Source organism: Streptomyces sp. NPDC096105, assembly GCF_044763335.1.
Taxonomy (GTDB): Bacteria; Actinomycetota; Actinomycetes; order Streptomycetales; family Streptomycetaceae; genus Streptomyces.
The window spans coordinates 224085-336979 of sequence record NZ_JBIWGC010000003.1 but is presented as its reverse complement, the minus strand read 5'-3'; the positions used below and the strand labels follow the sequence as shown (position 1 = coordinate 336979).

Below are 112895 nucleotides of genomic sequence, written 5' to 3'. Positions count from 1 at the left end.
GCTGTTCGACCACCAGCAGGTGATGATCAAGGCGTTCTCCGTCTTCGGCAGCGTCGAGATACGCGTCCCGGAGAACGTGTCGCTGCGCGGCACCGGCGGCGGCGTGCTCGGGGCCTTCGAGGTGGTCCCGCAGGACTCGCCCGACGACAGCGCCCCGGTGGTCTACGTCGACGGCTGGGCGGTCCTGGGCAGCGTCGAGGCCCGCCCGAAGCGCGGCAAGCTCGTGAAGGACATCCTCGATCGCGTGCAGCGCACGGTCGACCGCAGCATGCGCAAGCACCTGGGGCACTGAACACGGCGCGGGCCGAGGCCTGTCGGGAACTCTGTGCATAGGCGCGCGCACATCGGGTAAGCCTTGACGCATCGTCTCCTTGGAGGGCGCCAGGGATTCACGCCGGGCCGTCCCACGTGCATCCACGGCACTCGCCAGCTCGCGAAGCCGTCGTCAGGAGTAGACCGTGCTGCAACCGCCGCATTCGTCCCTGCAGGTAGCCGCCGTTCCGGCCCAGCGAGTGGCAGCGCGGGACAGGGACCAGGACGCCCCCTGGCACACCGAGGCGGTGTGCCGGCGCGACGAGGCGGGCCTGTTCTTCGCGCCGTCGAAGGAGCCGACCGCCGCGCGGCTGTCCCGCGAGGAGGCGGCCAAGCGGGTCTGCGCCCGCTGCCCGGTCATGGTGGAGTGCCGCGAGCACGCCCTGCTCCAGCCCGAGCCCTACGGCGTCTGGGGCGGCCTGACCGCGGCGGAGCGCCGCGTCGTCCTGGCCCGCCGCAGGCGCCGCGAGATGGAGCTGAAGAAGGCCGCCCGGCAGAACCGCATAGCCGCCGCGGGCTGATCCCCGCACCCGACGGAAGGAGGCGCCCTCTCCGCACAGAGGACGCCTCTCCTTCCGGTGGCTCCAGGGTCACTTGGCCCGGTCGAAGTCGATCGCGCTGTAGGCCCGCAGCTTGCTGAGCCGGTGCTCGGAGTCGATGCGCCGTACCGTCCCCGACTTGGACCGCATCACGATCGAGTCGGTCGTCGCCGTCTCCGAGCGGTAGCGCACGCCCCGCAGCAGCTCGCCGTCGGTGATGCCGGTCGCCACGAAGAACACGTTGTCGCCGGTGACCAGGTCCTCCGTGGTCAGCACCCGGTCCAGGTCGTGCCCCGCGTCCATCGCCCGCTGCCGCTCCTCGTCGTCCTTCGGCCACAGCTTGCCCTGGATGGTGCCGCCCAGGCACTTCACCGCGCAGGCCGAGATGATGCCCTCGGGGGTGCCGCCGATGCCCAGCAGCAGGTCGATGCCGGTGCCCTCGCGCAGCGCCAGGATCGAGCCGGCCACGTCGCCGTCGGAGATCAGCTTGATGCGCGCCCCGGTCTCCCGGATCTCCTTGATGATGCCCTCGTGCCGCGGCCGGTCCAGGATCACCACGGTGACGTCCTCGGGGGTGGCCCGCTTCGCCTTGGCGACCCGGCGGATGTTCACGCTCACCGGGGCGTTGATGTCGACGAAGTCGGCCGCATCCGGACCGGTGACCAGCTTGTCCATGTAGAACACGGCCGACGGGTCGAACATCGAGCCGCGCTCGGCCGCCGCCAGCACCGCGATGGCGTTGGTCATGCCCTTGGCCGTCAGCGTCGTGCCGTCGATCGGGTCGACCGCGATGTCGCACTCCGGGCCGGTGCCGTCGCCCACGCGCTCCCCGTTGAAGAGCATCGGGGCCTCGTCCTTCTCGCCCTCGCCGATGACGACGACGCCGTTCATCGAGACGGTGGAGACCAGGGTGCGCATGGCGCGTACCGCGGCGCCGTCGGCGCCGTTCTTGTCGCCGCGCCCTACCCAGCGGCCCGCGGCCATCGCGGCCGCCTCGGTGACCCGTACGAGTTCCAGGGCGAGGTTGCGGTCGGGGGCCTCGGAGGGGACATCGAGCTCGGACGGCAGATGGTGGTGTTCGGTCATCGGAGCGCACCTTTCTGTACGACGACGGCCGGTTGAGGGTATGGCCATGACTCTATCGCCAGGCAGACAAAATGAGCAGGGGACCCCACGGATGAGCGCCGCGGGCACCTGCGACGATAGGAGGCGTGGCAGGAACGAACAGCATGCAGAAGTCGGCCAGGGACATGGTTCTGTCCCTGGCGCTCATCGTGCTCGCGGCGGGAGTGGTGTGGCTGTTCCTCCCGCGCACGGGCGGTGAGCCCGAGGTCAAGCGCGTCGACTACCGCATCGATCTGCTGACCGCCCGCCGGGCCGCCTCCTACCCGGTGGTCGCCCCCGAGGGGCTGCCCGAGGCGTGGAAGCCCACCTCCGTGCGCTACCGCGCGGCCGAGGACGAGTCCTGGCACCTGGGCTTCCGCACCCCCGACGGCGAGTACGCGGCGGTCGAGCAGTCCGCCGGCAAGCGCACGGCGTTCATCGAGGACAAGACGCAGCGGGCCGAGCCGACCGGGGCGACCCAGCGGATCGACGGCAAGACCTGGACGCGCTACGAGGGCGAGCGCTACGACGCCCTGGTGCTGGAGGACACCCCGGGCTCGACGACCGTGGTGACCGGCACGGCGTCCTTCGGGGAGCTGACGAAGATGGCGGAGGCGCTGCGCGCGGAGTGACCGGCGCGCACGCACCAGAGGCGGGGCCCCGGATCGCCGATCCGGGGCCCCGCCCCTTTCCGCCGTCCCGCCCGGGGCTCAGACGGTGGTGACGACCTGCTCGTACTCCAGGCGCGGGCTGCGCGGGAACCAGGCGTCGGGGCCGGGGCGGCCGATGTTCACGACCATCAGCGGGGTGTGGTCGTCGTCCAGGAACTCCTTGCGCACGCCCTCGAAGTCGAGGCCGGTCATCGGGCCGGCGGCCAGACCGGCGGCCCGGACGCCGATGATGAAGTACGCGGCCTGGAGGGCGGCGTTCAGCGCGGCGGAGGCCTCCCGGACCGGGCGCTCGCCGAAGACGGCGTCCCTGGCCTGCGGGAAGTGCGGGAAGAGGTGCGGCATCTCCTCGTGGAACTCGTTGTCCGCGGAGAGGATCGCGACGAGCGGCGCGGTGGCCGTCTTGGCCCGGTTGCCCTCGGCCATGTGCCGCACCAGGCGCTCGCGGGCCTCGGGGGAGCGGACCAGCGTGATGCGCAGCGGCGACTGGTTCATGGACGTGGGGCCGTACTTGATCAGGTCGTAGACCGCCCGGACCTGCTCGTCGGTCACCGGCTCGTCGGTGAACGTGTTGGCGGTGCGCGCCTCGCGGAACAGCAGGTCCTGGGCGGCGGGGTCGAGAAGGAGAGACATGCGTGACCTCATGGGATGTGCGACGGCCCGTACGGAATTAACGGACCGCGGTCCGGTTTACGGGGCGAGCGTACCCCTGTGAAGTTCAACGTTCAACCGAAAGTCAGTTCTCCTCGGCGGCCCCGGCCTGCTCCTCCTCCGCGAGCGCCGCGTCCAGCCGGGCCCGCGCCCCGTCCAGCCGGCGCCGGCACACCTTGGCCAGCTCCTCGCCCCGCTCCCAGAGCGCGAGCGACTCCTCCAGCGTCGTACCGCCCGCCTCCAGGCGGCGTACGACCTCGATCAGCTCGTCCCGCGCCTGTTCGTAGCCGAGCGCCTCGGCCGCCGCCGTCTGCTCCGTCTTCCCGGTCATTCCGTCCACCTCATGCATCGACCCGTACCGTGAACTCACCCGCGGACACCCGCGCCCGCAGCACCTCGCCCGCCTCCACCTCACCGGGAGCGCGCACCGCCTGCCCGTCCTCCCGCTGCAGCACCGCGTACCCGCGCTTCAGCGTGGCGGCGGGGGAGAGGGCCACCACGCGCGCGTGCGTGTGCGTCAGCTCGGAGTCGGCCCGGTCCAGCTGGTGGCGCAGCGCCCGCCGGCCCCGGTCCAGCAGCATCGTGACCTCCTCGGCCCGGGCGTCGACCATCCGGTGCGGATCCTGGAGCGACGGCCGGGCCAGCGCGTGCGCCAGCCCCCGCTCCTCCCGCTCCAGCAGGGCGCCCACACAGCGGCGCGCGCGGTCCCGCAGCATCCGCACCCGCTCGTACTCCTCGCCCACGTCCGGCACCACCTTCTTGGCGGCGTCGGTCGGCGTGGAGGCGCGCAGATCGGCGACCAGGTCCAGCAGCGGGCTGTCCGGCTCGTGCCCGATCGCCGAGACGACCGGCGTACGGCAGGCCGCCACCGCCCGCACCAGCTGCTCGTCGGAGAACGGCAGCAGGTCCTCCACGCTGCCCCCGCCCCGCGCCACGACGATCACGTCCACCTCGTCGAGCGCGTCCAGCTCCCGCACGGCCTGGACCACCTGCGGCACCGCGTGCACCCCCTGCACCGCGACGTTCCGCATCTCGAAGCGGACCGCCGGCCAGCGGTGCCGCGCGTTCTCCAGCACGTCCCGCTCGGCCGCCGACGCGCGCCCGCACACCAGCCCGACCAGCCGCGGCAGGAACGGCAGCGGCTTCTTGCGCTCCGGCGCGAACAGTCCCTCGCGCGCCAGCGACTTCTTCAGCTGCTCCAGCCGCGCCAGCAGCTCCCCGACCCCCACCGGCCGGATCTCGGCGGCCCGCAGCGACAGCTGCCCCCGGGGCGCGTACCACTCCGGCTTGCAGTGGACCACCACCCGCGCGCCCTCGCTCACGACGTCCGCGACGGCGTCGAACACCTGCCGGTAGCAGGTCACCCCCACCGAGACGTCGTACGAGGGGTCGCGCAGCGTCAGGAACACCACCCCCGCGCCCGGCCGCCGCGACAGCTGGGTGATCTGCCCCTCCACCCACACCGCGCCGAGCCGGTCGATCCACCCGCCGATGAGCCGCGACACCTCTCCCACCGGCAGGGGGGCGTCCGCGGACGTGTTCACAGCCATGCCCGCGAGCGTAGTGCGCCCCGCCGACACCGGTGCGCCGCCACCGACGGAGCACCGCGCCCGGACCCCGCGCGCACGGCCCGTACGATGGGACGCATGACCGCTTCGACTGGCCGCCGTGTCCTGCTCGCCGCCCCCCGGGGCTACTGCGCGGGGGTGGACCGCGCCGTGATCGCCGTCGAGAAGGCCCTGGAGCAGTACGGGGCTCCCGTCTACGTCCGGCACGAGATCGTGCACAACAAGTACGTCGTGCAGACCCTGGAGAAGAAGGGCGCGATCTTCGTCGAGCGGACGGAGGAGGTGCCCCCGGGCAACATCGTGATGTTCTCCGCGCACGGCGTCGCCCCGGTCGTCCACGAGGAGGCCCGGCGCGGCCGGCTCGCCACCATCGACGCCACCTGCCCGCTGGTCACCAAGGTCCACAAGGAAGCGGTCCGCTTCGCCAACGAGGACTACGACATCCTCCTGATCGGGCACGAGGGCCACGAGGAGGTCATCGGCACCTCCGGCGAGGCCCCCGACCACATCCAGCTGGTCGACGGCCCCGGCGACGTGGAGAAGGTCGAGGTCCGCGACCCGTCGAAGGTCGTCTGGCTCTCCCAGACCACGCTCAGCGTCGACGAGACCATGGAGACCGTCGACGCCCTGAAGGAGAAGTTCCCCCAGCTCCTCTCCCCGCCGAGCGACGACATCTGCTACGCCACGCAGAACCGCCAGCTCGCGGTGAAGCAGATGGGCGCCGAGGCCGACCTGGTCATCGTGGTCGGCTCCCGCAACTCCTCCAACTCCAAGCGGCTGGTCGAGGTCGCCAAGCTGGCCGGCGCCCGCGAGGCCTACCTGGTGGACTTCGCCGACGAGATCGACGAGGCCTGGCTGGAGGGCGTCTCCACGGTCGGCGTCACCTCGGGCGCCTCGGTGCCGGAGGTGCTGGTCGAGCAGGTCCTGGAGTGGCTGTCGCAGCGCGGCTTCGAGGACGTGGAGATCGTCAAGGCGGCCGAGGAGTCCATCACCTTCTCCCTCCCCAAGGAGCTCCGCCGCGACCTGCGCGAGGAGGCCGCCGCGCTGGCGGCCGAGCGCGGCGGCGCCGGCAGCGAGGGCTAGCCCCCCCACGCGTCCCCCCGCGTGCTCCCCCGGGGGCGGTCGCGATCACGGCGTTCGACCCCGTGGCCGTCCCCCGGTCGTCGTACCGTGGTGCCATGCAGATCTTCGGCGTGGACATCGGCGGATCCGGGATCAAGGGCGCCCCGGTCGACCTCGACAAGGGGGACCTGGCGCAGGAGCGCTGCAAGGTCCTCACCCCGTACCCGGCCACGCCGGACGCGGTGGCCGACGGGGTGAAGCAGGTCGTCGACCACTTCGGCTGGACCGGCCCGGTCGGCGTCACCTTCCCCGGCGTCGTCACCGACGGCACCACGATCCGCACGGCGGCCAACGTCGACAAGGGCTGGATCGACACCGACGCGCGCGTCCTGCTCGGCGACCGCCTGGGAGGCCTGCCGGTGACGGTGGTCAACGACGCGGACGCGGCCGGCATCGCCGAGATGCACTTCGGCGCCGGCCGGCACCGCAAGGGCACGGTGATCGTGCTGACCTTCGGCACCGGCATCGGCAGCGCCCTGTTCGCGGACGGCGTCCTCGTTCCCAACACTGAGCTGGGGCACCTGGAGCTGGAGGGCCACGACGCGGAGAAGCGGGCGTCCAGCAAAGCCAGGGAGGACCACGACCTGTCGTGGGACGAGTGGGCGTGCCGGGTGCAGAAGTACCTCGCCCACGTGGAGATGCTGTTCTCGCCCGAGCTGTTCGTGATCGGCGGCGGCGTCAGCCGCAAGGCGCACAAGTTCCTGCCGAGGATCGAGGGCATCAAGGCGGAGATCGTCCCGGCCCACCTGCAGAACAACGCGGGCATCGTGGGGGCGGCGATGCGGGCGGCGACGGGGGTGTAGGCCGGGGGAGGCCGGCCGGGCCGATGCGGGCGTCGGGCCTCGCGGGCGTCGGGGCTTGTGGCCGGGCGGGCGTCGTGCCGGGTCCGAGGGGCGCGCGGGCGGGTGTCGCACCGGGCCCGAGGGCGGTTGCGGGGCAGGCGTCGCGTCGGGCCCGGAGGATGTGCGGGCGGGCGCGTCGGGCCCGGGGGCGGTCGTGCGGGGCGGGCGTCGCGTCGAGCCCGAAGGCGATGGCCGGGCGGGCGTCGTCAGGAGGCCGCCTTACCTGCCCGCTCCTGTGCGAGGCGCCGGTTGGCCGTGCGGACCCGCCGCACCCGGCGGGCGATCACCAGCACACCCGCGACCAGCGTCCCGCCGTAGAGCCACCCGGCCTGGGTGGCGAGACCGGTCACCATGCCCATCAGCCGGTCCGGCGTGCTTCCGCCGCCCTCGTCGGCGACCGGCACCAGCCCCACGGCGAAGGCGATCGGCACCACCACGGGCGCGATGAGCAGGTCCCCGTCGCGCACCCACAGCGCGGTCAACACGCACACCGGCAGGAACAGCACCCCGTACACGGTCAGCGAGGCGCCGAACCACACCTCCGTGAGCAGCCCGAGCACCAGCATCACGGCCCCGCAGAACAGTCCGCCGCCCAGCCCGGTGAGCCGGGGGCCGGGCACGCGCCGCGCGGCGGGCGGGGGAGCGGGCCGGCGTCGCGGGGGCCGCTGGGCGCGCGGGGACCGGGCGGCCCCGCCGCCCGTCGTCCGCCCCGCCTGCGGGGGCAGCGGCGGTCCGGGCGGCCGTGACGTGCGGGGGGCCGCCGACGGGCTCGGCGCCGGCTCGCCTCGCGGTCCGTGCTGGGCGGGTCGCGTCCTGTGTTGCTCCACTGGACCAACTTAGGTCGTTTTATGTGTCCGGCGGCCCGTCGGACACGCCGGTATCCGGCCATCGGCCGGGCGTTCGACACAGCCGCCGGCCGGCCGCGGGCACGCCGTAGACTGGTGGATCGGTCCACGTCGGCCCCACGGCCGGCCCTCGCCCCCCTCCTCACGTACGGGAAGTCGCAACGTGTCGCTCACGATCGGAATCGTCGGTCTGCCGAATGTCGGCAAGTCGACCCTGTTCAACGCCCTGACCAAGAACGACGTGCTGGCGGCCAACTACCCGTTCGCCACGATCGAGCCCAACGTGGGCGTCGTGGGCGTCCCCGACCCCCGGCTGACCAAGCTGGCGGAGATCTTCGGCTCGCAGCGGATCCTCCCGGCCACGGTCGACTTCGTCGACATCGCCGGCATCGTGCGCGGCGCGTCCGAGGGCGAGGGCCTGGGCAACAAGTTCCTCGCGAACATCCGGGAGTCCGACGCGATCTGCCAGGTCATCCGCGCCTTCAAGGACGAGAACGTCGTCCACGTCGACGGCAAGGTCTCGCCGAAGGACGACATCGAGACGATCAACACCGAGCTGATCCTCGCCGACCTGCAGACCATCGAGAAGGTCCTCCCGCGCCTGCAGAAGGAGTCGCGGATCAAGAAGGACGTCGCGCCCAAGGTCAAGGCGGTCGAGGAGGCCAAGGAGATCCTGGAGAAGGGCGACACGCTGTTCTCGCAGGGCATCGTCCAGGGCACCGAGCGCGCGGAGCTCCTCCACGACCTGCACCTGCTCACCACCAAGCCGTTCCTCTACGTCTTCAACGTCGACGAGGACGAGCTGACCGACGAGGACTTCAAGAACGAGCAACGCGCGCTGGTCGCCCCCGCCGAGGCGATCTTCCTCAACGCCAAGCTGGAGGCGGACCTCGCCGAGCTGGAGGAGGACGAGGCGCTCGAGCTGCTCCAGTCCGTCGGCCAGGAGGAGCCCGGTCTCGCCACCCTCGCGCACGTCGGCTTCCGCACCCTCGGCCTGCAGACCTACCTGACGGCCGGCCCCAAGGAGTCCCGCGCCTGGACCATCAAGAAGGGCGCCACCGCCCCCGAGGCCGCCGGTGTCATCCACACCGACTTCCAGAAGGGCTTCATCAAGGCGGAGGTCATCTCCTTCGACGACCTGGTCGAGACCGGCTCGGTCGCCGAGGCCCGCGCCAAGGGCAAGGCGCGCATGGAGGGCAAGGACTACGTCATGCAGGACGGGGACGTGGTGGAGTTCCGCTTCAACGTCTAGTGGCTGATCCCTTGATCTGTCGAACCGCAGGTCATAGGCGAGAAACCCCAGGTAAGGGGCCGGATCGCACGGTCTGGCCCTTCCTTTTTCTCCGCCTGGTCCCGGCCTTTCCGGGGAGTGAGTCCTTTCCAGCCCGGCGGCCGGGCAAGCCAGTTGGGCTGACACACGGGTGAAGCCCCTGGGGGGTAGGTTTTCGACCAAGAAATACGTCTCCACCAGAGGCTTCGTGTGCTTGTCCACCCGTCGGGCGTCGGCCTGTCCAGCTCCGCCCTGCGCTTCCTGTCCGCCAAGCTCCGCCGGCACCGTCGGGAGCTCGGCACCCGGTGGCGACGTCCGAGCCCAGACCGACAGGCCCTGCTCACCCTCGCCCACCTTCGCAACGGCCACCCGTACGCTCAGCTCGCGGTTGGATGCCGTCCATCGACTGGGGGCACCCCCCAGCCGAAGGCTGGGGGACATCGCCGCGGACCGTCCCTTCTGCTCCGGCTGTGAGGATGATGGTCGTGCCGTTCCGGCTGGCCGGCTGCTGTGGGCCTCACCAGCCCGGCCAGGAGCCGTCCACCACCGGCCCGCCCAGGGGCGACCAGCGGCCGGCACCGGCCACGGACACGTACAGGCCGAATCGGGGTCCGGTCTCGTCCCGCGCGAGCCGCGGCACCGCCCGGACTCTTCCGGGAGCCCCGGTCCCGTAGGGCGCTGTGGTGCCGGCCGCGGGGCAGGGCGGCGTGACCGGGGCCGGTGTTTCAGACCTTGACGACCTCTACGGCAGGGCCGCAGAGGAGCGTCAGGTCCTCGGGGTCGGAAGTGAGGACGGTGACCGGCGGGGGCGCGTCGCGGGCGATGACGGCGAAGGCGGCGTCGATGGCGTATTCATGACCGTGGAGATGATGGGTGCGAAGGAGGGCGGCGGCCTCGTCGGTGACCTCCTTGGTGACGTCGTGAACGTCGATGCGGGAGAGGACCCACTTGATGCGGGCCGGGTGGATCCGCTCGTAATCGGCCTCAAGGGTGGTCATGGCGCTGGTGGCCACGCGGATGCCCTCCTCCGATGCGGCCTGGACCAGAGTCACGACGGTGCGGTCCTTGCGGTAGAGCTTGGAGAGTCCTTCGCTGTCGAGCAGCAGGGTTCCGGGCATCAGGCGGCGGCACCGCCGACCTGCCGGTGGTCATGGCGCAGCAGCGCGCGGGCGGCCTCGATCTCCTCGCGGGTGAGCTCGTCGTTGTCGGTCTCGAAGTCGGCGACGAGCTCCCGAAGCTTGTCCATGGCGACCCGTTGTTCGAGGGCTTCGGCGACATAGGCGGAGAAGCCGCCGGGTCCGACATGGGCGCGTACGGCCTCGGCAAGGTCCTCGGGCAGGCTGATGGAGTACTTTTTGCTACCGCTCATGGCGCCGATACTACCGGTGGTCGTAACTCCGTGGGCGTGGAGGGCCAGGGCCGCACAGGGGAGGTTGCCCGGTCCGCAGACAGGCCGCGGTACGGTCGCAACCGCTCATCGGCGGCCGACGTAACCAAACGGTGAAAGCGCCGTTCAGGGCCCTGGGCTGAGCTCCGCCGCAGGTCAGGGTCGGGCTTGATGCGTTCCGCTTCACCGTGTAAGCGGTTCTCCGCCGTGCGCTGAGGGTTCCGTCAAGCCCGCGGGCGGTTGGGGCTGGTCTCTTCGAGAGCCGGCTCCTTCGTCGGGTGTCTGCTCTGTCCATGAGCAGTGAGAGTGGTGCGTTATTCAGTACCACTGACGGAGAGAGGCAGGCCATGTCCGTAACTGCGAGCGAAGCCCGCAAGGCTCTCTTTCCGCTGATCAAGAAGGTCAACGGCAACCACGAGGCCATCGAGATCGTCTCCAGGCACGGCAATGCCGTACTCGTCTCGGCCGAGGATCAAGCAGCCCTGCGCGAAGGGTCGTATCTGCTGCGCTCTCCGGCGAACGCTCGCCGACTGCTCAAGGCGTACGAGAACGCCTTGGCCGACGTCGACGTGTCGGAGCGAGAGCTGATCGGCCCCGGCTCGCCGGACGCGGCCCGTGAGGGTGCTGAGTGAGACTCCTCTTCGAGGGTCAGGGCTGGGAGGACTACACGTCCTGGCTCAGGAACGACCGCAAGACGCTCGCTCGGATCAACCAGCTCGTCGAGGACGTCAAACGCGACCCCTTCACCGGAATCGGTCAGCCCGAACTGCTCGAGTACCGCCTGCCCGGTGCTTGGCCGCGGCGGACCGACGACGAGCACCACTTGGTCCACCTGGTCACGGACAAGGGGATCGTGATCCTCGCGGCCCGCTGTCACTGCTGAACTCCCGGCTGTCGTCACTGAGCCGGTCCTCCCGGCCGGGACGGAACAGGTGGCGTCGGTGCGGGCGTGGCTGGTCGGCACCGGCACGCGTCAGGGGCCGGGTGGCCCCTGACGCTGTCCCTGGTCGGTGCACCCCTCGGACGAGCACGGCGGGGCGTCGGCCGGGCCTCTGCTCGAACCGGGGCGGTTCGAGTTCCGGCCGTGACCCTGTCCCAGGCGTCAGACCAGTTCCGGCCGTGCGTCCGGCGACCCGGGCGATTCAGGCGACTTCGGGGAGCCGGCCGTCCCCTGTGGCTCGGCGGTCTCCGCCGGCTTCACCGGCTCGGCCGGCTCCGTGTTCTCCGCCGCACCCCGGGATCCCGCCGCCTCCGGTGCGGACCGAGGTCCGGGAACGGACACCTTCGTGTTCCGTCCCCGCGCCGTCCGCACGTACGCGTGGATCACCCCGCCCGTCACCAGCAGCAGGAGAGGGCCGAACAGCCAGGGCCGGGCGGCCATTTCCACCGGCAGCCAGCGGTACGCCGACAGCAGCGCGGCGAAGACGCTCGTGCCGAGGGCGACCAGGCGGACGCTCGCGCGGTCCCAGCCGTGCGCGGAGCACCGCACCGCCGTCTCGATCGTCAGGGCGAAGACCACGCCGGCGAGCAGGTCGGCGCCGTAGTGGTAGCCGAAGCCCAGGGTCGCGGCGAGGGTGCCGGCCAGCCAGAAGGCGCCCGCCCAGCGCACCGCCCGGGAGCCGTCGCGGGTGTGGACGAACAGGGTGACCGCCCACGCGGTGTGCAGGCTCGGCATGCAGTTGCGCGGGGTGACGCCGTCGAACGGGATCGGCTGTGGGTCGGTCACCGGCGGCAGGGTTTCCGGCCAGAGGTTCGCCGTCGCCCAGGCGCCGCCGTCCGTGCCGTACGCGAAGATCGGTCCGACCACCGGGAAGATCATGTAGATCGCGGGGCCGAGCAGGCCGATCACCAGGAACGTGCGCACCAGGTGGTGGGCGGGGAAGCGGCGCTCCACCGCGACCCGGCGCAGCTGGTAGAGGCCGACGAGGGCTGCGGCCAGCGGGAGTTGGCCGTAGACCACGTGCAGGACGCCCGTGCTGACCGGCGCGGTGGCGTCCATGAGGCGGCCGGCCAGCCACGACGGGTCGGCCAGGGCGTGGTCCGCGGCCGCCACGTAGGCGTCGAGGACGGTCGGCCGGGTCTCCGACGTGATCAGCAGCCAGGTGTCACCGGTCTTGTGGCCGGCCACCAGCAGCAGGCCCAGACCGGTGCCCTTCAGCAGCAGCATCCGTTCCTGCCCGGTGCGGCGCGTGAGGCCGAGGACCGCACAGCCGAGCACCACCCACAGCGCGCCGTTGCCGAAGTTCATCTCGGCGTCGAGCGCCCACCGGACCAGGAAGAAGACGACGTCCACGGCGGCGGCGACGCCCAGCGCGATCAGCCGCTGCCGCCAGGTGAGCACCACCATCGTCAGTGCCAGACCGCCGTAGAGCAGCGGACCCGACTCGGGGGCGAAGACCACCTCCCGCGACTGTTCGGTGATCGGCCCTGAGAAGCCGTAGCCGCGCGCCACGATCTCCAGCGCGACGAGGAAGCCCAGGGTCGCCGCACCCGCCGCGGTCCACAGGACCACGCGGGGCCGGCGCCACGTGGCGGGCTGCGTCCCGCGGTCGTCCCGCGGCGGTATTCGAGTGGGTTCGATTCTCAACTGGTTCGCCTGGTGATTCGGTTGTGGGCAGGTGGCGTCACGGGCACGTGGCGCATGTGCGCCGAAGGGCCGGGTGGGCTGGGACTTCCGGTGGACAGCCGGTGAACGAGGACATCCGTCGTGAGCTCGAACATGTTAACGGGGGCGGGCGGGGAGTCCATGGGTCAGCTGTGTCGCGGCTGTGTCGCGGCTGTGCCGGGCGGTTGTGCCACATCCGTGCCGGGCGGTTGCGCCGCATCTGTGCCGGGCGCCCGGTGTCCGGATCGGAACGGCGGGGTCCGTAGGCCGTCGAGGCGCCCTTGTGCAATTCCTGTGGAACCCTCAATCTTTCGGCTGACGCGCAGGGACATGACGGCTCGCCTTGTCATGACCCTGACATACAGGTGTGTTCCGGCACGTGCGCACCCGTGCGTCACCGCACCACCCCCGCACCATCCCCCACATGAACGCGCACCACCGATTGAGGAGGAACCCTCCATGGCAGTGATGCGTCACCCCCGGCGAAGACTGGCCGTCCTCGGCGCCGCGGCCTCCGCGGCGCTCGTCGCGAGCCTGGTCTCCGCACTCCCCGCGGGAGCGGCGCCGGCCGCTCCCGAAGGCCGCATCCAGTACGCGGGCGCCGCGAACGCCGTCGCCGGCAGCTACATCGTGACCCTGAAGGCCGACGAGGCCCGCTCGACCACCGGCGAGGGCCGCGCCCTGGCCGAGAAGTACGGCGCCGCCATCGAGCGCACCTACAGCAAGGCGCTCAACGGCTACGAGATCGAGGCCTCCGAGGCCGAGGCGAAGCGTCTCGCCGCGGACCCGGCCGTCGCCTCGGTGGTGCAGAACCGCACCTTCACCGTCACCGCGACCCAGTCCAACCCGCCCTCCTGGGGCCTGGACCGGATCGACCAGCGCAACCGCCCCGTCAACCGGGCCTACACCTACCCCGACTCGGCCGGGCAGGGCGTGACGGCGTACATCATCGACACGGGCGTCCGCATCAGCCACAGCGACTTCGGCGGCCGCGCGTCCAACGGCTACGACGCCGTCGACGGCGACAACGTGGCCCAGGACGGCAACGGCCACGGCACCCACGTCGCCGGCACCGTCGCGGGCAACGCGTACGGCGTCGCCAAGAAGGCGAGGATCGTCGGCGTCCGCGTGCTCAACAACTCCGGCTCCGGCACCACCGCGCAGGTCGTCGCCGGCATCGACTGGGTGGCGCGCAACGCGGTCAAGCCGGCCGTCGCCAACATGTCGCTCGGCGGCGGTGCGGACAGCACGCTCGACGCGGCCGTCCGCAACGCCGTCGCCGCCGGTGTCACCTTCGTCGTCGCGGCAGGCAACGAGTCCACCAACGCCTCCACCAAGTCCCCGGCCCGGGTGACCGAGGCGATCACGGTCGGCGCCACCACGTCCACCGACTCCCGCGCCAGCTACTCCAACTACGGTTCGGTGGTGGACCTGTTCGCGCCCGGTTCCTCCATCACCTCCGCCTGGCGCACCAGTGACACGGCCACCAGCACCATCTCCGGCACCTCGATGGCCAGCCCGCACGTCGCCGGCGCCGCCGCCCTGTACCTGGCCGGCAACCCGTCGGCCACCCCCGCCCAGGTCTCGTCCGCGCTGACCTCCTCCGCCACCACCGGCGTGGTCACCAGCCCGGGCAGCGGTTCGCCCAACCGCCTGCTGTACGTGGGCTGAGCGCACCCGCTCCGTACGCACTGAGCGCATCCGCCGAGGTACGGACACCGGCCGGTCCGGCGGACCGGCACCCCGCCCCGGGGGGCATCCCCCGGGGCGGGGCCCGTCACCGTCCGCTTACGATGCGCGTCGTGTCGATACCTCCGCCCGCCGGGCCGCAGCACGAAGGCGGCGCCCAGCCGCCGCACCTCCCCCACCAGGGCACGCCCGGTCCCGCCCCGTACTTCCTCTACGGGCCGTACGGGCCCCGGCCGCCCGTCCCCGTCAACGGGGTCGCCATCGCCGCCCTCGTCCTCGGAGTGCTGTGCTTCCTGCCCGCCGTGGGGCTGGTGCTGGGGCTGATCGCGCTGCGGCAGATCAAACGGCGGGGGGAGCGCGGGCAGGGGATGGCGGTCGCCGGCGTCGCGCTGTCGTCGCTCGGGCTGGCGCTGTGGACGGTGTCGCTCGCCACCGGGGTCGCGGCGGACGTCTGGGAGGGCTTCAAGGACGGGGCACGCGCCGACAGCGTCCTGTCCCTGCGCAAGGGTGACTGCTTCACCTCGCCCGGCGGGCTGGAGGGCTGGACCACCGAGGCCGCCCGGGTGCCCTGCTCCGACGAGCACGACGGCGAGGTCTTCGCCCTCGTCACCGTCCCCGGGAGCGACTTCCCCGGCGACGACAGCCTCGTCGAACTGGGCGAGGACCGCTGCTACGCACTGCGGGCCGCCTACGTCATGGACGCCTGGTCGCTGCCGGAGGAGGTCGGCGTCTACTACTTCGTCCCGTCCCGGCAGAGCTGGAGGTACGGCGACCGCTCCATCGCCTGTGTGCTCGGCCGCGAGGACGGGACCCGCCTCACCGGGTCGCTGCGCAGCGACGAGACCACCCTCGACGTCCATCAGCTCACCTACCTGGAGGCGGCCGAGGTGCTCAACGCCGCGCTGGACGAGGTGCCGGGGTCCGACCACCCCGACGACGACGTGAGCGACGACCGGGAGTGGGCCGGGCAGGTCGAGGAGGCCGTCGCGGAGCAGGCGCGGCTGCTGCGCGCGCACGAGTGGCCGAAGGCGGCGCGGGGGCCGGTGGACGAGCTGATCGTGGACCTGGGCAAGGCGCGGGTCGCCTGGGGGCGGGCGGCGAGCGCCACCGACCCGGACTCCTACTGGATCCGGGAGGAGGAGGCCTGGGACGCGACCGATCCGTCCCTTTCCGTCACCGTGCGCGAAGCCTTGAGGTTGGCCACCTCACCGCCCGCGTACGACGAGGGGGGCGAGCAGGAGCCGGAAGCCGGTGAGATGCAGGTGTGAGAACTCCCGTAGCGGGGAGAAAGTGCCTGCGTGAAGCCCTCCTGCGGCAGAAATCATCACTTCGAGTGATTCTCTGGCCTTCGCTTGCTTCGGACAACCCAGAGTTGCCACTCTGTTGCTGTCTGTACAACCCGAGGGGAGCGGCCAGTGACATTCGGTGAGCAGCCGGCGTACCTGCGCGTCGCGGGTGATCTCCGCAAGAAGATCGTCGACGGTCAGCTGCCGCCCCACACCCGGCTCCCCTCCCAGGCCCGCATCCGCGAGGAGTACGGCGTCTCGGACACGGTCGCGCTGGAGGCGCGCAAGGTGCTGATGGCCGAGGGGCTCGTCGAGGGCCGCTCGGGCTCGGGGACGTACGTGCGGGAGCGGCCCGTGCCGCGGCGGGTCGCCCGGTCCGGGTTCCGCCCGGAGCGCGGGGCGACGCCGTTCCGGCAGGAGCAGGCCGACGTCGGCGTGCGCGGCACCTGGGAGTCCAGCAGCGAGCAGACGGACGCCAGCGCGTCGATCGCCCAGCGGCTGGACATCGACGCGGGGGACCGCGTGATGCGCACGAAGTACCTCTTCCGGGAGGCCGGCGAGCCGATGATGCTCTCCACGTCCTGGGAGCCGCTCGCCCTCACCGGGCGCACGCCCGTGATGCTGCCCGAGGAGGGCCCACTGGGCGGTATGGGCGTCGTCGAGCGCATGCGCGCGATCGACGTCATCGTGGACAACGTCACGGAGGAGGTCGGCGCGCGTCCCGGCCTCGCGGAGGAGCTGCTGCTGCTCGGGGGCGTCCCCGGCCACGTCGTCCTGGTCATCCAGCGCACGTACTTCGCGTCGGGCCGCCCGGTGGAGACGGCGGATGTCGTCATCCCGGCGGACCGGTACAGGGCGGCGTACCACCTGCCGGTGAAGTAGGGGTTCCGGGCGGCCCGCGCGGGGGTCGGCCGTCACGGGCGGGGGCGCGTGGGGGACCGGCGTCGAGGGCTCCCGCATCTGCCTGGCCCGGTCTTCGCGCCGAGCGTGGCACGGGGCCGGGAACGGCGCCCCGCCCCGGACGCGCGGCGTGTGGAGTGGCGGGTGACCCGAGGCCGCAGGACTCCCGGCAACCGCCCGCCGATCGTCGTGGCGCGTGTGCGGGCCGCACCCGGGAGCCCGGACCCCTCGCCCCTGCCCGCCCGCCGTTGCTGCAGCCCGCCCACGCCTCGGTCCGCCTTCTCCGTGACTCACCCAAGGGCACCCGCGCCTCCCCATCCGCCCCATCACCCCCTTGCGCTCCCCTCCGCGCCCCGGACCACGCTTCCGCTCCGGCGCGCCGCGCGTGCCGCACCGACCCCGCAGCCGAAGCAATTTGGCCGTTCTCGCAGGTCGCTCCAGTGACCGGGCGAGGACGGCCATACGCCGCTGACCGGACATGTCGCCCCCGGCGCACGGCGCATCCACCGCCGTGCGCCCCCTTCGCGCTGGCCGGTTGCGTGCCTGTTCGTGAAAAGGCGTATTCGCTCAGTGAAGGTAAGGCGTAGGCTCGGGCATATGCGGACTGCGGTTTCCTTACCGGGCGGGGCGCGGCACAGGCCGCGGGAGGCAAGTGGAGGGGAGCGATGAGCGACGGCACGGTGACTCTTCCCTGGCTCGTCGTGCGTCAGGACGACAACGGCAACCGCTACCGGGTGGGCCGTTACGCGACACGCGCCGAGGCGGAGAAGATCGCGGACAGCCTCGACGGCCGTGGCCACCAACAGCTCTACTGGGTCGAGCGCATCGGCCAGAACGGCCGCACCGTCAGCTGACCCGGCCCCCGGCGGGTGATGGCCCGTCCCTCCCGTAGGCTCCGGCGCATGAGCGAGCGGATCGTGGTGGTCGGAGCCGCCCTGTGGCACGGGGGACGGCTCCTCGCCGCCCGCAGGAGCGCGCCCGCCGAACTGGCCGGGCTCTGGGAGCTGCCCGGCGGCAAGGTCGAACCGGGGGAGGCCCCGGACGCTGCCGTCGTCCGGGAGCTGCGCGAGGAACTCGGCGTCGACGCCGAGGCCGGGGAGCGCGTCCCGGGCCAGTGGCCGCTGCGGACGCCGTACGTCATGCAGGTGTGGACCGCGCGTCTGCGCCCCGGGTCCGCCGCCCCGCGCCCCCTCCAGGACCACGACGAGTTGCGATGGCTCGCCCCCGACCGTGTCTGGGACGTCGACTGGATCGAGCACGACGTGCCCGCCGTGCGGGACACCCTCACCCACCTCGGATCACGCGACGGCGTATGACGCGATTCCGGCGCACCCGCGCGGGAGTGACGGCGCATGAGCGCGCCGTGGGCATCGTCCCGCGCGAGCGGCCGGCGGCTCGCGCCGTTGTGCGCGGTACTCCGTCCGGGATATCGGGTATGTGGCTATTGACCATATGAAACCGGACACGGCCGGACTGCCTGACTCGCTCGGCGGGGAGGTGATCCGCGTGACCGACACCGACGGTGACCGGGTCACGTGGACCCTCGCCGCGGATCCGGACGCGGTGCGTGCCGCCCGTCGCGCCGTGCGCGAACAGCTCGGCCGGTGGGAGCTCGACGGCGTCGCCGATCTCGCGGTGCTGCTGGTCAGCGAACTCGTCACCAACGCCCTGCGGCACGCCACCGGACCCGTCGGCGTCTGCCTGACCCGGCCCGCGGGACGGTCCGGGGTGCTGCTGGTCGAGGTGTCCGACCCGGTCCCCGAGCCGCCGCACGAACGCGTCGCCCGGCCCGAGGACGAGGGCGGGCGCGGTCTCCAGCTGCTGGCCCGCTCCTCCCGCCGCTGGGGGCACCGGTCCGGTCCGCACGGCAAGACGGTGTGGTGCGAACTCGTGGTCCCCCGGTGAGGTCCCGCACGGCCGTTCGCGGGTGTGGGCGTGCTCGCGTCGCCCGTGTGACCGGTCCCCTTCCGTGACGGTTGTCGAACCGGGGGTTCGACGGCGTGTCCGCTGGTTAGAAGACTGGGAGTGTTCTCACGGCGCGGACCGAAAAGCATCGGGACCGTGCTGTGATCGTGAACACCGTGTTGTGCGGCGCCGTAGTGCTGGATACTGCGGGCAGCCGCTCCCGGTGACCGGTGCCGGACGCGGTGAGCTGGAGGGGACGGTTCGCGTGAGCGAGATACCAGCGAAGGCCACGGAGTCCGAGGACTCGTCGGGCGGCCCGAGGGGCGAGGCCGCCGACGGCCTCGTATCCGGCGATGCTCCGTCCGGCGACGCGATGTGGCAGACCGCCCCGCCCGGCTCCATGTACGACTACATCAAGGTCGCGTCCTTCTCCATCGGCCCCGACGGGCTGGTCGACCAGTGGAGCCTGCGCGCCGAGCAGATCTTCGGCATCCCGGCGGAGCGCGCCGTCGGCATGGACCCGATCGAGGCGTTCCTCGAGCCCGTCCGCAGGGAGCGCGGCCAGCGCAAGATGGCCGAGATCCTCGACGGCCGGGAGTGGACCGGGGTCGTGCCGTTCCGGCTGCCCGCCGGCCTGGCGGCGGACGAGCGCGACCGGGAGGGCGTCGCCGAGGTCTACGTCATGCCGACGCGGACCGAGGAGGGCGAGAAGGCCGCCGTCTGCATCGTCGTCGACGTCCGCACGCTGCGCCGTATCGAGACGGATCTGGCCGCTTCGCAGGCCATATTCGGCCAATCTCCCTTCGGCTTCCTGCTGATCGACCCCGACCTGCGGGTCCGCCGGGCCAACGAGCGGTTCGCGTCCACCTTCGGCGGCACGCCCGACGACCACCGCGGGAAGGGCGTCCACGACTACCTCCCGCGCGGGGAGGCCGAGCGGGTCGCGGCGACCCTGCGGAGGGTGCTGGAGACCGGCGAGTCGATCACGGACATGCACGTCACCGGGTCCGTCCCCGGCTCCGACGAGCGCCGTCACTGGTCCGTCAACCTCTACCGGGTGCACAGCGGCAGCGGCCGCCCCATCGGCATCGCCTGGCTGGGCACCGACATCACCGCCCGGCGTGCCGCCGCCCGCGAGGCCGCCGCCGCGCGGCGCAATCTCGCCCTCCTCAACGAGGCCGGCGCGCGCATCGGCAACTCCCTCGACCTGGAGACCACCGCGCGCGAACTGCTCGACGTGGTCGTGCCCGGCTTCTGCGACCTGGCCACCGTCGACCTCTACCAGGGGCTGCTGGCCGGCGACGAGACCCCGCCGGGTCTTGCCGACGGCAGCGCCGAGGTGCGCCGGGTCGCCTTCGCCAGCGCCGTGTCCGACGGCCCCATCAGCGGCACCGGGGAGCCGGTGAAGCTGGGCGCCGTCCACCACTACCCGTTCAACTCGCCCTGTGCGGGGGCCCTGCGCACCGCCCGCCCGCAGACCGTGCCCGGCGAGGACGGCGGCCTGGTGCAGTCCACGCTCGCGGTCCCGATGGTCGCCCACGACACCGTGGTGGGCCTCGTCCAGTTCGCCCGCACCAAGGGCAGCGAGCCGTTCGGCGACCGCGACCGCGACCTCGCCGTCGAACTGGCCGCGCGTGCCGCCGTCTGCATCGACAACGCCCGCCTCTACCGGCGCGAGCACGAACGCGCGCTGATACTCCAGCGGTCCCTGCTCCCGCCCGGCGACCCGGAGGCGTCCGGCCTGGACATCGCCTGCCGCTACCTGCCCGGCAACGCGGCGACCGGACGGGCCGGCGAGGTCGGCGGCGACTGGTTCGACGTCATCGAGCTGCCCGGCCACCGCACCGCGCTGGTCGTCGGCGACGTCATGGGCCGCGGCCTGCGCGCCGCCGTCGCGATGGGCGAACTGCGCACGGCCGTACGGACCCTGGCGCAGCTCGACCTCGAACCGGCCGAGGTGCTCGCCCAGCTCGACGAGATCGCCCGCGGTCTCGGCGCGCCCGGCGGGCCCTCCCAGGCGTTCGCCGGAGGCGTCCAGCAGGCGACCAGAGCCGCCCGCCGCCCGCGCGAGGCGGACCTCTCCGAGGTGTACCTGGCCACCTGCGTCTACGCCGTCTACGACTCCGTCACCCGCCGCTGCACCTTCGCCAACGCGGGCCACCTGCCGCCCGTCCTGGTCGAGCCCGGCGAGAACGCGCTCATGCTCGACGTGCCGCCCGGCATGCCGCTCGGCGTCGGCGGGGAGCCCTTCGAGGAGGTGGAGGTCGAGCTGCCCGAGGGCGCCCTGCTCGCGCTCTACACGGACGGACTGGTCGAAAGCCGCGATCACCCCCTCGACGAGGGACTCCAGGCGTTCGTGGGCACGCTCACCGACCCCTCCGCCCCGCTGGAGGACGTCTGCGACCACGTCCTCAACACGCTCGACACCCGTCACGGCGAGGACGACATCGCGCTGCTGATGGCACGTGTACAGGGCCTGCCCGCCGACTCCGTGGGCGACTGGACGCTGCCGCGCGAGCCGCGCAGCGTGGGCCGGGCCCGCGAGCACGCCCGTGCCCAGCTCCTCGCCTGGGACATGGAGCCCCTGGTCGACACCACGGAGCTGCTGGTCAGCGAGCTCGTCACCAACGCCCTGCGGTACGGCGAGGGGGAGATCAGGCTCCGGCTGCTGCTCGACCGCACCCTGGTCTGCGAGGTCTGGGACTCCGGCCTGGTCCAGCCGCGCAGGCGGCGCGCCCGCGACACCGACGAGGGCGGCCGCGGCCTCCAGCTCGTCGGCCTGCTGAGCGCCGCCTGGGGCTCACGGCGTACCCCCCGGGGCAAGACGGTGTGGTTCGAACTGCCGCTGCCCGGGTCCGACACCGGCCTCACCGACCCGGCGGAGGCGCTGCTCAGCCTCTTCTGACGCCCCGGCGACCCGGCGGTGACCCTTCGTGATCATGCGCCGCGACCGCAACCGGAACACCCGTTCCCCTCGTCCTCACCCGCAACATCCGACGACGAGGGGAACGGCGGCATGGAACACACGGAGTCGCGGGACGGTACACCCGGCGAGAGCGACACGGAGTCCGTGCCCGAGTCCGCGCCCGAGACCGTGCCCGAGGGGAAACGCCGCCGCAGGCCCTGGGTGCGGCGGGCCGGACGCACCGCCCTGGTGCTCGCCCTGGTGCTGATCGTGCCGCTCCTCGCCATCGAGACCGCGCTGCGGGTCAACTACATGGGCGACCCGGCGGACGGCACCTACACCCGGAACCGGGACGCCATGTGGCTCGGCCACGCCTGGGTCGACGGACGCAAGAAGGACGCCGACGTCGCCGGCCTCGCCCGCCGTCTGAAGGACACCGGCATCCGGGACCTGTACGTCCACTCCGGTCCGCTGGAGCACGACGGCACGCTGCCGGAGTCGGCGTATCCGCGCGCCCGCTGGTTCATCGGCGCGGTGCACCGGGAACTGCCCGGCGTCCGGGTCCAGGCGTTCCTCGGGGACGTCCTCGCCAACGGCGGCCCCGACGGCCTGGAGCTGAGCGACGCCGCCACCCGCGCCGAGGTGGTGCGCAGCGCCGGCCAGGTCCTCGACGCCGGCTACGAGGGCGTCCACCTCGACCTGGAGCCGCTGCACTCCGACGACCAGGACTACCTGGATCTGCTGGACGACCTGCGGAGACTCACCCAGGACCGGGACGCGGCGCTGTCCGTGGCCGCGCACCAGATCGACCCGCTCCCGCACCTGCACACCGTCGCCGGATTCCTCGCCGACCACCCCAAGTGGTGGTCGCAGAAGTTCTTCGGCCAGGTGGCCCGGCGCGTCGACCAGATCGCCGTGATGTCGTACGACACCGCGCGCCCCTTCGAGAGCACCTACGGCGGGTACGTGGCCCAGCAGACCTCGCTCGCCCTGGAGGTCACCCCGCCCACCACCCATCTACTGATGGGCCTGCCCTTCTACTACGAGAGCAACCCCAGCCACTGGGGCCACGCCGAGACCGTCGCCGCCGCCGTCCGGGGCGCCCGCCTCGGCCTGTCCCGCACGGACCCCGACCGCGAGCTCTTCGGCCTCGCCCCCTACATCGACTTCGCGGCGACGGAGACCAACTGGAAGGAGTTCGAGGACGGCTGGGTCCGCTGACCCCTAGGACCGGCGGCGGATCCTGTCGCCCAGCCACACGAGCGGGTCGTACGTGCGGTCCACCGCCCGTTCCTTCAGCGGGATCAGCGCGTTGTCCGTGATCTTGATGCCCTCGGGGCAGACCTCCGTGCAGCACTTGGTGATGTTGCAGTAGCCGAGGCCGTGTTCGTCCTGGGCCGTGCGCCCGCGGTCCAGGCCGGACTCCTCGGCCGCGTCCAGCGGGTGCATGTCCAGCTCCGCCACCCGCATCAGGAAACGGGGACCGGCGAACGCCCGCTTGTTCTCCTCGTGGTCGCGGACGACGTGGCAGGTGTCCTGGCACAGGAAGCACTCGATGCACTTGCGGAACTCCTGCGGGCGGTCCACGTCCTCCTGCTTCATCCGGTACTCGCCCGGACCGACCCCGGCCGGCGGCACGAACGCCGGGATCTGCCGCGCCTTGGTGTAGTTGAAGCCGACGTCCGTCACCAGGTCCCGGATCACCGGGAACGCCCGCAGCGGCGTCACGGTGACCGTCTCGTCCCGGCCGAACACCGACATGCGGGTCATGCACAGCAGCCGGGGACGCCCGTTGATCTCCGCCGAGCACGAACCGCACTTCCCGGCCTTGCAGTTCCAGCGCACGGCGAGGTCGGGGGCCTGGGTGGCCTGGAGGCGGTGGATGATGTCGAGGACCACCTCGCCGTCGTTCACCTCGACCCGGAAGTCCTCCAGGCCGCCTCCGTCGACGTCCCCCCGCCACACCTCGAAGCGGGCCTCGTAGCTGCTCACTCGTAGAGCTCCTCTTCGGCCAGGTACTTGACCAGCTCGTCCTTCTCGAAGAGGGCGAGCAGGTCGGGGCGGATGGGTTCGGTGGTCTCGCGGGTGAGGGTGATCTGCCCGCGTACCGCGTCGGTGGCGGCGAGCCCGCCCGTGGGGTCGGTCAGCGTGCACAGCAGATTCACGTTGCGCCAGGCGCGGTCCATGGCGGCGTGATCCTCCCGGGTGTGGCCGCCGCGCGACTCGGTGCGCTCCAGCGCCGCCCGGGCCACGCACTCGCTGACCAGCAGCATGTTCCGCAGGTCCAGCGCCAGGTGCCAGCCCGGGTTGAACTGCCGGTGGCCCTCCACGCCCGCGCGACGGGCCCGTGCCCGCAGCTCGGCGAGCTTCTCCAGCGCCTGTCGCATCTCGTGCTCCCGGCGGATGATGCCGACCAGGTCGTTCATCGTCTGCTGGAGTTCCTGGTGCAGCGTGTACGGGTTCTCGGGCGGGCCGTCGGCCACCGCCTCCCCGCCCTCCGCCGAGAACGGCCGCAGCGCCTCGGCCGCCGCCGCGTCCACCTGGGCGTCGTCCGCGCGGGGCCGCGCCCCGGCCCTGGCGCTCGCGTGGTCCGCCGCGTACCGGCCGGCCCGGCGGCCGAAGACCAGCAGGTCGGACAGCGAGTTGCCGCCGAGCCGGTTGGAGCCGTGCATGCCGCCCGCGACCTCACCGGCCGCGAACAGCCCCGGCACCCCGCGCGCCGCCGCCGAGTCGGAGTCGACGGCGATGCCGCCCATCACGTAGTGGCAGGTCGGCCCGACCTCCATCGGCCCGGCCGTGATGTCGACGTCCGCCAGCTCCTTGAACTGGTGGTACATCGACGGCAGCCGGCGTTTGATCACCTCCGCGGGCATCCGGCTGGACACGTCCAGGAAGACCCCGCCGTGCGGGGAGCCGCGGCCCGCCTTGACCTCGGCGTTGATGGCGCGGGCCACCTCGTCGCGGGGGAGCAGCTCGGGCGGGCGGCGGTGGTGGTCCGGGTCGTCGTACCAGCGGTCGGCCTCCTCCTCGGACTCCGCGTACTTGTCCTTGAAGACGTCCGGGATGTAGTCGAACATGAACCGCTTGCCCTCGGAGTTGCGCAGCACCCCGCCGTCGCCGCGCACCGACTCGGTGACCAGGATGCCCTTCACCGACGGCGGCCAGACCATCCCCGTCGGGTGGAACTGCACGAACTCCATGTTCAGCAGCGGCGCGCCCGCGAGCAGCGCCAGCGCGTGCCCGTCGCCGGTGTACTCCCACGAATTCGACGTGACCTTGAAGGACTTGCCGATGCCGCCGGTGGCGATCACCACCGCGGGCGCCTGGAGGACGAAGAAGCGGCCGGACTCGCGTGCGTAGCCGAAGACGCCGCTGACCTGGTCGCCGTCCTTCAGCACCCGGGTGACCGTGCACTCCTGGAAGACCTTCAGCCGGGACTCGTGGTCACCGGTCTCGGCGAAATCCTCCTGCTGGAGCGCGACGACCTTCTGCTGGAGGGTGCGGATCAGTTCCAGGCCGGTGCGGTCGCCGACGTGCGCCAGGCGCGGGTACTCGTGGCCGCCGAAGTTGCGCTGGGAGATCCGCCCGTCCTCGGTCCGGTCGAACAGCGCGCCCCAGGTCTCCAGCTCCCACACCCGTGCGGGCGCCTCCTGGGCGTGCAGCTCCGCCATCCGCCACTGGTTGAGGAACTTCCCGCCGCGCATGGTGTCGCGGAAGTGCACCTGCCAGTTGTCGCCGGAGTTGACGTTGCCCATCGCCGCCGCGATGCCGCCCTCGGCCATCACGGTGTGCGCCTTGCCGAACAGCGACTTGCAGATCACGGCGGTACGGGCGCCCCGCTCGCGCGCCTCGATCGCGGCGCGCAGGCCCGCGCCGCCGGCCCCGACCACGACGACGTCCCACTCCTGTCGGTCCACCACGGACATAGGCAAGGCCCCCAGCTAGAAGAAGCGCGGATCGTCGAAGACACCGGACGCGACGAGATAGACGTAGAGGTCGGCGAGCGCCACGCTGACCAGCGAGGCCCAGGCGAGCTGCATGTGCCGGGCGTTCAGCCGGCTCACCCACTGCCACATCCGGTAGCGCACCGGATGCTTCGAGAAGTGCTTGAGCTTCCCGCCGACGATGTGCCGGCAGGAGTGGCAGGAGATCGTGTACAGCCAGATCAGCACGATGTTGACCAGGAGGACGAGCGTGCCGAGGCCCATGTGACCCCAGGCGTAGTCCTCGTCCCGGAAGGCCAGCACCGTGTCGTAGGTCAGGACGAGCGCGACCAGCAGCGCCGCGTAGAAGAAGTACCGGTGGACGTTCTGCAGGATCAGCGGGAAGCGGGTCTCGCCGGTGTACTTCGTGTGCGGTTCGGCGACCGCGCAGGCCGGAGGGGACGCCCAGAAGCTGCGGTAGTAGGCCTTGCGGTAGTAGTAGCAGGTCAGCCGGAAGCCGAGCGGGAAGATCAGGATGATGATCGCCGGCGAGAGGCCCCACCAGCCGCCGAACAGCTCCCAGTTCGGGCCGCCGCGCATCGGCTCGCAGTTCTCCGCGAGGCACGGTGAGTAGAACGGCGACACGTACGGCGCCGCGTAGTAGTCGGCGTTGGAGAGCGCCCGCCAGGTCGAGTAGACGACGAAGGCGAACAGCCCGGCCGCGGTGGCGGCCGGGGCCAGCCACCAGCGGTCGGTCCGCAGGTGCGGGGCGGAGATCGCGGCGCGCGTGCCGGATCTCACGCCGCCGCGGCGCTCGGGTTCGGTCGCGGGGGGTTCCGTACCAGTGGCCACGTCGTCCACTCCGGTAGGGGTCGGGGGCGCCGGGTCGGCGGGGGGCGGAGGTCGGGCGGGGTCAGGGGGCGCGGCGGTCGCGGGCGCCGAGACCCTCGTCGTCGGTGTCCACCCACAGCGACGGGTCGTAGGGGGTGTCGGAGATGGTCACGAGGTCGAGCCGCTCGGCCGGGCCCGCCGCGGCGACGGCGGTCTCCCGGAGCAGCGCGAGGCTCTCGCGCAGGTGGTTGGTGTCGGAGCGGACGCGACGGATCTCCAGACCGCCGCTGCCCAGCTGCTTCTCCAGTCGCCCCACCGACCTGACCAGGTCGTCGAGGCAGCGCTGGACGGTCGTCAGTTCATCGTGCACGGACATGACGTGACCTCACTTCCACGGGTCCTTCAGGCCCAAGGCGGTGCAACGGTCATGCGCCTGCGAGTGTTGCGCGTCACACCTTGCGCTGTGAAGGGATGTGCATCGATTGGCCGAGGCCCATGGGTGCATCGTCCGGTGCGCGGCCGTGTCCCGCCGGGTGCGTTGCGCCGCACGGGTGGCGCGCCGTCCCCGGCCGCCGTGTCGCCCGGGAATGCAGAACCCTTTCCTCTTCAGTGGGCCGCATACATCGGATGACCACCCCATATCACGTGTGATCACCGTGCCCGCGGCTTTCCGGAGGTATCCAGAGATGTCCCACGACGGCATCGGACCGCGCGCGGTCCTGCGTTCGGTCGCCTTCCTCACCGCCGGCGTGCTCACCGTGCCCGCCCTCGCCGGGTGCGGTTCCGAGGACCCCGCGGGCAAGCCGCTCGCGGGCGCGGACGTCGCGGGCGCGGACCGGTCCGACATCGCCGACGGCGGGACCCTGCGCTGGGCCGTGGACACCGTCCCGGACACCCTGAACACCTTCCAGGCCGACGCCGACACCACCACCGCCCGGATCGCCGAGGCCGTGCTGCCGTCGATGTACCGCACGGACGGCCGGGGCCGGGCCGTGCGCAACCCCGACTACCTGGCCTCCGCCGAGGTCGTCGACACCGAGCCCAAGCAGGTGGTCGTCTACAGGCTCGCCCAGCAGGCCGTCTGGAGCGACGGCCGGGAGATCGGCGCCGCCGACTTCGCCGCACAGTGGCGCGCCCTGTCCGGCAAGGACACCGCCTACTGGACCGCCCGCAACGCCGGCTACGACCGCATCGAGAAGGTCGAGCGCGGCGCGAACGACCTCGAGGTCAAGGTCACCTTCAGCCGCCGCTACGCCGACTGGAAGTCGCTGTTCACCCCGCTCTACCCCAAGGAGGTGACGGGCACCCCGGACTCCTTCAACGACGGGGCGCGCAAGAAGCTGAAGGTCACCGCCGGGCCGTTCACGGTGGACGAGGTGGACACCGAGGAGGACGAGGTCGTCCTCGCCCGCAATCCGCGCTGGTGGGGCAGACCGGCCAAGCTGAAGAAGATCGTGCTGCGCGCCGTGCCGCACGACGAGCGCGTCTCCGCGCTCAGCGACGGCACCCTCGACCTGGCCGAGATCGGCCCCGAGGCCGCCCGCCGCATCACGGTCGCCGCCCTGCCGCAGGACGGCGGCGCGCCCCTGATGGGTCCCGAGGCCGACCGCTCCGCCGCGGACGCGCTGCGCTCCTGGGCGGTCGCCCACGGCTCCGACGAGGACGCCGCCGACGAGGAGATCTCCGCCCGCGAGAAGCTGCGCAAGAAGGCCGAGAAGTACGCCCGGCAGCAGAAGGCGCTCGGCGGCTTCGAGGTCCGCACGTCACTGGAGCCCGCCTACACCCAGCTCGCCCTCAACGGCGCCGAGGGACCCCTCTCCGACGAGCGGGTCCGCCGGGCCGTGGCCCGGGCCCTGGACCGCGAGGACCTCGCCGGGGCCGTGCTGAAGCCGCTCGGCCTGCCCGCCGAGCCCGTCGGCAGCCACCTGGCGCTGCCCGGCCAGGCCGCCTACGCCGACGGCAGCGGCGCCCTCGGCACGCCGGACGCCAAGGAGGCCAGGGCCCTGCTCTCGGACGCCGGATGGGTGCCGGGCGGTCCGGTGAAGGAGGGGAAGGAGAAGGACGAGGACGAGAAGAAGGACGACAAGAAGGACGAGGAGAAGAAGAAGGACGCGGGGGAGAAGGCGGCCGGCTCCGAGGCGGACGAGGACGAGGCGGGCGGCTCCGGAGATTCCGGGAACTCGGACGGCTCCGGGGAATCCGGCGACGGGGACGGTGACGACGGCACGTACATCGTCGGCGAGGACGACGGGAAGAACCACGGCGACGGCAAGGCCCCGCACGACCCGGACACCGGCGCCGGCACGCGGAAGCAGAGCGGCGGCGCCCCCGCCGGCGCCTACGCCCCCCAGGGCACCGCGGCCCCGGCTCGCGCGGACGCGGCCCCGGTCGCCAAGGACGGCAAGGCGCTCGTGCTGCGGTTCGTGCTGCCGTCGGGGCCCGGCTCGCAGACGCTGGAGACCGTGGCCGGCCGGATCGCGACGATGCTGGAGAGGATCGGCATCCGCACCGACATCTCCAAGGTCGACGACGACAGCTACTTCAAGGACCACATCGCGTCCGGCGACTTCGACCTGGCCCTGTACTCCTGGCCCGCGACGGCCTTCCCCGCCACCGACGCCCGCCCCGTCTACTCCAAGCCGGTCCCGGCCGCCGACGGCTCGCTGAACGTGGAGCAGAACTGGACCCGCGTCGGGACCGACCAGGTGGACCAGCTCTTCGACCAGGCCATCGCCACCCTCGACGACGCCGAGCGGCGCGACCTGATCCGCAAGGCCGACTCCCGGATCTGGGCGGCGGCCGGCTCCATCCCCCTCTACCAGCGCCCGCAGCTCGTCGCGGCCCGCAAGAACCTCGCCAACGCCGGCGCCTTCGGCTTCGCCGCACCGGTCTACGAGGACATGGGCTTCCTGAAGAAGCCGGCACAGGGGGCCGAGGGGTCGCCGGGGGCGAAGAACAGCGCGTCCTCCTCCGGGAGCTGACCGGACCGGCCGGCAACCGCGACGCGGCCCGGCGCCCCCACCGGGGCGCCGGGCCGCGTCACGTTCGCGGTGCGGGGATCAGCCGTGCTTGGCGCGGCTCGCGGCGCGGGCGCGCTCGCGGGCGTCCAGGTTCACCTTGCGGATGCGGACGGCCTCCGGGGTGACCTCCACGCACTCGTCGTCGCGGCAGAACTCCAGGGACTGCTCCAGCGACAGCTTGCGCGGCGGCACGATCGACTCGGTCACGTCGGCCGTGGACGACCGCATGTTGGTGAGCTTCTTCTCCTTGGTGATGTTGACGTCCATGTCGTCGGAGCGGGAGTTCTCACCGACGATCATGCCCTCGTACACCTCGGTGCCGGGCTCCACGAAGAGCACGCCGCGCTCCTGCAGGTTGGTCATCGCGAACGCGGTGACCGCACCGGCGCGGTCGGCGACCAGCGAGCCGTTGTTGCGGGTGGTCAGCGTGCCGAACCAGGGCTCGTGGCCCTCGTGGATGGAGTGGGCGATGCCGGTGCCGCGGGTCTGGGTCAGGAACTCGGTGCGGAAGCCGATCAGACCGCGCGAGGGCACCACGAACTCCATGCGCACCCAGCCGGAGCCGTGGTTGGACATGTTGTCCATGCGGCCCTTGCGGACGCCCATGAGCTGCGTGACCGCGCCCATGTGCTCCTCGGGCACGTCGATGGTCATGCGCTCGACCGGCTCGTAGACCTTGCCGTCGACCTCCTTGGTGACCACCTGGGGCTTGCCGACGGTGAGCTCGTAGCCCTCGCGGCGCATCTGCTCGACCAGGATGGCCAGCGCCAGCTCGCCGCGGCCCTGCACCTCCCAGGCGTCGGGGCGGTCGGTCTCCAGGACGCGGAGCGAGACGTTGCCGATCAGCTCGCGGTCCAGGCGGTCCTTGACCTGGCGGGCGGTGACCTTGCGGTCCTTGACGGCCGCCTTGTTGTCGGCGCCCTTGCCGCTGCCGCCGCGGCCGACCAGCGGGGAGGTGTTGGTGCCGATGGTCATGGAGATCGCCGGCTCGTCCACCGTGATCAGCGGCAGGGCGACCGGGTTCTCCAGGTCGGCCAGCGTCTCACCGATCATGATGTCGGGGATGCCCGCGACCGCGCAGATGTCACCGGGGCCGGCCTTCTCGGCGGGCTTGCGGGTGAGCGCCTCGGTCATCATCAGCTCGGAGATGCGGACGTTCTGCACGGAGCCGTCGCGCTTCATCCAGGCGACGGTCTGCCCCTTCTTCAGCTCGCCCTGGTGGACGCGGAGCAGGGCGATACGGCCGAGGAAGTTGTCGGCGTCGAGGTTGGTGACGTGGGCCTGGAGCGGGGCGCCCTCCTCGTAGGTGGGGGCGGGGATGTGCTCGAGGATCGTCGAGAAGAACGGCTCGAGGGAGTCGGAGTCGCCGGGGACCGTGCCGTCGTCGGGCTTGGTCAGCGAGGCGACGCCGTCGCGGCCGCAGGCGTAGACGATCGGGAACTCGATCTGCTCCTCGTCGGCGTCCAGGTCGAGGAAGAGGTCGTAGGTCTCGTTGACGACCTCGTCGATGCGGGCGTCGGGCCGGTCCGTCTTGTTGATGCAGAGGATGATCGGCAGCCGCTGCTGCAGCGCCTTGCGCAGCACGAAGCGGGTCTGCGGCAGCGGGCCCTCGGAGGCGTCCACCAGCAGCACGACGCCGTCGACCATCGACAGACCGCGCTCGACCTCGCCGCCGAAGTCGGCGTGGCCGGGGGTGTCGATGATGTTGATCGTGATGGGCTCCCCGCCGTCCTTGGGGTGGTACTTCACCGCCGTGTTCTTGGCGAGGATCGTGATGCCCTTCTCACGTTCCAGGTCGTTCGAGTCCATCATGCGGTCGTCGACCTGGTCGAGCTGGTGGGCGGCGAAGGCGCCGGCCTGCTTGAGCATGCCGTCGACGATGGTGGTCTTGCCGTGGTCGACGTGGGCGACGATGGCGACGTTGCGGATGTCGTGGCGCGTTACGGACGGTGCCATGAAAGGCGTACTCCCGGGGGTGGTGAAGGTCGCCCGCCGCAGACGTCTGTGGTGCGAGGGCACTGCCGGGCTGGACACGCCTCGGCCTTCCTCCATGGTACGGGGCCGCCACCCGCACCGCCCGCGCGTGCCGGAGGGCCCGGGGCCGGGGAGGCCGGCGTCCGGAGGGGCGGACGTCTCCGGGCGGTCACACGTGCTTCCGGCAAACGCAACATCTCGTTCGCATATCGGTGATCACGCACGCGGGTTTCGGACATGTAAACCAAAAATGCGCACCGAATGTCTGAATTGTCGAATTCGGTTCAGAGGTGTCAAGCGCGCGCAGGTGTCGATCTCTGCAATATTTCCTCAAAAAAACGACGGTAGGGAGATCCCTATGCCGTACGCCCTTGACGCGCGTTGACTCTCTTGGCGAAAGTTCCCCCAAACCGCAGAACCTGCCGGTATCTGTGCTGCGCTCAACTCTCCAACCCCCCGGGGGACGAACACGATGACCAGTCCAACTAAGGCCGAGGACTCCGGGTCCGCGGCTGTCTTGGACCCCGAGCTCACGGCGACCACCGACGTCGCCCAGGGCGAGAAGCAGCCCGAGGGCCGTTCCCCCGGCCAGTTGATGTGGCAGCGCTTCAAGCGTGACCGTACCGGAGTCGTCTCCGCGTGCGTGGTCATTTTCTTCTTCGTGGTGGCCGCGCTGGCGCCGGTGATCTCCAAGCTGTACGGCAAGGACCCCTACACGCTGTACGCCCAGGAGCCCGACTACCCCTTCCTCCTCGACGACTTCGCCATGCCGAACGGTTCCTTCGGCGGCATGTCGGGCGAGTTCTGGTTCGGCGTCGAGCCCAAGCTGGGCCGCGACGTGTTCACGATGCTGCTGTACGGCATGCGGACGTCGCTGTACATGGCCGTGGTCGTCACGCTGCTCAGCGTGATCACGGGCGTGATCATCGGCATGATCGGCGGCTACTTCGGCGGCCGCGTCGACTACTGGCTCGGCCGGGTGACGGACTTCTTCCTGGGCTTCCCCCAGCAGCTGTTCTTCATCGCCTTCATGCCCGTCGTCACCGCGATGTTCGTCGACCCGCAGGACGAGACCCCCACCTACCTGCGGGCCGTGGCGATCATCCTCGTGATGTGGTTCCTCGGCTGGATGGGTCTGTCCCGTCTGGTGCGCAGCTCCGTGCTGTCGTTGAGGGACCGTGAGTTCGTCGAGGCGGCCAAGGTGTCCGGCGCTCCTCCCGGGCGCATCGTGCGCAAGGAGATCCTGCCGAACATCGTCACCCCGATCCTGGTGCAGGCGACCTACATCCTGCCGAGCACGATCCTCACCATCGCCTTCCTCTCGTTCATCGGCGTCGGCTTCGTCGAGCCGACCCCGGACTGGGGCCGCATGTTCAAGGTCGGCACCGAGGTGTACGAGCAGGACCCGATGTTCCTGCTCTTCCCGGGAGCGGCGCTGGTGATCTTCGTTCTTGCCTTCAACCTTCTCGGAGACTCCGTCCGGGACGCATTCGACCCCAAGACCGGACGCTGAACGTCCATTGGTGGGTGGGGGAGCTGCCGCCCCCGGCCGGGCTACCGGACTGTCAGGCAGCAACTCGTGGACAACTATCGACAGGTAGGTGCATCGGCATCATGAAGCCCATCAGAACGCGTACCGCGCGCGCCATAGCCGTGGCCATCGTGGCAGGCTCGCTGGCCCTCACCGGCTGCTCCAGCAACGACAACGGCGGCGGCAAGGGCAAGAGCGACGCGAAGTCCCAGAAGGACGCCGCCGAGCAGCAGGACCCTGTCGCCTACGGTGACGCCGCCGCGTCGACCGGCCCGGCGAAGGACGTCCAGGGCGCCAAGTCCGGCGGCTTCATCAACGTCTACATGCAGTCGGACCTGTCCCACATGGACCCGGGCCAGATCTACGTCAGCGACGCCGGTCAGTTCTCCAACCTGATCCACCGCGGTCTGACCAACTTCCAGGAGGACGAGCAGGGCAACCTGACCGTCGTCGGCGACATCGCCACCGACTCCGGCCAGTCCTCCGAGGGCGGCAAGGTCTGGACGTACAAGCTCAAGGACGGCATCAAGGACGAGGACGGCAACGAGATCACCTCGGCCGACGTCCGCCACACCATCGAGCGCATGTACTCGAAGGTCATCTTCGACGGTCCGACCTACATCCAGACCTGGCTCTCGGGCAACGACTACCGCAAGGCGCTGCCGGACGGCCCCTACAAGGGCAAGCACCTGCCGGACACCGTCCTCGAGACGCCGGACGACAAGACCGTCGTCTTCAAGTTCAACCAGCCGCGTCCGGACCTGCCGCAGGCCCTGGCCATGGCCGGCTACTCCATCGTGCCCGCCAAGCAGGACACGAAGGAGAAGTACGACAAGGCGCCCGCGGCCCTCGGCCCGTACAAGATCGCCGAGTACAAGCCGGGCAAGTCCATGAAGCTGGTCAAGAACGACCAGTGGGACCCGAAGACCGACGCCGTGCGCCACCAGTACGTCGACGGCTTCAACTTCACCAACACGGTCTCCCAGCCCAGCCAGACCAAGCGCCTGATCTCCGACCAGGGCGAGGCGAAGAACGCCATCCAGTTCACCGACTCGGTGGACCCGGCCCAGATGTCCGACGTGGTCACCAACCCGGAGACCAAGAAGCGGACCATCCAGGGCTACCAGCCCTACGTGTGGCAGCTCACCTTCAACATGGACCGCCTGAAGGACAAGAAGGTCCGCGACGCGATCACCTACGCGATCCCGAACCAGTCCATGGTCCAGGCGGACGGCGGCCGCTACGGCGGTGAGGTCGCCGGCGGTCTGCTCGCCCCGACCCTGCCGGGCTTCGACGCGACGTACGACCCGTTCGGCAAGCTGAAGAAGCCCAACGGCGACCCGGAGAAGGCCAAGGAGCTGCTGAAGGAGGCGGGTGTCAAGGAGGGCACGAAGCTCACCTACGCCTACTCCAACACGCCGCGCGGCCAGGCCCAGCAGGTCATCATCAAGGACGCGCTGGAGAAGATCGGCTTCGACGTCCAGGCCAAGGAGATCGACCGGGCCAGCTTCTACGAGCAGATCGGCAAGCTGAACAACCCGTACGACATCTACATGACCGGCTGGGGCCAGGACTGGCCGTCCCCGTCCACGGTCATCACCCCGGTCTACGACGGTGAGCTGGTCGCCGACGGCGCGTCCAACTACTCGCACATCAACGACAAGCAGGTCAACGAGCTCATCCAGAAGGCCCTGAAGCAGCAGCCCGAGGAGGCGGCCAAGACCTGGGAGCAGGCCCACCACCGGATCGTCGAGGAGATCAACCCGGCCGCGCCGGTCTACTACTCGAAGCAGATCCAGCTCTACGGATCGAACATCGGTGGCGCCAGGTACAGCACCGAGTCGAGCTACATCAACATCACCGACCTGTACCTGAAGCAGCCGTAAGCCCTCGGTTCGGCTGACCGCGGGGGTGTGCGCCAGGCGGAGCACACCCCCGCGGACGGTACCCCCTAGCTGCCGCCGCGTTTCGAAGAGAGCATCCACCCGCCATGCTTCAGTTCCTCATCCGCAGGCTGACCGGCGCCGTCGTCATCATGTTCCTGATCGGCGCCTTCACGTTCTTCCTGTTCTATACAGTTCCTCAGGACTTCGCTGCGCTGTCCTGCGGCAAGAACTGCTCGCCCGAGAACCTCGCGGTGATCCGCGAGAACCTGGGCCTGGACAAGCCCATCACCACCCAGTTCTGGGAGTTCATGACGGGCATCGTGGCCGGCCGCGACTTCCCGCAGGGGCACTGCTCCGCGCCGTGCCTGGGTGTCTCCTTCGACAGCGGCGAGTTCGTCTGGGACTCCATCATCGACCGCTTCCCGCTGACGCTGTCGCTGACCGTCGGCGGTCTCGTGATCTTCCTGATCCTGGGCCTCGGCTCGGGTCTGCTGGCCGCCTGGAAGCGCGGCACCGTGGTCGACAAGCTCGTCAGCGGCGCCTCGATCGTGCTCAGCTCCTTCCAGATCTACCTGCTCGGCCCGATCGTCCTCGGCCTGCTGGTCTACAGCACGGGCATCATGGAGTTCCCGAAGTACTACAACTTCACCGATGAGCCCGGAGCCTGGTTCCTGGGGATGCTCATCCCCTGGGTGGTCATGGCCACCATCTTCACCGCGCAGTACACCCGTATGTCCCGCTCGACGATGATCGAGCAGCTGCAGGAGGAGCACGTCCGCACCGCGCGCGCCAAGGGCATGCGCCGGAGCTACGTCTTCTTCCGCTACGCCTGGCGCGGCTCCCTGATCCCCATCGTCACCATCCTCGGCATGGACCTCAGCGCCCTGCTGTCCGGCGCGGTGGTCACCGAGTTCACCTTCGACCTGGCCGGCATCGGCCGTCTCGCGGTCGATTCGTCGCTGACGAAGGACCTGCCGGTGACCATGGGTGTCATGCTGTTCGGAGCGTTCTTCATCCTGCTCCTGAACATCCTCGTCGACCTCGCCTACGCCTTCATCGACCCGCGCGTACGGCTCAGCTAGGAGAAACACCGTGACCACACTGACCAAGACCGAAGGCGAGAAGGCCCCGACCGGGCCCGAGTCCTTCCTCTCGGTCCGCGACCTGCGGGTGCGGTTCTCCACCGAGGACGGCATCGTCAAGGCGGTCGACGGGCTGTCCTTCGACGTCGAGCGCGGCAAGACCCTGGGCATCGTGGGCGAGTCGGGTTCCGGCAAGTCCGTGACCAACCTGACCGTGCTCGGGCTGCACAACCCCAAGACCACCACGGTCGAGGGCGAGATCCTCCTCGAGGGCCAGGACCTGGTGACCACTCCTGAGAAGGAGATGGAGAAGCTCCGCGGCAACAAGGTCGCGATGATCTTCCAAGACCCGCTGACGGCGCTCTCGCCGTACTACACGGTGGGCCGGCAGATCGCCGAGCCGTTCATGAAGCACACCGGCGCCTCCAAGAAGGAGGCGCGGGAGCGGGCGATCGAGATGCTGGCCAAGGTCGGCATCCCGCAGCCCAAGACCCGCGTGGACGACTACCCGCACCAGTTCTCCGGCGGTATGCGCCAGCGCGCCATGATCGCCATGGCGCTGGTCTGCGACCCCGACCTGCTGATCGCGGACGAGCCGACCACCGCCCTCGACGTGACCGTCCAGGCCCAGATCCTCGACCTGCTCAAGGACCTCCAGCAGGAGTTCGGGTCGGCGATCATCTTCATCACCCACGACCTCGGCGTCATCTCCGACATGGCCGACGACCTGCTGGTGATGTACTCCGGCCGGGCCGTGGAGCGCGGCAGCGTCCGCGAGGTGCTGCGCGAGCCGCGGCACCCCTACACCTGGGGTCTGCTCAGCTCGATGCCGCGCCTCGGCGGGAGCACCTCGCAGCCCCTCATGCCGATCCCCGGCTCGCCGCCCAGCCTGCTGAACCCGCCGTCCGGCTGCCCGTTCCACCCGCGCTGCACGTTCACGGACAAGGTGTCGGGCGACCGCTGCAGCACCGAGCGGCCCTTGCTGGGCGAAGGCCGCGCCGCTGCCTGCCACCTGACGGCAGAGCAGAAGCAGACCATCTTCATCGACAAGATCCAGCCCCGGCTGCGCTAGGGAGATCCGAGACATGAGCGACAACCTCACCCTCCCCGCACAGCAGGGCTCCACCGGCGCGTCGACCGAGGCGCTGCTGAAGGTGGAGGGCCTGACCAAGCACTTCCCGATCTACGGCGGCTTTCCGATCAAGCGGAAGGTCGGTGCCGTGCAGGCCGTCGACAACGTCGACCTGACCGTCGGCGTCGGCGAGAGCGTCGGCCTGGTGGGTGAGTCGGGCTGCGGCAAGTCGACCACGGGCCGGCTCATCACCCGGCTCCTGGAGCCGACCGGCGGGAAGATCGAGTACGCGGGCCAGGACATCACGCACGCCAAGCGCAGGCAGCTGGCGCCGGTCCGGTCCGAGATCCAGATGATCTTCCAGGACCCGTACTCCTCGCTGAACCCGCGGCAGACCGTCGGCACGATCATCAAGTCGCCGATGGAGGTCAACGGGATCGACCCCGCGGGCGGCCGGGAGAAGCGGGTCCGCGAGCTGCTCGAGCTCGTCGGCCTGAACCCCGAGCACTACAACCGCTTCCCGCACGAGTTCTCCGGCGGCCAGCGCCAGCGCATCGGCGTCGCCCGGGCGCTCGCGCTCAACCCGAAGCTGATCGTGGCGGACGAGCCGGTCTCCGCGCTCGACGTGTCGATCCAGGCGCAGGTCGTCAACCTGCTGCAGAAGGTGCAGGAAGAGATGGGCATCGCCTTTCTCTTCATCGCCCACGACCTGGCCGTCGTGCGGCACTTCTCGCAGCGCGTGGCCGTGATGTACCTGGGCAAGGTGGTCGAGGTCGGTGACCGCGACTCCATCTACAACCGCCCGCGGCACCCCTACACCCACGCCCTGCTGTCGGCCGTGCCCGAGGTGGCCATGGACGACGAGGCGGAGAACCGCGAGCGCATCCGCCTCGCCGGTGACGTCCCCTCGCCGATCTCGCCGCCGTCCGGCTGCCGGTTCCGCACGCGGTGCTGGAAGGCGCAGGACAAGTGCGCCACCGAGGAGCCGCCGCTGGTGCGGATCGAGGGCAACACCGAGGGCCACCTGACGGCGTGCCACTTCCCGGAGGAGCCCACCGTCGAGGCGCGTGGCGAGGACGTCGTGCTGGACCCGGCCCTGAAGGCGCTGGAGAAGGACGGGGGCGCCGCCAAGGACTGACCCCTTCACCGCAGGCCCCTGAGAGGACCGGGGGCGGGAGGACACCCTCCCGCCCCCGGTCCTTTCGTGTGCCCGGCCCGGAGCCCGCCGCCCCCGGAGCCGCCCGGTGGCCTCGTGCGCGCCCGCCCGGCCCTCGCGCACCGCGTCCGTGACGCGGATGCCACGCGGGTTCGGCCGGTTGCTTCCCGGGCCCGCCCGAGGCTGCGGCGCGTACGGCCACGGCTCCGCGCTGGCCCGTCCGGACGACCCCCGTACCCGTACGGCCCCGGCGGGCGTGCGCACCGGGGCGCCCGCTCCCAGGCTGGCCCGGTAAGGGACCCGGGCACGAGGAGGCACCCATGCGCACCACCACGCACGCCGGACGGGCCGTCTGCGCGATGGCGCTCGTCCTCGCCGCGGCGGGGTGCGGCGGCGGGGGCGGCAGCGGCGACTCCAGTGCCGTGCTGAGCGCCTCCTGGGGCGATCCGCAGAACCCGCTGGAGCCGTCGAACACCAACGAGGTGCAGGGCGGCAAGGTCCTCGACATGATCTTCCGGGGCCTGAAGCGGTACGACCCGGAGACCGGCGAGGCGCAGGACATGCTCGCCGAGAGGATCGAGACCTCGGACTCGCAGAACTTCACCGTCACCGTCAAGGACGGCTGGACCTTCAGCAACGGCGAGAAGGTCACCGCCCAGTCCTTCGTGGACGCCTGGAACTACGGCGCGAGCCTGCGCAACAACCAGCGCAACGCGTACTTCTTCAGCTACATCGAGGGCTACGACCAGGTGCATCCGGAGGAGGGCGAGCAGACGGCGGACACCCTGTCCGGGCTGAGGGTGACCGGCGAGCGCACCTTCACCGTCAGGCTCAGCCAGAAGTTCTCCACGTTCCCCGACACCCTCGGCTACGCGGCGTTCGCGCCGCTGCCCCGGGCGTTCTTCGACGACCACGACGCCTGGGTGCGCAAGCCCGTCGGCAACGGGCCCTACCTGGTGGAGTCGTACACCCGCGGTTCGCAGATGTCGCTGCGCGCGTGGGACGACTACCCGGGCGACGACAAGGCGCAGAACGGCGGCGTCGACCTGAAGGTCTACACCGACAACAACACCGCCTACACCGACCTGCTGGCCGGCAACCTCGACCTGGTCGACGACGTGCCGGCCGCGCAGCTGAAGAACGTGAGGAACGACCTGGGCGACCGCTACCTCAACACCCCCGCCGGCATCATCCAGACCCTCGCCTTCCCGTTCTACGACGACGCCTGGAACACCGAGGGCGCGACGAAGGTCCGCCAGGGCCTGTCCATGGCGATCGACCGCGAGCAGATCACCGACACGATCTTCCAGAAGACCCGCACCCCCGCCACCGACTGGACCTCCCCGGTGCTCGGCGAGGACGGCGGCTTCCAGGACGGACTGTGCGGCGAGTACTGCGAGTTCAAGCCCGACGAGGCGAAGAAGCTGATCGAGGAGGGCGGCGGACTGCCCGGCGGCAGGGTGACCCTCACCTTCAACGCCGACACCGGCTCCCACCGCGAATGGGTCAACGCCGTCTGCAACTCCATCAACAACGCGCTGGACGACGAGCGCGCCTGCACCGCCAACCCGGTCGGCACCTTCGCGGACTTCCGCAACGAGATCACCGACCGGAAGATGACCGGGCCGTTCCGGGCCGGCTGGCAGATGGACTACCCGCTCATCCAGAACTTCCTCCAGCCGCTGTACTACACCAACGCCTCGTCCAACGACGGCCAGTGGTCGAACGAGGAGTTCGACGACCTGGTGGACCGCGCCAACCAGGAGACCGACACCGCCAAGGCCGTCGGCCTGTTCCAGCAGGCGGAGGAAGTGGTCCGCGACAACATGGCCGCGATCCCGCTCTGGTACCAGAACGGCAGCGCCGGCTGGTCCGAGCGGCTCTCCGACGTCGAGCTCAACCCCTTCAGCGTCCCCGTCTACAACGAGATCAAGGTCAGCTGAGCGGTCATGGGGCGCTACGTCGTCCGGCGGCTGCTCCAGATGATCCCGGTCTTCGTCGGGGCCACGCTGCTGATCTTCCTCATGGTCAACGTGATGGGCGACCCCATCGCGGGACTCTGCGGCGAGCGGCGGTGCGACCCGGCGACGGCCGTCCGCCTGGAGCAGGAGTTCGGCCTCGACAAGCCGGTCTGGCAGCAATACCTGACGTACATGGGGAACGTCTTCACCGGCGACTTCGGCACGGCCTTCAACGGCCAGGAGGTCACCGAGCTGATGGCGACGGCGTTCCCCGTCACCGCCCGGCTCACCCTGATCGCGATCCTCTTCGAGATCGCCGTCGGCGTCACCCTCGGCGTGGTCACCGGGCTGCGCCGGGGCCGGCCGGTGGACACCGGGGTGCTGCTGCTGACCCTCGTCGTCATCTCCGTGCCCACCTTCGTCACCGGTCTGCTGCTCCAGCTGCTGCTCGGCGTGAAGTGGGGCTGGATCCGGCCCTCGGTGTCCTCCGAGGCGCCCTTCGGCGAGCTGATCCTGCCCGGCCTGGTGCTGGCGTCGGTCTCCCTCGCCTACGTCACCCGGCTGACCCGCACCTCCCTCGCGGAGAACCGCCGCTCCGACTACGTCCGCACCGCGATCGCCAAGGGCCTGCCCCGGCGCCGGGTCGTCGTCCGCCACCTGCTGCGCAACTCCCTGATCCCCGTGGTCACCTTCATCGGCGCCGACATCGGCTTCCTGATGGGCGGGGCGATCGTCACCGAGCGGATCTTCAACATCCACGGCGTCGGCTACCAGCTCTACCAGGGCATCCTGCGGCAGAACACGCAGACGGTGGTCGGCTTCGTCACCGTCCTGGTGCTGGTCTTCCTCGTCGCCAACCTCGTCGTCGACCTCCTGTACGCCGTACTCGACCCGAGGATCCGCTATGTCTGACCGTCATCACGAACGCGACCCCGCCATCGCGGGGACCGGCATGGGCGGCGCCATGGACCTGGGCGTCGACGAGGCCGAGACCCTGGAGGAGCAGCCGGCCGGACCGGACGGCGCCGGGCCGGAGGAACAGCCCCGCTCCCTGTGGTCGGACGCCTGGCGGGACCTGCGCCGCAACCCCGTGTTCCTCGTCTCCGCGCTGGTCATCCTGTTCCTGGTCCTCATCTCCCTGTGGCCGTCGGCGATCACCTCCGGCTCCCCGCTGAAGTGCGACCTGTCCAAGGCGCAGGAGGGTTCGCAGCCCGGCCACCCCTTCGGTTTCGACGGGCAGGGCTGCGACGTCTACACCCGCACCGTGTACGGCGCCCGCACCTCCGTCGCGGTCGGGGTGCTCGCCACCCTCGGGGTCGCGGTCCTCGGCAGCGTGCTGGGCGCGCTCGCCGGGTTCTTCGGCGGTGTCGCGGACAGCGTCCTGTCCCGGATCACCGACGTCTTCTTCGCCATCCCGGTCGTCCTCGGCGGTCTGGTGCTGCTGTCCGTCATCACCAGCAACACCGTCTGGCCGGTCATCGGCTTCATCGTGCTGCTCGGCTGGCCGCAGATCTCCCGCATCGCGCGCGGCGCCGTGATCACCGCCAAACAGAACGACTACGTGCAGGCCGCGCGGGCGCTCGGCGCCTCCCACTCCCGGCTGCTGCTGCGCCACATCGCGCCCAACGCGGTCGCCCCGGTCATCGTCGTCGCGACCATCGCGCTGGGCACGTACATCGCGCTGGAGGCGACCCTGTCCTACCTCGGCGTCGGGCTGAAGCCGCCCAGCGTCTCCTGGGGGATCGACATCTCCGCGGCCTCGCCCTACATCCGCAACGCCCCGCACGCGCTGCTGTGGCCCTCGGGGGCGCTGGCGATCACGGTGCTGGCGTTCATCATGCTCGGCGACGCGGTGCGCGACGCCCTCGACCCGAAGCTGAGGTGAGCCGCGGTGCTGCTGGAAGTACGCGACCTGCACGTGGAGTTCCGCACCCGGGACGGTGTGGCGAAGGCGGTCAACGGGGTCACCTACGGCGTGGACGCGGGGGAGACTCTGGCCGTGCTGGGCGAGTCCGGCTCCGGCAAGTCGGTGACCGCGCAGGCGGTCATGGGCATCCTCGACACCCCGCCCGGCCGGATCACCGGCGGCGAGGTGGTCTTCCAGGGCCGGGACCTGCTGACGCTCAAGGAGGAGGAACGACGGCGCATCCGGGGCGCCGAGATGGCGATGATCTTCCAGGACGCGCTGTCCGCCCTGAACCCCGTGCTCACCGTCGGCGACCAGCTCGCGGAGATGTTCACCGTGCACCGGGGCATGTCCCGCAAGGACGCGCGGGCCAAGGCGGTCGAGCTGATGGACCGGGTGCGCATCCCGGCCGCGCGGGAACGGGTCCGGCAGTACCCGCACCAGTTCTCCGGCGGCATGCGCCAGCGCATCATGATCGCGATGGCGATCGCCCTGGAACCGGCCCTGATCATCGCCGACGAGCCGACCACCGCCCTCGACGTCACCGTCCAGGCCCAGGTGATGGAGCTGCTCGCGGATCTCCGGCGGGAGTACCGGATGGGGCTCATCCTCATCACCCACGACCTGGGCGTGGTCGCCGACGTCGCCGACCGCATCGCGGTGATGTACGCGGGCCGGATCGTGGAGTCGGCGCCGGTGCACGACATCTACAAGGCCCCGGCCCACCCGTACACCCGCGGTCTGCTGGACTCCATCCCGCGCCTGGACCACAAGGGCCGGGAGCTGTACGCCATCAAGGGCCTGCCGCCCAACCTCACCCGCATCCCGCCGGGCTGTCCCTTCCACCCGCGCTGCCCGCTGGCCCGGGACGTCTGCACGACCGACGACCCGTCGCTGTACGAGGTCTCCGGCACGCGCGGGAGCGCCTGCCACTTCTGGAGGGAGTGCCTGGATGGCTGAGCCGGTCCTGGAGGTCAGCGGCCTGGTCAAGCACTACCCGCTGACCCGGGGCGTCGTCTTCCGCAAGCAGGTCGGCGCCGTGAAGGCGGTCGACGGCGTGGACTTCCGCCTGGACCGGGGCGAGACGCTGGGCATCGTGGGGGAGTCCGGCTGCGGCAAGTCGACGGTCGCGAAGATGCTGGTCAACCTGGAGCGGCCGACGGCCGGTTCGATCCGCTACAAGGGCGAGGACGTCACCCGGCTGTCCGGCAAGGCGCTCAAGGCGGTGCGCCGCAACATCCAGATGGTCTTCCAGGACCCGTACACCTCGCTCAACCCCCGCATGACGGTGGGCGACATCATCGGGGAGCCGTACGACATCCATCCCGAGGTGGCGCCGAAGGGGGACCGGCGGCGCCGGGTGCAGGACCTGCTGGACGTGGTGGGCCTGAACCCGGAGTACATCAACCGCTATCCGCACCAGTTCTCCGGCGGCCAGCGGCAGCGCATCGGCATCGCGCGGGGGCTCGCGCTGCGCCCCGAGGTGATCGTCGCGGACGAGCCGGTGTCCGCGCTGGACGTGTCGGTGCAGGCCCAGGTCATCAACCTGATGGACCGGCTGCAGAGCGAGTTCGACCTGTCCTACGTCTTCATCGCGCACGACCTGTCGATCGTGCGGCACATCTCCGACCGGGTCGGGGTGATGTACCTCGGCCGGATCGTGGAGACCGGCACGGACACCGAGATCTACGACCACCCCACGCACCCGTACACGCAGGCGCTGCTGTCCGCGGTGCCGGTGCCGGACCCCCGGGCACGGGAGCACCGGGAGCGGATCGTGCTGAGCGGGGACGTGCCGTCGCCGACGGACATCCCGTCCGGCTGCCGCTTCCGCACCCGCTGCTGGAAGGCGCGGGAGCGGTGCGCGGTGGAGGTGCCGGCGCTGGCGGTGCCGCCCTGGTTCGCGGAGACCGGAGGCCCGGCCGCGCACGACTCGGCGTGCCACTTCGCGGAGGAGAAGCACGTGGTGCCGGTGGAGGAGCGGGGCGAGGGGCCCGGCTGACGGGGCGCCGGCCGGCGGAGCGGGTGACGGGCCGGGGTGACATGGCGCACCCCGGCCCGCTCACGGCACCCGCACGGCCGTACACCGACCAGTCTCCCCGGTCCGTGTGGCGGCGCCGTTTCCGTGGGGTTGCCCCGGTGTCAACGCGTGGCGGGTGCGTCCGGGAGGGACAGGGCCCGCTTGAGGAAGCCGAGCTGGAGACGGAGCAGGTTCTCGGCGACCTCCTCCTGCGGCGTCATGTGCGTGACGCCGGACAGCGGCAGCACCTCGTGCGGGCGGCCGGCCGCCAGCAGGGCGGAGGACAGCCGCAGCGAGTGGGCGACGACCACGTTGTCGTCCGCCAGCCCGTGGATGATCATCATGGGCCGGTGCGGCTCCGCCGCGTCGACCAGGCCGGCGTCGTCGACCAGCGAGTTGCGGCGGTAGAGCTCCGGCCGCTCGTCCGGGTGCCCCACGTAGCGCTCCTGGTAGTGGGTGTCGTACAGGCGCAGGTCGGTGACCGGGGCGCCCACCACGGCCGCGTGGAACACGTCGGGGCGGCGCAGCGCCGCGAGGGCCGCCAGGTAGCCGCCGAAGGACCAGCCGCGGATCGCGACCCGGTCCAGGTCGAGCGGGAAGTCCCCGGCCAGCGCCCGGAGCGCGTCGACCTGGTCCTGGAGGACGACGGCCGCGATGTCGTCCTTGACGGACTTCTCCCAGGCGGGGGAGCGGCCGGGGGTGCCGCGCCCGTCGGCGACGATCACGGCGAAGCCCTGGTCGGCGAACCACTGCGAGGCCAGGTACGGGTTGTGGGCGGCCACCACCCGCTGGCCGTGCGGACCACCGTAGGGGTCCATGAGCACCGGCAGAAGGGTGTCACCGGCGTAGTCCCGAGGCATAAGCACGGCGCACGGAATACGGCGTGCGCCCCCCTGCGTCAGCGTCACCCGAGGGGACAAACCCGGGTCTTCGGCGTACGAGGGGACAGTCGCCGTCTGTTTCCCGTCACGGAGCACCCGCACGCGCGAACCTGGCCGATCCAGGGTCGCCGAGACGAGCACCGTGACCCCTCCGGAGCGCACCGCGGTGTGCACGCCGGGCTCCTCCGAGACCCGCTCCACGCCCAGTTCGTTCACCCGGTGGACGTGCACCTCGCCGATCTCCGGATCGGCCGCCTCCGCGCCCGCCGACGCCGAGACCAGCACGTCGTCGTCCGAGACGTCGAGGACCGCACGGATGTGCAACTGCGGTCCGGTGAGCGGCCGTTCCCCCACGACGAGGCGCCGGGCGCCCCCTTCGTCGGCGATCCGGACGAGCTGTCCCGAAGGGCTCCAGCACGGCACGCCGGGGAAAAGTTCCAGCCAATCCGGGTCTTCGTCGGCGTGCACCATCCGGGTCGCCCCGGTGTCCGGGTCGACGGCCAGGATCAGGTGCGCCCGCTGGTCGCGCGCCTGGACGAGCAACAGCGGGGCACCCGCCGCTGACCAGTGCACTCGCGCCAGATACGGGTAGCGCGCCCGGTCCCAGGAGACCTCCGTGCGCGCCCCCGCGAGGTCCACGACGAACAGCCGTACGTCCGCGTTCGGGGTGCCGGCCGCCGGGTAGCGGACGTGACGCGGCTCACGTTCCGGGTGGGCGGGGTCGGAGATCCACCACCGTCGCACCGGCGTGTCGTCCACCCGCGCCACCAGCAGCCGGTCCGACTCCGGGGCCCACCAGAAGCCGCGCGAACGGTGCATCTCCTCGGCCGCGACGAACTCGGCCAATCCGTACGTGACGTCCTCCGTTTCGGGGGTGGTGAGCGCGCGGTCGTCCGCCCCCTCCGCCGAGACCACCCGCAGCGCGCCCTGGGCGACGTACGCGACGTGCCGCCCGTCGGGTGACGGACGGGGGTCGATCACCGGCCCGGGAGTGGGCAGTTCACGCGCCGTGCCGGCCCTCAGCTCCGCCGTGAAAAGCCGCCCTGACAAGGCGAAAGCCGCCAACTCGACGGCCGCGTCGGTGGCGTAGCCGACGATGCCGGCGCCTCCCTCACGGCTGCGTTCGCGCCGCGCGCGCTCCTCGGCGGAGAGCTGCTCGGAGGCGCCGTTCAGCAGGGCGCGCGGGTCGGCGGCCACACGCTCCCCGCCCTCGTCCGTGTCGAGCACCCACAGGGCGTTGGCCCGGTCCGAACCGGAACCTGAGCGGAGGAACACGACACGTGAGCCGTCGGGCGCCACGCTGAACGAACGCGGCGCGCCGAGCGTGAAGCGGAGGGTGCGGGCGTGCCGCCGGGGGAAGGAGTCCGTCTCGGTCGTCATGCCCTGACCATATTGGCCATGCGCCCCCTTGTGCGGCTGTGCGCCGATCGATGCGCACGTACGGATAGTTATGATCGTTAGCGCATAGTGGGTATGAACCTGCTGCCCGCTGTGTGAACGTACTACCCCCATATTCCTGTCCCCCGCGCCCCTGGGATCCTTGGAGGTGAGCCGCCGTGGCACTCTCGATTTCGGCGGTGGTGCTGCTGGCGATCATCGTCTTCCTGCTGATCAAGAAGTCGGGACTGAAGGCAGGGCACGCGATCGTGTGCATGCTGCTCGGCTTCTACCTGGCCTCGTCGACGATCGCGCCCACGATCAACGAAGTCACCTCCAACATCGCGGGGATGATCGGCAGCCTCAGCTTCTGAGCGCGGCCGCCGCCGGCCTCTCGCGTGTTACCCGTCGGTAAGCAATGATGGGCGAGCCATCATTCACGCACGCAGGGCGGAGCCGACGGTGACGACTTCCGAGGAACAGAGCCAGGGACGCGGCGAGGCGCGGACCAGGGTCCACGTCTTCCGTGACGACGCCCTGCGCGACCTGGACGCGGTCGGTCTCGCCGCGGCGATCCGCCGGGGCGAGGTGAGCGCCGCCGAGGCCGCACGGGACGCGGCGGCCCGGGTCCGGGACGCCGACGCCCGGCTCGACGCTGTCCAGGTGCACCTCGACATCCCCGCCCGCACCCCGGCCGGCGGCGGCGCGTTCGCCGGGGTGCCGACCCTCGTGAAGGACAACACCGACTTCGCGGGTCTGCCCACGGGCCACGGCAGCGCCGCGTTCGTGCCCCGTCCGGCCCGCCGGCACGCCGCGTTCACCCGCCAGCTGCTGAGCACCGGCGTCACGGTGCTCGGCAAGACGCGGCTGCCCGAGTTCGGCTTCAGCCCCACCACGGAGTTCGAGGAGGGCCCGCCGGTCCGCAATCCCTGGAACACCGGCCACTCGGCGGGCGGTTCCTCCGGCGGCAGCGCGGCCCTGGTCGCCGCGGGCGCCGTACCGGTCGCGCACGCCAACGACGGCGGCGGCTCCATCCGCATCCCGGCCGCCGCCTGCGGACTCGTCGGCCTGAAGCCGACCCGCGGCCGGACCGTGCCGAACGCGCAAGGCCGTCAGCTCCCCATCGACATCGTGGTGGACGGCATCGTGAGCCGCACGGTCCGGGACAGCGCGGCGTTCCTCGCGGCGGCCGAACTGCACCGCCGCAACCCGAGACTGCCCGCTGTCGGGCTGGTCGAGGGCCCGGCGGACCGCCGGCTGCGGATCGGTCTGCTGGTGGACTCCCCGAACGGCGCCCGCACCGACGAGGACACCCGCGCGGCCGTCACCGGGACGGCCCGGCGGCTGGAGGGGCTGGGCCACACGGTGACCCCGGTGGAGCTGGCCATCGACCCGCACTTCACCGAGGACTTCCTCACCTACTGGGGCATGCTGTCGTTCCTCATCGGCACCACGGGCCGGACCCTGGGCGCGGACTTCGACCGCCACCGCATGGACGGCCTCAGCCGCGGTCTGCGCGCGACCTACGTCGCCAACTGGCGGCGTACGCCGGGGGTGTTGCGGCGGCTGAAGCGGACGCGGGAGGCGTACGCGGCGGCGTTCCGGGGCCTGGACGTCATCCTGTCCCCCGTCCTCGCCCGCACCACCCCGCCGCTGGGCCACCTCAGCCCGTCCGTCCCGTACGCCACCCTGATCGAACGCATCCTCGCCTACGTGGCGTTCACCCCGGTCAACAACGTCGTCGGCACCCCGTCGATCTCCCTCCCGGCCACGCACACGACCCCGGACGGCCTGCCCGTCGGCGTCATGTTCTCGGGCCGCCCGGGTGCGGAACGGACGCTCCTGGAGCTGGCGTTCGAGCTGGAGGCGGACCGGCCGTTCCCGAGCCTCAAGGACGCCTGAGGGCGGGTTCCCTCCGTCAGAGGAGGAGCAGGACCGCCGCGCCCCAGAGGACCGTCAGGACCACCAGGGGAGGGCCGACGGGCATGCCCTGCTGGTCCGAGGTGGCCTCGGCATCCGGGCGGAGGTCCGGTCGGTGCAGGAGGGCCCGCACCTCGTCGGCGACGCGCTCCGCGCCCGGCTCGCGGCCCATGCGGCGCTCCAGCCACGCCCAGCCGGCGGGGGAGAGATCCACCGAGGAGTCCTTGGCCCGGCCGACGCGGATGCCGTCCTCGTGGTGCCGCACGGACGTGATCACCTCCCACGGCACCCGCCGCACGCGCCACGCCCCGGTCACCCACAGCCCGTCACGGTCGGCGGTGATCCGCCAGGTGAGTGCCGTCGCCACGGACGTCACCAGCCACGGCAGGGCCGGCGCCAGCCACAGCCAGCTCCACGACGGCCCGTCGTCGAGCGCGGCCCAGACGCCACCGCCCTGCACCAGCAGCAGACCGAGGCCGATCGCACGCGAGAAGCCGTGCGCCCGCCACACCCGCGGGCCCGCCGTGGGAGTCATGCGGGCGGCGATCTCGTCGGCCGACCGACGCGGGGGCGTGCGCTCATGGGGCTGCGGCCCGCGCGTCCGCCACCCCGGCACGGCCGGTTTCACCGCGGTGACACTGCATTCCACGGCCACCTCGGGGTCGTCCTCGTCGTCGCGCGCGACGAAGGCGACTTCGGCGCCGGCGTAGGGGGCGCCGTACAGGACGGCCTCCCGCAGCGGAGGAGTGGGACCGCCGCCCCGGAGGATCTCCGCGATCTTGCGCAGGTCGGCGTCGTCGCCTGATGCGAGGTCGTCCTCGTCGAGATCCTCCTCGTCGAAGCCCTCCTCGTCGTCCTCGAAGGCGTACAGCGAGTGGAAGCACAGGACGGGCCGGCGGCCCTCCGTGTCGTCGGCCGCGAACACATAGGTGCGGCCGTCCTCCTCGTCCTCGCGCACCAGCACGTGCAGCACGGGCAGCGGCCCGCGCCGCAGCCGTCGCGCGGCCAGGTGCCCGGTCACGCCGTTCGCGAGGAACGCCAGCCCCGCCACCGAGCCGCCCAGCACCAGCAGTTCCCAGCCGAACACGTCGTACGGCTCCGCGACCAGCACCGCCCCGTCGCCGTCCGTGACGAGGTCGACGCGGGTGCCCACCGGGAAGTCCTCGGGGAAAGCCGTCTCGATGCGACGGGTACGCCCCTCGACCGTCACGGTGAGAACGCCGTCGTCCTCGTCCACGGCCGTGACCTCCCCGGTCACATGAGCGGCGTCCGCGGCGCGCTGCTCGTATGCCTCGGCGACGCCGCGGGCCTGCCAGACGCCGAACCCGGCGACCGCCAGGAACACGGCTGCCAGTACGAAGGAGAGACGGCCCCGGCGGAACGTCCGCGCGGCCTCCGGCAGCGGCCGGGTGACCGGCCCCGCCGCCTCCGTCGCCAGTGCCCGCTGTCGTCCGGCCAGCGTCAGCCGGTGGACCAGCCCGGCCACGGCGAACGCGGTCGCGAGCAGGTAGGCAAGCGCGGACGGCCGGGCGAACGCCGTGAGGCCCGCGTCGACGGGGAGCGCCGCCAAGGTGACCGCGAGCCCCGCGACGGCGAGACGCGGCTGCCGCCACACCCAGTACAGGGCCAGCACCATGACGACGGCCACCGCGAGCCCCGGCCAGTCGCTGCCGCACGGCTCCGCGGACGTGCAGGGGGGCACGGGACCCGTCACCACTTCCCACACCATCGAGACGACCAACGCCAGGAACGCCCACAGCGGGTGGGCCCACCGGCCCGGCACGGCAGCGAGCCAGCGCGTGACGTCGGGGGTCCGCCAGTCGGCGGCACCGGGAGGTATGTGTTCGGCGGGCAACGGCACAGGGTGTCTGGACACCCGCGCATTATGACCGGACCTGGGGGTCCGTCCCCGTTCAGCCCTTACGCGCGTACGGCACGAAGTCGGCCCAGGCGGCCGGGGCGAAGCTGAGGCGAGGGCCGTCGGCGTTCTGGGAGTCGCGGACGTGGACGGTGGCGGGGTTGGTGGCGATCTCGGCCGATGGGCGGTCACTCCGCGCAGCGTCGTGATCACCCCTCACGGTACGGCCGTTCGGCCACGCTGCGTCACGTGAATCAGAAAATCGTTCCCCCGGGGATCCGCCCCGAAGGCCAGGTGCGTCACGTCGGCCTGCTGCTGTCGTCCACCCCGCGCGGTGCGCGTCTCGCCCGTCTGCTTGCCGTGGCACGCTCAGGAGCTGGGAGATCCCGCATGAGGCGGCCGGCCGGGTCGTCGCCGAACTCGCCGCCGACGCAGCCACCCACGGCCGCGTCCCGGGCCGCGGCTTCCGGCTGGCGCTCCACGCGACCGGGGCCACGCTCCATGTCGAGGTCACCGGCACACGGGGCGATCGGCGCCCGGTGCCGCGCGAGCCGGACGGCGCCGCGGAGTGCGGACGCGGACCGCTGCTGGTGGACGCGCTCGCCGACCGCCGGGAGTCGCCGAGGGCCGACATCCGCGCAAGACGGTGTGGGCGGGGATCGGCCTCACGCCGCCACCGGAACCCGACTCCTCGCGCTCCGGTGACGTCGGCGGCTGAAGGAACCGAGAAGGCGATCGACGCCGCCGCCGTCGACGCCCCCCGGGTCCGCACCCTGCGCGGCCGGACGGGTCCGGCACGAGCGTCCCGCGCCAAATAGGGTGGGACCCATGACGGAACTGCCCGAGCGGCGTCTGATGCTGGTGCACGCGCATCCGGACGACGAGTCGATCAACAACGGCGCGACCATGGCGCGCTACGCGGCCGAGGGGGCCCACGTGACGCTGGTCACCTGCACCCTCGGTGAGCGCGGCGAGGTCATCCCGCCCGAGCTGCGGCACCTCGGCGGCGCAGCCCTCGGCGGACACCGGCTCGGCGAGCTGCGGGAGGCGATGGCGGCGCTCGGCGTCACGGACTTCCGGCTGCTCGGCGGGGCCGGGCGGTACTGCGACTCCGGGATGATGGGCCTGCCCGACAACGACGATCCCGCCTGCTTCTGGCGGGCCGACGTCGACCAGGCCGCCGGGCTGCTCGCCGAGGTGATCCTCGAAGTACGGCCGCAGGTACTGGTCACGTACGACGACAACGGCGGCTACGGGCACCCCGACCACATCCAGGCCCATCGCGTCGCCATGCGCGCCGTCGAGCTGGCCGCCGAGGGCGGATGGGACGTGCCCAAGGTCTACTGGAACCGCGTACCGCGCTCCGTGGCCGAGGAGGCCTTCGCCCGACTGGAGCGCGACCTGCCCGCCCTGCCCTTCGACACGTCCGCCTCGGTGCGGGACGTCCCCGGCGTGGTGGACGACGAACGGATCACGACCGCCGTCGACGGCACCGCGTACGCCGGCGCGAAGGCCGCCGCGATGCGCGCCCACGCCACCCAGATCACCGTCGCCGACCAGCCGTACTTCGTGCTGTCCAACGAGCTCGCGCAGCCGCTGTTCACCACCGAGTACTACGAACTGGTGCGCGGCGAGCGGCCCGCGGACCGGGAGGGCGACCTGTTCGCCGGCGTCGGCACGGAGGAGGCGTCGTGAGCGGCGACCGCGTGCCCGCGTTGGCGCGGCCGCTGCGTCCGCCCTCCCCGGGACGCGCAGCGGTCCTGCTCGGACTGCTGGTGCTCGGCGCCGTGGTCGGCGTCGCCGGGGCGCTGGTCCAGCCCGCGTGGTTCCCCGGCGGGCTGCTGCTCGCCCTGGCCGGCGAGGCCGGACTGGTGCTCGGGGCGGCACGGGTGACCCGCAGCCGGTCGGGCGGGGTGGCCGTCGCCGCCGGCTGGATGATCACCGTCATCCTGCTGACGGCCAGCCGTCCGGAAGGCGACTTCCTGTTCGCCGCGGGAAGCGGCTCCTACCTCTTCCTGCTCGGCGGCATGGCCGTGGCTGTGATCTGCGCCACCATCGGACCCGGGAGGCAACCGGACGGGGACCCCGCCCGACTTCGCAAGTGACGTACCACTTCGCCGTGCCAAGGGCGTGATGGTCCGGTGTGGGTTTCCCCGGCGGTACTGGGATACCGGCCGGATATGGCCAGTAAGGTGGTGCGCGCCGCCGAGCCTCCTTCGCACCCTCGGCCTCGCCCGAGCTGGGAGGACCCCCACCGTGAGGTCGTGACGGGCGGCGGAGCCAACCGGGAGAACCTGCCTTGAGTCGTGAAACTGACACCCCGTCCTCCGGGCCCGACGGGCGCGGCGGAGCCGCCTACCCGTCGGGCACCCCGCCCTACGGGATCCCGGCGATTCCGGACGAGGGCACGGACGCGGGCCGTCCGGCCGCGCGGCCGGAGGACCGCAAGACCGAGACCACGCTGACGACCCGGATCCGGATCAACATCCCCGGATCGCGGCCCATTCCGCCGGTCGTCGTGCGCAAACCCGTCACGGACGCGGAGAGCAAGAAGGGCGCCGCCGCCGAGGCCGCCGCCGAGCCCGCTCCCGCCGCACCGCCCGCCGGCCCGGTCGAGCCGCCCGCGCGGCCCGAGGCGGCCGAGAAGCCCGCCGCCGGGGAGAAGCCGGCCAGCGACTGGTTCGCGCCCCGCAAGTCGCCCGCCGCCAAGCCCGGTCAGGCCGGCGGTGCGGCCAACGGCGCTGCCGCGCCCGGCACTTCCGGCGTGCCCTCCGGCGCCGCTCCCGGGGCGCCCTCCGGTGCGCCGTCGGGCGGCCCGTCGGGCGCCGCGCCGGGTGCGCCCAAGGCCCCGAACGGCGCGCGTCCCGCCGCCGGACGGCCCGGCGGCGTGGTCGGCTCCATGGGCGCGCCGGGCGGACCCCGCCCCGGCGGTCCGCAGGCGCCCGGCCCCACCGGCCCCACCGGCGTGACCGGCGCGACCGGCGGACCCGTGGCCCCCGGGCACGGCGGCGGCACCGGCTCCTTCGACGTGACCGAGGCGCTGGCAGGCGCTCCCGGCGGCAACCGCGCCGACCGCGGCGGCGAACCGCGCCGCGACGACCTGCCGTACGCCGCGGACGACGCCAAGGGCGGTCCCCAGCGCGGCCCTGGCGGCCCCGGCGGCCCTGGCGGCCCGGGCGGTCCCGCCGCCCGTCCGGGCGGCGGCGTGCCCGGCCCCGGGCGTCCCGGGGGCCCGAAGGCGCCCTCCGGTCCCACCGGCGGCCCCGTCACCGGCGACGGCCCGATGGCCCCGCCCGCCGGCGGCACGCCCTTCACGGAGGAGCGCACCGGCTCCCACGCGGTCCCCGGCGGCGGACTGAGCGACGACACCGCGATCCTCACCCCGCAGAAGCTCGCCGCGCCCGGCGACCCCGGCTACCCGCGCCACGACAACGTCTCCGGGAACACCGTGACCAGCGGCATCCCCGTGGTCCCGCCCAGCGCCTCCTTCGACGCGCCCGGCACGGGCCCGGACGCCCCCGGTCCGCACACCCCGCCCAAGCTGCCCGAGCCGGTCGCCCCGCCCCCGGCGAGCTCCTCCAAGGCGCCGAAGAAGGGCCGCAGCAAGCTCGTCCTGCTCGCCACCGGCGTCGTCCTCGTCGCCGGCGTCGCCTACGGCGCGGGCCTGCTGATGAACCGTTCCGACGTGCCCAAGGGCACCACGGTGCTCGGCGTCGAGATCGGCGGCGGCACCCGCGACGAGGCCGTGAAGAAGCTGGACGGCGCGCTCGACGGCCGGCTGGACAAGCCGCTGAAGCTGTCGGTCGACGGCAGGACCGTCGAACTCCAGCCGGACAACGCCGGTCTGCAGGTCGACATCGACGCCACCGTCGGCAAGGCCGCCACCAGCGACTACAACCCGGTCAACGTGATCGGCTCGCTGTTCGGCCAGTCGCGCGTGGTCGAGCCGGAGATCCCGGTCGACCACGAGAAGCTGCAGGCCGCCCTGGAGGACGCCGCCGGAGGGGCCGGCACGGTCAAGGAGGGCTCGATCACCTTCGAGTCCGGCAAGGCCGTCCCGGTGTACCCGCAGGCGGGCAAGGGCGTCGACGTCGCCAGGGCCGCCGACGTGGTCGCCGAGGCGTACCGCACGCAGGTGGAGACGGGCACCGCCGCCGCGGTGAACGTCCCGACGACGGCCCAGCAGCCGAAGGTCACCAAGGCCGAGGTCGACCGGATGATGAAGGAGTTCGCCGAGCCCGCGATGTCGGACCGGGTCACCGTGCAGACCGACCCGGCGCACTCGGTGCCGATGAGCCCCGAGAAGTCGCTGTGGAAGTTCCTGCGCGTCGAGGCGGTCAACGGCAAGCTCGTCGAGAAGCCCGACCTGAAGGCCCTGGAGGAGCTGTACGGCCAGGCCTTCGACGGGGTGCTCATCACCCGGGGCAACGGCGAGAAGACCCCCGTCACCCCGCAGGACGTCTACGGCGCCCTGCGCCAGGCGCTGGTCAGCACGACCGACCGCACGGCCGTCATCGAGACGGACCCGAGCTGACGCGACGGACGACGACAGCGGCGCCGCACGGAGACTCCGTGCGGCGCCGCTGTCGTGCGTGCGGGGCTCAGTGCGCGGCGACGGGCACCGGGGCCTCGGCGGCGGCCTCCTCGGGGGAGCGGCGGCGGATGCCGGCCACGGCGACCGCGGCGCCGATCAGGCACAGGACGCCGGTGACGGTGACCGCGGCGTGCATGCCGTTGACGAACGCCTGCGCGCTGCCCTCGACGACCGCGGCCCGCAGCCCCTCGGGCATGCCGGGGGAGACCGGGGCGATGCCCATCGCCACAGCGTCCTCCGCCCCCTCCAGGCCGTGCGCCACGGCGGACGGCACGCCCGCCCCGGTCAGCTCGCCGTACAGCGAGGAGCCGGCCTTGCCGGCGATCACCGTGACCAGCACCGACGTGCCCAGCGCGCCGCCGATCTGCAGCATCGTGGACTGCAGCCCGGACGCCACCCCGCCGTCCCGGACCGGAGCGTTGCCGATGATCGCGGCGGCGGTCGCGGGCAGCACGATGCCGACGCCCAGGCCCAGCGCGATGTACGGCGGCCACATGGTGGCGTAGGAGGAGTCGGTGGACCAGGTGAGCATGCCGAACATGGCGGCGGCCGACAGCACCAGGCCCAGCGGGATGGTGGCCCGCGGGCCGAAGCGCGCGGTGAGCTGCGAGCCGAGCGGTGAGGCCACCAGCGAGGCGAGCGACATCGGCAGCGTGCTGATGCCGGCCTCGACGGGCGTGTAGCCGCGGACGTTCTGCAGGTACAGCATGATGAAGAAGATCCCGCCGAGCATCACGAAGAAGTTCAGCGCGGTCATCACGGACCCGGTGGTCAGCGACCGGTTCCGGAACAGGCGCATCGGCAGCAGCGGGTGCTCCTGCCGGGTCTCGTACCAGCCGAAGAGGACCAGCAGGACGACGCCGGCGGCGACCGAGCCGAGGGTGCCGCCGGAGGCCCAGCCCCAGGTCTCGCCCTTCACGATGCCGAACACCAGGGCGAGCAGTCCGGCGGCGAGCACGACGACGCCGACCACGTCGAAGCGCTGCTCCCCGCCGGCGTTCCTCGACTCCCGCAGCACGGCCGCGCTGAACAGCAGGGCCACGATCCCGATGGGGACGTTCAGGTAGAACACCCAGGTCCAGTCGACGTGCTCGACGAGCAGACCGCCCAGGATCGGGCCCAGCGAGGTGGACACGGCGGACACCATGCCCCAGATGCCCACCGCGAGCCCGAACTTCCGGGGCGGGAACACCGCGCGCAGGATGCCCAGCGTGTTGGGCATGAGGATGCCGCCGCACAGGCCCTGGAGCACGCGGAAGGCGATGACGCCCTCGACGCCGCCGGCCAGGCCGATGCCGACCGACGCGACGACGAAGCCGATGACGCCGACGAGGTAGTACCGGCGGCGGCCGAACCGGTCGCCGAGCTTGCCGCCGAGGATCATCGAGGCGGCGAGCGCGAGCAGGTAGGAGTTGGTGACCCACTGCAGTTCGGCGGTGTCGGCGCCGAGGTCCTTGCCGATCGCCGGGTTGGCGATGGCGACGACGGAGCCGTCGAGCTGCACCATGAGCAGGCCGAACGACACGGCGATGAGGGCGAGCCAGGGATCGCCCCGGCGCGCGGTGGAGCGATCCACGGACGTGGACGACGACATGGGGAAGCCGTTTCTTTCTCGAAAGGGGGGAGCGACATGCGCGCGGAACGGCGCCCGGGGCGTCGCCGCGCGGGGCGACGCGTGTGACGGAGGAAGCGCCCGGGGAGGGCGCGGGTCAGCGGGTCGCCGCGTGAAGGTGGCCGGCGAGGGCCTTGAGGGCGCCGAGCGCCGAACCGAGCGCGTCCAGCTCGCCGTCGGTGACCGAGCGCAGGCCCTCGCCGAGCAGACGCTCCTCGAGGGCGCGCACCTCGGCGATCCGGCGGCGCGAGACGGCGGTGAGGTGGAGGTGGGCGATCCGCTTGTCCGCGGGGTCCTGGCGGCGCTCCAGCTCGCCCCGCTCGATGAGCTGGGAGACGAGCGCGCTGACGTTGTTGGGCTTCATCAGCAGCGCCGAGGCGGCCTCGCCGACCGTGGCGCCCTCGTGCCGCGCGACGTGACGCAGCAGCGCCAGCTGTCCCTCCGGCGGCTTCGGATGCGGGTACTCGCCCGCGACCCGCCGGTCCAGTGCCCGGTGCAGCGCGGGCAGGCACGCCGCAAGCTCGGCGGCCAGGCGCGCGACGCGCTCCTCGGAGGCACGGGTGGGGGACATGTACGTGAGGATAGGTATCCAGGCATACCTATGTCAAAGGCGGGCGGCACCGCGCCGCCGGGAGCGGCCGGGCCGGCGTCAGTTGAGCAGGGCCCGGGCGGCCAGCGCCTCCCCCCGGATGCGGTCCGCCGCCCCTGGGTCGACCGCCGCGACGACGTCCGCGTACGCCTCCAGTTCGGCCGCGCCCGCCGTGAACTCGCCGCGCTGCACGAGGAGCTGGGCGCGTTCGTAGCGCAGGCGGGCGGGGCGGGAGGGGAGGAGCAGGGAGAGGTCCAGGGCCCACAGGCCGACGTCGGTGCGCTCGGGGCGGGTCGCCGCCCAGGCCCGGACGTTGTTCAGGACGCGCGCGACCACCTCCAGCGTCCCCGCCGGGGCCGGCACGAACGGCTCCAGCGGGCCTCCGGTGGCCCCGGCGGCCAGCAGCTCCGCGTCCGGTCCGGTCAGCACCCGGCCCCCGTCGAACGGGTCGGCCAGCACCTGCCCGGCGCCCGCCCCGTGCGGGTCGCCGAAGCCCACGACGAAGTGCCCGGGCAGCGCCACGCCGTACACCGGCGCGCCCGCCCGGCGGGCCACCTCGATCCACACCACCGACAGCAGGATCGGCAGCCCGCGCCGCCTCCGCAGCACCGCGTGCAGCAGCGAGGACTCCAGCCGCCGGTAGTCGTCCGGCAGGCCGTGGAAGCCGTACCGCTCGCCCAGCAGGTCCCGCAGCGCACCGCCCACGCGTGCGGCGAGCCCGGCCGGTGCGGCAGCTCGCCCGCCAGCCGGTCCAGCTCGATCTCCACCGCGTCCATGCCCGCCTCGTCGAGCGTGCCGTCGCCCTCCGCCGCCACCAGGAGGCACAGCACGGACAGACCGGGCCGCTCGCAGCGGGCCTCCTCGGCGAAGCGCCGGCGCAGTTCGGCGGAGCGCCCGGGCGGTGGGGGCCAGGGGGAGCGCATACCCGGTTCGTGCCCGCTCACAGCGGCCCGTCACCCGCCCGAGCCGACGAATTCTGAGCGGAGCCCTCCCGCGGGTCCGGCGAGTCCGGTGCGGGCCCCTCCGGCGCGCGGTGGTGGTGGTACGCGTGGTGCGGGGCGAAGCCCAGGCGGTCGTACAGCGCCCGCGCGCCCTCGTTGTCCGCCTCGACCTGCAGCCAGGCCGCCGAGGCGCCCTCCTCCAGGGCTCGGGCGGCCAGCGCCGCCATCACGGCCGTGGCCAGCCCGTGCCGCCGCCGCGCCGGATCCACCTCGACCGCCGCGAACCCGGCCCACCGGCCGTCCACGACACACCGCCCGATCGCGGCGGGCGCCTCGGCGCCCGGCTCACCCGGCACGGTCGCGAACCACACCGACGGCTCACCCGGGGACGGCTCGCCAGGGGGACCCCCGCCCAGCACCCGCAGGGCCACCTCGCTCACGCCCTTGCGCCGGTACCGCGCCAGCCACGCCTCGTCCGCCCGCCGGGACAGCAGCACACCGGAGGCCGTCCCGGCGCCCGCATCGGCGACCGGGGCCAGCCCGCCCGTCCACAGCTCGGCGGTCACCTCGCGGACCCACCCGCGCCGCTCCAGCTCCGCGCACAGCAGCTCCTGCGTGTCCTTCGCGCCGGTCGCGGTCTGGACGTACGCGGGCAGCCCCCGGGCCGCGTACCAGCGGCGCACGGCCGTCAGCGCGTCGTCGAGCGGCAGGCCCGGGTCGCCCAGCGGCAGCACGGAGTTGGCCCGGCGGGTGAAACCGGCGGCCGCCCGCAGCTCCCAGTCGCCGAGCCGCTCGCTCTCCACCGGCCGCCAGCCCCGCGCGGCCACCCGCGCCAGCTCCGCGTAGGAGGCCGCCGGGCCACGCCGACGCGCCGGGGCGGCCGGCACGACCTTGCCCGCTACCAGTGCGGACTCGGCGACGCGGACACTTTCCCCGCTCTTCCTTGTGATCTGCAACACACCGTTGTCCCATGATGTGAGAACGCCGACCGTGTCGCTGAACTTCCCACCCGAGGGGCCATGTTCGATCAAGCTCCTCACGGAGACCCGTTTCCCCACGTCAGCAGCGGTGACACGGACCTCGAGGCGCCCGGCGGCTGAGATTTCCACAGGTCAGTTCACCCCTCCTGTTCGGATCATGCTCCGGAACGGAGATACTAGGGGCGGGCATCGACGACGCCGCGCTCCCGCGCGCCAGGCGGCGGAGCCTGAGGAGGCCCGCCAGCGCCCTATCGAGGAGGAACGACAGCGTGACCTACGTCATCGCGCAGCCTTGTGTCGACGTCAAGGACAAGGCGTGCATCGAGGAGTGCCCGGTCGACTGCATCTACGAGGGCCAGCGGTCCTTGTACATCCACCCGGACGAATGCGTCGACTGCGGCGCCTGTGAACCGGTCTGCCCGGTCGAGGCCATCTTCTACGAGGACGACACTCCGGAGGAGTGGAAGGACTACTACAAGGCGAACGTCGAGTTCTTCGACGAGCTCGGCTCCCCCGGCGGCGCCAGCAAGCTCGGTCTGATCGAGCGGGACCACCCGTTCATCGCCGCGCTGCCGCCGCAGGCGTAACCGTCCCGCGGCGGCCCCGCACCGACGCGTCGCCCTGGTCCCGTACGGCCCGCCCGCCGTACGGGACCGAGGCGTTCGCCGAACCAGAAAGTGAGCCCCCACCCGTGTCCGCAGTCTCCGACCGGCTGCCCGCCTTCCCCTGGGACAAGCTGGAGCCGTACAAGAAGACGGCCGCGGCGCACCCCGACGGCATCGTCGACCTCTCGGTCGGCACGCCCGTCGACCCGGTGCCCGAGCACATCCAGAAGGCGCTGACCGCCGCGGCGGACTCGCCGGGCTATCCCACGGTGTGGGGCACCCCGGAACTGCGGGACGCGATCACCCGCTGGGTGGAACACCGGCTCGGCGCCCGCGAGGTGACCCACCGGCACGTCCTGCCGGTCGTCGGCTCCAAGGAACTCGTCGCCTGGCTCCCCACCCAGCTCGGACTCGGCCCCGGTGACCAGGTCGCCCACCCGCGCCTGGCCTACCCGACGTACGAGGTCGGCGCCCGCCTGGCGCGCGCCGAGCACGTGGCGTACGACGACCCGACCGAGCTGGACCCGGCGCGGCTGAAGCTGCTGTGGCTCAACTCGCCGTCCAACCCGACCGGCCGGGTGCTCCCCAAGGAGGAGCTGACCCGGATCGTCGCCTGGGCCCGCGCGCACGGGATCCTCGTCCTGTCCGACGAGTGCTACATCGAGCTGGGCTGGGAGGCCGACCCGGTCTCGGTGCTGCACCCGGACGTCAACGGCGGTTCCCACGACGGCATCGTCGCCGTCCACTCCCTGTCCAAGCGGTCCAACCTGGCCGGCTACCGCGCCGCGTTCCTGGCCGGCGACCCGGCCGTGCTCGGCCCGCTGCTCCAGATCCGCAAGCACGGCGGGATGATGGCCCCGGCCCCCACCCAGGCGGCCGTGGTGGCGGCCCTCGGCGACGACGAGCACGTCCGCGTCCAGCGCGAGCGGTACGCGGCCCGCCGCACCGCCCTGCGCGACGCGCTGCTCGCCCACGGCTTCCGCATCGAGCACAGCGAGGCCAGCCTGTACCTGTGGGCCACGCGCGACGAGTCCTGCTGGGACACCGTCGCCCACCTCGCCGACCGAGGCGTCCTGGTCGCCCCCGGCGACTTCTACGGCCCCGCAGGCGACCGCTTCGTCCGCGTCGCCCTGACCGCGACGGACGAACGGGTCCAGGCCGCGGTGAGCCGCCTGACCGCCTGACACCGGCACGCCGGACTCGCCACCGGGCCGGCGGCCCGCCGCGGCGAACGCGGCCGACCGCCGCCGGGAGGCGAGGGCGGACAACCGGCGGCCCGGAAGGAACGGGCCGGCGCGGCCGACCGGTCGCAGCGGGCCGGCTCCGCCAAGCTCCCGCGGCCTCCCCACGCCGTCACGCCGTCCCGGCGCCGGGACGGCGCGACGACTGCGGCAGGACGTGCCGAAGAGGCCCGGGGGGAGAGGTCCCGGGCCTCTTCGTCTCGCTGCTCAGGTCGTCTTCGGCGAGGCGGTCAGCCGAGAGGCAGGCCCTTGACCGGCAGGTTCTTCGTGGGGCCGCTCTTGCCGAGGGAGTCGGTCGGCAGCTCCTTCACCACCGGCACGGCCTTCTTCACGGTCGTGCCCGCCGCCGGGGCCACCTCGGTGGCGTCGGGGGTGGTCTTGCCGACGCCCCGCGTCACGTTGTCCACGGTCTTGCCGGGCGCACCGTCCAGGGCGCTCAGCCCGAGGTTCGGGGCGGACGGCAGCGCCGGCGCCGCGCTCGCGGAACCGGCCGCGCCGACCCCGGCGGCCGCTCCCGCAGCGACGAGCAGCGCGGCACGGGCGATCCGACGGGTCAGGGGGAGGGACATGGTGCTCCTTCGACGGCAGACAACGGTGGGATCCGGCCGCCCGGGACGACCCACTGGCGGTCGGCCGTCCGTGACCGGGCCCGGACGCACTGATTACCGCCCGACCGCCGGGAAGGTTGCGCGCGTGTCCGGCAAAGAGTCGGCAATGCGGCGCAATGTCGGTCCCGTGCAACGCCTCCGGGTGACCTCCCGCACGCCTGCGCGGGAACGCCCCGGGCTACCGCCCGGTGGTGATCCGGACCGCGTCCGCTTCCGTGTCGGAGTCCGCGGACCCCTTGCCGTCCAGCGGCCGCCACTGGCTGCCGGTGTGCCCGGCTACCCACTCCCGGCCCGCGTAGGACACACTCCGTATGTGCAGCTCGGAGGCGTTGGCCACGGCCCAGTGGGCCAGCTGCCAGCCTCGCGCCGCGGCGTCCCGCCGGTCGCCGGAGACGGTGGTGACCGGCAGCGTCACGGTGCCCCCGCCGGATTCCGCTTCCGGGCTGGGCGCGTCCGGCGAGGAGGACCGCACCTTGGCGTCGTCCACCTCGGCGCCCGCCGGCTCCAGCACGTCGCGCCCGAAGTCCCGGGCCAGCGCGGCCCGTACCGCGTCCGCGCCCTTCGCCCGGGTCGCCGCGGGGCGGCCGTCGCAGGTCAGCGTCGCGCCCGAGCGGCCGGTGAGAGCGGCGGCCAGCAGCGCCGCGTCCGGCTCGTGCTTGGCGTACGCCTGCGGGAAACCGCTGCGCTGCACCTTCTGCGCGGCCACGGTCAGCGGCAGCCGCGTGTAGCCGGGCACCTCCTCCAGGTGCTCGTAGAACTTCTCCGCCGCGTACGCCGGGTCCATGATCTGCCGCGGCGTGCCCCAGCCCTGCGAGGGACGCTGCTGGAACAGGCCCAGCGAGTCACGGTCGCCGTAGTCGATGTTGCGCAGCGCCGACTCCTGCAGGGCGGTCGCCAGCGCGATCGTCACGGCCCGCTCGGGCAGGTCGCGCGCGGTGCCCACGGCGGTGATCGTCGCCGCGTTCACCGCCTGCTCGGGCGTGAACTCGTACGTCGCCCCGTCGCCCTCGCCGGACACGACCTCGCAGCCCGGGCCGCCCGTGCCTCCGGTGACGTACTGCACCACGAGGTAACCGGCGACCGCCGACAGCACCGCGAAGGCCGCGCCGCAGCGGAGCAGACGGCCACGGCGCTTGCGCTTGAGAGGGGGAGACTGCTCTGGCACGCGTACAAGGTACTGGAGAGTACGTTCGCGCGGGAGCCGGGTGTGGACAGTGGGCCGCGGGTCCCGCGCTAGGGTCGACGGCATGGCCGACACCCCGCTTGACCTCACGCTGGACGCCGCGCGCCTCACCGCGCAGCTCGTCGACTTCCCCTCCGAGAGCGGCACCGAGAAGCCGCTCGCGGACGCGATCGAGGCGGCGCTGCGCGCGCTGCCGCACCTGACGGTCGACCGGCACGGCAACAACGTCGTGGCCCGCACCCGGCTGGGCCGCCCGGAGCGGGTGATCCTCGCCGGCCACATCGACACGGTCCCGATCGCGGACAACGTCCCCTCGCGCCTCGACGAGGACGGCGTCCTGTGGGGCTGCGGCACCTGCGACATGAAGGCGGGCGTCGCCGTCCAGCTGCGCATCGCGGCCACCGTCCCCGAGCCCAACCGCGACCTCACCTTCGTCTTCTACGACAACGAGGAGGTCGCCGCCGACCTCAACGGGCTGGGGCACGTCGCCGAGGCGCACCCCGACTGGCTGGAGGGCGACTTCGCGGTACTGCTCGAACCCTCCGACGGGCAGGTCGAGGGCGGCTGCCAGGGCACCCTGCGGGTGCTGCTGAAGACCTCCGGCGAGCGCGCCCACTCCGCGCGCGGCTGGATGGGCTCCAACGCCATCCACGCCGCCGCCCCGATCCTGGAGCGCCTGGCCTCCTACGAGCCCCGGTGGCCGGTCATCGACGGCCTGGAGTACCGCGAGGGCCTCAACGCGGTCGGCATCTCCGGAGGCGTCGCCGGCAACGTCATCCCCGACGAGTGCGTCGTCACCGTGAACTTCCGCTACGCCCCCGACCGCAGCGAGGAGGAGGCCCTGGCGCACGTCAGGGAGGTCTTCGCGGACTGCGGCGTGACCGAGTTCGTGGTCGACGACCACAGCGGCGCGGCCCTGCCCGGCCTGTCCCACCCGGCCGCGGCGGCCTTCATCGAGGCGGTGGGCGGCACCCCGCAGCCCAAGTACGGCTGGACCGACGTCTCCCGCTTCTCCGCGCTCGGCGTCCCCGCCGTGAACTACGGCCCCGGCAACCCCCACCTGGCCCACAGGAGGGACGAGCGCGTCGAGACCGCCAAGATCCTCGCGGGCGAGGAACGGCTCCGGTCCTGGCTGACCGCCTGACACCCGTACGGGCGGCGTCGCGTTTGGAACGCTGACGCGTGGACATGCTGACGTCCCCCGCACGTAACCCGCGTAGATCTACGCTGAGGCGGTACGACCTGGCAATCGGAGGGAGCGCACATGGCTACGGGCAACCCTGAGGGGAAGCGGCGGCCGCCGGAGGAGAAGCGTCTGGGACCGGTCCTCCGACGGCGCGGTCAGGTGCAGTCCAGCACCACCGACCAGCGGCTGCTCGACGAGCGCGCGCCGAGCGACTGGGTGCACACCGACCCGTGGCGGGTGCTGCGCATCCAGTCGGAGTTCATCGAGGGCTTCGGCACCCTGGCCGAACTCCCGCCCGCGATCAGCGTCTTCGGCTCCGCCCGCACCCCCGCGGACTCGCCCGAGTACGAGGCCGGGGTGCGGCTCGGCCGGGGCCTGGTCGAGGCGGGCTTCGCCGTCATCACCGGCGGCGGCCCGGGCGCCATGGAGGCGGCCAACAAGGGCGCGCTGGAGGCCGACGGCGTCTCGGTCGGCCTCGGCATCGAGCTGCCCTTCGAACAGGGCCTCAACCGGTACGTCGACATCGGCCTGAACTTCCGGTACTTCTTCGTCCGGAAGATGATGTTCGTCAAGTACGCGCAGGGCTTCGTGGTCCTGCCCGGCGGCCTCGGCACGCTCGACGAGCTCTTCGAGGCGCTCACCCTGGTGCAGACCCAGAAGGTGACCCAGTTCCCCATCGTGCTGTTCGGCACGGAGTACTGGGGCGGCCTCGTCGACTGGCTCCGCAAGACGGTGATCGGCCAGGGCAAGGCGGCCGAGAAGGACCTGCTGCTGTTCCACGTCACGGACGACGTGGACGAGGCGGTGGCCCTGGTCTCCAAGGAAGCGGGCCGCTGACGCCCCAGGACCCCCAGGGGCGGGCGGGGGCGACGGCCCCGCCGCCCCGCGGCGTCCCGTCCGGCCCTACGCCAGCCCGCGCCGCGCCACCGCCGGCTCCCGGTCCCCGGCGATCGACGACACCATGTCCAGCACCTGACGCGTCTCGGCGACCTCGTGCACCCGGTACACCTGGGCGCCCAGCCACGCCGACACCGCCGTCGTCGCGAGCGTCCCCACCACCCGCTCCTTCACCGGGCGGTCCAGCGTCTCGCCGACGAAGTCCTTGTTGGACAGCGACACCAGCACCGGCCACCCGGTGGCCACCATCTCCCCGAGCCGCCGGGTCGCCTCCAGGCTGTGCCGGGTGTTCTTCCCGAAGTCGTGCCCCGGGTCGATCATCACCGACTCCCGCGGCACCCCCAGCGACACCGCCCGCTCGGCCAGCCCCACGGTCACGTCGAGGATGTCCGCCATCACGTCGTCGTACGTCACCCGGTGCGGCCGGGTCCGGGGCTGCGCCCCGCCCGCGTGGGTGCACACCAGCCCCGCGCCGTACCGCGCGGCCACCTCGGCCAGGCGCGGGTCCACCCCGCCCCACGCGTCGTTCAGCACGTCCGCGCCCGCCTCGCAGACGGCCTCGCCGACCTCGTGCCGCCAGGTGTCCACGCTGATCACCACGTCCGGGAAGCGGCGGCGCACCTCGGCCACGAAACCGACCGTCCGGCGCGCCTCCTCCTCGGCCGAGACCTCCTCGCCGGGCCCCGCCTTCACCCCTCCTACGTCGACGATCGCGGCGCCCTCGGCCACCGCCCGTTCCACGCGTGCGAGCGCCGGCTCGTCGCGGAAGGTGGCGCCCTGGTCGTAGAAGGAGTCCGGGGTCCGGTTCACGATCGCCATGATCACCCGCTCGTGCGGTGCGAATTCCCGCCTGCCCAGCCTGAGCATCCCCTGGAACCTCTCCTCGTCCGGCCGTCCGGGCCGCCTCCGTCCGCCCGGCGGCCTCGGGTGTCAGACTCGCATGACACGATCGGAGCCACACATCCGACTCCGACTCATCCGACCGTGGGGGCCCCGGCGATGGTTATGTTCCTGTTCCTGGTCGTCGCGCTGGCCGTCGTGGTGGCCGCGGTGACCCTCGCCGTGGTGGGCGGCGGCGACAACGCCCCGCTGCCCGAGGCGGAGCCGGAGCGGCTCCAGGACTCCCTGCCGCCGGACCGCCCGGTCAGCCGCGCGGACGTCGACCGCCTGCGCTTCCCCCTCGCCGCCCGCGGCTACCGCATGGCGGACGTGGACGACGCCCTCGGCCGCCTCGCCGCCGAACTCGCCGAGCGGGACGCGCGGATCGCCGACCTGGAGTCCGCGCTGGCCGGCGCCCGCGCCGCCGCGGCGCACCTGTCGGCGGACAAGCCCGCCCCGCACCCGGAGGACGATCAGCGGTGAGCGACACCGTGGGCGGGCAGCCGGCCGGTCCCGACGGCCTGCCCCGCTGCCCCTGGGCGCTGTCCGCCCCGGACTACCTCGCCTACCACGACGAGGAGTGGGGCCGCCCGGTGCACGGCGACGACGCCCTCTTCGAGCGCCTCAGCCTGGAGGCGTTCCAGTCCGGGCTGTCGTGGATCACGATCCTGCGCCGCCGCCCCGGCTTCCGCGCCGCCTTCGCCGGCTTCGAGATCGCCAGGGTCGCGGAGTTCACCGACACCGACCGCGAGCGCCTGCTCGCCGACACCGGCATCATCCGCAACCGCGCGAAGATCGACGCGACCCTCGCCAACGCACGCGTGCTGGCCCGGTGGGCGCCCGGCGACCTGGACGCCCTGATCTGGTCCCACGCCCCCGACCCGGCGGACCGCCCGGCGCCGAAGACCCTCGCCGACGTCCCCGCGGTCACACCCGGGTCGACGGCGCTGTCCAAGGCCCTGAAGAAGCGCGGCCTGCGCTTCGTCGGCCCCACCACGGCGTACGCCCTGATGCAGGCCTGCGGACTGGTGAACGACCACCTGGAGGCATGCGCGGCGAGAAGCGCCCCTCGAGGGGCGCGGGGGACTGCGCGATCGACCACGAAGAACCCGCGGTCCCCGACGGCGCCGTAGCCCCGGACTCAACGGCCCAGGTACGTCGGCTTCTCCTTGTTCACGAACGCCTGCACCGCGATCGCGTGGTCCTCCGACGAGCCCGCCCGGGTCTGCAGCTCGTCCTCCTTCTCCAGCGTCTCCTCCAGCGAGTGGCTCATCCCGTACGCCACCGACTCCTTGAGCGCCGCGTACGCCACCGTCGGACCCTGGGCCAGCGCGCGGGCCACCTTCTCGGCCTCCGCGCGCAGCTCGCCGGCCGGCACCAGCCGGTTGGCGATGCCCAGCTCGTACGCCTCCTGCGCGGAGATGTTCCGCGGGAAGAGCAGCAGGTCGGTGGCGCGGCCCGGGCCGATCACCCGCGGCAGCGTCCAGGAGATGCCGGAGTCGGCGGTCAGCGCGACACCGGCGAACGAGGTGTTGAACGCCGCCGTCTCCGCGACGATCCGGTAGTCCGCGGCCAGCGCGAACCCGAAACCGGCGCCCGCCGCCACGCCGTTCACCGCCGCCACCACCGGCTTCGGCGCGCCGGCGATGGCCTTCACGATGGGGTTGTAGTGCTCGCGCACCGTGCTCATGGTCCGCCCCGAACCGTCCTCCCGGTCGGCGGCCAGCAGCCCGATGTGCTCCTTGAGGTCCTGCCCGACGCAGAACGCCCGCTCCCCGGCCGCGGTCAGCAGCACCGCCCGTACGGCGTCGTCGTCCGCGGCGGACCGGACCGCGTCCCGGAGGGCGACCTTCGCCGCGACGTTCAGCGCGTTCATCGCCTCGGGGCGGTTCAGCGTGATCGTCGCGAGTCCGTCGCCCACCTCGTAGAGCACGGTGTCGGCCATGGTCGTATCCCTCCGTGTGCGGCTCGGGACGTACTGGTGAGTACATCCTCTTCCGGAGGACAGCATGACCCAGTTCACGAGCCCCGGCGGACGGCCTCGGTGTGACCTGCGTCAAACAATCGTGCCGGGTTTCCGGTGCCTGGAGGTCGGCGGGGGAGCGCAGTATCGCAGTCACATCGCCGAATTGAGTGGTTTTGCTCATGTGCGTTGCCCAAGCGATGCCTGCTGATGTTGGTCATCGGGTCCCGCCATGCGGGATAATGACCTGGAAGCAATGTGTTCGATGCCGGTGGCGTGTGTCCTGCTTCAAGGACCGCAGGTGCCCTTCAGTGGGCCGTCGGCTCAGACGGTTTAGCTGGGTTTCAGGAAGGGGAACGAGCATGGCGGCCATGAAGCCGCGGACGGGTGATGGCCCGCTCGAGGTGACCAAGGAGGGGCGGGGCATCGTCATGCGCGTTCCGCTCGAAGGCGGCGGTCGGCTCGTCGTCGAGCTGACCCCGGACGAGGCCGACGCGCTCGGCGACGCCCTCAAGAAGGTCGTCGGCTGACGCGCAAGCGACCATACCCTTTCAGCCGCCCCGGCGCCGCACGCGGTGCCGGGGCGGCTGTTTCGCGCATGCGTCGGGGGCAGCGGGTGTCAGCGGCACGCCGTGCGACGGTTCGTCACCGTTTCACGGCACACAGCAGCCCGTCCCCCACGGGCAGGAGCGAGGACACCAGCTCCTGGCTCTCGCGAACGGTCCGCACCAGCTCCCGCAGCCGCAGTACCTCCGTCGGCTGGGGGCCGGAGTCCACGGTGCGCCCGTTCGCGAAGACGCCTTCGAAGGCGACCAGGCCTCCAGGGCGCAGAAGGCGCAGCGATTCGGCGAGATAGTCCTGGTACTCCTGCCGGTCGCCGTCGCAGAAGACCAGGTCGTAGCCCGAGTCCGCGAGGCGCGGCAGCACGTCCAGCGCCGGGCCGGGGATGAAACGGGCCCGGTTGCCGGCGAAACCGGCCTCACGGAAGGCCTGCCGGGCCGACTGCTGGTGCTCCGGATCCTGGTCGACCGTGGTCAGCACCCCGTCCGGGCGCATGCCGTGCAGCAGATGGATCCCCGACACGCCGCAGCCGGTGCCGATCTCCGCGACCGCCTTGGCGTCCACGCTGGCGGCGAGCAACCGCAGGGCCGCGCCCGTGCCGGGCGACACCGAGCGCAGGCCTGCCTCGCGAGCCCGGTCGCGAGCCCGGTGCAGCGCCTCGTCCTCGGCGACATAGGCGTCGGCGAACGCCCAGCTCGTCTGCCGGTTGGCGGTAATGACCCTCTCCTGTCCCCATGGTTGCCTGGGCGTGACTGTATCCGTTGGCGCCGGGAACCCGCAGATGGGACCAGTCGTTCAAAGAGACAGGAGAGAGGTGCGCGCCGGGAAGGGGGGCGGGGAGTGGACGCGGACGCCGAGCAAGTGCAGACGCAGTCGTACGAGCCGTGGCAGCGCAGATCAAATTCTCGTAAAACCGCTTATCCGGAGCTAACGGGCGAGGTGGCTATGGTAGGGGCTCCACTGGACACCACCAGAGCCGACAGGGGAGGTGCGGCTGCGCCTGTGGATCGTGCAGGAGGGCTGCGGCGCTTCCTCGGGTCGGCGGGCAGGCCGAAATCCGTGAACAACACCGCTGCTGACCATGACCGCGCCGGCGACCCGGCCCAGACCGCGACCTTCTCCGGCGACGCGGACGGGCAGGCGTGGACTCCCCCCACCTGGGAGGAGATCGTCAGCACGCACAGCGGCCGGGTCTACCGGCTCGCCTACCGGCTCACGGGCAACCAGCACGACGCCGAGGACCTCACGCAGGAGGTCTTCGTCCGTGTCTTCCGCTCCCTGTCGACGTACACGCCCGGCACCTTCGAGGGCTGGCTGCACCGCATCACCACCAACCTCTTCCTGGACATGGTCCGCCGCAAGCAGCGCATCCGCTTCGACGCGCTCGGCGACGACGCGGCCGAGCGGCTGGCCAGCAAGGAGCCCACGCCGCAGCAGGTCTTCAACGACGCGCACTTCGACGCCGACGTCCAGCAGGCCCTCGACACGCTCGCCCCGGAGTTCCGCGCCGCCGTCGTGCTGTGCGACATCGAGGGGCTGTCGTACGAGGAGATCGCGGCCACCCTGGGCGTCAAGCTCGGCACCGTCCGGTCCCGCATCCACCGCGGCCGTTCCCAGCTGCGCAAGGCCCTCGCGCACCGTTCGCCCAAGGCGCGCGCGGACCGTCCCTCCTTCGTGTCGCGTGTCCCCGCACTGGGGGGAGGGGGCGCGAGCGCGTGAGCAGTTCACTGCCGAAGTCTTCCGAGGGCCGCCTCGCGGAGCATCATCTGGGAGACCGGCTCGCCGCCCTGGTGGACGGAGAGCTCGGTCATGACGCGCGTGAGCGCGTACTGGCGCACGTCGCCACCTGCGCCAAGTGCAAGACGGAGGTGGACGAGCAGCGCCGCCTGAAGAACGTCTTCGCGGCGGCCGCCCCGCCGCCGCCCTCCGATAGCCTCCTGGCGCGCCTGCAAGGGCTGCCCGCCGGGGGAGGGCTCGGCGACGGCGGGTCCCCGCTGGGCGGCTCCGCGCTGCCGGGCGGCTCCTCCGCCGGCGTCTTCGGGGCCCGGCGGAGCGAGCGCTTCGAATTCGCCTACGCGCCCGTGCGGCGCCACCAGCCCGCGGCCGCAGTGGCGGACCTCGCCGGCCGGCACCACGCCGACCGGCCGTCCTCGCGCGGTCTGCGTCTCGCGTTCGTCGCCGCAGGCGCGGTGTCGCTGGCCGCGATCGCCCTCGGCGGCGTCTCCACCGTCGCCCCCGCCGACGTGGAGACGCGCGGCCAGGGCAAGGGGAGCAACGTGACACCGATGCGCACGCAGGGCGCGGGCGCCGCCACCACGCCGGACTCCCGGCGCCGGGGTGTCGGCCCGCTGCTCGGACAGGTGGCGGGCGGCCAGAGCGTACTGGGAGCGGCTCCCGTCGTCCCCACCGGCGTCGCGGCCCCGCTGCTGCCCGGCATCCCGGCACCCCCGCACATACGGCCGCTGAACGCGACCCCGCCGCTCGGACTGGGCGCGTGGGCGGCGGCGGCCGGACTGAAGACGCCCGGCCTGGTCACCGCCGCGCCGTCACCGGTCCCCTCGCCCACGCACAGCTCGCAGGCGGCCCGCTGACCGGGCCCCTGCGCGGGCGCGCGCGAACCTGATTAGATTCCGGGTGGCGCGCCCAGGCCCTCCGCGGCCGGGCGCCGAGCCGGGCTCCACCGCACGGGCGGACCGGAGCACGGTGCCGACGATCCGTGCCGGTCCAGCCGTGGGGAGAGCATGAACGAGGGGAAGCCGGGCACACCGGGGGAGTCCGAGGGGCCCGACGGCGACTTCGAACTCCCCCGCCCGAAGCCCGTGCGGTCTCCCCGCACGGGCCCGGACGGCGACTACGAACTGGACCGGCCTCTCGACACGGCGCCCGCCCCGGCACCGGAGGGCGGGACGCCTGACGGCGCCGCGGACACCGGGTGGGGGTCCGTGCCGGCGCCGAGCGCGGAGGTCCCCGCGTCGGGTTCCACCGGCTCCGTGCCCGCGCCGGTCGCCGAGACCCCCGCACCCGGCTCCACCGGCACCGTGCCCGCCCACGGCGCCCAAGGCGTCGCCCCGCCCGCCGGCGAGCAGCCCAGGCCCCTCCACGACCCCGACCCCTACAGCACCCCGCCCTACGGGGAGCCCGGCCCCTGGGCGCCCGCGCCGCCGGTGCAGCATCCGGCGGCCACCCCCGCCCACGGCGTGCCCGTGGGCGCGGCTCCCACGGCACCGGAGACGGCCCCCGCCGCCCAGGACGCCCCCGCGGCCGACCCCTGGGCGCGGTACGACCCCTGGGCGGTCGCGGCGAGCGCCCCGCCGCAGCAGGCCGACCCCGCCGACGGGGACGCCAACCGGCGCCGGGGCCGCCGTAGGCGCACACTGATCGGCGCCGCCGTGCTCATCGCGCTCGTGTCCGGCATCGCCGGAGGCGTCGTCGGCGTCCAGTTGGAGCGGAACGGCGGCATCGGTGCCGTGGAGCTGCCGCAGGCCGGTGTGGAGGCGCCCGACCGGGACCCCGACAGCGTCGCCGGGATCGCCGCGCAGGCGCTGCCCAGCGTCGTCACCCTGCACGTCAGCGGCGGCGGCAGGGCCGGTACCGGCACCGGCTTCGTGCTGGACGACCGGGGCCACATCCTCACCAACGACCACGTCGTCGAGCCCGCCGGAGCCGACGGCGACATCACCGTCACCTTCCACAGCGGCGACACCGCCGAGGCGGCCGTCGTCGGCCGGGACAGCGGATACGACCTCGCCGTCGTACGGGTCAAGGGCGTGCGCGGGCTCACCCCGCTGCCGCTCGGCAACTCGGACAACGTGCAGGTCGGCGACCCCGTCGTCGCCATCGGCGCCCCCTTCGACCTGGCCGGCACCGTCACCTCCGGCATCATCAGCGCCCGCGAGCGGCCCATCACCGCCGGCGGCGAGAAGGGCGACGGCAGCGACGTGTCGTACGTCGACGCCCTGCAGACCGACGCGCCGATCAACCCCGGCAACTCCGGCGGCCCGCTGCTCGACGGCAAGGGCCGGGTGGTCGGCATCAACTCGGCCATCCGCTCGGCCGACGGCGGTCTGGACCCGGAGGGCGGGTCCGGCTCCATAGGGCTGGGCTTCGCCATCCCGATCAACCAGGGCAAGCGGGTCGCCGAGGAGCTGATCGAGACCGGCAAGGCCACCCACCCGGTGATCGGCATCACCCTCGACATGGACTACAGCGGCGACGGCGCCCGTGTCGCGACCGAGGGCAGCGACGGCGGACCCCCGGTCAGCACCGGCGGTCCCGGCGCCGAGGCGGGCATCCGGCCCGGCGACGTCATCACCGAGGTCGACGGCCGCCCCGTGCGCTCCGGCGAGGAACTGATCGTCAAGACCCGCGCCCACCGCCCCGGCGACCGGCTGGAGCTGACCCTGGAGCGGAACGGCGAGGAACGCACGGTGTCCCTGGTGCTCGGCTCCTCGGACGGCGACTGACGCGGACGGCGGCCGGGAGGACATCGCGGGACGCCGGGACGGTACCGGTCGTACGGGAGGTCCGGGTACCGTGGACCCGGCCCGGACCACGGAAGGCGACCGACCGGCACCGAGGGCCGAGGACCGAAGGCATCGCGAGGAGCTTCAGGTGTTCAATGACATAGGACCGCTCGAGCTGGTGACGCTCATCGTCCTCGCCGTGCTCATCTTCGGTCCGGAGAAGCTCCCCAAGGTCATCCAGGACGTGAGCCGCACGATCCGCAAGATCCGGGACTTCTCGGAGAGCGCCAAGCAGGACATCCGGCAGGAACTGGGCCCGGAGTTCAAGGACTTCGAGTTCGAGGACCTCAACCCCAAGACGTACATCCGCAAGCAGCTGGACAACGACGACCTGGGGCTGAAGGAGATCCGCAACGGCTTCGACCTGAAGAAGGAGATGGCCGAGGTCGCGGATGCCGTCCACGGGCGCGACGCCGACCCGTCCCCCTCGCCCGCCCCCTCCGGCGGACGTGTGGACATGACGAAGAAGCCCGAGAGGCCGGCGGCCGACGACCGCCCGCCCTTCGACATGGACGCCACCTGACCGGTCCCGTGGGCGTGCGCCCGCGCATACGTGACGCGTTTCATACTCCACCCGGGCTGCGGACGGCCCGATCGGGGCCTCCGAACGCCCTACGCGCCGGGCGGTTTCCCTGCCCGTGGCGGCAGGGTGGTTATGCTGCCGAGTTGTTGTGCGGAACGGACGAGTACGCCCGAAAGGGGGGCGGGCCGCCCGGTCCGACGAGAGCGAGGAGGCGTCCGGGCACATGGAGACGACGAGTTCGGCAGTCGCACAGGCGCCGGCCGCGGAGGACGGACAACCAGTCCCCTCCGCCCGGCGTACGGTCGACGGCTACCTGCGTGCGCCCTTCCCGTGGTACGGCCTCGACGAGGCCTTCACGGGGGCGCGCTGGCTGATGCAGGTCGGCCTGTCGGCCGACGGGGCCGTGGAGCACGGATCGGTCGGACACGGCGACGAGCCGTCCGTCCGCAGCGAGTTCGCGGCCGGGGGCGACCAGGACGCCAAGGAGAAGTTCGCGGTCGTGGTGACCGTGGCCGCCAACCCGGTCCGTCGCAGCGCCGACGGCACGGGCCTGCTGGAGGCCACCTCGGTCTCCTCCGCCGCCTGGCTCGCCGGCGTGGGGCTGCTGTCCTTCACCTGGCCCGGCCAGATGGACCACTCCCTGCGCGACGACTGGCTGGAGCAGCAGACGGAGACCGCCTGGGTGCTCGCCGACGACCTGGAGGGCGAGGACTGGTCGACGCTGTCCCTGCCGGTGGACGGCGTGCCGACGCCGTTCCACTACCGGGAGTCCGAGTACGGCTGGGTGCTCGCCGGTTCCACCCGGACCGGCGTCCACATCGGCGCGTACGGCCGGGGAATGAGCGCGTACGGGCTGGGCTTCGCCGTGGTGGAGGACATCGCCGCGTACGAGGGCTGAGCGCGTCCGCACAGCCGCTCGAGAACGCCGGAGGGCGCCGTCCGCAGCGGACGGCGCCCTCCGGCGTGTGCACGGGTCTCAGAACTTGTTGCGCGGGGTGATCCCCAGGGACATGCCCGACAGGCCGCGCTGCCGGCCGCCCAGCTTGCCCGCGATGGAACGCAGCGCCGAGCCCGCCGGGGAGTCCGGGTCGGACAGCACCACCGGCTTGCCCTCGTCGCCGCCCTCGCGCAGCCGCACGTCGATCGGGATGGCGCCCAGCACCGGGACGTTCGCGCCGGTGGTGCGGGTCAGGCCGTCGGCGACGGTCTGGCCGCCGCCGGTGCCGAACACGTCGACCATCTCGCCGCAGTGCGGGCAGGGCAGCCCCGACATGTTCTCGACCACGCCGACGATCTTCTGGTGCGTCTGCACGGCGATGGAACCCGCGCGCTCGGCCACCTCGGCCGCGGCCTGCTGCGGGGTCGTGACGACCAGGATCTCCGCGTTCGGCACGAGCTGCGCGACCGAGATCGCGATGTCGCCGGTGCCGGGCGGCAGGTCGAGCAGCAGCACGTCCAGGTCGCCCCAGTACACGTCCGCCAGGAACTGCTGGAGCGCGCGGTGCAGCATCGGGCCGCGCCACACCACGGGTGCGTTGCCCGGGGTGAACATGCCGATGGAGATGACCTTCACGCCGTGCGCCGACGGCGGCATGATCATGTTCTCGACCTGGGTGGGACGCCCGTCGGCGCCCAGCATGCGCGGCACCGAGTGGCCGTAGATGTCGGCGTCCACGACACCGACCTTCAGGCCGTCGGCCGCCATCGCCGCCGCCAGGTTCACCGTCACCGAGGACTTGCCGACGCCGCCCTTGCCGGACGCCACCGCGTAGACCCGGGTGAGGCTGCCCGGCTTGGCGAAGGGCACCTCGCGCTCGGTCTGGCCGCCGCGCAGGGCGCTCGCCAGCTCCTTGCGCTGCTCGTCGCTCATGACGTCCAGCGTCACGTCGACCCGGGTCACGCCCTCGACGCGGGAGACCGCGTCCGTCACGCGCTGCGTGATGGTGTCGCGCATGGGGCAGCCGGAGACCGTCAGGTACACGGTGACCGCGACCGCACCGTCCGCACCGATCTCCACCGATTTGACCATCCCGAGCTCGGTGATGGGCCGGTTGATCTCGGGGTCGTTCACCGTCGCCAGTGCTTCGCGCACCGCGTCTTCCGTAGCCATAAGGACGATGGTACGGCTCCGGGTACACCCGCCGGTAAGGAAGTCAGCGGTCGTCTGCGTCACGTCCCGGCGGCCGTTCCGCCCGCATCGCCGGGTGCGGGCCGTGCTGCTCCTTGTGGCCGTTCTGCCGGATCTCCAGCTCCTTGACCAGGTCCTGCAGCTCCGAGCGGATCCAGTCCCGGGTGGCCACCTCGCCGAGCCCGATGCGCAGCGCGGCGACCTCACGGGTCAGGTACTCGGTGTCGGCGATCGACCGCTCGTTCTGCTTGCGGTCCTGCTCCAGGTTGACCCGGTCGCGGTCGTCCTGCCGGTTCTGCGCGAGCAGGATCAGCGGGGCCGCGTAGGAGGCTTGGAGGGACAGCACCAGGGTCAGGAAGATGAACGGGTACTCGTCGAACCGCAGCTCCTTCGGCGCGGAGACGTTCCACAGCACCCACAGGATGATGACGACCGTCATCCAGACGATGAACCGCCCGGTGCCCAGGAAGCGGGCGATGCGCTCCGAGAGCCGTCCGAAGGCGTCCGGGTCCCACTCGGGCAGGATGCGCCGCCGAGGGGGGCGCGGCTGGTCCAGCCGGGGCGTCCGCGGCCGTCCGGCGGCCGTGGCCCCCGCCGGCAGCCGTTCGCGCGCGCCGTCGCGCTCACCCGCCATCGGGCACCTCCCCCTCCTCCAGATGGAACTCGGTCTCCCGCCAGTCGCCCGGCAGCATGTGGTCCAGCACGTCGTCCACCGTCACCGCGCCCAGCAGCGACCCCGCCTCGTCCACCACCGGGGCCGCCACCATGTCGTACGTGGCGAAGAACCCGGCGACCACGGGCAGCGACGCCTCCGGCTCCAGCGGCTGCAGGTCGTCGTCCAGCATGGAGCCGACCAGGGTGTAGGGAGGGTCGCGCAGCAGCCGCTGGAAGTGCACGGTGCCCAGGTACTTGCCCGTCGGGGTCTCCTCCGGCGGCCGGCAGACGTACACCTGCGCCGCGTGGGCCGGCGACAGGTCGGGCTCGCGGATCCGGGCGAGGGCGTCCGCGACGGTCGCGTCCGGCCGCAGGATGATCGGCTCCGTGGTCATCAGCCCGCCCGCGGTGTGCTCCTCGTACGACATCAGGCGGCGCATGTCGGCCGCGTCCGCGGGCCGCATCAGGCTCAGCAGCCGCTCCTTGTCCGCTTCCGGCAGCTCGCCCAGCAGGTCGGCCGCGTCGTCGGGGTCCATCGCCTCCAGCACGTCGGCGGCCCGCTCCTCCGCCAGCACGCCCAGGATCTCGATCTGGTCGTCCTCGGGCAGCTCCTCCAGGACGTCCGCGAGCCGGTCGTCGTCGAGGGCGGCGGCCACCTCCGCCCGCCGCTTGGGCGAGAGGTGGTGCAGCACGTTGGCGAGGTCGGCGGGGCGCAGCTGCTCGAAGGTGGCCAGCAGGTTCTCGGCGCCCTGCCCGTCCTCCTCCAGGGAGAAGCCGGTGACGGCGGACCACTCCACGGTCAGCGTCTCGCCCTTGCCGCGCCGGAACGCCCCGCCCTTCCTGCCCTTGCGCACGAAGACCCGGTCGATCTCCCACTCGCGGCGTGCCTGGAGCTGATGCACCGACAGGTCCAGGACGGTGACCTCCTCGCCGCTGTCCACCAGCGTCACCCGCCGGTCGAGCAGTTCGCCGAACACCAGCCGCTCGGTGGGCCGCTGCTCGAAGCGGCGGACGTTGAGCACCCCGGTGGTGATGACCTGGCCGGCCTGCACGGCGGTCACCCGGGTCATGGGCAGGAAGATGCGGCGCCGGGTGGAGAGTTCGACCACCAGACCGAGCAGCCGGGGCGGACGCCGGCCGGGGCGGAGGATGACGACGAGATCGCGCACGCGCCCCACCTGGTCGCCCGCCGGGTCGAAGACGGCGACACCGGAGATGTGCGAGACGAAGAACCGGGGTGCGCCCGATGCCATTCCGGCGGCTCCTTTGCGTGCGTGCGGGGTGCTTCCCTGCCGTGTGCTGCCTGGTGCGTCCGTTATCCGGATTGCCCGCTCGGGTGAGCTTCAGGCTAGCCCGTCCCGATCGGCGGTGCGTCCGTGGCCGGTCCGGACGGACTGACTCCGTCCGGCGTCACCGGCCCCGGTACTCTGCGGTACGCCGTTCAGGTCCCCCGTCAGAGAGGCAGCCCACCTGTGATTCCGATCTCCCAGGGCCGTACCCGCAGGGCCACGCTGGCCGGCGCCGTGTGCGCACTGCTCGTGGCGGGGACGGCGCTCACGGGATGCTCCGAGGATCCGAACGAGGGGACGAACGGCGTCGGCAGGCTCCCCGCCGACCAGATCCAGTCCAAGGCCCAGAAGGCCGCCGCGTCCGTGGGCACCGTGCGGCTGCACGGGACGGTGGAGACCAGCGGCCGCGCCTACACGCTCGACATGCGGCTGAAGGAGCAGGGCGGCATCGGCTCGGTCACCGCCCAGGGACAGACCTTCCGGCTGCTGCGGGTCGGCCAGGAGCTCTTCCTGAAGGCCGACGCCGCGTTCTGGGGGAAGGGCAGCGGCGGCGGGGAGAGCGACTCCAAGGCCGCGGACAAGCTCGCCGCGAAGTACGTCAAGGTGCCCAAGGACGACCCCTCGTACACCAAGTTCATCGGCTTCACCGACAAGAACGTGCTGCTCGGCGGTCTGCTGACGCTGCACGGGGAGCTCAGCACGGACGGTCACCACGAGCAGGGCGGCGTGCGCACCGTCCGGGTCACCGGCGACGACGGGGCCGGCGGCACCCTGGACGTCTCCCTCGAGGGCACGCCGTATCCGCTGCGGCTGGTGCGCGCCGGGGAGGCGGGCACCCTCACCTTCTCCGCCTGGGGCGCCGACTTCCCGCTGGAGAAGCCGTCCAAGGACGACACCCTCGACTACGGCAAGCAGCTCCCGGCCTCCTAGACCGCGTTTCCCCGCCCTGTCGACCAGGGATGAAGCGCGGCTGCTGAGCGGGCGCGCTCACCGGCCGGCCCGGCACGAGGCGGGGACGCCGGTCACCCCGACCCGAGCCCCGGCCCTCCCGCTGATCTGCGACGCTTCCGGGCCCGGGACACGGCCGCCACCATCATCGGCGGGACAATGAGCCCCGCGGCGATCAGGCGGACCAGGCCGACAGGCCAGACCTCCTCGCGACCGGCGAGGCCGAACCAGCCGAGGGCTGTGACCGTGCCCCCGAGCAGCACGAAACCGACGGACCAGCAGCGCTGTGTCCACCGTGGTCCGCCCGACGCGACATAGGGAATCTCGTCCGGCCTGCGCCACGTGTTCCAGCCGATCCACGCGATCAGCGGTCCCATCAGCAACGTGACCACGTCGCCGACCACATCGACCACGGACTCGACCACCGCGTCCCCCTCTCTGGCTTCTCCGGCCTTTCGGCCGACCGGCTCGAGGCGGTGCCCCGGCCTTCATCAGGAGCGCGGGCCCGCGCCACCATGATGATCGAGCCGCTCCTCGCGCACCCCGCCGGGCCGCGGCAGCCTCGATGGCGAGAACCTGCCGGAACCCGGCAAGCATCGGGGCCGGCCGCCGTCCGACGGCCGTGACACGGAGTGCGCATGACAGTCAAGGAGTCCTTTTCAGCGGGGCGGGGCCAGGCGAGGACGACCATCCGGATGCGGGTGGTCGTACGGCGGACGCGCGAGCATCGGCGAGGGCCGGACGACCGGATGAGCACGTGAGGCCGGACCGGTGACAGCGCCACCGCTCAGCCGGCTCGCCCGGTTCCCGAGCCCTGGACGAGCGGCGGGTCCCCCGTCGCGACGACGGACCGCCCAACCGGAACGGATCTTCGTCCGGGCGGACGCCGGCCCCGACCCGACGGCGGGACAGCCCACTTCGGTCACGCCCTTCCTGGCAGGGCAGTGACCGTCACCACCTGGAGGCGGGCGCCGCCGCTGGAGCGCTGAACGTGTTCAGGGGGACCCTCCGAGTGCCCCGGGCCGCTGCCGCGTCAGCCGCGCCGCTTACGCCGGCCCGGCCGGCGCGGCGGCCCGGCCGGCGCCGGCGTCCGGGTCGTCGCGGGGGTGGGCGGCGGGACCGCGGCGAGGTCGCCGTCGGGCAGCGCGGCCGTCGCGCCCGTCGGCTCCAGGCGCAGCACCCGGCACTCGCGGGCCCAGCGCTGCGGCATCGCCTCGCCGTCGGGGGCGTTGAGCCGCTTGCCCTTGAGGCCGTCGACGGCCGCCGTCCACTCCTCGGAGCCCGAGGCCAGTTCACGGACCGCGGCGGTCCAGGTGACCAGCCGGCCGCCCTTGTCCTTGCTGCGCACGGTCACCTCGGCCCGGACCCCGTCGGCGAGTCCCGTCAGGGGCTGTTCACCGGGGCCGTCGCCGACCACGTAGGCGGCGCCCTCGTGCCACACGTGCCACAGCGGACGGGCCGGGACGTCGGGTCCCTCGACCCAGATGAGGCCGGACTTCTTCGTGGCCTCCTCGATGAGGGCCCGGTCGAGCAGCTCGCCTGTCATGCGCCCAGCCTATCCAGGCGCGGGGGCCCGGTTCAGAGCCAGCCGTTGCGCTTCAGCATGCGGTGGATGCCGAGACAGAGGGCGACCGTGACGCCGAGGACCACCGGGTAGCCGTACTTCCAGTGGGTCTCCGGCATGTAGTCGAAGTTCATGCCGTACACCCCGCACACCATCGTCGGCACGGCGATGATCGCGGCCCACGAGGTGATCTTGCGCATGTCCTCGTTCTGCGCCACGGACGCCTGCGCGAGGTTGGCCTGGAGGATGGAGTTCAGCAGCTCGTCGAAGCCGATGACCTGCTCCTGCACCCGGGCCACGTGGTCGGCGACGTCCCGGAAGTACTTCTGGATCTCCGGGTCGATCAGACGCATCGGCCGCTCGCTGAGCAGCTGCATCGGCCGCAGCAGCGGCGCCACGGCCCGCTTGAACTCCAGCACCTCGCGCTTGAGCTGGTAGATCTCACCGGCGTCCGTGCCGCGCGGGGTGCCCTTGCGGCCGGGGGAGAAGACCTTGGTCTCGACCTCGTCGATGTCGTCCTGCAGGGCGTCGGCGACCGCGATGTAACCGTCCACCACATGGTCGGCGATGGCGTGCAGCACCGCCGAGGGGCCCTTGGCCAGCAGCTCCGGATCGTCCTGGAGGCGGTGGCGCAGGGCGCGCAGGGAGCCCTGGCCGCCGTGCCGGACGGTGATGAAGAAGTCCCGGCCGGTGAAGCACATGACCTCGCCGGTCTCCACGATCTCGCTGCTGGAGGAGACACGGTCGTGGTCGAGGTAGTGGACGGTCTTGAAGACCGTGAACAGGGAGTCGTCGTAGCGCTCCAGCTTGGGCCGCTGGTGGGCCTGGACGGCGTCCTCCACGGCCAGCGGGTGCAGCCCGAACTCGGCGGCGATTCCCGCGAATTCGGCTTCCGTGGGCTCGTGCAGGCCGATCCAGACGAAGCCCCCGTCGCGGCGCACCCGGCGCATCGCGTCCTGGGGGCCGAGCGGGCCGCCCTCGGTGTCCAGGCGGCGGCCGTCCCGGTAGACGGCGCAGTCGACGACGGCGGTGGCCGTCGCGCGCTCCCGCGTGGTCTCGTACGGGCCGCTGTCCTTGCGCAGCGAGACACGGGAGGGACGGACCACGGCGCGCAGGTCGCGGATCATCGACATGGCGGGCTCCTTCGCGAACGGGCAACGAAAGGCGCCGGGGCGACGGGTGGAACAACCCGGAATGAGGACGTCCTGGACTGCGGATGTTTGGCACGTCCACAAAGCGGGCAGCACCGCACCGTCGCGGTGGCGAGCTTCGTCGCTGACACAGCTACTGGGGCAGATCGGTCAGAACGAAACGAGTGCTCTTCCGATGAAGACGCGCGAAGCGAAAGGCGGGAGCCGAAAGGAGAACAGCTGCCTCAGCGGGCGGAAGAGCGGGTGATACTGCACGGTCGACTTCGGTCCATGCCAGCCCCACCTCCTCCGGCCGGTCCCTCGTGAGGGACGATCGTGATCCCCTGGGGGATTCCCCCGTCAACGGGGAGTGCCATACGGGCGTTCGGGCATTGAGCGGACTTCCCCAGGGCCCTGAAGGCCTGGGCGGCGCCGCTGTGGCGTGCTGCCCGAACCACCGGCCAAGCGTATCAGCCGACCGCTGTGTCAAGGCTTTGCTTTGCCCGGTACTGACGAGTTCTATGCTCGCCGCATGGCTGATGTTCTTCCTCTGGTCGAGGCCCGGCTGCGCACCGCGCTGGGCGAACCGGACGCGCGCGCGGCGGTCACCTTCCTGGGCACGGACCGCATCGAGGTGCTGCGGTTCCACGAGGGGGACATCGTGCGCTACGCGACCCTCGGCATGTCCGCGCAGCCCATGGCGGACCCCACGGCCATGATCGCGGACCCGGTCGCGGGACCCCGGGCCGAGCTGGTGCTGTCCGTGCGCGGCGGCGTCGCCGACACCGACAAGGTGCTCCGCCCGCTCGCCGTGCTCGCCGCGTCCCCGCAGGTCGAGGGGCTCGTCGTGGCGCCCGGCGCCTCGCTCGACGTGGGGGAGCCGCTGTGGCCCGGCGCCCCGTTCACCTCGGTGCTGGTCGCCGAGCCGGGCGGCCTGGTGGAGGACCTCGAACTCGACGCGCCCCTGGAGCCCGTGCGCTTCCTGCCGCTGCTGCCGATGACGCCGAACGAGGCCGCCTGGAAGCGCGTGCACGGCGCCCAGGCGCTCCAGGAGCGGTGGCTGGACCACGGCACGGACCTCAGGGACCCGTCCCGGAGGTCCGTGCCGCTGGAGTGAGGAAGCTCACCAACGCCGCTGCCGGGACGCTCGGTTGGCGAAGACGCCGACCCCGGTGGCGTGCGGGGGCCGAAAGCCCCCTCCGCCCCGGCGGTGAGCACGTCGGCCCGGTGCTTCGGCCGCGGGACGCGGGGAGGCGCCGGACGGCCGGCCGGAGAGGGGCGGGACGCGCACGCGGCAGACGGGCCACGCGTGCTCGGTGCGCGGGGCGTCCGTCTCGGTCCGTGCGCCGCCGTTCCGCCCGGTCGGGTGATCGTCCTTGACGTGGCGCCGCGGACCTAGGACCGTGGGGCCCTATGAGGGGCGAACCCAGTTGCCCGAAGTGCGGTGGCCGGGTCAGGGCTCCCGGCCTCTTCTCGGATGCCTGGCAGTGCGCTGCGCACGGCACCGTGCACCCGCTGCAGCCCGTGATACCGCCGAGCGTCGAGGCCCTCGAAGTCGTCGTGCGCCGCGCCGAGGTGCCGGTGTGGATGCCGTGGCCGCTGCCGGTGGGCTGGCTCTTCACGGGGGTGGCGTCCGCGGGCGACGACCGCAGCGGGGGCCGGGCGACGGCCGTCGCGTGCACCGGCCCCGGGCCGCTCGGCGGGATGGGCGAGCTCATCCTGGTCGCCGAGGAGCTCGGCGTCGGACTCGGCGCGCGGTACGCGGGCATCGACGGCCCGGACCCCGGGCCCTCCATGGACGTCGAGAAGCCGCCCCCGGTCAAGGTGCTGGCCGCAGGACGCCCCACCCCGCTCTGGCACGTCTCCCGCACGCCCGACGACCGCGCCGTGTTCGCGGGCGAGGCGCTCGGCCTGTGGCTGTGGGCCGTGGTGTGGCCCGAGCAGTCGGGGCTGCTGATGTACGACGAGCTGGTCCTCGCCGACCTGCGGGACGCCGGCGCCGAGGTGGAGCTGGTGCCCTGCGGCGCCCTGTCGCCGCGCCTGCTGGAGGCGTAGCCGGACGCGGCCGGTGATGTAGGGGGCGCCTGGCGGGTTCGGGTGTGACAGGGGTGGCCGAAAATCCGGTTATCCTGGAGCGTCCCCCTCCGTCCGTCACGCTTGGAGGAACGCGTCGTGCGCATCGACCTGCACACCCACTCCACCGCGTCCGACGGCACGGACACCCCGGCCGAGCTGGTCCGCAAGGCCGCCGCGGCCGGACTCGACGTCGTCGCCCTCACCGACCACGACACCACGCGCGGCCACGCCGAGGCGCTCGCGGCGCTGCCGCAGGGCCTCACCCTGGTCACCGGCGCCGAACTCTCCTGCCGCCTCGACGGCGTCAGCATGCATCTGCTGGCCTACCTGTTCGACCCCGAGGAGCCCGCCCTGCTCGCCGAGCGCGAGCTGGTCCGCGACGACCGGGTGCCGCGCGCCAAGGGCATGATCGCCAAGCTGAACGAACTGGGCGTGCCGGTCACCTGGGAGCAGGTCGCCCGGATCGCCGGCGACGGCTCGGTGGGCCGCCCGCACGTGGCCAGCGCGCTCGTCGAACTCGGCGTGGTGGCGAGCGTGAGCGACGCGTTCACCCCGGAGTGGCTGGCCGACGGCGGCCGGGCGTACATGCCGAAGCACGAGACCGACCCCTTCGAGGCCGTACGGCTGGTGAAGAACGCGGGCGGCGTCGCCGTCTTCGCGCACCCGGCCGCGGTCAAGCGGGGCCGAACCGTGCCGGAGTCCGCGATCGCGGAGCTGGCCGAGGCCGGTCTCGACGGCATCGAGGTCGACCACATGGACCACGACGCCGGCACGCGCGCGCGGCTGCGCGGCCTGGCGGGCGAGCTGGGTCTGCTGGTGACCGGATCGAGCGACTACCACGGCAGCCGGAAGACCTGCGTCCTCGGCGAGTTCACCACGGACCCCGAGATCTACGGCGAGATCACGCGGCGGGCGACCGGAGCGTTCCCGGTGCCGGGGGCCGGCGGGGCGGCCTGAGCCCCGCGGGGGCCGGCGGGTCCTGAGCCCCGCACCCCTGCTCCCCCTCCCTCGCCTTTCTCTTCGTCCCTCCCTTTTCCTTCCTCGTTCTCGCGCAAGGCAGTCATGTTCGACGTCGCCGTCTTCGGCTCTCTCTTCCTGACCCTTTTCGTCATCATGGATCCCCCGGGGATCACCCCGATCTTCCTCGCGCTGACCGCGGGCCGCCCGGCCAAGGCGCAGCGGCGCATGGCCTTCCAGGCCGTCTGTGTGGCGGGCGGCGTGATCACCGTCTTCGGTCTGCTCGGCCACCAGATCCTGGACTACCTGCACGTCTCCATCCCGGCGCTGATGATCGCCGGCGGTCTGCTGCTCCTGCTGATCGCGCTGGACCTGCTCACCGGCAAGACCGACGAGCCCAAGCAGACCAAGGACGTCAACGTCGCGCTGGTCCCGCTGGGCATGCCGCTGCTGGCCGGGCCGGGCGCGATCGTGTCGGTCATCCTCGCCGTGGAGAAGGCCGACAGCGTCACGGGGCAGGTGTCGGTCTGGTCGGCGATCCTCGCCATCCACGTCGTCCTGTGGCTGGTGATGCGCTACTCGCTGCTGATCATCCGGGTCATCAAGGACGGCGGCGTGGTGCTGGTGACACGGCTGGCGGGCATGATGCTCTCCGCCATCGCCGTCCAGCAGATCATCAACGGCGTCACACAGGTGATCCAGGGCGTCTGACCCGCGCCCGGACCCGGTGCCGCGAGACACACCGGAGCCCCCGTACCGAGCAGGTACGGGGGCTCCTCAAGCATGCGCACAGTGCACCGGGAAGCGGCTCGTACGGCCGCCCACCCGCGGTGCGGGGGTTACGAGGCCGGTGTGTCGGCCGGGCGGATCCACAGACGCTGCCCCACGGCGGCAGCCTGCTGAACGATGCGGTTGACGGAGGCGGCGTCCACGACGGTCGAGTCCACGGGCGTGCCGTCGATGTCGTCGAGTCGCATGATTTCGAAGCGCAAGGGCTTCTCCCTTCGTCTGGTCATCCTCCTGAAGGAGAACTACTGGGTGAAGGCCCACGGACCGGACGGGTCCGTGTGCCGCACAGGGTCCAACGGGCTGTGTGGTGCAAACATTCCCTACACTAAGGAAAACTTTCAATCGGTTAAATACTGACGAGTAAGGCTTTCGAAGAGGACCGACCGGGACCGGTTGTGTTCGTAGCGTGACCAGCGGAACAATGACAGGTGATGAACGACGACCTCACGGCCCTGCACGCCCGTATCGACCGCACGAACGAGCTGCTCCAGCGCATGCTCGCCGAGGTGGCCAAGACGCCCTCGACCCACGCGATCTTCGTGGACGCCGGCTACCTCTACGCGGCCGCCGGGCGACTCGTCGCGGGGACGGAGGACCGCCGCGCCTTCGACCTCGACGCCGAGGGGCTGATCGACGCGCTCATCGACCGCGCCCGCACCGTCTTCGCCGACAGCAGGCTGCTGCGCGTCTACTGGTACGACGGCGCCCGGCGCCGCATCCACACCGCCGAGCAGCAGTCCATCGCCGAACTGCCCGACGTCAAGGTCCGCCTCGGCAACCTCAACGCCAACAACCAGCAGAAGGGCGTCGACTCCCTGATCCGCTCCGACCTGGAGTCACTGGCCCGGCACCGCGCCATCAGCGACGCGGCCCTGCTCGGCGGCGACGAGGACCTGGTCTCCGCCGTCGAGGCGGCCCAGGGCTACGGCGCCCGGGTCCACCTGTGGGGCATCGAGGCGCCCGAGGGCCGCAACCAGGCCGAGCCGCTGCTCTGGGAGGTCGACAGCCAGCGCACCCTCGACCTGGACTTCTTCAAGCCCTACGTCTCCCGGCGCACGGCGCCCGCGTACGAACCGGCGGGCGGCCGGCCCACCCGCGAGGACGTCCGCTTCGTCGGCGCGCAGATCGCCGCGAAGTGGCTGGTCTCGCGCGGCCGCGAACCCATGATGGAACTGCTCCCCGGCCACCCGTACCTGCCCGGCTCCGTCGACCAGGACCTCCTGGTCGAGGCCGAAGGACTCCTCCAGTACTCCCTCCGCGGCCAGGCCGACCTCCGCCGCGCCCTCCGCGACGGCTTCTGGGACCACCTGCAGGCGCAGTACTAGGCCGGCGGGATCTCCGCGGGGCCGTCCCGGCCGACGGTGACCGCCCAGGTCACGCCGGACGGTGCGGTCACGCGCACGGTCCCGGCCCGGTGGGCGGCCGGCAGGGCGAGGGTGTGGGACGTGACGGCGGGCTTCCCGGCGCCGCACGCGACCGGGAAGTCCGCGTGCAGCACGGGTATCCGCACCTGCACGGTCCCGGCGCCCCGGCAGCTGACGGCGACGGTCAGGACCTCGCCCCGGTCGCCGGGCGCGTAGGAGAAGGCCGCGTTGCCGTGGGCGGGGCCGTGCGCGCCGGCCGTGCCGCCGTCGAGCGCCGGCGGGGTCACCGGGGCGCTCGGCCGGGCAGCGGGACCGCTGCCGGCGGTGGCCGGCGGGGAGGGGGCGGGGCGGCCGGGGGTGTCCGCCCCCGACGTGCAGCCGACGGCCGCCGAGAGCAGGATCAGGGCGCCGGCGCTGCGGGCGTGGTTCATGAGGCCGCCAAGGTGTCGAAGAAGTCGGCGAGGGCCTGGGCGGTGGGGACGGGGCGGTCGACGGTGGGCGTGTGACCGGCACCGTCGACGATCGTACGGCGGGCCGACAGGCGGCGGGCCATGGCGTCGAGGTCCGGGACCGGCCAGGTGTCGTCGTGCGAACCGGAGAGGACGTGGAACGGCAGCGGGACGGCGGCCAGTTCCGCGACCCGGTCCGGCTCGGTGCACAACTGCCGTCCGGTGGCGATCAGTTGTGCGGGCTTGGTGCTCAGCCAGCGTTTCCTGAGCTGCTCCGGGCCGCCGATTCCGCGTGCGGGGCCGCCCACTTCCTCCGGCGGGCCCATCGCCAGGATCGCCTCCCAGCACTCCTCCATCGACATCACCGCAAGAGCGTCCCGCAGCAGCTTCACCCGCTGTTCCTGGGAAACGGGGACGCGGGCGGCGCCCGAGGACACGAGCGTCAGCGAGCGGAAGGGGGAGTGGTCCAGCACGACGGCCGCGCGGGCGATCTGACCGCCCATCGAATGGCCGACGAGATGCACGGGAGCGTCGCAGGCGCGCGCCTGCGCCAGCACGTCCTTCGCCAACTCGTCCTGTGCGTACGCCGCTTCGTCGTCGGCGGGGCCGTCCGACCCGTGCTGGCCGCGCCCGTCCACGGCGACGGCACGGTAGCCGCGCGCCGCGAGCGGTGCGAGGACCAGCGTGAAGTCCTCCTTGCTGCCGGTGTATCCGGGCAGGAGCAGCACGGTTCCCCGCGCCGGGGTCCCGGCGGCCGGCGGAACGTCCAGGACGGCAAACTCGCCCCGCGCGGTGGGGAGCCGGCGAGGGCGGAGGGCGGGGAGGTGAGCGGGGGAGGAGGTGGTGATCACCCGGGTGAGGGTAGCGGGGCGCGCACACGCCGACGGCCCGGCCCCGCGAGCGGGGACCGGGCCGTCGGCGTCGGTGCGGTGTCAGCTCTCCGCGGGGGCCGCGGCCTTACGGGTGCGGCGGACCTTCGGCTCCGCCGTCTCCGTGGCCTCCGGCGCGGACGCGGCGACCTTGCGGGTCCGGCGGCGCGGCGCGGTGGCCTCAGCGGTCTCCCCTTCCGGAGCGGCCTGCGCCGGCACCGTCTTGCGGGTGCGGCGCGGCTTGGCCTCGGCGCCCTCGGCCGCGTCCACGGCGGCCTCCGCCTTCTTGGCCGCGGTCTTCCGCGTGCGCTTCGGCTTCTCCGCGGCCCCGGCCTCCGGCGCGGACTGCGCCGGGATCTCCACGGCCTCCGCCTCGGCGGCCTTGCGCGTCCGGCGGCGCGGCGCGGTCTCGGCGCCCTCGGCCGCGTCCACGGCGGCCTCCGCCTTCTTGGCCGCGGTCTTCCGCGTGCGCTTCGGCGCGGCCTCTGCGGCCTCGGCCGTGGCGTCGGCCTCGGCGGCGACCGCCTTCTTGCGGGTGCGGCGCGGCTTGGCCTCGGCGGTGACGGTGCCTTCGGCGGTCTCGACCGCGGTCTCCGCCTTCGCGGCGGCCTTACGGGTGCGCTTCGGCGCGGCCTCGGCGACCTCCGTCACGCCCTCGGCGGTGTCGACCGCCGTCCCGGCGGTCTCGGCGGTCTCGGCGGTCTGGGCCGTCTTGCGGGTGCGGCGACGGCGCGGCGCGGTGTCCTCCGCCGGAGCGGGCTCCGCCGTGGCGGACTCCTCGGCTGCGGGCTCCGGGACCGACGGCTGGTCCGCCACGTCCTGGGCCTGCTCGGCCGACCGGCGGGTGCGGCGACGGCGCGGCTTCTCGGCGGAGGCCGCGGGCGTCTCGAGGCCGTCCGCCGACGGGCCCTCGGCCGTGTCGAGGGCGGTCTCCGCCGCCCCCTGCTCCACCGGGCTCACCGCGGCGGCGGTGGCCCCGCCGCGGGTGCGGCGACGACGGCGCGGGGTGCGCGCGGGGGCCTCACCGGCCTCCGTCTCCCCGGCGTCCACGGAGGCCGCCGCGGCGGACTGCGGGCCCGTCTCGTCGACCGGCGCCCCGCCACGGGTACGGCGACGGCGGCGCGGCGTGCGCGGCGACGCCTCACGCTCCTCGGAACGGGAACCGCGGCGCCCGTCACGGCCGTCACGGCCGCGCGGTCCACGGCCGCCGACCTCGCCCAGGTCCTCGATCTCCTCCGCCTCCAGCCCGGCCCGGGTGCGCTCCGACCGGGGCAGGACGCCCTTGGTGCCCTCGGGGATGCCCAGGTCCGTGTACAGGTGCGGGGAGGTGGAGTAGGTCTCCGCCGGGTCGCCGAGGCCCAGGTCCAGCGCCTTGTTGATCAGCTGCCAGCGCGGGATGTCGTCCCAGTCGACCAGCGTGATCGCCGTACCCTTCGCGCCCGCGCGGCCGGTGCGGCCGATGCGGTGCAGGTACGTCTTCTCGTCCTCGGGGGACTGGTAGTTGATGACGTGCGTGACGCCCTCGACGTCGATGCCGCGCGCGGCGACGTCGGTGCAGACGAGCACGTCCACCTTGCCGTTGCGGAAGGCGCGCAGGGCCTGCTCGCGGGCGCCCTGGCCGAGGTCGCCGTGGACCGCGCCGGAGGCGAAGCCGCGCTGCTTCAGCTGGTCGGCCAGGTCTGCGGCGGTGCGCTTGGTGCGGCAGAAGACCATGACCAGGCCACGGCCGTCGGCCTGCAGTATCCGCGCGACCATCTCGGGCTTGTCCATGTTGTGCGCGCGGTAGACGAACTGCTTGGTGTTCGCGACCGTGGCGCCCTCGTCGTCCGGCGCGGTGGCGCGGATGTGCGTGGGCTGCGACATGTAGCGGCGGGCCAGGCCGATGACCGCGCCCGGCATGGTGGCCGAGAACAGCATGGTCTGCCGCTTCACCGGAAGCAGGTTGATGATCTTCTCGACGTCGGGCAGGAAGCCGAGGTCCAGCATCTCGTCGGCCTCGTCGAGGACGAGGGCCTTGACGTGGGACAGGTCCAGCTTCTTCTGCCCGGCGAGGTCGAGCAGCCGGCCCGGGGTGCCGACGACCACGTCGACGCCCTTCTTCAGCGCCTCGACCTGCGGCTCGTAGGCCCGGCCGCCGTAGATCGCGGTGACGCGCACGTTCCGCACCTTGCCGGCGGTCAGCAGGTCGTTGGTGACCTGCGTGCACAGCTCGCGGGTGGGGACGACGACCAGCGCCTGCGGCGTGTCGGTGAGGTCCTCGGGCTTCGCGCGGCCCGCCTCCACGTCGGCGGGGACGGTGACCCGATCGAGGAGCGGAAGGCCGAAGCCGAGCGTCTTTCCGGTGCCGGTTTTGGCCTGGCCGATGACGTCCGTGCCCGACAGGGCCACGGGGAGCGTCATCTCCTGGATGGGGAAGGGTGTGGTGATGCCGACGGCTTCAAGGGCTTCGGCGGTCTCGGGGAGGATCCCGAGCTCTCGGAACGTCGTAGTCAGGGTGCTGCCTCTTCTGTGTGCGCGGTGCGAGGCGAGCGCGGGGGTCGTGTAGGGACCGTGCCGGGGACGACGGCTGCCATACGGTCGGGGCCGTAGGACACGGGACCACTGCCGACGCTCGAGCGCTCGTACCGCTGAGGTGTCCCTCCGGACTCCGTACGCGATGTGCCGTACGACTTCAGAGGGCTGTCGGGTCGGAGCCGATCGGGCCACCGACCGGGCATCCTCATATGCATGCGGCCCGTCGGGCACGTCCGAGTACGTCGGAATGCTCAGCAGGCGCATTACCACCATACCCCGGATTCGCGCACACGCCATGGCCGATTTGGTCACGTAGCCGTCGTCACACCGATCGGCCGGGATCCTCCGGGGCGGGCCGGGCGGACTATTGTGCGCAGCATGACGAGCCCTGACAGCCCTGACAACGCCGCAGACACCCCCGAGACCCCCGCCGAACGGACCGGCGTCGCCGCCATGGACTGGGCCGCCGCCTCCGCCGACCCCCAGTACCGCGCCGCTGTCGTGGATCTGCTCGGCGCGCTCGCGTACGGGGAGCTGGCGGCGTTCGAGCGGCTCGCGGAGGACGCCAAGCTGGCGCCGACGATGGCGGACAAGGCGGAGCTGGCGAAGATGGCCTCGGCGGAGTTCCACCACTTCGAGCGGCTGCGGGACCGGCTGGCCGAGATCGGCGAGGAGCCGACGCAGGCCATGGAGCCGTTCGTCGCCGCCTACGACGGCTTCCACAAGCAGACGGCGCCGTCCGACTGGCTGGAGGGCCTGGTCAAGGCGTACGTGGGCGACTCCATCGCCAGCGACTTCTACCGCGAGGTCGCGGCGCGCCTGGACTCCGACACCCGCGCGCTGGTCCTGGCCGTCCTGGACGACACGGGGCACGGCGGTTTCGCCGTGGAGAAGGTGCGCGCGGCGATCGAGGCGGACCCGCGCGTCGGCGGACGGCTCGCGCTGTGGGCGCGCCGGCTGATGGGCGAGGCGCTGTCCCAGTCCCAGCGGGTGGTCGCCGACCGGGACGCGCTGTCGACGATGCTCGTGGGCGGCGTCGCGGACGGGTTCGACCTGGCGGAGGTCGGCCGCATGTTCTCCCGCATCACGGAGGCCCACACCAAGCGGATGGCGGCGCTGGGTCTGGCCGCCTGACGGCACCGGCGCAGGTGCCCGACCGCCGCGGCCGGACGGTCCCCCGGGGGAGGCGTCAGGGGCGGCGGCCCGACGACGGTGGCCCCGGTGCGGTCCGGCGGGGCGCACGGCAGCCTGGTGGCCGGCCGGACGGGGCCGGGGAGGCGGTCGGTCGCGGTGGCCGGTGCCCGGTGTCCGGCCGAAGAGGCGGACGACGGCTCGGCAGGGCGGACGGAGCCTGGTGGCCGACGGGGCGGGGCCGGGGAGGCGGTCGGTCGCGGTGGCCGGCGTTCCGGTGCCCGGCCGAGGAGGTGGGCGACCGTCCGGCAAGGGCGGTCAGGCCGTCGCAGAGTGGCGGAGGCGGCCCGCGGGGCGCAGCAGCAGGGACAGCGAGGCGGCCGAGACGATCGCCGAGCCGAGCAGCATCGTCAGCAGGTTGCCCGCGTCCAGCGCGGTGTTCATGAGGAAGGCGCCGAAGAGCGCTCCGGCCACACCGGTCGCCAGGACCAGCGCGCGCCGGGGGAGCCGGTGCGACAGGCGGTGGTACGCCCCCCACGCCAGGGCCAGGCCGAGGATCGCGGAGCTGAGCGCTTCCAGAAGCATGTCGGGGTCCCTCCCACACGGCCGGCCTGCTCGTCCAGGTTTTTGTCCTGTCCCGACTTACCCCTGACCTGCGGAATCCAATCCACTCCGGACGGCATCGGGTGTAGGCCGTCCGGGGGTTTCCCGGTCCCGGACCGGACCCGGACACGAGAGAGGGGCCCGGCGGTGAGAACCGCCGGGCCCCTCTCCTGCGCGTTCCGCTCCCGGCCCGCCCTACAGCGCGCCGAAGCCCACCTTGCGCGGGGCCGGCTCGCCGATCTCGACGTAGGCGAGACGGTCGGCCGGGACCAGGATCTTGCGGCCGTGCTCGTCCACGAGGCTCAGCAGCTGCGACTTCCCGGCCAGCGCCTCGCTCACCACGCGCTCGACCTCCTCGGCGCTCTGACCGCTCTCCAGAACGATCTCGCGGGGCGCGTGCTGCACGCCGATCTTGACCTCCACGGCTATGTCCCTCCGACGGTCAGTGAAGTGCGCGACCTTCCGCGCCGTACCTGCACACATTAGCCCGGTGAGGGGATCCGCACGCTCCGCCCGGCAACGCCAACAGCGAACAGCCGGCGGGAACAAACGACCGCCGGCCTCCCGCCGGTCAGTGGTGCTGGTCGCTGCCGTGCAGCGGGAACCCGGCGATGCCCCGCCAGGCCAGCGAGGTCAGCAGCTGCACCGCCTGGTCGCGCGGCACACTGCGGTCGCTGTGCAGCCAGGACCGCGCCACCACCTGGGCGAGCCCGCCGAGCCCCGACGCCAGCAGCATCGACTCCGCGCGCGACAGGCCGGTGTCCTCGGCGATGACGTCGCAGATGGCCTCCGCGCAGTCGTTGGTGACCTTGTCGACGCGCTCGCGCACGGCGGGCTCGTTCGTCAGGTCCGACTCGAAGACCAGGCGGAAGGCACCGCCGTCGTCCTCGACGTACGCGAAGTAGGCGTCCATGGTCGCCCGCACGCGCTGCTTGTTGTCCGTCGTCGACGCCAGCGCGTGCCGCACCGACTGGATCAGCGCCTCGCAGTGCTGGTCCAGCAGCGCCAGGTACAGGTCGAGCTTGCCGGGGAAGTGCTGGTACAGCACCGGCTTGCTCACACCCGCGCGCTCGGCGATGTCGTCCATCGCCGCCGCGTGGTAACCCTGCGCGACGAAGACCTCCTGGGCGGCGCCCAGCAACTGGTTCCGCCGGGCACGGCGCGGAAGGCGTGTACCCCTCGGACGTACCGCGTCCGTCTGCTCGATGGCTGTCACGCCGCCTCCCATTGTCGTCCACATGCGGGGTGAGCCGCGCCGCCATCGTACTTTTCGGTAATCCTGATGTGCGCGGTGCACGTGCAGGATTTCACGGACCGGACAGCGGAAGAAGTGGTACGGACGGTTTCAAACGCTGTCGGAGCGGGCAAGGACTGTCCCCTTCCGGGTCGCTGACGTCCCGGTCGCCGACGTCCCGGCCGGAGCGCTCCTCACCGGTAGTCGTCCTCGTCGAGCGAGACGACACGGGTCTGTTCCACCAGGTCAGCCTCGTTCGCGCGGCCGGGGTCGACATCGGTCAGCGGGTCGTCCTCCTCCAGCCGCACCTCCGTCTGCTGCTCGGTCGCGTCGACCTCCGGCGCCTCGACGTCGTACTCCAGGCCCTCCTGCACGCCCTCGTCCTCCTCGAACGTCTCGGGATCGGTCGGATCCACGGCCATCGCCGGGCTCCCTTCTCGGTCACGCCCCCGAGGCATGCGGGGGCCACGTACGGGTGCCCTCTGTACGAGCCTAGGAGACACCCGATTTCGACGCCATGCGATCCGCGGCCGGAGCGTGACGCGGACGCGCGCCCGGCGCGAAGAGGCTGCGAAGCGGGTGCGGAGGGGGCGCGAAGCGGGTGCGACAGCGGCGCACGGAGGCACGCGGCAATCCTGTGACACCGAACACATGAACCAGGGTGTGATCGTCTCGTAACATTGCCGCATGTCTTCGACCGAGCTGCCGTCCGTGCCGCCCACCAGCGCGCTGCCCGAGTCGGCGGCGGTCAGGGTGGCCGAGGGCGAGCGGCTGAGGTCGGTGCGGCTGCCCGGCGTCACGCTCACGGTCAGATCCCGCCCGCCGGCCCGCGAAGGGCTCCCGCCCGCCTTCTTCGTCCACGGACTCGGCGGCTCTTCACTCAACTGGTCGCCCCTGATGGCCCTGCTGGACGACGTGGTCGACAGCGAGGCCGTGGACCTCCCCGGGTTCGGCGACTCCCCGCCGCCGGACGACGGCGACTACTCGATCACCGCGCACGCCCGCGCGGTGATCCGCTGTCTGGAGGCCACCGGCCGCGGACCGGTGCACCTCTTCGGCAACTCCCTCGGCGGCGCGGTCGCCACACGGGTCGCCGCCGTGCGCCCCGACCTCGTCCGCACCCTCACGCTCGTCTCCCCGGCCCTGCCCGAACTGCGCCCGCAGCGCACCGCCGTCCCCACCGGACTGCTGGCCGTGCCCGGGGTCGCACCGCTGTTCACCCGCCTCACCCGTGAGTGGACCGCCGAGCAACGGGTCCGCGGCGTGATGAACCTCTGCTACGGCGACCCCTCGCGGGTGACGCCGGAAGGCTTCCGGCACGCCGTGCAGGAGATGGAGCGGCGGCAGCGGCTGCCCTACTTCTGGGACGCGACGGCGCGCTCCGCGCGGGGGCTCGTCAGCGCCTACATGCTCGGTGGCCAGCAGGGACTGTGGCGTCAGGCCGAGCGGGTGCTCGCGCCGACCCTGCTCGTCTACGGCGGCCGGGACCAGCTCGTCGGCTTCCGCATGGCGCAGCGCGCCGCCCGCGCCTTCCGCGGCTCCCGGCTCGTGACACTCCCGGACGCGGGGCACGTGGCGATGATGGAGTATCCCGAGACCGTCGCGTTGTCGTTCCGTGAACTCCTGGCGGATACCGCGGATTCCGCGGACGAGGGGGATACTGTGCAGCCGGACGCACAGGGCGATCCGGGTCCGTCCGCCGACACCGGTGGCCCGACCACCACGACCGAGACGACGAGGGGCTGAGGCGCGACGTGGGACGCCACAGCCGTCGCGGACCCGCCCCGAAGGGCGACACCGCGGACACCGCCGCCGCCCGCGGCGCACGTGACGCGGCCGAGGCGCGGTACGACGAGGGCTGGGACGCCCGCCACGCGGCGGCGCAGGCACAGCAGCGGACACACCGGCCGCAGCCTGGCGCCGAGCAGGGGCACGGCCCGTCCCACGACGGGTCCTCCACCGGCACCCCGCCGCAGGGCACGCCGGTGCCCGGGTACGGGACGCCGGGGCACGGCAGGCCGGGTCAGGGCGTACCGCCGCTGCCGGACGGCTGGCAGCAGGACGGAACCCCGGCGCGGGGCGTACCGCGCCACGGCGGCGGCACACCCGCGCGGGGCACCCCCCGGTACGGCGATCCCGCGCAGGGTGCGCCTCGGTACGGGGACGGAACCCCTCCGCGCGGTGTGCCGCAGTACGGTGAGGCAACTTCCGCGCGTGGCGTCCCGCGTCCTGGGGACGGGACCCCCGCGCAGGGCATGCCTCGCCGCGGCGACGGAACCCCGCCGCCGGGTGTCCCCCGGTACGGGGACGGGACCCCCGCGCACGGCACCCCCCAAGTCCGGGGCGGGCACCCCGAGCAGCAGGAGCCCGGGGACGGCTGGGGGACGCTGCACGGACGCACCGCCGCCGGAGCCGGACACGGCGCGCAGGCCGCCGGGCAGGGCGTGCCCCTGCCTAGGCAGCGCCGGGCGCACCCCGAGGGGCCGCGCCGGGACTACGTGGAGGCGTTCGACGGCACCGACGACCTCTTCACCCCGCGCAAGCCCGTCACCCGTGGCCCGGCGGACCCCCACGGCACCGTCACCGACCGGGACAGCACTCCGGCCACCGGCGTCCCCTCGGCCACCGGCACCGCCGACGACGAGCCGCCGACGGGCGTCCCCGCGCAGACCAGGGGCGGCAAGGGGCGCGCGTTCACCGGGATAGCGGCCGCCGCCGTCACCACCGTGCTGGCCGTCGTCGTCGCCGGGCAGGTCGCCGACGAGCACGACACCCCCCGCGTCCAGGCACAGTCCGCCGGCGAGCAGGCGCGCGACGCGCGGGACTCCGCCTCGCGCGGGATCGACCGGGGGACGCCCGGGGCGGCCACGCCCCGTCCGCTGACGTACGAGCAGAAGATGGACCGGAAGTTCCGCCCGGCGGCCACCCGTGCGGGCACGGGGAAGTTCGACGCCGTCCGGGGGATCGACAAGGCGCCCGGCAAGGGGCGGAAGATCACGTACCGGGTGGATGTGGAGCGGGGGCTCGACCTCGACGGCGCCCTGTTCGCCGAGGCCGTGCACCGGACGCTCAACGACCGCCGGAGCTGGGCGCACGACGGCCTCGCCTTCGAGCGGATCGAGTCCGGACAGCCGGACTTCGTGATCACCCTGGCCAGCCCCGAGACGACCGCCGACTGGTGCGCCAAGTCCGGCCTGGACACCACCCAGGACAACGTCTCCTGCGACTCCGCGGCCACCGAGCGCGTGCTGATCAACGCCTTCCGGTGGGCGCAGGGCGCCGAGACGTACGGCGACGAGATGTTCGCCTACCGTCAGATGCTGATCAACCACGAGGTCGGCCACCGCCTCGGCCACAACCACGTCACCTGTGACAAGGACGGCGACCTGGCCCCGGTGATGCAGCAGCAGACCAAGTTCCTCGACCACGACGGGATCAGCTGCCGCCCCAACCCCTGGCCCTACCCCAAGGGCTAGGGTCCCGGCCGCCGGATCCACCGCCCCCTTCGCCACGGGGTGCGCGCCGGGTGACGGTCCCGGCCCGGCGCGCACCCGTAGTGCGCCGGTCTCAGCACGGCGAACGCGACCCGTGCACGGCGAACGCGATCCGTGCGGGAAAGTCACGCCCGTTCACCCCTTTTAGTGGCGTGATGGACAACCGTCCATCACGCCACCGTCCTGTCCGCATACGTTCGTCCCGCTGCGAGCCGCCGGGCCAACGGCGGCTCCCGAGACGGGAGAACGGGGGTGCACACGTGCGCATCGGACTGCTTACGGAGGGTGGCTATCCGTACGTGGGCGGTGAGGGCGGGGTGTGGTGCGACCGCCTGGTGCGCGGGCTCGACCGACACGAGTTCGACGTCTACGCGTTCAGCGCCGGCCAGGCCCAGGAGGACGCGGGCTGGGTCGAGCTGCCGCCCCAGGTCACCAGGGTGCGCACGGCACCGCTGTGGACCGCCGAGGAGGACGGGGTGGCGTACGGCCGCCGCGCACGCCGGCGCTTCACCGAGCACTACGGCGAACTGGCCGCCTCCCTCTGCACCGCCGCGGGGCCCGGCACCGCCGAGGCGGACCGTTTCGCCAGCGCCCTCCACGGACTCGCCGAGCTCTCCCGCGACGAGGGCGGACTGGTCGCCGCACTGCGTTCCGAGCAGGCCGTGCGCGCCCTGGAACGCGCCTGCCGCACGCCGGGAGCCCGCCGTGCGGCGCGCGAGGCCCGCGTCCCCGATCTGCTGACTGTCGCCGACCACCTGGAGCGCGCCCTGCGCCCCCTCTCCCTCGACTGGTACGAGGAGGACGGTCTCGGCGCGGTGGACCTCTGCCACGCCGCGTCCGGCGGCGCCGCGGCGCTCCCGGGCCTGCTCGCCCACCACTTCTTCGGCGTCCCGCTCCTGGTCACCGAGTACGGCGTGCGCCTGCGCACCCACTACCTCACGCGCCCCGACGCCACCCCCGCCGTGCGGTCGCTGCTCGCCGCCTTCCACGGCCTGCTGACCGCCGAGACCTACCGCACGGCCTCCTACCTCGTCCCCGGCGACGCCCACGCCCGCCGCTGGCAGGAGCGCTGCGGCGCCGACCGGGCCAAGCTGCGCACCATCCACCCCGGCATGGACGCGGCGCCGTTCGCGCGCGTCGGGGAGGACCGACCGGGGGACCGGGATCAGCGCGAACGGGCCGACCCGCACACGCTCGTCTGGATCGGCCGGGTGGAGCCCGCCAAGGACCTGGTCTCGCTGCTGCACGCCTTCGCGGAGATCCGCGCGACCGAGCCCGGAACCCGGCTGCGCATGGTCGGCCGCCCCTCCGGCCCGGAGGGCGACGCCTACCGCGGCCACTGCAGGGCCCTGGCCGCACAGCTCTTCCCGGACGAGGCCGGCGGCCCGCACGCCGTCGGGCGGAACCCGGTGTCCTTCGAGGAACTCGGCGGTCCCGGCGCGGAGACTGTCGCCGACGTCCACGCCGGCGGGACCGTCACCGTGCTCTCCAGCGTCGTCGAGGGGTTCCCGCACGGGCTGGTCGAGGCGATGTTCTGCGGACGCGCGACGGTCTCCACGGACGTCGGCGCGGTCGTCGAGGTGATCGGCGGCACCGGTCTCGTCGTACCGCCGCGCAATCCGCGGGCACTCGCCGAGGCGTGCGTCTCGCTGCTGCGCGACCCCGAGCGCCGTGCACGGCTCGGAGGGGCCGCGCGCGCCCGGGCGCTCGAACTGTTCAGCGTCGAGCAGAACGTCACGGCCTACCGCGGCCTCTACCTCGAGACCGTCGCGCGGACCCCGGTACGCCGGCCCGTCCTCGACGGCACCGGGGAGCCGCTGCCCTTCGCCGCGCCCGCCGAGGCCCACGTCCCCGGCCGCTGGACCGAACCCACCCCTCGCGCCGTCCCCACCTGGGCCGTGGAGACGCCGGAGCCCGTCACGGAGCCCGTCCGATGACCGACCTGAACGAACTCGACCGCCGCGCCGTGCCCGGCGCGGCCGACCCGGTCAAGGCGCTGCTGCACCGCCACCGCGGGCTGTGCGAACGCGCCGTGGACCCCTTGGAGATCGCGGCGGGCCTGGAGGCCCACGGCATCACCGACCGGACCGCCGCCCGCTTCCGCCACCGCGACGTCTTCTCCCTCGCGGAGGAGCTCTACGCCCGCGTCCCGCGCGACACCGGCACCGCGACGGACGGCCCCGCCGCACCGGACGCCCCGTGCCGGGAGGCGGCCGGCCGCCGGCCCGTCGCGGCGCTCCTGCTCCCGCTGCTGCCCGGCGCGCTCTGTGCTGCCTCCCTGGCCGTCCTGTTCCGCACCCACGGCCAGACCCGCCTGTACGCGGCGGCCATCGGCGCGCTCGCCGTCGCCCTCGCCCTGCGCGCCGCGCTGCGCCGCGGGCCGCTGGCCGTCCCCGACGGCCTCTCCTCCCGGCCGGCGGCCACCGGCTCCTGGACCTGCTGGCTCCTCGCCTACGCCGTGCTGGGCGACGGCCTGCTGCGCACCGCGATCGCCGGCGGCCCCGACGGACTGCCCGACGGCACCGCGGACGGCGACTGGCCGCTGACCCTCGCGCCGCTCCCGGCCCTCACTCTCGCCTGTGCGCCCGCGACCTGGGCGGCCGGTCTCTTCACCACCCGCGCCCGCCGCAAGCTCACCTCCAGCCGCGGCCTGGAGGACTTCGCGGCTTCGGTGCGGCCCGTGCTGCTGGGCGCGGTCGCCCTGTTCCTGGGGGCGCTGGCCGCGCTCGTCGCCCTGTGCGCGCCGTTCCTCGACACGGGGCGCTTCTCCCCGGCGGTCCTCGCGCTCGGCGCCCTCCTCTTCGTCGCCCGCCTGCTCACCGTGCACGGCTTCACCCACGCCCCGCGCGTGATCCTCATGCTCACCGCGGCCGCCCAGGTGCTCGCGCCCGCCACCGTCTTCGCGGCCCGGCTGCCCGGCTGTGCCGCGCTGGGCGTGCCGGTGGAGGCCCTCACCACCGCCTGGGGCCCCGCCGCCGTACCCGTCCTGACCTGCGGTGCGGGCGCCCTGACCCTGCTGGTCCACGCCTCCCGCACCCTCACCCGCGCCTCGGCGCACCAGCGGCCGGAGCAGCCGCGGTGACCGGCCGCGACGGCCGCGGCCCGGAGCACCCGACCCGATTCGAAGGAGAACCCCGCATGACCTGCCGTCCCGTCACCGACCACCGCGAAGGAGCCGACCGATGAGGGTCCTGCTGATCGGAGCCAACGGCTACCTCGGCCGCTTCGTGGCCGACCGCCTGCTCGCCGACCCCGCCGTCCAGCTCACCGCCCTCGGCCGCGGTGACGACGCCGACGTCCGCTTCGACCTCGCCACCGGCAGCCCCGGCGCCCTCACCCGCTTCCTCGACGCCGTCCACCCCGGTGTGGTCATCAACTGCGCGGGCGCCACCCGGGGCGGCGCCCGCGAACTCACCCGGCACAACACGGTCGCCGTCGCCACCGTCTGCGAGGCGCTGCGCCGCAGCGGCTGCGGGGCGCGACTCGTCCAGATCGGCTGCGGCTCCGAGTACGGGCCCAGCCAGCCGGGCTCCTCCACGGCCGAGGACGCCGTCCCCCGCCCCGGCGGCCCGTACGGCGTCAGCAAGCTCGCCGCCACCGAACTGGTCCTCGGCTCCGGCCTGGACGCCGTGGTGCTGCGGGTCTTCTCGCCCGTCGGCCCCGGCACCCCCGCCGGCTCCCCGCTCGGCCGGCTCGCCGAGGCGATGCGCCGCGCCATGCAGTCCGGCGACGGCGAGCTGAAGCTCGGCGGGCTCGGCGTCCAGCGCGACTTCGTCGACGTCCGTGACGTGGCCCGCGCCGTGCACGCCGCCTCGCTCTCCGCCGCGCAGGGCGTCATCAACATCGGCTCCGGCCGCGCCGTCCGCCTCCGGGACGCCGCCGCGCTCCTCGCCCGGGTGGCCGGCTACGGCGGCGCCCTCAACGAACTCGACGGCCTGCCGCACCACGGGCCCGTCCACGCCACGCACACCGCCCACGCGACCCACCTGCGGGCGACCGTCGGACACCCGCGCGCCGAGACGGACCACCACCCCGCCGCGACCGCCGCCTTCCCGTACCCCGACGGGTGCGGGGCCTGGCAGCAGGCCGACGTGCGCACCGCCCGCGACCGCCTCGGCTGGCGCCCCCGCATCAACCTCGAGGAGTCGCTGGCGGACATCTGGATGGAGGCGGCATGCCGTATCTGACCCGGCCGAGACAGGGAGCCACGGCCACCGGGCTCGGCACCGGCCTCGGCGTCCCGGGCGTCGCCCACCCGCTCCTCGCCCCCGACGAGTGGAACCGGCTCAACCGGCCCGGCACACCCCTGCACTGGGTGGTGCTGGACGTGGCCGACGGCCCCGGCGTCCAGCCGGACCCGCGCTGCCTGGAGGCGGCGGGCGGCCTGCGCAACGCGGGCGTGCGCGTCCTCGGCCACGTCGACACCGCCTACGGGCTGCGGAGCTTCGGGGAGATCGTCTCGGACGCCCACCGCTTCCTCGACTGGTACCGGGTCGACGGCTTCCTCCTCGACCGCTGCCCCGCCGGCCGCGAGGACCTGCCCGAGCTGCGGCGCACCGTCGCCACCCTCCGGGTGATCCACGAGGACGCCCACGTCGTCCTCGGCCACGGCACCCACCCGTACCCCGGCTACGCCGACCACGCCGACCAGCTCGTCACCTACTCCGGCCCGTGGAACGACTACCGCTGGTCCCAGGCGGCCGAGTGGACCGCCGACCATCCGCCCGAGCGGTTCTGCCACTTCGTGCACGGCGTGCCCCGGCCGCACATGGAGGAGGCGCTGCGCATCGCCCGCTGGCAGGGCGCCGCCACCGTCTACTTCACCGACCACTCGGACCGCGTCTCCGGCCGCGCGGGACCGGCGGATCCGTGGGGGCCGCTGCCCGGCTACTGGGACGACATCGTCTCGCGGGTCGGAACGGGTGTCTCGGAATGAAAAAGGCCGTGGCAGTGTTGGCGGGAGAACAACTGTAGTGATCGACCGACCAACGGAGTCCCCGTGTCGCTGCCACCCCTGGTCGAGCCGGCCCCCGAGCTCACCGTAGACGAGGTCCGCAGGTACTCCCGCCACCTGATCATCCCCGACGTGGGCATGGACGGGCAGAAGCGGCTGAAGAATGCCAAGGTGCTCTTTGTGGGCGCCGGCGGCCTGGGTTCGCCGGGTCTGATGTACATGGCCGCGGCGGGCGTCGGCACGCTCGGCATCGTGGAGTTCGACGAGGTCGACGAGTCGAACCTGCAGCGCCAGATCATCCACAGCCAGGCCGACATCGGCCGCCCCAAGGCCGAGTCCGCGCGTGACACGATCAAGGGCATCAACCCCTACGTGAACGTGGTCCTGCACAAGGAGCGGCTCGAGGCCGACAACGTGATGGACCTGTTCAGCCAGTACGACCTGATCGTCGACGGCACGGACAACTTCGCGACCCGCTACCTGGTCAACGACGCCTGCGTGCTGCTGAACAAGCCGTACGTGTGGGGCTCCATCTACCGCTTCGACGGCCAGGCCTCCGTCTTCTGGTCCGAGCACGGCCCCTGCTACCGCTGCCTCTACCCGGAGCCCCCGCCCCCCGGCATGGTTCCCTCCTGCGCCGAGGGCGGCGTCCTGGGCGTGCTCTGCGCGTCCATCGGCTCCATCCAGGCCAACGAGGCCATCAAGCTGCTGGCCGGCATCGGCGAGCCCCTCGTCGGCCGCCTGATGATCTACGACGCCCTGGAGATGCAGTACCGCCAGGTCAAGGTCCGCAAGGACCCGAACTGCGCCATCTGCGGGGAGAACCCGACCGTCACCGAGCTCATCGACTACGAGGCCTTCTGCGGCGTCGTGTCCGAGGAGGCCCAAGCGGCCGCCGCCGACTCCACGATCACTCCCAAGCAGCTCAAGGAGTGGATCGACGACGGCGAGAACGTCGAGCTCATCGACGTCCGCGAGCCGAACGAGTTCGAGATCGTCTCCATCCCGGGCGCCCGGCTGATCCCCAAGAACGAGTTCCTCATGGGCAACGCCCTGGAGGGCCTGCCGCAGGACAAGAAGATCGTCTTGAACTGCAAGACGGGTGTCCGCAGTGCGGAAGTCCTCGCGGTCCTGAAGTCCGCGGGCTTCTCCGACGCGGTCCACCTCGGCGGCGGCGTCATCGGCTGGGTCAACCAGATCGAGCCGGAGAAGCCGGTCTACTAGACCGCCCCGGCCGAAGCGGTCCTCCGGATCGCGCCGGCCGCCACCGGGTCCTCGTCGGGGGCTCCGGGCACCACCTCGGGTGCCCGGAGCCCTCGACGCCGTTACGAGCAGACCTTGCCGTCCTGCGGCACCGTGCCGTCCAGCAGGTAGGCGTTCACCGTGGAGTCGACGCAGTCGCTGCCGCTGCCGTAGGCGCCGTGGCCCTCGCCCTTCCAGGTGAGCACCACCCCGACGTCCTCGCCGAGCTCGTCCGCCATCCGCCGCGCTCCCTCGTACGGCGTGGCCGGGTCGCCCGTGTTGCCCACGACCAGGATCGGCGCCGCGCCCGGGGCGCTCACCTCCGGCGTCTCGAACTGGCCCGGCACCGGCCAGTCGTGGCACCAGCCCGCCGTGTCCCAGCCCAGGAACGGACCGAAGACGGGGGAGAGCTCCTCGAACTCGGGCAGCAGCTTCTTCGTCTCCGCGAGAGTGGGCCGCTGCTTGTCGTCCAGGCACGATATGACCCGCTGCGCGTGGGTCGTGGTGCCGTAGCGCCCCGAGGCGTCCCGTTCGTTGTACCCGTCCGCCAGGGCCAGCAGCTCCGTGCCGTCCCCGTCCTCCGCCGCCTCCAGCGCGCTGGTCAGCGCCGGCCAGCTGGACTCGCTGTAGAGGGGCAGCACGATGCCGATGACCGCCAGCGACTGCGTCAGCTCCCGGCCGGAGGAGGACGTCGGCAACGGCTCGGCGTCGATCCGGTCCAGCAGGTCCGCGATCTCCCGCGAGCCCTGCTCCGGGTCGCGTCCGGTGGACCTCAGGTAGTTGTCGAGGGCGGTCTGGAAGCCGCGGGTCTGGTTCTTGGCATGGCCGATCGTGTCGGCGGTCGGGTCGACCACCGCGTCCAGCGTCATCCGGCCCACCTTGTCGGGGAAGAGGTGGGCGTAGACCCCGCCCAGCTCGGTGCCGTAGGAAATGCCGAAGTAGTGCATCCGGTCGTCGCCGAGGGCCTGCCGGATGCGGTCCATGTCACGGGCGGTGTCGGTGGTCGAGACGTGCGCCATCAGCTTCCCGGCGGCCTTCTGGCAGCCCTTGCCGAAGTCGGCCGCGTCCTCCAGGAACACCCGCTCCTCCGCCGGGGTGTCCGGGGTCCAGTCCACGGAGGACTCGGCGGCCTCGATGGCCTTGTCGTCGCGGCAGCGCACGCCGCTGCTCCCGCCCGTCCCGCGCGGGTCCCAGCTCACCAGGTCGTACCGCTCGCGCAGCTCGGCGGCCGTTTCGGCGTAGGCGGGCAGGGTGGAGACGCCCGAGCCGCCCGGCCCGCCGAAGTTGAACAGCAGGGAGCCGATGCGGTCGCCGCCCGTGGCCTCGGCGCGGACGAGGGCCAGGCCGATCGTCTCGCCGTCCGGCTCCGACCAGTCCAGCGGCACCCGGAGCGTGGCGCACTGCCACTCGTCACCGGGCGCCGGCGCGTCCTCGGTCGCCTCGCAGCGCCCCCAGTCGAGCGCGGTCCCGCCACCGCCCCTGTCGTCCTTGCCGGAACCGTCGTCCGACGGGCCGCCGCCGCAGCCCGCCGTCAGCAGTGCGACGGCGACCGTCAGGGCCGTCCACCGTGTGAACCGGGTCATGTGCCACTTCCCCCCTCGCGGGCCGTCCGCGTCGTGCGGCGGACGGCTGTCCCGACATCGTAGGCAGTCCCGTCACTGACCGGGGAAACCTGTGGAAACTCGCTGAGCTGGGATTTCGTCACCCCCGCCCGTACGGCCGGGCACGTCAGGGGCAGACCGTCCCGGTCTCCGGCACCGTGCCGTCCAGCAGATAGCCGTGCACCGCGTTCCGCACGCAGCGGTCCTCGCTGCCGTAGGCGCCGTGCCCCTGCCCCTGGTACGTGAGTTCCACGCCGACCCCCTCACCGAGAGCTCTCGCCATGCTGCGCGCCCCCTCGTACGGGGTGGCCGGGTCGCCGGTGTTGCCGATCACCAGGATCGGGGCCGCGCCCGGAGCGCTGACGTCCGGGTGGTCGGCGGCGCCCGGCACCGCCCAGTCGGTACAGGTGATCATTCCCCAGGCCATGTGCTCCCCGAAGAGCGGGGACGCCTCGCGGAACCCGGGCAGCAGCCGCTCCACGTCCGCCGGGGTGTAGCGGGGCTTGGCGTCGGCGCAGTTGACGGCGACGTTGGCGGGCACGAGGTTGCTGTACTCGCCGTTCTCGGCGCGGCCGTTCATCGAGTCCGCCAGCACCATCAGGATCGTGCCGTCCCCGTCGTACGCCTGCTCCAGGCCGTCGGTGAGGAACTCCCAGAAGTCCTGCGAGTACAGGGCCTGCGCGATCCCGCTCGTCGCCATCGTCTCGGTGAGCCGGCGCGGGAAGACGCCGGGGACGGGCCGGCGGTCCAGGTCCCGCAACAGCCTGGCGATGCGGTCCTTCACGTCCTGGACGCTGTCGCCGACGGGGCAGCCCTCGGTCCGGGACACGCAGTCCTCGGCGTAGTTGTCGAGGGCGCGCTGGAAGCCGCGGGCCTGTCCGAGCGAGGCCTGCTCGTAGTTCTGCGCCGGGTCGACGACCGCGTCGAACACCGCGCGGCCCACCGTGTCGGGGAACAGGTGGGCGTAGACGCCGCCGAGTTCGGTGCCGTACGAGATGCCGAAGTAGTGCAGCTTGTCGTCGCCGAGGACCTGGCGCATCAGGTCGAGGTCGCGGGCCGCGTCCGTGGTGCGCACGTGCGGCAGGACGCGCCCGGAGCTGTCCTCGCAGGCGGCGTTGAACTCCTTGGTGCTGTCCAGCAGTTCCGTGCGTTCGGCGTTGTCGTCGGGGGTGCCGTCCTGCTGGAGGTGCTCGTCGAGCTCCTGGTCGTCCCCGCAGGTCACGGGCGCGCTGCGGCCGACCCCGCGCGGGTCGAAGCTCACCAGGTCGTACCGGGTGCGCAGGATGGCGTAGTCCTGGCCGAACGCGGGCAGCGTGGTGACGCCGGAACCGCCGGGACCGCCGAAGTTGAAGATCAGCGAGCCGATGCGCTCGCTCTCCGGGCCGCTCGACCGGACGCGGATCAGGGCGAGGCCGATGGTGTCGCCCTCGGGATCGTCCCAGTCCAGCGGCGCCTTCAGCGTCGCGCACTCCCACGCGCCCCGGGCGCCGGGCAGCGGCGAGGGCGCCGGACCGCCGCCCTGGGCCTCGTCCGGGGCGGGGCAGGCCGTCCAGTCCAGCTTCTGCCGCGTCAGGTCCTGGGCCGGGTCGTCGCCCTCGGCGCACCCCGCCAGCAGCGCGGGCAGCAGGACGGCACAGGCGGACAGGGCGGCGGCGCGCAGCCGGAGGGGGCGGGGCATGTCCCCATCCTGCGGTCGTCCACGGCCGGGCGCGCGGGACACGGGCCGTACGAGGGAGGACCGCGCACGGCCCGTGCCTCAGCCGGTCACAGGGCCGCTTTGCGGGTGAGGTGGTTGAAGGCGAGCCAGCCCGGCAGCACCGGCAGCCACAGCGTCAGCAGCCGGAAGAGCAGCACCGCCGGCGCGGCGACCTCCTTGGGCAGGCCGACCGCGATCAGACCGACGGTCAGGGTGGCCTCGACGGCGCCCACACCGCCCGGCGTCGGCGCCGCGGACCCGAGCGCGTTGCCCGCGAGGAAGACGACGGCGACGCTGGCGATGCTGACCGAGGTCGACTCGTCGCCGAACGCCCGGATCGAGGCGTCCAGGCACATCACGAAGCAGGCGGTCAGCAGCAGCATGCCGCCGATGCCGGTGATCAGCTTCTGCGGCCGCTGCAGCACGTCGAGCATGCGCGGCACGACGCCCGCGAACAGCGACCGCACGCGTGTGACGACGAACTTCCGCAGGAACGGCACCGAGGTCACCACCAGCACCAGCACCGCGACCGTCAGCAGACCGCCGATGACCGTGCGGGACGGCGTCAGCGAGGGCGTCTTCTCGGTACCGGTCAGATAGCCGAACGCCAGCAGCATCAGGATGTGGCAGCCGAGCCCGAACAGCTGCGACGCGCCGACACTCGCCACCGCGAGCCCCGGACGCACCCCCGCGCGCTGGAGGAAGCGCGTGTTCAGGGCGACGCCGCCGACGGCCGCCGGGGCGACGATCTTCACGAAGGAGCCGGCGACCTGGGCGGCCACCGTGCGCGGGAACGGCACCCGCTCCGGCACGAACCCGAGCAGCGCCATCGCGGCCGCCACATAGCTCAGCGCGGAGAACAGCACCGCCGCGGCCACCCAGCCCCACTCCGCGTTGGAGATCAGCGGACCGAACTCGATGTGGGTGAGCTGCGTCAGCAGGAAGTACGCGCCGATCGCGCCCGCGATGAAGCTGATCAGCGTGCGCGGACGCACCCGTTCGAGACGGGCCGGCTCGACCGGTGCCTGCGGCCTGATCCGCAGCACCTCGTGCCGGATCTGGCTGAGCAGGTCCTCCTCGCGCGCCTCCTCCAGCGCCTCGTCGATGGCCCGCTTCTCGGCCCGCTGCTCCGCGCGCACGGCCTTCTTGCCGGCCTTGTCCAGGGCGGCGGGACGGGGCTCCTCGTCGGCGTCGTGCGCGCGGGCCGGACGGGACTGCCGGGAGGCCTCCAGGACCGCCTCGCGCTCCCGCTCCGCCCGCTCCCGGGCGAGTCTGCGCAGCGTCGCGCGCGTGGAGCGGCTCAGCGCGATCGGCTGGAGCATCGGCAGGCAGTCCGCCACGGCGTCGGGACCGAGGACGCTCAGCGCGGAGGCCACCGCGCGTTCGGCGCCCACCCGCAGCCCGAGCGTCACCAGCAGCTGGGCGACGTCCATGCGCAGCACCAGGTCGCCGGACGCGATCTCCCCGCCGCGCAGGTCGGTGAGGATCACCGCACCGGAACGGTCCACCAGGATGGCGTCGCCCACCAGCCTGCGGTGCGCGATACGGCGGGACTGCAGCGCCTTCACCTGGTGCCAGGTGCTGCGCAGCAGCTCGTCGGTGATCTCCTCGTCCGGCAGCGAGTCCAGCGTGCGGCCGCCGGTGTGCTCGTAGACGAGCATCACCGCGTCGGGGCCCAGCTCCGAGGTGGCGATCAGCTTGGGCGCGTTGGCGCCGGCCGCGATGGCGGCGTAGGCCAGCAGGGCCTCCTGCTCCAGCGCCTGGCGCAGCGACTGCAGGCTCCTGCGGGTGGCGAAGCCGCGCAGTGTCAGGTTGCGCCACGCGCGGTAGAAGAAGCCCTGCGCCTGCTGCTCGCGGTCGACCACGGTGACGTCCAGGGGCGGGCCGTCCTCCAGGGTGACGAAGTAGCGGCGTCCCCGGTCGCCGCCCTCGGCGGCGTCGGCCGGCTCCTCGCGGGACGCGGTCACAGGGCGGAAGCCGACCGTCCGCAGCCCCGCCATCAGGGTGCGCCCGGTGGGCCGGACGTTGGGCGAGCCGACCGCGTAGAGCGTGCCGTAGGCGACGGACCAGCCGATCAGCACGGTGAGGACGATCGAGAACGGGGTGGTGTACCCGGTGACCAGCATCGAGAAGGCGTCGAGCAGCAGCACCACCCACAGCACCGCGCGCCACCGTGGTCTGCGGGACATCCCGACGGCCGTCATGTACGCGATGACGGGCGCGAGGTAGCCGTGCACCGGGTCGGTGAGGGAGTGGACGTCGCCGGGCGAGGGCTGGGTCAGGGCGTCCTGGATCGAACCGGGGGCGGCCCGCGCGACCCACAGGTCGGTGGCGAGGGTCACCCCGTGCGCGAGCACGGCGGCGAGCACGCCGTCGGCGATCCGCAGCCCGTCCCGTTTGATCAGACGTTCGATCGCGAAGGCGACCGGGACCAGCAGGATGGCGATGCTGGAGGCCAGGCCCGCGATCTTGATCAGCAGGTCGGGCGCCTGTCCGGTGCCCTTGTTGATGTCCTGTTCCAGCCCCGAGGTGGTGCCGTGGGCGAACGCGGCGACGGCCAGCACCACCACCACCGCGAGCACGCCGCCCACCAGCCGCATGAGGTCGGACGGACGGTGCACGCGCGCGGGGAGCAGCGGTTCGTCGCCCTCCACCTCGTCGATGTGCGCGACGTCCCGGTGCGCGGTGTCCGGCTGCTGCGCGGTGTCCGGACGCGACGAGGCGTCAGGGGTGCCCTCCGTGTCCCCGGGGTGCGCACCCTGCTGCTTCATCGTCTCTTCTCGATCTCGTATCACCGGTCACCGCCCGCATGATGGTGGCATGCCGTACCGCCACAAGGGGGCGTCAGGGTCCGCAAGCGGGGCGGCACAGTCTGCCCGAAGCGCTGCTCCGGGGCGAGCCGCCCGCCCGGGTCCGCGGCCGCGCCGCGTTGTCGGTGGGGTGGGGCAGGATGGTCCGGATGAGCCAGGAGAGTCTTCCGTCCGACGGCGGCCCGGGGCACCCGGACGCCCTGCCCGCGTACGCCGAGCGGGTCCTGGAGGTGGCCGAGCTGATCCCGCCGGGCCGCGTCATGACGTACGGGGACGTGGCCGAGTGGCTGGGGGAGGGCGGGCCCCGGCAGGTGGGGCGCGTGATGGCGCTGTACGGCGGGGCCGTCCCCTGGTGGCGCGTGGTCCGCGCGGACGGCGTGCTGCTGCCGGGCCACGAGCTGCGGGCCCTCGGTCACTACCGCGCGGAGGGCACACCGCTGCGGGAGGCGGGCCGGGCGGCGGAGGGCCATGTGCCACGCCTCGACATGAGACGCGCGCGGTGGGACGGCGGCGCGGACACCGGGGGTCACACCTGACAGCTTCCGCCATCCCGGCCGCCGCCGTGTGACCTGTGATCCTTGAGGGAGACATGAGGCACATCCGCGGCATGACGTACGTTCGTGAGTCGAGGGACGCGAGTGCCCGGAGTGACGGGAGGGAAGAAGCGGAAACCCTGCTTCCGCTCTTGCCCCCGGCGTAGCGTCGGCCGCGCGTGTCCCTCTCACCCCCCGACCACCGCCCCGCACGCGCGGCGGAACGCCCCACAGCACACCCACCAGGACCGGCGAACCACGTGAGCTCCTCTTCCTCCACCAGCGGCCTGTCGCACCCCCCGGTGCGGCGGGGGAGCCGTGGCGCCTATCGACTGGTGCGTACCCCGCCGGCCCGCGTGGATCCCCCTCCACTGGACGCCGCCCAGCGCTCCGTGGTTGAGCACGGCTCCGGGCCGCTGCTCGTCCTCGCCGGTCCGGGCACCGGCAAGACCACCACGCTCGTCGAGTCCGTGGCGGCCCGCATCGCCCGCGGCGGCGACCCCGAGCGCATCCTGGTGCTCACCTTCAGCCGCAAGGCCGCCGTCGAGCTGCGCGACCGCATGGCGCTGCGCATCGGCGCCGCCCGCGCCCCGCAGGCGACCACCTTCCACTCCTTCTGCTACGCCCTGGTCCGCGCCCACCAGGACAGCGACCTGTTCGTGGAGCCGCTGCGGCTGCTGTCCGGGCCCGAACAGGACGTCACCGTGCGTGAGCTGCTCGCCGGCCAGGTGGACCTGGAACGGCTCGGCCTGTCCCACGTGCGCTGGCCGGACGAACTGCGCGCCTGCCTGACCACCCGCGGCTTCGCCGACGAGGTCCGCGCGGTGCTCGCCCGCAGTCGCGAGCTCGGGCTCGACCCCGAGGCCCTGGACGCCTTCGCCCGCCGCATCGGCCGGCCCGACTGGCGCGCCGCCTCCGCCTTCCTCGCCGAGTACCTCGACGTCCTCGACCTCCAGGGGGTCATCGACTACGCCGAACTCGTCCACCGCGCGGTGCTCCTCGCCCGGCGCCCCGAGACCGCCGGGCGGCTCGCCGACCGCTACGACGCCGTCTACGTCGACGAGTACCAGGACACCGACCCCGCCCAGGTACGGCTGCTGCACGCCCTGGCGTCCGGCGGCCGCACCCTCGTCGCCTTCGGCGACCCCGACCAGTCGATCTACGCGTTCCGGGGCGCCGACGTCGGCGGCATCCTGGAGTTCCCGCACGCCTTCCCGCGCGCGGACGGCCGTCCCGCGCCCGTCCAGGTGCTGCGGACCTCCCGGCGCTCCGGCGCCGGGCTCCTCGAGGCCACCCGGCGGATCACCCGGCGCATGCCCCTGCCCCGGCTCCCCGCCGAGAAGGTCCGCCTGCACCGGGAGCCGGCGCCCGTGCGCGAGGGCGGCCGGGTCGAGGTGTACACCTACCCGACGGCCGGCGCCGAGCTGGACAACATCGCCGACATCCTGCGCCGCGCCCACCTGGAGGACGGCGTCCCCTGGAAGGACATGGCCGTCCTGGTCCGCGCGGGCAGCCGCACCCTGCCGACGGTCCGCCGCGCCCTCACCTCCGCGGGCGTCCCCGTCGACGTCGACGGCGACGACCTCCCCCTGCGCCACGAACCGGCGGTCGCCCCGCTGCTGACCGCCCTGCGCGCGGTGGCCATGGCGGAGGCGGAGGAGCGGGAGGACCCCGTGGACGCAGAGGACGCCGCTCCCGGCGACCGCTGCTGGCTCGACACCGAGACCGCGCTCACCCTGCTCACCTCCCCCCTCGCCGGCATGGACGCCGCCGACCTGCGGCGGCTCGGGCGTGCGCTGCGCGAGGAGGAGCGGGCGGCCGGGAACCCCCTGCCGCCGCCCTCGGACGAACTGCTCGCCCGCGCGCTGGCCGAGCCCGAGCGGCTCGCGGTGCACGACCCCGTCCACGCGCGCGGCGCACAACGGCTCGGCGCACTGCTGCGCCGGGCCCGCGCGCACCTGGCCGGCGGCGGCACGGCCGAGGAGGCCCTCTGGGAGCTGTGGGACGGCACTCCCTGGCCGCAGCGCCTGGAGCGCACCGCCCGCCGTGGCGGCGCGGCCGGCCGCAACGCCGACCGGGACCTCGACGCCGTGTGCGCGCTGTTCGCCACCGCCGCCCGCGCGGAGGAGCGCACCGGCGGTCGGGGCGCCCTCAACTTCCTGGAGGAGATCGAGGCCGAGGACATCGCCGCCGACACCCTCGCCCGCCGTGCCGTCCGCCACGACGCCGTACGTCTGATGACCGCGCACCGGTCCAAGGGCCTGGAGTGGGGCCTCGTCGTCGTGGCGGGCGTCCAGGAGGGCCTGTGGCCCGACCTGCGCCGCCGCGGCTCCCTGCTGGAGGCCGACCGCATCGGCCGCGACGGACTCGCCGAGCCGCTCACCCCCGGCGCGCTGCTCGCCGAGGAGCGCCGCCTGTTCTACGTCGCCGCCACGCGCGCGCGTGACCGCCTCGTCGTGACGGCCGTGAAGGCGCCGTCCGACGACGGCGATCAGCCCTCCCGCTTCCTGACCGAGCTCGGCGTCGAACCCGAGGACGTCACCGGACGCCCGCGCCGCCCCCTGTCCGTCGCCGCGCTCGTCGCCGAGCTGCGCGCCACCACGGTCGACCCCCGCGTCTCCGACGCCCTGCGGGAGGCCGCCGCCCGGCGGCTGGCCCGGCTCGCGGCGCTCGCCGACGAGGACGGCCGTCCCCTGGTGCCGTCCGCTCACCCCTACCGCTGGTGGGGCATGGACGAACCGACGCACAGCAAGGTGCCGCTGCGCGACCGCGACCAGCCCGTGGTGCTCTCCGGCAGCGCCCTCGACCAGCTGGCCAACACCTGTGCCCTCCAGTGGTTCCTGGGCCGCGAGGTGAAGGCCGACGCGCCCGCCACCGCCGCCCAGGGCTTCGGCAACGTCGTCCACGTCCTCGCCGACGAGGTCGCCTCCGGGCACACCCCCGCGGACCTCGACGTCCTCATGGAACGCCTCGACTCCGTGTGGAACGCCCTCGCCTTCGACGCGCCCTGGAAGTCCGCCCAGGAGAAGGAGAACGCGCGCGTGGCGCTCGAACGCTTCCTGAAGTGGCACGTCATGGACCGCACCGGGCGCACCCCGGTGGCCAGCGAGCACGACTTCGACGTCACCCTGGAGGCCGGCGACTACCAGGTCCGCGTCCGGGGCCAGATGGACCGCGTCGAAGCCGACGGCGAGGGACGCGCCTACGTCGTCGACTTCAAGACCGGCAAACAGGCGCCCAGCTCCAAGGAGGTCGAGCGCCACCCCCAGCTCGCCGTGTACCAGCTCGCCGTCCGCGAGGGCGCCGTCGACGAGGTCTTCGGCGGGGCGCGCCCCGAACCGGGCGGCGCCGAACTCGTCCAGCTGCGACAGGGCGCCGCCAAGCGGGACGGCGGCGACACCCTGCCCAAGGTGCAGGCGCAGGAGCCGCTGGAGGGGGAGTGGATCGGCGACCTGCTGGCCACCGCCGCGGGCAAGGTCCTCGACGAACGGTTCACCCCGACCGCGGGCCAGCACTGCGCCCACTGCGCCTTCCGGGCCTCCTGCAGCGCCCGCCCCGAGGGCCGCCACGTCGTCGAGTGAAGCGCGTGAACGGCAGGCGTGACGTATCGCACCACCCTCGCCGACCTGCGGTTCCTCCCTTCCGGCGGGCTCGGAGGGTCCACGCTGTCAGTGGCCGCGGCTAGATTCTCGGTGTGCCCGCCCGTATCACCGATCCCGAACAGCTCAAGGAGCTGCTCGGGATCCCGTTCACCCCGGAGCAGACGGCCTGCATCACCGCGCCGCCCGCCCCGCAGGTGATCGTGGCCGGAGCGGGCTCCGGCAAGACGACGGTGATGGCGGCCCGCGTGGTCTGGCTCGTCGGCACCGGCCAGGTCGCCCCCGAGCAGGTCCTCGGCCTCACCTTCACCAACAAGGCCGCCGGCGAACTCGCCGAGCGCGTCCGCACGGCCCTGATCAAGGCCGGCGTCACCGACCCGGACGCC

General features: G+C 72.7%; 101 protein-coding genes and 5 pseudogenes (2 of these 106 cut by a window edge). 63 read left to right on the top strand and 43 right to left on the bottom strand.

Annotated features, from left to right (window positions below):
• Nucleotides 1-292 carry the 3' portion of a DUF1707 domain-containing protein gene (locus ACIQ8B_RS07060; RefSeq protein ID WP_290008111.1) on the top strand. The gene continues 404 nt to the left of window position 1, outside the view, so only the last 292 of its 696 coding nucleotides appear in the window; its start codon lies off the left edge, out of view; it ends in the stop codon at nt 290-292.
• Nucleotides 293-458: 166 nt separating this feature from the next.
• Nucleotides 459-833, top strand: a complete 375-nt coding sequence (locus ACIQ8B_RS07055) for a WhiB family transcriptional regulator (RefSeq protein ID WP_048455846.1) — start codon at nt 459-461, stop codon at nt 831-833.
• A gap of 69 nt (nt 834-902) precedes the next feature.
• Here the strand turns inward: ACIQ8B_RS07055 and glpX are convergent, their stop codons facing one another.
• The gene (gene glpX, locus ACIQ8B_RS07050; RefSeq protein WP_290008122.1) at nt 903-1937 is read right to left on the bottom strand and encodes a class II fructose-bisphosphatase; all 1035 of its coding nucleotides are present in this window, start codon (nt 1935-1937) and stop codon (nt 903-905) included.
• Nucleotides 1938-2080: 143 nt separating this feature from the next.
• Here glpX and ACIQ8B_RS07045 point away from each other — a divergent pair, with 143 nt between their 5' ends.
• A complete protein-coding gene (locus tag ACIQ8B_RS07045) occupies nt 2081-2587 on the top strand; it encodes a DUF4245 domain-containing protein (RefSeq protein WP_290008177.1) in 507 nt (168 codons plus the stop codon).
• Between the two features lie 78 nt (nt 2588-2665).
• On the opposite strand, the gene ACIQ8B_RS07040 is transcribed toward ACIQ8B_RS07045, so the two are convergent.
• From ACIQ8B_RS07040 to xseA, 3 genes are all read right to left on the bottom strand, one after another.
• On the bottom strand, nt 2666-3256 hold the full coding sequence (locus ACIQ8B_RS07040; RefSeq protein ID WP_403545839.1) for a malonic semialdehyde reductase: 591 nt from the start codon (nt 3254-3256) through the stop codon (nt 2666-2668).
• 103 nt (nt 3257-3359) lie between these two features.
• Nucleotides 3360-3605 (bottom strand): exodeoxyribonuclease VII small subunit, encoded by a 246-nt coding sequence (locus ACIQ8B_RS07035; protein WP_106412646.1) that lies wholly within the window; start codon nt 3603-3605, stop codon nt 3360-3362.
• A 10-nt stretch (nt 3606-3615) separates the two neighbouring features.
• Nucleotides 3616-4824 (bottom strand): exodeoxyribonuclease VII large subunit, encoded by a 1209-nt coding sequence (xseA, locus tag ACIQ8B_RS07030; RefSeq protein WP_403545837.1) that lies wholly within the window; start codon nt 4822-4824, stop codon nt 3616-3618.
• Nucleotides 4825-4911: 87 nt separating this feature from the next.
• On the opposite strand from xseA, the gene ACIQ8B_RS07025 reads away from it, so the two are divergent.
• Together ACIQ8B_RS07025 and ppgK are read left to right on the top strand one after the other, a co-directional pair.
• Nucleotides 4912-5925, top strand: a complete 1014-nt coding sequence (locus tag ACIQ8B_RS07025; protein ID WP_290008132.1) for a 4-hydroxy-3-methylbut-2-enyl diphosphate reductase — start codon at nt 4912-4914, stop codon at nt 5923-5925.
• Nucleotides 5926-6020: 95 nt separating this feature from the next.
• Nucleotides 6021-6767 carry a polyphosphate--glucose phosphotransferase gene (ppgK, locus tag ACIQ8B_RS07020; RefSeq protein ID WP_403545834.1) on the top strand — a complete coding sequence of 249 codons (747 nt, stop codon included), beginning with the start codon at nt 6021-6023 and terminating at the stop codon, nt 6765-6767.
• Nucleotides 6768-7012: 245 nt separating this feature from the next.
• Here the strand turns inward: ppgK and ACIQ8B_RS07015 are convergent, their stop codons facing one another.
• Nucleotides 7013-7426: a DUF6542 domain-containing protein gene (locus tag ACIQ8B_RS07015; RefSeq protein WP_403545832.1), complete on the bottom strand. Its 414-nt coding sequence runs from the start codon at nt 7424-7426 to the stop codon at nt 7013-7015.
• A 388-nt stretch (nt 7427-7814) separates the two neighbouring features.
• Between ACIQ8B_RS07015 and ychF the strand changes: the two genes are divergently transcribed.
• A complete protein-coding gene (ychF, locus tag ACIQ8B_RS07010; protein WP_290008138.1) occupies nt 7815-8903 on the top strand; it encodes a redox-regulated ATPase YchF in 1089 nt (362 codons plus the stop codon).
• A gap of 228 nt (nt 8904-9131) precedes the next feature.
• Nucleotides 9132-9465, top strand: a pseudogene (locus ACIQ8B_RS07005) (IS5/IS1182 family transposase); the annotation flags it as partial.
• On the opposite strand, the gene ACIQ8B_RS07000 reads toward ACIQ8B_RS07005, so the two are convergent.
• From ACIQ8B_RS07000 to ACIQ8B_RS06990, 3 genes are all read right to left on the bottom strand, one after another.
• Nucleotides 9439-9561 carry a hypothetical protein gene (locus ACIQ8B_RS07000; RefSeq protein WP_290008141.1) on the bottom strand — a complete coding sequence of 41 codons (123 nt, stop codon included), beginning with the start codon at nt 9559-9561 and terminating at the stop codon, nt 9439-9441. The pseudogene ACIQ8B_RS07005 and the gene ACIQ8B_RS07000 sit on opposite strands and share 27 nt — an antisense overlap.
• Before the next feature lie 85 nt (nt 9562-9646).
• Nucleotides 9647-10039, bottom strand: coding sequence for a DNA-binding protein (locus tag ACIQ8B_RS06995; protein WP_403545830.1), 393 nt, complete (start codon nt 10037-10039; stop codon nt 9647-9649).
• Nucleotides 10039-10290, bottom strand: a complete 252-nt coding sequence (locus ACIQ8B_RS06990) for a hypothetical protein (protein WP_290008144.1) — start codon at nt 10288-10290, stop codon at nt 10039-10041. The genes ACIQ8B_RS06995 and ACIQ8B_RS06990 overlap by 1 nt, the downstream gene beginning before the upstream one ends.
• Before the next feature lie 365 nt (nt 10291-10655).
• Here ACIQ8B_RS06990 and ACIQ8B_RS06985 point away from each other — a divergent pair, with 365 nt between their 5' ends.
• Together ACIQ8B_RS06985 and ACIQ8B_RS06980 are read left to right on the top strand one after the other, a co-directional pair.
• Nucleotides 10656-10940 (top strand): type II toxin-antitoxin system Phd/YefM family antitoxin, encoded by a 285-nt coding sequence (locus ACIQ8B_RS06985; RefSeq protein ID WP_403545828.1) that lies wholly within the window; start codon nt 10656-10658, stop codon nt 10938-10940.
• Nucleotides 10937-11191, top strand: a complete 255-nt coding sequence (locus tag ACIQ8B_RS06980; protein ID WP_403545826.1) for a Txe/YoeB family addiction module toxin — start codon at nt 10937-10939, stop codon at nt 11189-11191. The genes ACIQ8B_RS06985 and ACIQ8B_RS06980 overlap by 4 nt, the downstream gene beginning before the upstream one ends.
• Before the next feature lie 219 nt (nt 11192-11410).
• On the opposite strand, the gene ACIQ8B_RS06975 is transcribed toward ACIQ8B_RS06980, so the two are convergent.
• Nucleotides 11411-12820, bottom strand: a complete 1410-nt coding sequence (locus ACIQ8B_RS06975) for a phosphatase PAP2 family protein (RefSeq protein WP_403545824.1) — start codon at nt 12818-12820, stop codon at nt 11411-11413.
• A 552-nt stretch (nt 12821-13372) separates the two neighbouring features.
• Between ACIQ8B_RS06975 and ACIQ8B_RS06970 the strand changes: the two are divergent.
• From ACIQ8B_RS06970 to ACIQ8B_RS06935, 8 genes and pseudogenes are all read left to right on the top strand, one after another.
• A pseudogene (locus ACIQ8B_RS06970) lies at nt 13373-14581 on the top strand (S8 family peptidase); the annotation flags it as partial.
• Between the two features lie 125 nt (nt 14582-14706).
• Nucleotides 14707-15870, top strand: a complete 1164-nt coding sequence (locus ACIQ8B_RS06965; protein WP_403545822.1) for a DUF4190 domain-containing protein — start codon at nt 14707-14709, stop codon at nt 15868-15870.
• Between the two features lie 147 nt (nt 15871-16017).
• Entirely contained in the window at nt 16018-16770 is a 753-nt protein-coding gene (locus tag ACIQ8B_RS06960) for a GntR family transcriptional regulator (protein WP_290008152.1), read from the top strand.
• Between the two features lie 659 nt (nt 16771-17429).
• Nucleotides 17430-17642, top strand: a pseudogene (locus ACIQ8B_RS06955) (hypothetical protein); the annotation flags it as partial.
• A gap of 48 nt (nt 17643-17690) precedes the next feature.
• The gene (locus ACIQ8B_RS06950) at nt 17691-18104 is read left to right on the top strand and encodes a (deoxy)nucleoside triphosphate pyrophosphohydrolase (protein ID WP_290008154.1); all 414 of its coding nucleotides are present in this window, start codon (nt 17691-17693) and stop codon (nt 18102-18104) included.
• A 136-nt stretch (nt 18105-18240) separates the two neighbouring features.
• Nucleotides 18241-18693, top strand: coding sequence for an ATP-binding protein (locus ACIQ8B_RS06945; RefSeq protein WP_290008179.1), 453 nt, complete (start codon nt 18241-18243; stop codon nt 18691-18693).
• Between the two features lie 265 nt (nt 18694-18958).
• Nucleotides 18959-21598 carry a SpoIIE family protein phosphatase gene (locus ACIQ8B_RS06940; protein ID WP_290008156.1) on the top strand — a complete coding sequence of 880 codons (2640 nt, stop codon included), beginning with the start codon at nt 18959-18961 and terminating at the stop codon, nt 21596-21598.
• A 111-nt stretch (nt 21599-21709) separates the two neighbouring features.
• Nucleotides 21710-22819, top strand: coding sequence for a hypothetical protein (locus tag ACIQ8B_RS06935; protein ID WP_403545819.1), 1110 nt, complete (start codon nt 21710-21712; stop codon nt 22817-22819).
• Nucleotides 22820-22822: 3 nt separating this feature from the next.
• Here the strand turns inward: ACIQ8B_RS06935 and ACIQ8B_RS06930 are convergent, their stop codons facing one another.
• From ACIQ8B_RS06930 to ACIQ8B_RS06915, 4 genes are all read right to left on the bottom strand, one after another.
• A complete protein-coding gene (locus ACIQ8B_RS06930) occupies nt 22823-23590 on the bottom strand; it encodes a succinate dehydrogenase/fumarate reductase iron-sulfur subunit (protein WP_403545817.1) in 768 nt (255 codons plus the stop codon).
• Nucleotides 23587-25524, bottom strand: coding sequence for a fumarate reductase/succinate dehydrogenase flavoprotein subunit (locus ACIQ8B_RS06925; protein ID WP_290008158.1), 1938 nt, complete (start codon nt 25522-25524; stop codon nt 23587-23589). Before ACIQ8B_RS06925 ends, ACIQ8B_RS06930 begins: the two co-directional genes overlap by 4 nt.
• Nucleotides 25525-25539: 15 nt before the next feature.
• On the bottom strand, nt 25540-26373 hold the full coding sequence (locus ACIQ8B_RS06920; RefSeq protein WP_403545815.1) for a hypothetical protein: 834 nt from the start codon (nt 26371-26373) through the stop codon (nt 25540-25542).
• Nucleotides 26374-26434: 61 nt separating this feature from the next.
• Entirely contained in the window at nt 26435-26728 is a 294-nt protein-coding gene (locus ACIQ8B_RS06915) for a hypothetical protein (protein ID WP_290008160.1), read from the bottom strand.
• A gap of 310 nt (nt 26729-27038) precedes the next feature.
• On the opposite strand from ACIQ8B_RS06915, the gene ACIQ8B_RS06910 reads away from it, so the two are divergent.
• Nucleotides 27039-29333 carry an ABC transporter family substrate-binding protein gene (locus ACIQ8B_RS06910; RefSeq protein ID WP_403545812.1) on the top strand — a complete coding sequence of 765 codons (2295 nt, stop codon included), beginning with the start codon at nt 27039-27041 and terminating at the stop codon, nt 29331-29333.
• 78 nt (nt 29334-29411) lie between these two features.
• Here ACIQ8B_RS06910 and typA read toward each other — a convergent pair whose 3' ends face one another.
• Entirely contained in the window at nt 29412-31328 is a 1917-nt protein-coding gene (gene typA, locus ACIQ8B_RS06905; protein ID WP_106412624.1) for a translational GTPase TypA, read from the bottom strand.
• Between the two features lie 490 nt (nt 31329-31818).
• Here typA and ACIQ8B_RS06900 point away from each other — a divergent pair, with 490 nt between their 5' ends.
• From ACIQ8B_RS06900 to ACIQ8B_RS06855, 10 genes are all read left to right on the top strand, one after another.
• The gene (locus tag ACIQ8B_RS06900) at nt 31819-32859 is read left to right on the top strand and encodes an ABC transporter permease (protein WP_365414913.1); all 1041 of its coding nucleotides are present in this window, start codon (nt 31819-31821) and stop codon (nt 32857-32859) included.
• Between the two features lie 101 nt (nt 32860-32960).
• Nucleotides 32961-34763 carry an ABC transporter substrate-binding protein gene (locus ACIQ8B_RS06895; RefSeq protein ID WP_290011429.1) on the top strand — a complete coding sequence of 601 codons (1803 nt, stop codon included), beginning with the start codon at nt 32961-32963 and terminating at the stop codon, nt 34761-34763.
• A gap of 104 nt (nt 34764-34867) precedes the next feature.
• Nucleotides 34868-35845: an ABC transporter permease gene (locus tag ACIQ8B_RS06890; protein WP_403545809.1), complete on the top strand. Its 978-nt coding sequence runs from the start codon at nt 34868-34870 to the stop codon at nt 35843-35845.
• Between the two features lie 10 nt (nt 35846-35855).
• Nucleotides 35856-36917, top strand: a complete 1062-nt coding sequence (locus ACIQ8B_RS06885) for an ABC transporter ATP-binding protein (protein WP_106412620.1) — start codon at nt 35856-35858, stop codon at nt 36915-36917.
• A gap of 13 nt (nt 36918-36930) precedes the next feature.
• Entirely contained in the window at nt 36931-38055 is a 1125-nt protein-coding gene (locus ACIQ8B_RS06880; RefSeq protein ID WP_290011427.1) for an ABC transporter ATP-binding protein, read from the top strand.
• A gap of 338 nt (nt 38056-38393) precedes the next feature.
• Entirely contained in the window at nt 38394-40016 is a 1623-nt protein-coding gene (locus ACIQ8B_RS06875) for an ABC transporter substrate-binding protein (RefSeq protein WP_403545806.1), read from the top strand.
• A gap of 6 nt (nt 40017-40022) precedes the next feature.
• Nucleotides 40023-40946, top strand: a complete 924-nt coding sequence (locus tag ACIQ8B_RS06870; RefSeq protein ID WP_403545804.1) for an ABC transporter permease — start codon at nt 40023-40025, stop codon at nt 40944-40946.
• Nucleotides 40939-41919, top strand: coding sequence for an ABC transporter permease (locus ACIQ8B_RS06865; RefSeq protein ID WP_290011424.1), 981 nt, complete (start codon nt 40939-40941; stop codon nt 41917-41919). The genes ACIQ8B_RS06870 and ACIQ8B_RS06865 overlap by 8 nt, the downstream gene beginning before the upstream one ends.
• A gap of 6 nt (nt 41920-41925) precedes the next feature.
• Nucleotides 41926-42900, top strand: coding sequence for an ABC transporter ATP-binding protein (locus ACIQ8B_RS06860; protein WP_403545802.1), 975 nt, complete (start codon nt 41926-41928; stop codon nt 42898-42900).
• Nucleotides 42893-43942 (top strand): ABC transporter ATP-binding protein, encoded by a 1050-nt coding sequence (locus ACIQ8B_RS06855; RefSeq protein ID WP_290011422.1) that lies wholly within the window; start codon nt 42893-42895, stop codon nt 43940-43942. Before ACIQ8B_RS06860 ends, ACIQ8B_RS06855 begins: the two co-directional genes overlap by 8 nt.
• Nucleotides 43943-44082: 140 nt before the next feature.
• On the opposite strand, the gene ACIQ8B_RS06850 is transcribed toward ACIQ8B_RS06855, so the two are convergent.
• Nucleotides 44083-46221: a prolyl oligopeptidase family serine peptidase gene (locus ACIQ8B_RS06850; RefSeq protein ID WP_403545800.1), complete on the bottom strand. Its 2139-nt coding sequence runs from the start codon at nt 46219-46221 to the stop codon at nt 44083-44085.
• Between the two features lie 176 nt (nt 46222-46397).
• Between ACIQ8B_RS06850 and ACIQ8B_RS06845 the strand changes: the two genes are divergently transcribed.
• Nucleotides 46398-46592 (top strand): hypothetical protein, encoded by a 195-nt coding sequence (locus ACIQ8B_RS06845; RefSeq protein WP_106412612.1) that lies wholly within the window; start codon nt 46398-46400, stop codon nt 46590-46592.
• Between the two features lie 88 nt (nt 46593-46680).
• On the top strand, nt 46681-48120 hold the full coding sequence (locus ACIQ8B_RS06840) for an amidase (RefSeq protein WP_403545797.1): 1440 nt from the start codon (nt 46681-46683) through the stop codon (nt 48118-48120).
• 16 nt (nt 48121-48136) lie between these two features.
• On the opposite strand, the gene ACIQ8B_RS06835 is transcribed toward ACIQ8B_RS06840, so the two are convergent.
• Complete coding sequence (locus ACIQ8B_RS06835; RefSeq protein WP_403545795.1) at nt 48137-50014, bottom strand: hypothetical protein; 1878 nt, start codon at nt 50012-50014, stop codon at nt 48137-48139.
• A 37-nt stretch (nt 50015-50051) separates the two neighbouring features.
• Nucleotides 50052-50216, bottom strand: coding sequence for a DUF397 domain-containing protein (locus tag ACIQ8B_RS06830; protein WP_403545793.1), 165 nt, complete (start codon nt 50214-50216; stop codon nt 50052-50054).
• 74 nt (nt 50217-50290) lie between these two features.
• On the opposite strand from ACIQ8B_RS06830, the pseudogene ACIQ8B_RS06825 reads away from it, so the two are divergent.
• The 4 genes and pseudogenes from ACIQ8B_RS06825 (at nt 50291) to ACIQ8B_RS06810 (ending at nt 54530) form a co-directional block, all read left to right on the top strand.
• A pseudogene (locus ACIQ8B_RS06825) lies at nt 50291-50714 on the top strand (ATP-binding protein).
• Between the two features lie 110 nt (nt 50715-50824).
• A complete protein-coding gene (gene mshB / locus ACIQ8B_RS06820; RefSeq protein ID WP_403545791.1) occupies nt 50825-51691 on the top strand; it encodes an N-acetyl-1-D-myo-inositol-2-amino-2-deoxy-alpha-D-glucopyranoside deacetylase in 867 nt (288 codons plus the stop codon).
• Entirely contained in the window at nt 51688-52101 is a 414-nt protein-coding gene (locus ACIQ8B_RS06815) for a DUF6113 family protein (RefSeq protein ID WP_290011416.1), read from the top strand. Before mshB ends, ACIQ8B_RS06815 begins: the two co-directional genes overlap by 4 nt.
• Nucleotides 52102-52295: 194 nt before the next feature.
• The gene (locus ACIQ8B_RS06810) at nt 52296-54530 is read left to right on the top strand and encodes a hypothetical protein (protein WP_403545789.1); all 2235 of its coding nucleotides are present in this window, start codon (nt 52296-52298) and stop codon (nt 54528-54530) included.
• Between the two features lie 67 nt (nt 54531-54597).
• On the opposite strand, the gene ACIQ8B_RS06805 is transcribed toward ACIQ8B_RS06810, so the two are convergent.
• From ACIQ8B_RS06805 to ACIQ8B_RS06790, 4 genes and pseudogenes are all read right to left on the bottom strand, one after another.
• The gene (locus tag ACIQ8B_RS06805; protein WP_403545787.1) at nt 54598-56184 is read right to left on the bottom strand and encodes an MFS transporter; all 1587 of its coding nucleotides are present in this window, start codon (nt 56182-56184) and stop codon (nt 54598-54600) included.
• A gap of 115 nt (nt 56185-56299) precedes the next feature.
• Nucleotides 56300-56773 (bottom strand): MarR family winged helix-turn-helix transcriptional regulator, encoded by a 474-nt coding sequence (locus ACIQ8B_RS06800; RefSeq protein WP_290011413.1) that lies wholly within the window; start codon nt 56771-56773, stop codon nt 56300-56302.
• Nucleotides 56774-56851: 78 nt separating this feature from the next.
• Nucleotides 56852-57714 (bottom strand): annotated as a pseudogene (locus ACIQ8B_RS06795) (transglutaminase-like domain-containing protein).
• A 17-nt stretch (nt 57715-57731) separates the two neighbouring features.
• On the bottom strand, nt 57732-58841 hold the full coding sequence (locus ACIQ8B_RS06790; RefSeq protein ID WP_403545785.1) for a GNAT family N-acetyltransferase: 1110 nt from the start codon (nt 58839-58841) through the stop codon (nt 57732-57734).
• A gap of 140 nt (nt 58842-58981) precedes the next feature.
• On the opposite strand from ACIQ8B_RS06790, the gene fdxA reads away from it, so the two are divergent.
• Both fdxA and ACIQ8B_RS06780 read left to right on the top strand, forming a co-directional pair.
• Nucleotides 58982-59299, top strand: coding sequence for a ferredoxin (gene fdxA / locus ACIQ8B_RS06785; RefSeq protein WP_004926152.1), 318 nt, complete (start codon nt 58982-58984; stop codon nt 59297-59299).
• A 104-nt stretch (nt 59300-59403) separates the two neighbouring features.
• Nucleotides 59404-60501 (top strand): bifunctional succinyldiaminopimelate transaminase/glutamate-prephenate aminotransferase, encoded by a 1098-nt coding sequence (locus ACIQ8B_RS06780; RefSeq protein ID WP_290011409.1) that lies wholly within the window; start codon nt 59404-59406, stop codon nt 60499-60501.
• Nucleotides 60502-60788: 287 nt separating this feature from the next.
• Here ACIQ8B_RS06780 and ACIQ8B_RS06775 read toward each other — a convergent pair whose 3' ends face one another.
• Nucleotides 60789-61127 carry an ATP-binding protein gene (locus ACIQ8B_RS06775; protein ID WP_106412601.1) on the bottom strand — a complete coding sequence of 113 codons (339 nt, stop codon included), beginning with the start codon at nt 61125-61127 and terminating at the stop codon, nt 60789-60791.
• 217 nt (nt 61128-61344) lie between these two features.
• Nucleotides 61345-62331: a heavy metal transporter gene (locus tag ACIQ8B_RS06770; protein ID WP_403545782.1), complete on the bottom strand. Its 987-nt coding sequence runs from the start codon at nt 62329-62331 to the stop codon at nt 61345-61347.
• 82 nt (nt 62332-62413) lie between these two features.
• Between ACIQ8B_RS06770 and dapE the strand changes: the two genes are divergently transcribed.
• Nucleotides 62414-63493 carry a succinyl-diaminopimelate desuccinylase gene (gene dapE, locus ACIQ8B_RS06765; RefSeq protein ID WP_290011059.1) on the top strand — a complete coding sequence of 360 codons (1080 nt, stop codon included), beginning with the start codon at nt 62414-62416 and terminating at the stop codon, nt 63491-63493.
• Nucleotides 63494-63613: 120 nt separating this feature from the next.
• Nucleotides 63614-64372: a TIGR00730 family Rossman fold protein gene (locus ACIQ8B_RS06760; protein WP_106412599.1), complete on the top strand. Its 759-nt coding sequence runs from the start codon at nt 63614-63616 to the stop codon at nt 64370-64372.
• Between the two features lie 66 nt (nt 64373-64438).
• Here ACIQ8B_RS06760 and folP read toward each other — a convergent pair whose 3' ends face one another.
• A complete protein-coding gene (folP, locus tag ACIQ8B_RS06755) occupies nt 64439-65299 on the bottom strand; it encodes a dihydropteroate synthase (protein ID WP_403545779.1) in 861 nt (286 codons plus the stop codon).
• Nucleotides 65300-65431: 132 nt separating this feature from the next.
• On the opposite strand from folP, the gene ACIQ8B_RS06750 reads away from it, so the two are divergent.
• Nucleotides 65432-65794 (top strand): DivIVA domain-containing protein, encoded by a 363-nt coding sequence (locus ACIQ8B_RS06750; RefSeq protein ID WP_106416254.1) that lies wholly within the window; start codon nt 65432-65434, stop codon nt 65792-65794.
• On the top strand, nt 65791-66444 hold the full coding sequence (locus ACIQ8B_RS06745; RefSeq protein ID WP_403545777.1) for a DNA-3-methyladenine glycosylase I: 654 nt from the start codon (nt 65791-65793) through the stop codon (nt 66442-66444). The genes ACIQ8B_RS06750 and ACIQ8B_RS06745 overlap by 4 nt, the downstream gene beginning before the upstream one ends.
• Before the next feature lie 8 nt (nt 66445-66452).
• Here the strand turns inward: ACIQ8B_RS06745 and ACIQ8B_RS06740 are convergent, their stop codons facing one another.
• Nucleotides 66453-67256, bottom strand: a complete 804-nt coding sequence (locus ACIQ8B_RS06740) for an enoyl-CoA hydratase/isomerase family protein (protein ID WP_403545775.1) — start codon at nt 67254-67256, stop codon at nt 66453-66455.
• A gap of 380 nt (nt 67257-67636) precedes the next feature.
• Between ACIQ8B_RS06740 and ACIQ8B_RS06735 the strand changes: the two genes are divergently transcribed.
• Entirely contained in the window at nt 67637-67804 is a 168-nt protein-coding gene (locus ACIQ8B_RS06735; protein WP_003966491.1) for a DUF3117 domain-containing protein, read from the top strand.
• A 115-nt stretch (nt 67805-67919) separates the two neighbouring features.
• Here ACIQ8B_RS06735 and ACIQ8B_RS06730 read toward each other — a convergent pair whose 3' ends face one another.
• Complete coding sequence (locus tag ACIQ8B_RS06730) at nt 67920-68618, bottom strand: O-methyltransferase (RefSeq protein WP_290011062.1); 699 nt, start codon at nt 68616-68618, stop codon at nt 67920-67922.
• A gap of 276 nt (nt 68619-68894) precedes the next feature.
• On the opposite strand from ACIQ8B_RS06730, the gene sigE reads away from it, so the two are divergent.
• The 5 genes from sigE (at nt 68895) to ACIQ8B_RS06705 (ending at nt 73779) form a co-directional block, all read left to right on the top strand.
• Nucleotides 68895-69554, top strand: coding sequence for an RNA polymerase sigma factor SigE (sigE, locus tag ACIQ8B_RS06725; protein ID WP_106412595.1), 660 nt, complete (start codon nt 68895-68897; stop codon nt 69552-69554).
• Nucleotides 69551-70426, top strand: coding sequence for an anti-sigma factor family protein (locus tag ACIQ8B_RS06720; protein ID WP_403545772.1), 876 nt, complete (start codon nt 69551-69553; stop codon nt 70424-70426). The genes sigE and ACIQ8B_RS06720 overlap by 4 nt, the downstream gene beginning before the upstream one ends.
• Nucleotides 70427-70576: 150 nt before the next feature.
• A complete protein-coding gene (locus ACIQ8B_RS06715; protein ID WP_403545770.1) occupies nt 70577-72298 on the top strand; it encodes a trypsin-like peptidase domain-containing protein in 1722 nt (573 codons plus the stop codon).
• A gap of 148 nt (nt 72299-72446) precedes the next feature.
• Nucleotides 72447-72881, top strand: coding sequence for a sec-independent translocase (locus ACIQ8B_RS06710; RefSeq protein ID WP_290011054.1), 435 nt, complete (start codon nt 72447-72449; stop codon nt 72879-72881).
• Nucleotides 72882-73104: 223 nt separating this feature from the next.
• Nucleotides 73105-73779, top strand: a complete 675-nt coding sequence (locus tag ACIQ8B_RS06705) for a hypothetical protein (protein WP_290011053.1) — start codon at nt 73105-73107, stop codon at nt 73777-73779.
• A 78-nt stretch (nt 73780-73857) separates the two neighbouring features.
• On the opposite strand, the gene ACIQ8B_RS06700 is transcribed toward ACIQ8B_RS06705, so the two are convergent.
• Genes ACIQ8B_RS06700 through ACIQ8B_RS06690 form a run of 3 tightly spaced genes read right to left on the bottom strand, consistent with a single transcriptional unit; the run spans nt 73858 to nt 76916 of the window.
• Nucleotides 73858-74991, bottom strand: a complete 1134-nt coding sequence (locus tag ACIQ8B_RS06700; protein WP_106412590.1) for an Mrp/NBP35 family ATP-binding protein — start codon at nt 74989-74991, stop codon at nt 73858-73860.
• A gap of 43 nt (nt 74992-75034) precedes the next feature.
• A complete protein-coding gene (locus tag ACIQ8B_RS06695; RefSeq protein WP_403545767.1) occupies nt 75035-75643 on the bottom strand; it encodes a DUF1003 domain-containing protein in 609 nt (202 codons plus the stop codon).
• Nucleotides 75633-76916, bottom strand: coding sequence for a magnesium transporter MgtE N-terminal domain-containing protein (locus ACIQ8B_RS06690; protein ID WP_290011051.1), 1284 nt, complete (start codon nt 76914-76916; stop codon nt 75633-75635). The genes ACIQ8B_RS06695 and ACIQ8B_RS06690 overlap by 11 nt, the downstream gene beginning before the upstream one ends.
• A 219-nt stretch (nt 76917-77135) precedes the next feature.
• Here ACIQ8B_RS06690 and ACIQ8B_RS06685 point away from each other — a divergent pair, with 219 nt between their 5' ends.
• Nucleotides 77136-77882: a hypothetical protein gene (locus tag ACIQ8B_RS06685; protein WP_403545764.1), complete on the top strand. Its 747-nt coding sequence runs from the start codon at nt 77136-77138 to the stop codon at nt 77880-77882.
• Nucleotides 77883-77974: 92 nt separating this feature from the next.
• Here ACIQ8B_RS06685 and ACIQ8B_RS06680 read toward each other — a convergent pair whose 3' ends face one another.
• The 3 genes from ACIQ8B_RS06680 to ACIQ8B_RS06670 all read right to left on the bottom strand — a co-directional run bounded on the left by ACIQ8B_RS06680 (nt 77975) and on the right by ACIQ8B_RS06670 (nt 80597).
• Nucleotides 77975-78325 (bottom strand): hypothetical protein, encoded by a 351-nt coding sequence (locus tag ACIQ8B_RS06680; protein WP_290011049.1) that lies wholly within the window; start codon nt 78323-78325, stop codon nt 77975-77977.
• 608 nt (nt 78326-78933) lie between these two features.
• Nucleotides 78934-79446, bottom strand: coding sequence for a hypothetical protein (locus ACIQ8B_RS06675; RefSeq protein WP_403545762.1), 513 nt, complete (start codon nt 79444-79446; stop codon nt 78934-78936).
• Between the two features lie 32 nt (nt 79447-79478).
• Nucleotides 79479-80597 (bottom strand): magnesium and cobalt transport protein CorA, encoded by a 1119-nt coding sequence (locus ACIQ8B_RS06670; RefSeq protein ID WP_106412584.1) that lies wholly within the window; start codon nt 80595-80597, stop codon nt 79479-79481.
• A gap of 529 nt (nt 80598-81126) precedes the next feature.
• On the opposite strand from ACIQ8B_RS06670, the gene ACIQ8B_RS06665 reads away from it, so the two are divergent.
• The 4 genes from ACIQ8B_RS06665 (at nt 81127) to ACIQ8B_RS06650 (ending at nt 84338) form a co-directional block, all read left to right on the top strand.
• On the top strand, nt 81127-81711 hold the full coding sequence (locus ACIQ8B_RS06665; RefSeq protein ID WP_403545760.1) for a suppressor of fused domain protein: 585 nt from the start codon (nt 81127-81129) through the stop codon (nt 81709-81711).
• A 296-nt stretch (nt 81712-82007) separates the two neighbouring features.
• Nucleotides 82008-82649 carry a DUF6758 family protein gene (locus ACIQ8B_RS06660; RefSeq protein WP_290011046.1) on the top strand — a complete coding sequence of 214 codons (642 nt, stop codon included), beginning with the start codon at nt 82008-82010 and terminating at the stop codon, nt 82647-82649.
• Nucleotides 82650-82766: 117 nt separating this feature from the next.
• Nucleotides 82767-83627, top strand: coding sequence for a PHP domain-containing protein (locus ACIQ8B_RS06655; RefSeq protein ID WP_403545757.1), 861 nt, complete (start codon nt 82767-82769; stop codon nt 83625-83627).
• A gap of 105 nt (nt 83628-83732) precedes the next feature.
• Nucleotides 83733-84338 carry a MarC family protein gene (locus ACIQ8B_RS06650; RefSeq protein ID WP_290011044.1) on the top strand — a complete coding sequence of 202 codons (606 nt, stop codon included), beginning with the start codon at nt 83733-83735 and terminating at the stop codon, nt 84336-84338.
• Nucleotides 84339-84466: 128 nt separating this feature from the next.
• Here the strand turns inward: ACIQ8B_RS06650 and ACIQ8B_RS06645 are convergent, their stop codons facing one another.
• Nucleotides 84467-84619 (bottom strand): hypothetical protein, encoded by a 153-nt coding sequence (locus tag ACIQ8B_RS06645; protein ID WP_106412579.1) that lies wholly within the window; start codon nt 84617-84619, stop codon nt 84467-84469.
• A gap of 228 nt (nt 84620-84847) precedes the next feature.
• On the opposite strand from ACIQ8B_RS06645, the gene ACIQ8B_RS06640 reads away from it, so the two are divergent.
• Nucleotides 84848-85741 (top strand): NYN domain-containing protein, encoded by an 894-nt coding sequence (locus tag ACIQ8B_RS06640; RefSeq protein WP_290011043.1) that lies wholly within the window; start codon nt 84848-84850, stop codon nt 85739-85741.
• Here the strand turns inward: ACIQ8B_RS06640 and ACIQ8B_RS06635 are convergent.
• The 3 genes from ACIQ8B_RS06635 to ACIQ8B_RS06625 all read right to left on the bottom strand — a co-directional run bounded on the left by ACIQ8B_RS06635 (nt 85738) and on the right by ACIQ8B_RS06625 (nt 89498).
• On the bottom strand, nt 85738-86211 hold the full coding sequence (locus tag ACIQ8B_RS06635) for a hypothetical protein (RefSeq protein WP_403545754.1): 474 nt from the start codon (nt 86209-86211) through the stop codon (nt 85738-85740). The two genes, ACIQ8B_RS06640 and ACIQ8B_RS06635, sit on opposite strands and share 4 nt — an antisense overlap.
• On the bottom strand, nt 86208-87080 hold the full coding sequence (locus ACIQ8B_RS06630; protein ID WP_403545752.1) for an alpha/beta fold hydrolase: 873 nt from the start codon (nt 87078-87080) through the stop codon (nt 86208-86210). Before ACIQ8B_RS06630 ends, ACIQ8B_RS06635 begins: the two co-directional genes overlap by 4 nt.
• 81 nt (nt 87081-87161) lie before the next feature.
• Entirely contained in the window at nt 87162-89498 is a 2337-nt protein-coding gene (locus ACIQ8B_RS06625) for a DEAD/DEAH box helicase (RefSeq protein WP_403545751.1), read from the bottom strand.
• 492 nt (nt 89499-89990) lie between these two features.
• On the opposite strand from ACIQ8B_RS06625, the gene ACIQ8B_RS06620 reads away from it, so the two are divergent.
• The gene (locus tag ACIQ8B_RS06620; RefSeq protein ID WP_106412575.1) at nt 89991-90746 is read left to right on the top strand and encodes a ferritin-like domain-containing protein; all 756 of its coding nucleotides are present in this window, start codon (nt 89991-89993) and stop codon (nt 90744-90746) included.
• A gap of 315 nt (nt 90747-91061) precedes the next feature.
• On the opposite strand, the gene ACIQ8B_RS06615 is transcribed toward ACIQ8B_RS06620, so the two are convergent.
• From ACIQ8B_RS06615 to ACIQ8B_RS06600, 4 genes are all read right to left on the bottom strand, one after another.
• Nucleotides 91062-91328, bottom strand: a complete 267-nt coding sequence (locus ACIQ8B_RS06615; protein WP_106416252.1) for a hypothetical protein — start codon at nt 91326-91328, stop codon at nt 91062-91064.
• Between the two features lie 213 nt (nt 91329-91541).
• A complete protein-coding gene (locus ACIQ8B_RS06610; RefSeq protein WP_106412574.1) occupies nt 91542-91769 on the bottom strand; it encodes a DUF3107 domain-containing protein in 228 nt (75 codons plus the stop codon).
• 148 nt (nt 91770-91917) lie between these two features.
• Entirely contained in the window at nt 91918-92562 is a 645-nt protein-coding gene (locus tag ACIQ8B_RS06605; protein WP_106416251.1) for a TetR/AcrR family transcriptional regulator, read from the bottom strand.
• Between the two features lie 212 nt (nt 92563-92774).
• Complete coding sequence (locus tag ACIQ8B_RS06600) at nt 92775-93002, bottom strand: hypothetical protein (protein ID WP_403545748.1); 228 nt, start codon at nt 93000-93002, stop codon at nt 92775-92777.
• A gap of 265 nt (nt 93003-93267) precedes the next feature.
• Here ACIQ8B_RS06600 and ACIQ8B_RS06595 point away from each other — a divergent pair, with 265 nt between their 5' ends.
• The 7 genes from ACIQ8B_RS06595 (at nt 93268) to moeZ (ending at nt 102252) form a co-directional block, all read left to right on the top strand.
• Complete coding sequence (locus ACIQ8B_RS06595; RefSeq protein ID WP_403545746.1) at nt 93268-94326, top strand: alpha/beta fold hydrolase; 1059 nt, start codon at nt 93268-93270, stop codon at nt 94324-94326.
• Between the two features lie 8 nt (nt 94327-94334).
• Nucleotides 94335-96056 carry a DUF3152 domain-containing protein gene (locus ACIQ8B_RS06590; protein ID WP_403545744.1) on the top strand — a complete coding sequence of 574 codons (1722 nt, stop codon included), beginning with the start codon at nt 94335-94337 and terminating at the stop codon, nt 96054-96056.
• A gap of 278 nt (nt 96057-96334) precedes the next feature.
• Nucleotides 96335-98011 carry a DUF3492 domain-containing protein gene (locus ACIQ8B_RS06585; protein ID WP_403545742.1) on the top strand — a complete coding sequence of 559 codons (1677 nt, stop codon included), beginning with the start codon at nt 96335-96337 and terminating at the stop codon, nt 98009-98011.
• Complete coding sequence (locus ACIQ8B_RS06580) at nt 98008-99156, top strand: hypothetical protein (protein WP_403545740.1); 1149 nt, start codon at nt 98008-98010, stop codon at nt 99154-99156. Before ACIQ8B_RS06585 ends, ACIQ8B_RS06580 begins: the two co-directional genes overlap by 4 nt.
• 100 nt (nt 99157-99256) lie before the next feature.
• Nucleotides 99257-100261 carry an NAD-dependent epimerase/dehydratase family protein gene (locus tag ACIQ8B_RS06575; protein WP_403545738.1) on the top strand — a complete coding sequence of 335 codons (1005 nt, stop codon included), beginning with the start codon at nt 99257-99259 and terminating at the stop codon, nt 100259-100261.
• Entirely contained in the window at nt 100249-101010 is a 762-nt protein-coding gene (locus ACIQ8B_RS06570; RefSeq protein ID WP_403545736.1) for a spherulation-specific family 4 protein, read from the top strand. Before ACIQ8B_RS06575 ends, ACIQ8B_RS06570 begins: the two co-directional genes overlap by 13 nt.
• Nucleotides 101011-101073: 63 nt before the next feature.
• On the top strand, nt 101074-102252 hold the full coding sequence (gene moeZ, locus ACIQ8B_RS06565; protein WP_290011032.1) for an adenylyltransferase/sulfurtransferase MoeZ: 1179 nt from the start codon (nt 101074-101076) through the stop codon (nt 102250-102252).
• Nucleotides 102253-102353: 101 nt separating this feature from the next.
• Here moeZ and ACIQ8B_RS06560 read toward each other — a convergent pair whose 3' ends face one another.
• The 3 genes from ACIQ8B_RS06560 to ACIQ8B_RS06550 form a co-directional block, all read right to left on the bottom strand.
• Nucleotides 102354-103853, bottom strand: a complete 1500-nt coding sequence (locus ACIQ8B_RS06560; RefSeq protein ID WP_290011031.1) for an alpha/beta hydrolase — start codon at nt 103851-103853, stop codon at nt 102354-102356.
• Nucleotides 103854-103998: 145 nt separating this feature from the next.
• Entirely contained in the window at nt 103999-105549 is a 1551-nt protein-coding gene (locus ACIQ8B_RS06555; protein WP_403545733.1) for an alpha/beta hydrolase, read from the bottom strand.
• Between the two features lie 86 nt (nt 105550-105635).
• The gene (locus ACIQ8B_RS06550; RefSeq protein WP_403545731.1) at nt 105636-108338 is read right to left on the bottom strand and encodes a lysylphosphatidylglycerol synthase domain-containing protein; all 2703 of its coding nucleotides are present in this window, start codon (nt 108336-108338) and stop codon (nt 105636-105638) included.
• Between the two features lie 188 nt (nt 108339-108526).
• Here ACIQ8B_RS06550 and ACIQ8B_RS06545 point away from each other — a divergent pair, with 188 nt between their 5' ends.
• The 3 genes from ACIQ8B_RS06545 to ACIQ8B_RS06535 all read left to right on the top strand — a co-directional run.
• Nucleotides 108527-108913: an MGMT family protein gene (locus ACIQ8B_RS06545; protein WP_403545729.1), complete on the top strand. Its 387-nt coding sequence runs from the start codon at nt 108527-108529 to the stop codon at nt 108911-108913.
• Nucleotides 108914-109170: 257 nt separating this feature from the next.
• Nucleotides 109171-112491 (top strand): ATP-dependent DNA helicase, encoded by a 3321-nt coding sequence (locus tag ACIQ8B_RS06540; protein ID WP_290011027.1) that lies wholly within the window; start codon nt 109171-109173, stop codon nt 112489-112491.
• Between the two features lie 113 nt (nt 112492-112604).
• A protein-coding gene (locus ACIQ8B_RS06535) for a UvrD-helicase domain-containing protein (RefSeq protein ID WP_403545726.1) crosses the window boundary here: on the top strand, nt 112605-112895 show its 5' end (the start). The gene runs 3264 nt beyond the window's last position; 291 of the gene's 3555 nt are visible here — the first part of the coding sequence; it begins with the start codon at nt 112605-112607; its stop codon lies beyond the right edge, outside the window.

What these genes read in the sequence shown, in the direction of transcription:
- glpX (WP_290008122.1), bottom strand. Translation starts at nt 1,937, where the DNA reads ATGACCGAACACCACCATCTGCCGTCCGAGCTCGATGTCCCCTCCGAG.
- ACIQ8B_RS07045 (WP_290008177.1), top strand. Translation starts at nt 2,081, where the DNA reads ATGCAGAAGTCGGCCAGGGACATGGTTCTGTCCCTGGCGCTCATCGTG.
- ACIQ8B_RS07040 (WP_403545839.1), bottom strand. Translation starts at nt 3,256, where the DNA reads ATGTCTCTCCTTCTCGACCCCGCCGCCCAGGACCTGCTGTTCCGCGAG.
- ACIQ8B_RS07035 (WP_106412646.1), bottom strand. Translation starts at nt 3,605, where the DNA reads ATGACCGGGAAGACGGAGCAGACGGCGGCGGCCGAGGCGCTCGGCTAC.
- xseA (WP_403545837.1), bottom strand. Translation starts at nt 4,824, where the DNA reads ATGGCTGTGAACACGTCCGCGGACGCCCCCCTGCCGGTGGGAGAGGTG.
- ACIQ8B_RS07025 (WP_290008132.1), top strand. Translation starts at nt 4,912, where the DNA reads ATGGGACGCATGACCGCTTCGACTGGCCGCCGTGTCCTGCTCGCCGCC.
- ppgK (WP_403545834.1), top strand. Translation starts at nt 6,021, where the DNA reads ATGCAGATCTTCGGCGTGGACATCGGCGGATCCGGGATCAAGGGCGCC.
- ACIQ8B_RS06995 (WP_403545830.1), bottom strand. Translation starts at nt 10,039, where the DNA reads ATGCCCGGAACCCTGCTGCTCGACAGCGAAGGACTCTCCAAGCTCTAC.
- ACIQ8B_RS06990 (WP_290008144.1), bottom strand. Translation starts at nt 10,290, where the DNA reads ATGAGCGGTAGCAAAAAGTACTCCATCAGCCTGCCCGAGGACCTTGCC.
- ACIQ8B_RS06985 (WP_403545828.1), top strand. Translation starts at nt 10,656, where the DNA reads ATGTCCGTAACTGCGAGCGAAGCCCGCAAGGCTCTCTTTCCGCTGATC.
- ACIQ8B_RS06965 (WP_403545822.1), top strand. Translation starts at nt 14,707, where the DNA reads ATGCGCGTCGTGTCGATACCTCCGCCCGCCGGGCCGCAGCACGAAGGC.
- ACIQ8B_RS06950 (WP_290008154.1), top strand. Translation starts at nt 17,691, where the DNA reads ATGAGCGAGCGGATCGTGGTGGTCGGAGCCGCCCTGTGGCACGGGGGA.
- ACIQ8B_RS06945 (WP_290008179.1), top strand. Translation starts at nt 18,241, where the DNA reads ATGAAACCGGACACGGCCGGACTGCCTGACTCGCTCGGCGGGGAGGTG.
- ACIQ8B_RS06935 (WP_403545819.1), top strand. Translation starts at nt 21,710, where the DNA reads ATGGAACACACGGAGTCGCGGGACGGTACACCCGGCGAGAGCGACACG.
- ACIQ8B_RS06925 (WP_290008158.1), bottom strand. Translation starts at nt 25,524, where the DNA reads ATGTCCGTGGTGGACCGACAGGAGTGGGACGTCGTCGTGGTCGGGGCC.
- ACIQ8B_RS06915 (WP_290008160.1), bottom strand. Translation starts at nt 26,728, where the DNA reads ATGTCCGTGCACGATGAACTGACGACCGTCCAGCGCTGCCTCGACGAC.
- ACIQ8B_RS06910 (WP_403545812.1), top strand. Translation starts at nt 27,039, where the DNA reads ATGTCCCACGACGGCATCGGACCGCGCGCGGTCCTGCGTTCGGTCGCC.
- typA (WP_106412624.1), bottom strand. Translation starts at nt 31,328, where the DNA reads ATGGCACCGTCCGTAACGCGCCACGACATCCGCAACGTCGCCATCGTC.
- ACIQ8B_RS06900 (WP_365414913.1), top strand. Translation starts at nt 31,819, where the DNA reads ATGACCAGTCCAACTAAGGCCGAGGACTCCGGGTCCGCGGCTGTCTTG.
- ACIQ8B_RS06895 (WP_290011429.1), top strand. Translation starts at nt 32,961, where the DNA reads ATGAAGCCCATCAGAACGCGTACCGCGCGCGCCATAGCCGTGGCCATC.
- ACIQ8B_RS06890 (WP_403545809.1), top strand. Translation starts at nt 34,868, where the DNA reads ATGCTTCAGTTCCTCATCCGCAGGCTGACCGGCGCCGTCGTCATCATG.
- ACIQ8B_RS06880 (WP_290011427.1), top strand. Translation starts at nt 36,931, where the DNA reads ATGAGCGACAACCTCACCCTCCCCGCACAGCAGGGCTCCACCGGCGCG.
- ACIQ8B_RS06875 (WP_403545806.1), top strand. Translation starts at nt 38,394, where the DNA reads ATGCGCACCACCACGCACGCCGGACGGGCCGTCTGCGCGATGGCGCTC.
- ACIQ8B_RS06870 (WP_403545804.1), top strand. Translation starts at nt 40,023, where the DNA reads ATGGGGCGCTACGTCGTCCGGCGGCTGCTCCAGATGATCCCGGTCTTC.
- ACIQ8B_RS06865 (WP_290011424.1), top strand. Translation starts at nt 40,939, where the DNA reads ATGTCTGACCGTCATCACGAACGCGACCCCGCCATCGCGGGGACCGGC.
- ACIQ8B_RS06855 (WP_290011422.1), top strand. Translation starts at nt 42,893, where the DNA reads ATGGCTGAGCCGGTCCTGGAGGTCAGCGGCCTGGTCAAGCACTACCCG.
- ACIQ8B_RS06850 (WP_403545800.1), bottom strand. Translation starts at nt 46,221, where the DNA reads ATGACGACCGAGACGGACTCCTTCCCCCGGCGGCACGCCCGCACCCTC.
- mshB (WP_403545791.1), top strand. Translation starts at nt 50,825, where the DNA reads ATGACGGAACTGCCCGAGCGGCGTCTGATGCTGGTGCACGCGCATCCG.
- ACIQ8B_RS06805 (WP_403545787.1), bottom strand. Translation starts at nt 56,184, where the DNA reads ATGTCGTCGTCCACGTCCGTGGATCGCTCCACCGCGCGCCGGGGCGAT.
- ACIQ8B_RS06800 (WP_290011413.1), bottom strand. Translation starts at nt 56,773, where the DNA reads ATGTCCCCCACCCGTGCCTCCGAGGAGCGCGTCGCGCGCCTGGCCGCC.
- ACIQ8B_RS06775 (WP_106412601.1), bottom strand. Translation starts at nt 61,127, where the DNA reads ATGTCCCTCCCCCTGACCCGTCGGATCGCCCGTGCCGCGCTGCTCGTC.
- dapE (WP_290011059.1), top strand. Translation starts at nt 62,414, where the DNA reads ATGGCCGACACCCCGCTTGACCTCACGCTGGACGCCGCGCGCCTCACC.
- ACIQ8B_RS06760 (WP_106412599.1), top strand. Translation starts at nt 63,614, where the DNA reads ATGGCTACGGGCAACCCTGAGGGGAAGCGGCGGCCGCCGGAGGAGAAG.
- folP (WP_403545779.1), bottom strand. Translation starts at nt 65,299, where the DNA reads ATGCTCAGGCTGGGCAGGCGGGAATTCGCACCGCACGAGCGGGTGATC.
- ACIQ8B_RS06750 (WP_106416254.1), top strand. Translation starts at nt 65,432, where the DNA reads ATGGTTATGTTCCTGTTCCTGGTCGTCGCGCTGGCCGTCGTGGTGGCC.
- ACIQ8B_RS06740 (WP_403545775.1), bottom strand. Translation starts at nt 67,256, where the DNA reads ATGGCCGACACCGTGCTCTACGAGGTGGGCGACGGACTCGCGACGATC.
- ACIQ8B_RS06735 (WP_003966491.1), top strand. Translation starts at nt 67,637, where the DNA reads ATGGCGGCCATGAAGCCGCGGACGGGTGATGGCCCGCTCGAGGTGACC.
- ACIQ8B_RS06715 (WP_403545770.1), top strand. Translation starts at nt 70,577, where the DNA reads ATGAACGAGGGGAAGCCGGGCACACCGGGGGAGTCCGAGGGGCCCGAC.
- ACIQ8B_RS06705 (WP_290011053.1), top strand. Translation starts at nt 73,105, where the DNA reads ATGGAGACGACGAGTTCGGCAGTCGCACAGGCGCCGGCCGCGGAGGAC.
- ACIQ8B_RS06700 (WP_106412590.1), bottom strand. Translation starts at nt 74,991, where the DNA reads ATGGCTACGGAAGACGCGGTGCGCGAAGCACTGGCGACGGTGAACGAC.
- ACIQ8B_RS06695 (WP_403545767.1), bottom strand. Translation starts at nt 75,643, where the DNA reads ATGGCGGGTGAGCGCGACGGCGCGCGCGAACGGCTGCCGGCGGGGGCC.
- ACIQ8B_RS06690 (WP_290011051.1), bottom strand. Translation starts at nt 76,916, where the DNA reads ATGGCATCGGGCGCACCCCGGTTCTTCGTCTCGCACATCTCCGGTGTC.
- ACIQ8B_RS06675 (WP_403545762.1), bottom strand. Translation starts at nt 79,446, where the DNA reads ATGACAGGCGAGCTGCTCGACCGGGCCCTCATCGAGGAGGCCACGAAG.
- ACIQ8B_RS06670 (WP_106412584.1), bottom strand. Translation starts at nt 80,597, where the DNA reads ATGTCGATGATCCGCGACCTGCGCGCCGTGGTCCGTCCCTCCCGTGTC.
- ACIQ8B_RS06665 (WP_403545760.1), top strand. Translation starts at nt 81,127, where the DNA reads ATGGCTGATGTTCTTCCTCTGGTCGAGGCCCGGCTGCGCACCGCGCTG.
- ACIQ8B_RS06660 (WP_290011046.1), top strand. Translation starts at nt 82,008, where the DNA reads ATGAGGGGCGAACCCAGTTGCCCGAAGTGCGGTGGCCGGGTCAGGGCT.
- ACIQ8B_RS06650 (WP_290011044.1), top strand. Translation starts at nt 83,733, where the DNA reads ATGTTCGACGTCGCCGTCTTCGGCTCTCTCTTCCTGACCCTTTTCGTC.
- ACIQ8B_RS06640 (WP_290011043.1), top strand. Translation starts at nt 84,848, where the DNA reads ATGAACGACGACCTCACGGCCCTGCACGCCCGTATCGACCGCACGAAC.
- ACIQ8B_RS06635 (WP_403545754.1), bottom strand. Translation starts at nt 86,211, where the DNA reads ATGAACCACGCCCGCAGCGCCGGCGCCCTGATCCTGCTCTCGGCGGCC.
- ACIQ8B_RS06625 (WP_403545751.1), bottom strand. Translation starts at nt 89,498, where the DNA reads ATGACGCTCCCCGTGGCCCTGTCGGGCACGGACGTCATCGGCCAGGCC.
- ACIQ8B_RS06620 (WP_106412575.1), top strand. Translation starts at nt 89,991, where the DNA reads ATGACGAGCCCTGACAGCCCTGACAACGCCGCAGACACCCCCGAGACC.
- ACIQ8B_RS06615 (WP_106416252.1), bottom strand. Translation starts at nt 91,328, where the DNA reads ATGCTTCTGGAAGCGCTCAGCTCCGCGATCCTCGGCCTGGCCCTGGCG.
- ACIQ8B_RS06600 (WP_403545748.1), bottom strand. Translation starts at nt 93,002, where the DNA reads ATGGCCGTGGATCCGACCGATCCCGAGACGTTCGAGGAGGACGAGGGC.
- ACIQ8B_RS06595 (WP_403545746.1), top strand. Translation starts at nt 93,268, where the DNA reads ATGTCTTCGACCGAGCTGCCGTCCGTGCCGCCCACCAGCGCGCTGCCC.
- ACIQ8B_RS06580 (WP_403545740.1), top strand. Translation starts at nt 98,008, where the DNA reads ATGACCGACCTGAACGAACTCGACCGCCGCGCCGTGCCCGGCGCGGCC.
- ACIQ8B_RS06575 (WP_403545738.1), top strand. Translation starts at nt 99,257, where the DNA reads ATGAGGGTCCTGCTGATCGGAGCCAACGGCTACCTCGGCCGCTTCGTG.
- ACIQ8B_RS06570 (WP_403545736.1), top strand. Translation starts at nt 100,249, where the DNA reads ATGCCGTATCTGACCCGGCCGAGACAGGGAGCCACGGCCACCGGGCTC.
- ACIQ8B_RS06560 (WP_290011031.1), bottom strand. Translation starts at nt 103,853, where the DNA reads ATGACCCGGTTCACACGGTGGACGGCCCTGACGGTCGCCGTCGCACTG.
- ACIQ8B_RS06555 (WP_403545733.1), bottom strand. Translation starts at nt 105,549, where the DNA reads ATGCCCCGCCCCCTCCGGCTGCGCGCCGCCGCCCTGTCCGCCTGTGCC.
- ACIQ8B_RS06550 (WP_403545731.1), bottom strand. Translation starts at nt 108,338, where the DNA reads ATGAAGCAGCAGGGTGCGCACCCCGGGGACACGGAGGGCACCCCTGAC.
- ACIQ8B_RS06545 (WP_403545729.1), top strand. Translation starts at nt 108,527, where the DNA reads ATGAGCCAGGAGAGTCTTCCGTCCGACGGCGGCCCGGGGCACCCGGAC.